95 protein-coding genes, 1 tRNA gene and 8 pseudogenes (2 of these 104 running past the window's edge) are annotated in these 115,343 nt (G+C 36.1%); 56 read left to right on the top strand and 48 right to left on the bottom strand.

Translation table 11 applies throughout. The features are described from left to right. Positions 1–4,371 carry the 3' portion of a gliding motility-associated C-terminal domain-containing protein gene (locus IPK91_03520; GenBank protein MBK8296352.1) on the top strand. The gene continues 1,356 nt to the left of window position 1, outside the view, so the window shows 4,371 of its 5,727 coding nt (coding positions 1,357–5,727); the start codon falls outside the window, past its left edge; it ends in the stop codon at positions 4,369–4,371. A 278-nt stretch (positions 4,372–4,649) separates the two neighbouring features. Here the strand turns inward: IPK91_03520 and IPK91_03515 are convergent, their stop codons facing one another. The 3 genes from IPK91_03515 to queA form a co-directional block, all read right to left on the bottom strand. Next, entirely contained in the window at positions 4,650–5,327 is a 678-nt protein-coding gene (locus IPK91_03515; GenBank protein ID MBK8296351.1) for a (d)CMP kinase, read from the bottom strand. 46 nt (positions 5,328–5,373) lie between these two features. Beyond that, positions 5,374–5,595 carry a DUF2795 domain-containing protein gene (locus tag IPK91_03510; protein ID MBK8296350.1) on the bottom strand — a complete coding sequence of 74 codons (222 nt, stop codon included), beginning with the start codon at positions 5,593–5,595 and terminating at the stop codon, positions 5,374–5,376. Between the two features lie 72 nt (positions 5,596–5,667). Beyond that, the gene (gene queA / locus IPK91_03505) at positions 5,668–6,732 is read right to left on the bottom strand and encodes a tRNA preQ1(34) S-adenosylmethionine ribosyltransferase-isomerase QueA (GenBank protein MBK8296349.1); all 1,065 of its coding nucleotides are present in this window, start codon (positions 6,730–6,732) and stop codon (positions 5,668–5,670) included. 181 nt (positions 6,733–6,913) lie between these two features. On the opposite strand from queA, the gene IPK91_03500 reads away from it, so the two are divergent. Continuing rightward, positions 6,914–8,164: an ABC transporter permease gene (locus IPK91_03500; GenBank protein ID MBK8296348.1), complete on the top strand. Its 1,251-nt coding sequence runs from the start codon at positions 6,914–6,916 to the stop codon at positions 8,162–8,164. A 220-nt stretch (positions 8,165–8,384) separates the two neighbouring features. Here IPK91_03500 and rplT read toward each other — a convergent pair whose 3' ends face one another. From rplT to IPK91_03480, 4 genes are all read right to left on the bottom strand, one after another. Continuing rightward, the gene (rplT, locus tag IPK91_03495; protein MBK8296347.1) at positions 8,385–8,732 is read right to left on the bottom strand and encodes a 50S ribosomal protein L20; all 348 of its coding nucleotides are present in this window, start codon (positions 8,730–8,732) and stop codon (positions 8,385–8,387) included. Positions 8,733–8,795: 63 nt separating this feature from the next. Then, complete coding sequence (gene rpmI / locus IPK91_03490) at positions 8,796–8,954, bottom strand: 50S ribosomal protein L35 (GenBank protein MBK8296346.1); 159 nt, start codon at positions 8,952–8,954, stop codon at positions 8,796–8,798. A 174-nt stretch (positions 8,955–9,128) separates the two neighbouring features. After that, positions 9,129–9,716: a translation initiation factor IF-3 gene (locus IPK91_03485; protein ID MBK8296345.1), complete on the bottom strand. Its 588-nt coding sequence runs from the start codon at positions 9,714–9,716 to the stop codon at positions 9,129–9,131. A gap of 57 nt (positions 9,717–9,773) precedes the next feature. After that, complete coding sequence (locus tag IPK91_03480) at positions 9,774–12,317, bottom strand: ATP-dependent Clp protease ATP-binding subunit (GenBank protein ID MBK8296344.1); 2,544 nt, start codon at positions 12,315–12,317, stop codon at positions 9,774–9,776. 257 nt (positions 12,318–12,574) lie between these two features. On the opposite strand from IPK91_03480, the gene IPK91_03475 reads away from it, so the two are divergent. From IPK91_03475 to IPK91_03465, 3 genes are all read left to right on the top strand, one after another. Then, a complete protein-coding gene (locus tag IPK91_03475) occupies positions 12,575–12,949 on the top strand; it encodes an STAS domain-containing protein (protein MBK8296343.1) in 375 nt (124 codons plus the stop codon). Beyond that, entirely contained in the window at positions 12,946–13,875 is a 930-nt protein-coding gene (locus tag IPK91_03470; GenBank protein ID MBK8296342.1) for a ribonuclease Z, read from the top strand. Before IPK91_03475 ends, IPK91_03470 begins: the two co-directional genes overlap by 4 nt. Positions 13,876–14,006: 131 nt before the next feature. Then, positions 14,007–14,079 (top strand) — tRNA-Lys (locus IPK91_03465). Positions 14,080–14,442: 363 nt separating this feature from the next. Here IPK91_03465 and IPK91_03460 read toward each other — a convergent pair. Both IPK91_03460 and IPK91_03455 read right to left on the bottom strand, forming a co-directional pair. Further along, complete coding sequence (locus IPK91_03460) at positions 14,443–15,039, bottom strand: mobile mystery protein B (protein ID MBK8296341.1); 597 nt, start codon at positions 15,037–15,039, stop codon at positions 14,443–14,445. Continuing rightward, positions 15,030–15,488: a mobile mystery protein A gene (locus IPK91_03455; GenBank protein MBK8296340.1), complete on the bottom strand. Its 459-nt coding sequence runs from the start codon at positions 15,486–15,488 to the stop codon at positions 15,030–15,032. Before IPK91_03455 ends, IPK91_03460 begins: the two co-directional genes overlap by 10 nt. A gap of 386 nt (positions 15,489–15,874) precedes the next feature. On the opposite strand from IPK91_03455, the gene IPK91_03450 reads away from it, so the two are divergent. Beyond that, the gene (locus tag IPK91_03450; GenBank protein MBK8296339.1) at positions 15,875–16,798 is read left to right on the top strand and encodes a T9SS type A sorting domain-containing protein; all 924 of its coding nucleotides are present in this window, start codon (positions 15,875–15,877) and stop codon (positions 16,796–16,798) included. Between the two features lie 178 nt (positions 16,799–16,976). Here the strand turns inward: IPK91_03450 and IPK91_03445 are convergent, their stop codons facing one another. Next, positions 16,977–19,058 (bottom strand): dihydrofolate reductase, encoded by a 2,082-nt coding sequence (locus IPK91_03445; GenBank protein MBK8296338.1) that lies wholly within the window; start codon positions 19,056–19,058, stop codon positions 16,977–16,979. A 108-nt stretch (positions 19,059–19,166) separates the two neighbouring features. On the opposite strand from IPK91_03445, the pseudogene IPK91_03440 reads away from it, so the two are divergent. Then, positions 19,167–21,148, top strand: a pseudogene (locus tag IPK91_03440) (acetoacetate--CoA ligase). 10 nt (positions 21,149–21,158) lie between these two features. Here IPK91_03440 and IPK91_03435 read toward each other — a convergent pair. The 6 genes from IPK91_03435 to IPK91_03410 form a co-directional block, all read right to left on the bottom strand. Further along, complete coding sequence (locus tag IPK91_03435) at positions 21,159–21,728, bottom strand: T9SS type A sorting domain-containing protein (protein MBK8296337.1); 570 nt, start codon at positions 21,726–21,728, stop codon at positions 21,159–21,161. 121 nt (positions 21,729–21,849) lie between these two features. Next, positions 21,850–22,086: a hypothetical protein gene (locus IPK91_03430; protein ID MBK8296336.1), complete on the bottom strand. Its 237-nt coding sequence runs from the start codon at positions 22,084–22,086 to the stop codon at positions 21,850–21,852. A gap of 186 nt (positions 22,087–22,272) precedes the next feature. Beyond that, complete coding sequence (gene rocD / locus IPK91_03425; protein MBK8296335.1) at positions 22,273–23,502, bottom strand: ornithine--oxo-acid transaminase; 1,230 nt, start codon at positions 23,500–23,502, stop codon at positions 22,273–22,275. Between the two features lie 71 nt (positions 23,503–23,573). Then, positions 23,574–24,164 carry a dephospho-CoA kinase gene (locus tag IPK91_03420; protein ID MBK8296334.1) on the bottom strand — a complete coding sequence of 197 codons (591 nt, stop codon included), beginning with the start codon at positions 24,162–24,164 and terminating at the stop codon, positions 23,574–23,576. Then, on the bottom strand, positions 24,161–24,820 hold the full coding sequence (locus tag IPK91_03415; GenBank protein MBK8296333.1) for a YigZ family protein: 660 nt from the start codon (positions 24,818–24,820) through the stop codon (positions 24,161–24,163). The genes IPK91_03420 and IPK91_03415 overlap by 4 nt, the downstream gene beginning before the upstream one ends. A gap of 12 nt (positions 24,821–24,832) precedes the next feature. Beyond that, complete coding sequence (locus tag IPK91_03410) at positions 24,833–25,531, bottom strand: hypothetical protein (protein ID MBK8296332.1); 699 nt, start codon at positions 25,529–25,531, stop codon at positions 24,833–24,835. Between the two features lie 55 nt (positions 25,532–25,586). On the opposite strand from IPK91_03410, the gene IPK91_03405 reads away from it, so the two are divergent. The 5 genes from IPK91_03405 to IPK91_03385 all read left to right on the top strand — a co-directional run bounded on the left by IPK91_03405 (position 25,587) and on the right by IPK91_03385 (position 31,460). Next, positions 25,587–25,787, top strand: coding sequence for a hypothetical protein (locus IPK91_03405; GenBank protein ID MBK8296331.1), 201 nt, complete (start codon positions 25,587–25,589; stop codon positions 25,785–25,787). A gap of 92 nt (positions 25,788–25,879) precedes the next feature. Then, complete coding sequence (locus IPK91_03400; protein MBK8296330.1) at positions 25,880–27,451, top strand: DoxX family protein; 1,572 nt, start codon at positions 25,880–25,882, stop codon at positions 27,449–27,451. A 174-nt stretch (positions 27,452–27,625) separates the two neighbouring features. Further along, positions 27,626–28,558, top strand: coding sequence for a transcription antitermination factor NusB (nusB, locus tag IPK91_03395; protein ID MBK8296329.1), 933 nt, complete (start codon positions 27,626–27,628; stop codon positions 28,556–28,558). Positions 28,559–28,595: 37 nt separating this feature from the next. After that, positions 28,596–30,125: a glutamine-hydrolyzing GMP synthase gene (gene guaA / locus IPK91_03390; GenBank protein MBK8296328.1), complete on the top strand. Its 1,530-nt coding sequence runs from the start codon at positions 28,596–28,598 to the stop codon at positions 30,123–30,125. A 237-nt stretch (positions 30,126–30,362) separates the two neighbouring features. Further along, on the top strand, positions 30,363–31,460 hold the full coding sequence (locus IPK91_03385) for an amino acid ABC transporter substrate-binding protein (GenBank protein ID MBK8296327.1): 1,098 nt from the start codon (positions 30,363–30,365) through the stop codon (positions 31,458–31,460). A gap of 232 nt (positions 31,461–31,692) precedes the next feature. Here the strand turns inward: IPK91_03385 and IPK91_03380 are convergent, their stop codons facing one another. Next, positions 31,693–31,992, bottom strand: a complete 300-nt coding sequence (locus IPK91_03380; protein MBK8296326.1) for a hypothetical protein — start codon at positions 31,990–31,992, stop codon at positions 31,693–31,695. Positions 31,993–32,084: 92 nt separating this feature from the next. Here IPK91_03380 and IPK91_03375 point away from each other — a divergent pair, with 92 nt between their 5' ends. Next, on the top strand, positions 32,085–32,570 hold the full coding sequence (locus tag IPK91_03375) for a hypothetical protein (GenBank protein MBK8296325.1): 486 nt from the start codon (positions 32,085–32,087) through the stop codon (positions 32,568–32,570). Between the two features lie 154 nt (positions 32,571–32,724). Continuing rightward, positions 32,725–35,257: pseudogene (topA, locus tag IPK91_03370) on the top strand (type I DNA topoisomerase). A gap of 11 nt (positions 35,258–35,268) precedes the next feature. Here topA and IPK91_03365 read toward each other — a convergent pair. Beyond that, the gene (locus IPK91_03365) at positions 35,269–35,934 is read right to left on the bottom strand and encodes a hypothetical protein (GenBank protein ID MBK8296324.1); all 666 of its coding nucleotides are present in this window, start codon (positions 35,932–35,934) and stop codon (positions 35,269–35,271) included. 51 nt (positions 35,935–35,985) lie between these two features. On the opposite strand from IPK91_03365, the pseudogene rimO reads away from it, so the two are divergent. The 3 genes and pseudogenes from rimO (at position 35,986) to msrB (ending at position 38,272) form a co-directional block, all read left to right on the top strand. After that, positions 35,986–37,303, top strand: a pseudogene (gene rimO, locus IPK91_03360) (30S ribosomal protein S12 methylthiotransferase RimO). A 3-nt stretch (positions 37,304–37,306) separates the two neighbouring features. After that, positions 37,307–37,747 carry a hypothetical protein gene (locus IPK91_03355; GenBank protein MBK8296323.1) on the top strand — a complete coding sequence of 147 codons (441 nt, stop codon included), beginning with the start codon at positions 37,307–37,309 and terminating at the stop codon, positions 37,745–37,747. Next, positions 37,737–38,272 (top strand): annotated as a pseudogene (msrB, locus tag IPK91_03350) (peptide-methionine (R)-S-oxide reductase MsrB). The gene IPK91_03355 and the pseudogene msrB overlap by 11 nt, the downstream one beginning before the upstream one ends. A gap of 10 nt (positions 38,273–38,282) precedes the next feature. On the opposite strand, the gene IPK91_03345 reads toward msrB, so the two are convergent. After that, positions 38,283–39,539, bottom strand: a complete 1,257-nt coding sequence (locus tag IPK91_03345; GenBank protein ID MBK8296322.1) for an alpha-hydroxy-acid oxidizing protein — start codon at positions 39,537–39,539, stop codon at positions 38,283–38,285. A gap of 10 nt (positions 39,540–39,549) precedes the next feature. Next, positions 39,550–40,836, bottom strand: coding sequence for a tyrosine--tRNA ligase (locus IPK91_03340; GenBank protein ID MBK8296321.1), 1,287 nt, complete (start codon positions 40,834–40,836; stop codon positions 39,550–39,552). Between the two features lie 75 nt (positions 40,837–40,911). On the opposite strand from IPK91_03340, the gene IPK91_03335 reads away from it, so the two are divergent. Both IPK91_03335 and IPK91_03330 read left to right on the top strand, forming a co-directional pair. Further along, on the top strand, positions 40,912–42,156 hold the full coding sequence (locus IPK91_03335) for an ABC transporter permease (protein ID MBK8296320.1): 1,245 nt from the start codon (positions 40,912–40,914) through the stop codon (positions 42,154–42,156). 183 nt (positions 42,157–42,339) lie between these two features. Next, positions 42,340–43,293: a magnesium transporter CorA family protein gene (locus tag IPK91_03330; protein MBK8296319.1), complete on the top strand. Its 954-nt coding sequence runs from the start codon at positions 42,340–42,342 to the stop codon at positions 43,291–43,293. Positions 43,294–43,346: 53 nt separating this feature from the next. On the opposite strand, the gene IPK91_03325 is transcribed toward IPK91_03330, so the two are convergent. Then, positions 43,347–43,964: a deoxynucleoside kinase gene (locus IPK91_03325; GenBank protein MBK8296318.1), complete on the bottom strand. Its 618-nt coding sequence runs from the start codon at positions 43,962–43,964 to the stop codon at positions 43,347–43,349. 262 nt (positions 43,965–44,226) lie between these two features. Here IPK91_03325 and IPK91_03320 point away from each other — a divergent pair, with 262 nt between their 5' ends. Together IPK91_03320 and IPK91_03315 are read left to right on the top strand one after the other, a co-directional pair. Then, positions 44,227–44,907 carry an ABC transporter ATP-binding protein gene (locus IPK91_03320; GenBank protein ID MBK8296317.1) on the top strand — a complete coding sequence of 227 codons (681 nt, stop codon included), beginning with the start codon at positions 44,227–44,229 and terminating at the stop codon, positions 44,905–44,907. After that, positions 44,904–45,449: a cob(I)yrinic acid a,c-diamide adenosyltransferase gene (locus IPK91_03315; GenBank protein ID MBK8296316.1), complete on the top strand. Its 546-nt coding sequence runs from the start codon at positions 44,904–44,906 to the stop codon at positions 45,447–45,449. The genes IPK91_03320 and IPK91_03315 overlap by 4 nt, the downstream gene beginning before the upstream one ends. A 45-nt stretch (positions 45,450–45,494) precedes the next feature. Here the strand turns inward: IPK91_03315 and IPK91_03310 are convergent. The 5 genes and pseudogenes from IPK91_03310 to IPK91_03290 form a co-directional block, all read right to left on the bottom strand. Further along, positions 45,495–46,297: pseudogene (locus IPK91_03310) on the bottom strand (MBL fold metallo-hydrolase). Next, positions 46,294–46,809 (bottom strand): 6,7-dimethyl-8-ribityllumazine synthase, encoded by a 516-nt coding sequence (locus tag IPK91_03305; protein ID MBK8296315.1) that lies wholly within the window; start codon positions 46,807–46,809, stop codon positions 46,294–46,296. The pseudogene IPK91_03310 and the gene IPK91_03305 overlap by 4 nt, the downstream one beginning before the upstream one ends. A 10-nt stretch (positions 46,810–46,819) precedes the next feature. Continuing rightward, on the bottom strand, positions 46,820–47,530 hold the full coding sequence (locus IPK91_03300; protein MBK8296314.1) for a tetratricopeptide repeat protein: 711 nt from the start codon (positions 47,528–47,530) through the stop codon (positions 46,820–46,822). An 80-nt stretch (positions 47,531–47,610) separates the two neighbouring features. Next, positions 47,611–48,647 (bottom strand): annotated as a pseudogene (gene pdhA / locus IPK91_03295) (pyruvate dehydrogenase (acetyl-transferring) E1 component subunit alpha). Positions 48,648–48,674: 27 nt separating this feature from the next. Next, positions 48,675–50,681 carry a S9 family peptidase gene (locus IPK91_03290; GenBank protein ID MBK8296313.1) on the bottom strand — a complete coding sequence of 669 codons (2,007 nt, stop codon included), beginning with the start codon at positions 50,679–50,681 and terminating at the stop codon, positions 48,675–48,677. Between the two features lie 136 nt (positions 50,682–50,817). Here IPK91_03290 and IPK91_03285 point away from each other — a divergent pair, with 136 nt between their 5' ends. The 3 genes from IPK91_03285 (at position 50,818) to IPK91_03275 (ending at position 53,292) form a co-directional block, all read left to right on the top strand. After that, positions 50,818–51,912: a DNA replication/repair protein RecF gene (locus IPK91_03285; protein ID MBK8296312.1), complete on the top strand. Its 1,095-nt coding sequence runs from the start codon at positions 50,818–50,820 to the stop codon at positions 51,910–51,912. Position 51,913: 1 nt separating this feature from the next. After that, entirely contained in the window at positions 51,914–52,198 is a 285-nt protein-coding gene (locus tag IPK91_03280) for a DUF721 domain-containing protein (GenBank protein ID MBK8296311.1), read from the top strand. Between the two features lie 260 nt (positions 52,199–52,458). After that, entirely contained in the window at positions 52,459–53,292 is an 834-nt protein-coding gene (locus tag IPK91_03275) for a DUF2911 domain-containing protein (protein MBK8296310.1), read from the top strand. Positions 53,293–53,331: 39 nt separating this feature from the next. Here the strand turns inward: IPK91_03275 and IPK91_03270 are convergent, their stop codons facing one another. Both IPK91_03270 and IPK91_03265 read right to left on the bottom strand, forming a co-directional pair. After that, on the bottom strand, positions 53,332–55,008 hold the full coding sequence (locus IPK91_03270; protein ID MBK8296309.1) for a sodium:solute symporter: 1,677 nt from the start codon (positions 55,006–55,008) through the stop codon (positions 53,332–53,334). Positions 55,009–55,123: 115 nt separating this feature from the next. Next, a complete protein-coding gene (locus tag IPK91_03265) occupies positions 55,124–57,637 on the bottom strand; it encodes a PIG-L family deacetylase (GenBank protein MBK8296308.1) in 2,514 nt (837 codons plus the stop codon). A 107-nt stretch (positions 57,638–57,744) separates the two neighbouring features. On the opposite strand from IPK91_03265, the gene IPK91_03260 reads away from it, so the two are divergent. Continuing rightward, positions 57,745–58,818 (top strand): bifunctional 3-deoxy-7-phosphoheptulonate synthase/chorismate mutase type II, encoded by a 1,074-nt coding sequence (locus IPK91_03260; GenBank protein ID MBK8296307.1) that lies wholly within the window; start codon positions 57,745–57,747, stop codon positions 58,816–58,818. A 95-nt stretch (positions 58,819–58,913) separates the two neighbouring features. Here IPK91_03260 and IPK91_03255 read toward each other — a convergent pair whose 3' ends face one another. Further along, positions 58,914–59,756: a cupin-like domain-containing protein gene (locus IPK91_03255; protein MBK8296306.1), complete on the bottom strand. Its 843-nt coding sequence runs from the start codon at positions 59,754–59,756 to the stop codon at positions 58,914–58,916. A gap of 198 nt (positions 59,757–59,954) precedes the next feature. On the opposite strand from IPK91_03255, the gene IPK91_03250 reads away from it, so the two are divergent. Then, the gene (locus IPK91_03250) at positions 59,955–61,121 is read left to right on the top strand and encodes a phosphoribosylformylglycinamidine cyclo-ligase (protein ID MBK8296305.1); all 1,167 of its coding nucleotides are present in this window, start codon (positions 59,955–59,957) and stop codon (positions 61,119–61,121) included. A gap of 5 nt (positions 61,122–61,126) precedes the next feature. Next, complete coding sequence (locus IPK91_03245) at positions 61,127–61,420, top strand: FecR/PupR family sigma factor regulator (protein ID MBK8296304.1); 294 nt, start codon at positions 61,127–61,129, stop codon at positions 61,418–61,420. On the opposite strand, the gene purB is transcribed toward IPK91_03245, so the two are convergent. The 5 genes from purB to IPK91_03220 form a co-directional block, all read right to left on the bottom strand. Next, entirely contained in the window at positions 61,412–62,755 is a 1,344-nt protein-coding gene (gene purB, locus IPK91_03240) for an adenylosuccinate lyase (protein ID MBK8296303.1), read from the bottom strand. The genes IPK91_03245 and purB overlap by 9 nt on opposite strands. 10 nt (positions 62,756–62,765) lie before the next feature. After that, positions 62,766–63,464 (bottom strand): TIGR02206 family membrane protein, encoded by a 699-nt coding sequence (locus tag IPK91_03235; GenBank protein ID MBK8296302.1) that lies wholly within the window; start codon positions 63,462–63,464, stop codon positions 62,766–62,768. Positions 63,465–63,475: 11 nt separating this feature from the next. Further along, positions 63,476–64,063, bottom strand: coding sequence for a tRNA-(ms[2]io[6]A)-hydroxylase (locus IPK91_03230; GenBank protein MBK8296301.1), 588 nt, complete (start codon positions 64,061–64,063; stop codon positions 63,476–63,478). 203 nt (positions 64,064–64,266) lie between these two features. Next, positions 64,267–65,547 (bottom strand): AAA family ATPase, encoded by a 1,281-nt coding sequence (locus IPK91_03225; GenBank protein ID MBK8296300.1) that lies wholly within the window; start codon positions 65,545–65,547, stop codon positions 64,267–64,269. A gap of 11 nt (positions 65,548–65,558) precedes the next feature. Next, the gene (locus tag IPK91_03220; protein ID MBK8296299.1) at positions 65,559–66,590 is read right to left on the bottom strand and encodes an endonuclease/exonuclease/phosphatase family protein; all 1,032 of its coding nucleotides are present in this window, start codon (positions 66,588–66,590) and stop codon (positions 65,559–65,561) included. A gap of 65 nt (positions 66,591–66,655) precedes the next feature. Here IPK91_03220 and IPK91_03215 point away from each other — a divergent pair, with 65 nt between their 5' ends. From IPK91_03215 to IPK91_03200, 4 genes are read left to right on the top strand one after another with little or no spacing between them, the layout of a single operon-like run. Continuing rightward, complete coding sequence (locus IPK91_03215; protein ID MBK8296298.1) at positions 66,656–68,731, top strand: hypothetical protein; 2,076 nt, start codon at positions 66,656–66,658, stop codon at positions 68,729–68,731. A gap of 47 nt (positions 68,732–68,778) precedes the next feature. Then, positions 68,779–69,411, top strand: a complete 633-nt coding sequence (locus IPK91_03210) for a TonB-dependent receptor (GenBank protein MBK8296297.1) — start codon at positions 68,779–68,781, stop codon at positions 69,409–69,411. Positions 69,412–69,441: 30 nt separating this feature from the next. Further along, complete coding sequence (locus tag IPK91_03205) at positions 69,442–71,481, top strand: hypothetical protein (GenBank protein ID MBK8296296.1); 2,040 nt, start codon at positions 69,442–69,444, stop codon at positions 71,479–71,481. Beyond that, the gene (locus IPK91_03200; protein MBK8296295.1) at positions 71,481–72,218 is read left to right on the top strand and encodes a methyltransferase; all 738 of its coding nucleotides are present in this window, start codon (positions 71,481–71,483) and stop codon (positions 72,216–72,218) included. Before IPK91_03205 ends, IPK91_03200 begins: the two co-directional genes overlap by 1 nt. A 94-nt stretch (positions 72,219–72,312) precedes the next feature. Here the strand turns inward: IPK91_03200 and IPK91_03195 are convergent, their stop codons facing one another. From IPK91_03195 to IPK91_03180, 4 genes are all read right to left on the bottom strand, one after another. Beyond that, positions 72,313–73,632 carry an MATE family efflux transporter gene (locus IPK91_03195; GenBank protein MBK8296294.1) on the bottom strand — a complete coding sequence of 440 codons (1,320 nt, stop codon included), beginning with the start codon at positions 73,630–73,632 and terminating at the stop codon, positions 72,313–72,315. A gap of 88 nt (positions 73,633–73,720) precedes the next feature. Continuing rightward, a complete protein-coding gene (locus IPK91_03190) occupies positions 73,721–73,966 on the bottom strand; it encodes a DNA-binding protein (GenBank protein ID MBK8296293.1) in 246 nt (81 codons plus the stop codon). 112 nt (positions 73,967–74,078) lie between these two features. Further along, entirely contained in the window at positions 74,079–75,191 is a 1,113-nt protein-coding gene (ald, locus tag IPK91_03185) for an alanine dehydrogenase (protein MBK8296292.1), read from the bottom strand. 572 nt (positions 75,192–75,763) lie between these two features. Then, complete coding sequence (locus IPK91_03180; protein ID MBK8296291.1) at positions 75,764–76,597, bottom strand: 1,4-dihydroxy-6-naphthoate synthase; 834 nt, start codon at positions 76,595–76,597, stop codon at positions 75,764–75,766. Here IPK91_03180 and IPK91_03175 point away from each other — a divergent pair. Then, positions 76,596–77,297, top strand: a complete 702-nt coding sequence (locus IPK91_03175) for an RluA family pseudouridine synthase (GenBank protein MBK8296290.1) — start codon at positions 76,596–76,598, stop codon at positions 77,295–77,297. The genes IPK91_03180 and IPK91_03175 overlap by 2 nt on opposite strands. Positions 77,298–77,477: 180 nt before the next feature. Then, positions 77,478–78,149 carry a fructose-6-phosphate aldolase gene (gene fsa / locus IPK91_03170; protein ID MBK8296289.1) on the top strand — a complete coding sequence of 224 codons (672 nt, stop codon included), beginning with the start codon at positions 77,478–77,480 and terminating at the stop codon, positions 78,147–78,149. Here the strand turns inward: fsa and IPK91_03165 are convergent. After that, positions 78,138–78,635, bottom strand: a complete 498-nt coding sequence (locus IPK91_03165; protein MBK8296288.1) for a hypothetical protein — start codon at positions 78,633–78,635, stop codon at positions 78,138–78,140. The two genes, fsa and IPK91_03165, sit on opposite strands and share 12 nt — an antisense overlap. Beyond that, positions 78,620–78,964 carry a hypothetical protein gene (locus IPK91_03160; protein ID MBK8296287.1) on the bottom strand — a complete coding sequence of 115 codons (345 nt, stop codon included), beginning with the start codon at positions 78,962–78,964 and terminating at the stop codon, positions 78,620–78,622. Before IPK91_03160 ends, IPK91_03165 begins: the two co-directional genes overlap by 16 nt. Positions 78,965–78,986: 22 nt before the next feature. On the opposite strand from IPK91_03160, the gene IPK91_03155 reads away from it, so the two are divergent. After that, entirely contained in the window at positions 78,987–79,346 is a 360-nt protein-coding gene (locus IPK91_03155) for a hypothetical protein (protein ID MBK8296286.1), read from the top strand. Positions 79,347–79,396: 50 nt separating this feature from the next. On the opposite strand, the gene IPK91_03150 is transcribed toward IPK91_03155, so the two are convergent. Beyond that, positions 79,397–79,903: a hypothetical protein gene (locus IPK91_03150; GenBank protein ID MBK8296285.1), complete on the bottom strand. Its 507-nt coding sequence runs from the start codon at positions 79,901–79,903 to the stop codon at positions 79,397–79,399. A gap of 6 nt (positions 79,904–79,909) precedes the next feature. Between IPK91_03150 and IPK91_03145 the strand changes: the two genes are divergently transcribed. Further along, the gene (locus IPK91_03145) at positions 79,910–80,905 is read left to right on the top strand and encodes an acyl transferase (GenBank protein ID MBK8296284.1); all 996 of its coding nucleotides are present in this window, start codon (positions 79,910–79,912) and stop codon (positions 80,903–80,905) included. A gap of 1 nt (position 80,906) precedes the next feature. On the opposite strand, the gene IPK91_03140 is transcribed toward IPK91_03145, so the two are convergent. After that, entirely contained in the window at positions 80,907–82,295 is a 1,389-nt protein-coding gene (locus IPK91_03140) for an N-acetylmuramoyl-L-alanine amidase (protein MBK8296283.1), read from the bottom strand. 133 nt (positions 82,296–82,428) lie between these two features. Here IPK91_03140 and IPK91_03135 point away from each other — a divergent pair, with 133 nt between their 5' ends. The 11 genes from IPK91_03135 to IPK91_03085 all read left to right on the top strand — a co-directional run bounded on the left by IPK91_03135 (position 82,429) and on the right by IPK91_03085 (position 94,032). After that, complete coding sequence (locus IPK91_03135; protein ID MBK8296282.1) at positions 82,429–83,073, top strand: heme exporter protein CcmB; 645 nt, start codon at positions 82,429–82,431, stop codon at positions 83,071–83,073. Positions 83,074–83,120: 47 nt separating this feature from the next. Then, positions 83,121–84,167 carry a cytochrome c biogenesis protein CcsA gene (ccsA, locus tag IPK91_03130; protein MBK8296281.1) on the top strand — a complete coding sequence of 349 codons (1,047 nt, stop codon included), beginning with the start codon at positions 83,121–83,123 and terminating at the stop codon, positions 84,165–84,167. A gap of 464 nt (positions 84,168–84,631) precedes the next feature. Beyond that, a complete protein-coding gene (locus tag IPK91_03125; protein MBK8296280.1) occupies positions 84,632–86,053 on the top strand; it encodes a Glu/Leu/Phe/Val dehydrogenase in 1,422 nt (473 codons plus the stop codon). 432 nt (positions 86,054–86,485) lie between these two features. Continuing rightward, a complete protein-coding gene (locus IPK91_03120) occupies positions 86,486–87,364 on the top strand; it encodes a pirin family protein (GenBank protein MBK8296279.1) in 879 nt (292 codons plus the stop codon). A 123-nt stretch (positions 87,365–87,487) separates the two neighbouring features. Then, positions 87,488–87,970, top strand: a complete 483-nt coding sequence (locus IPK91_03115; GenBank protein ID MBK8296278.1) for an Lrp/AsnC family transcriptional regulator — start codon at positions 87,488–87,490, stop codon at positions 87,968–87,970. Between the two features lie 26 nt (positions 87,971–87,996). After that, entirely contained in the window at positions 87,997–88,797 is an 801-nt protein-coding gene (locus IPK91_03110; protein MBK8296277.1) for a TraB/GumN family protein, read from the top strand. 53 nt (positions 88,798–88,850) lie between these two features. Beyond that, positions 88,851–91,202: a TonB-dependent receptor gene (locus IPK91_03105; GenBank protein MBK8296276.1), complete on the top strand. Its 2,352-nt coding sequence runs from the start codon at positions 88,851–88,853 to the stop codon at positions 91,200–91,202. Then, positions 91,199–92,137, top strand: a complete 939-nt coding sequence (locus IPK91_03100; GenBank protein ID MBK8296275.1) for a DUF4249 domain-containing protein — start codon at positions 91,199–91,201, stop codon at positions 92,135–92,137. The genes IPK91_03105 and IPK91_03100 overlap by 4 nt, the downstream gene beginning before the upstream one ends. A gap of 4 nt (positions 92,138–92,141) precedes the next feature. Then, the gene (locus IPK91_03095; GenBank protein ID MBK8296274.1) at positions 92,142–92,483 is read left to right on the top strand and encodes a gliding motility protein GldC; all 342 of its coding nucleotides are present in this window, start codon (positions 92,142–92,144) and stop codon (positions 92,481–92,483) included. 5 nt (positions 92,484–92,488) lie between these two features. Next, on the top strand, positions 92,489–93,535 hold the full coding sequence (locus tag IPK91_03090; protein ID MBK8296273.1) for a hypothetical protein: 1,047 nt from the start codon (positions 92,489–92,491) through the stop codon (positions 93,533–93,535). 2 nt (positions 93,536–93,537) lie between these two features. After that, positions 93,538–94,032, top strand: a complete 495-nt coding sequence (locus IPK91_03085) for a hypothetical protein (protein ID MBK8296272.1) — start codon at positions 93,538–93,540, stop codon at positions 94,030–94,032. A 29-nt stretch (positions 94,033–94,061) separates the two neighbouring features. Here IPK91_03085 and IPK91_03080 read toward each other — a convergent pair whose 3' ends face one another. The 3 genes from IPK91_03080 to IPK91_03070 are packed head-to-tail and all read right to left on the bottom strand — an operon-like array spanning position 94,062 to position 95,871. Beyond that, positions 94,062–94,640, bottom strand: coding sequence for a molybdenum cofactor guanylyltransferase (locus IPK91_03080; GenBank protein ID MBK8296271.1), 579 nt, complete (start codon positions 94,638–94,640; stop codon positions 94,062–94,064). Beyond that, on the bottom strand, positions 94,637–95,437 hold the full coding sequence (gene fdhD, locus IPK91_03075; GenBank protein MBK8296270.1) for a formate dehydrogenase accessory sulfurtransferase FdhD: 801 nt from the start codon (positions 95,435–95,437) through the stop codon (positions 94,637–94,639). The genes IPK91_03080 and fdhD overlap by 4 nt, the downstream gene beginning before the upstream one ends. A gap of 53 nt (positions 95,438–95,490) precedes the next feature. Next, complete coding sequence (locus IPK91_03070) at positions 95,491–95,871, bottom strand: hypothetical protein (GenBank protein MBK8296269.1); 381 nt, start codon at positions 95,869–95,871, stop codon at positions 95,491–95,493. Positions 95,872–95,898: 27 nt separating this feature from the next. Between IPK91_03070 and IPK91_03065 the strand changes: the two genes are divergently transcribed. Continuing rightward, positions 95,899–97,656, top strand: a complete 1,758-nt coding sequence (locus IPK91_03065; GenBank protein ID MBK8296268.1) for a M28 family peptidase — start codon at positions 95,899–95,901, stop codon at positions 97,654–97,656. A gap of 94 nt (positions 97,657–97,750) precedes the next feature. On the opposite strand, the gene IPK91_03060 is transcribed toward IPK91_03065, so the two are convergent. Continuing rightward, entirely contained in the window at positions 97,751–99,436 is a 1,686-nt protein-coding gene (locus tag IPK91_03060) for a formate--tetrahydrofolate ligase (GenBank protein MBK8296267.1), read from the bottom strand. 38 nt (positions 99,437–99,474) lie between these two features. Between IPK91_03060 and IPK91_03055 the strand changes: the two genes are divergently transcribed. Further along, positions 99,475–100,581 (top strand): PD40 domain-containing protein, encoded by a 1,107-nt coding sequence (locus IPK91_03055; GenBank protein MBK8296266.1) that lies wholly within the window; start codon positions 99,475–99,477, stop codon positions 100,579–100,581. Here IPK91_03055 and IPK91_03050 read toward each other — a convergent pair. Beyond that, the gene (locus IPK91_03050) at positions 100,578–100,925 is read right to left on the bottom strand and encodes a hypothetical protein (protein ID MBK8296265.1); all 348 of its coding nucleotides are present in this window, start codon (positions 100,923–100,925) and stop codon (positions 100,578–100,580) included. The two genes, IPK91_03055 and IPK91_03050, sit on opposite strands and share 4 nt — an antisense overlap. Positions 100,926–101,079: 154 nt before the next feature. Then, positions 101,080–102,162: an endonuclease gene (locus IPK91_03045; GenBank protein MBK8296264.1), complete on the bottom strand. Its 1,083-nt coding sequence runs from the start codon at positions 102,160–102,162 to the stop codon at positions 101,080–101,082. Positions 102,163–102,197: 35 nt separating this feature from the next. Here IPK91_03045 and IPK91_03040 point away from each other — a divergent pair. The 8 genes and pseudogenes from IPK91_03040 to IPK91_03005 form a co-directional block, all read left to right on the top strand. Continuing rightward, positions 102,198–102,538: pseudogene (locus IPK91_03040) on the top strand (MmcQ/YjbR family DNA-binding protein). Positions 102,539–102,541: 3 nt separating this feature from the next. After that, positions 102,542–103,627: an FAD-binding oxidoreductase gene (locus IPK91_03035; GenBank protein ID MBK8296263.1), complete on the top strand. Its 1,086-nt coding sequence runs from the start codon at positions 102,542–102,544 to the stop codon at positions 103,625–103,627. Between the two features lie 72 nt (positions 103,628–103,699). Further along, positions 103,700–104,814 (top strand): annotated as a pseudogene (locus tag IPK91_03030) (Re/Si-specific NAD(P)(+) transhydrogenase subunit alpha). After that, positions 104,801–105,100, top strand: coding sequence for an NAD(P) transhydrogenase subunit alpha (locus IPK91_03025; protein MBK8296262.1), 300 nt, complete (start codon positions 104,801–104,803; stop codon positions 105,098–105,100). The pseudogene IPK91_03030 and the gene IPK91_03025 overlap by 14 nt, the downstream one beginning before the upstream one ends. Next, a complete protein-coding gene (locus tag IPK91_03020; protein MBK8296261.1) occupies positions 105,097–106,497 on the top strand; it encodes an NAD(P)(+) transhydrogenase (Re/Si-specific) subunit beta in 1,401 nt (466 codons plus the stop codon). The genes IPK91_03025 and IPK91_03020 overlap by 4 nt, the downstream gene beginning before the upstream one ends. A 424-nt stretch (positions 106,498–106,921) precedes the next feature. Continuing rightward, positions 106,922–107,281, top strand: a complete 360-nt coding sequence (locus IPK91_03015) for a hypothetical protein (protein MBK8296260.1) — start codon at positions 106,922–106,924, stop codon at positions 107,279–107,281. Positions 107,282–107,314: 33 nt separating this feature from the next. Then, positions 107,315–113,602, top strand: a complete 6,288-nt coding sequence (locus IPK91_03010) for an HYR domain-containing protein (GenBank protein MBK8296259.1) — start codon at positions 107,315–107,317, stop codon at positions 113,600–113,602. A 478-nt stretch (positions 113,603–114,080) separates the two neighbouring features. Then, positions 114,081–115,343: the 5' portion of a T9SS type A sorting domain-containing protein gene (locus IPK91_03005; GenBank protein ID MBK8296258.1), read on the top strand. The gene runs 3,849 nt beyond the window's last position; only the first 1,263 of its 5,112 coding nucleotides appear in the window; its start codon is at positions 114,081–114,083; its stop codon lies beyond the right edge, outside the window.

The following is a 115,343-nucleotide window of genomic DNA, read 5'->3' as shown; positions in this document are numbered from 1 at the left end:
GCAATTTGTGCCAAAACATTCTGTGAAACATTTAATGAAGACGATCTGGCACCTAAATGTTTTCCTTTAGCAGGAGATGTAGTTTTATGTGTGGGGAAAAATGGTTCTTATTGGATTGATACGTTTATCAATCAAAAAGTTACTTTTTATACCTGGACTGTTGATGGAGGCTTTGTAGTATCTAAGCCCGATTCTCAAGGAGTAGAAATCAAATGGTTACTTCCTCCAGGTGACACAGGTACTGTTTGCGTTTATTATGATACAGACTGTGGAAGAAGCTGCGAAAAATGTATTAAAGTAGCTATTCAGGCTGTTCCTGCTCCTAAAGCGGGTCCCAATGACAGTATTTGCGATTTGGCAAATCAATTCAATGGACAAAAAGATGTAGGAGGTAGCTGGACCCAAATTGGAGGACCTGGAAACTCAAATATAACAGATATTACAGACCCTAAGTCCAATGTAAAAGTTGACTCGTTTGGAATCTATCGATATGTTTATTCTGAAACACGACTGGGTTGTACCGGTACAGATACAGTTGATCTTTATTTTAATTCTACACCGGATTCTTCTGGAATAACTTACTTGTGTAATGTTAAACAGACCCAATACAAATTGCGCTTTCAAGTGCGTGGTGGAACGCCACCTTACACTGTAGTACAAGGAAATGGTACCATTGATGCAAACAATGTCTACTTATCAAATTTCCATGATAATTTAACGAATTATACCATTTTGGTGCGCGATGCGATGGGTTGCATTTTAACATTTAATTTTAATCACGAATGTAAGTGTACCAATCTTGTTGGTGTTCTTGACAAAGGCCTTGAGAATAAATGCGAGTCAGATATATTTACGTTTTTTTATGATCCGGCCCTGGAAAAATTGGATCCAAACGATACCGTAATTTATGTTATGACAAACGATCCAGATCCAGATAATGCAGCGGGGGGATCGTTTATTAAAATGCTTAATTCCAAAACCATTGCTTATGATCCTGGTACTATGAGTTTTAATACAACTTATTACATTTTTGTTTTAGTTGGAAAGCGAAATGGTCAGGGAGGAATTGATTTTTCAGCAGGTTGTGTTCAAGTTGATGGTCCAAAACCATTTGTATTCTATAAAAACCCATTACCAAACGCAGGGGTTGACGATGCGATTTGCGGAACGGTGTATGACCTTAAAGGAATTTCTAGTATTCTGGGCACTAACTTAAAGTGGCGATTGATTTCCGGTCCATCTGGAGTTCAGTTTTCAGATGATGTTTTGGCAACTTCGTCAGTCAATACTCAAGGAAATTATGGTAAGTATGTTTTCGAATTAACGGAAGATAATAATAATTGTGCTGCTGCTGATTTGGTTGAAATTACATTCAATCCATCTCCATTTATTGCAGTGTTTGAAAAAATATGTATTGAATATATACCGCCTTATCCGTATAAAGCAACGATTAATATTACCAATGGAAAACCACCATTTACAATTTTACAGGGTGGAGGTATGATCAATGGCAATGTATATATGACCGATACGCTTGCAAGTTTAGTACAATTCAATGTAAAAATTCAAGATGCCAATGGTTGTGTTTCAAATTTAATCATTGACGACTATAACTGTGATTGTGGTGCAATCGATGCAGGAGAGTTGGATTCAATTCCAACAGAAATTTGTATTGATAAATGTGTACCAATCAAAACAATAATTCCACCAATATTAGATCCAGAAGATGTGGTAATGTATGTGTTTCACCAATCTTCATACAATGATTTAACAGTGCCAAAGCTGGATACATTCTTTAGTTTAAATGATGTGGTTTGTTTTGATGCAACGAAAGGAATGATTACTGGTAAAGCGTATTATATCACCTGCGTTGTGGGGGATGACAAAGATTTTGATGGCATAGTAGATCCAAATGATCCTTGTAAACGGGTTACTAAAAATCAACCAATCATATGGTATGATTATCCAAGTCCGGATGCAGGACCTGCGGATAGTATTTGTTTTTACAACTATCAATTAAACGGTATTACCAATACAGGTACACCAAGCTGGAGATTTATTGGAGGCAGTGGCACCAGTACGCTTTCAAATGCAGGCAATGACCAAACCAATGTTAGTGTTTCAGGAAAAGGTACTTACCAATATGAATTATCTGAGGACTTTAAAGGTTGTATTTCAAGGGATACCGTAACAGTAACCCATTGGGATGCTCCAAATTTTATTGATGTACCACCTCCTTATGAGTGCGATAATACCGCAGAAAAATTCAGAGTAACCATTGATGGTGCTAACGGAGATCGTCCATCCTGGAATATCGATGGAACGACTAATCCAAGTGGAACATTGGCCGGAAGTTTTGTAGGTGGAAATACCTGGAGAACGGATTGGATCAATAATAATGAAGTGTATCAATTGATAATCAATGACAGACATGACTGTTTGCCTGACACTACTTCAAATACCTATGAATGTCCTTGTATCAGTGGACTCGGGAATTTAAATAAAACGCCAATCATCTTATGTGCAAATGCAACAGCACAAGCTGTGTATAATGCTGCAGCCGGAAGTCCGGATGGCAATGATGTAGTTCGTTTTGTATTGTATGATGGAAATCCTGCGGATCCTAAAACTGGAACATTTATTAACGTAAATGCTTCTGGTACATTTAGCTTCCAAACAGGAATGCAATTGGGTAAAACGTATTACATCATTGTATTGATGGGAAATCCAGATCCTGTTACCGGGGTTGTACTTAATGACCGTTGTTTGAAATTTGATGTTGTGCCAGTTACCTGGTATGATTTTCCAAAAGCAGTAATAGGAGGGGTCAATAAATTAACGTGTGCCGTAACTTCTATTACATTAAATGGAACATCTTCCACCAGTGGATCAGGTGCCAACCTCAATTATCAGTGGTCGGCCTCTAATGGTGGACAATTTGTAAATCCAGGGAATGTTACCAGCAATACAACAGATATTAATGCGCCAGGTACTTATAAATTACAAGTAACAGATCCAATTTCAGGATGCACCAATGAAATTACCTATAATGTAAGTATTGATGTTCAGAAGCCAACTGTTAACATTGGTCAACCTTTGCAAATTACCTGCGATCGCTTGACTGTTAATCTAGATGGAAATGCTTCCTCTAAAGGATCTGAATACAGCGTTCGATGGACTGGTCCGGGTACTATTCAAAATGGAAATACCTATACACCAACTGTGGATGCATTGGGTACCTATCGATTGATTGTTACCAATAATAATAACGGTTGTATAGATTCATTTGCAATGAATGTAACAGCTGATTTAAGAAAACCGGTTCCAAATATTCAACAAATTGGTCAATTGACCTGTACAGTTAAACAAGTTCAACTGGATGCAAGTGCTTCAACAGGTCAAGCTGGTTCAATTGGAGGATACATTTGGTCAACTCCAAATGGCAGCATTGTTTCTGGTGTAGGAACTTCAAGAATTACAGTTGATAAACCAGGAACATACAGAGTTCAAGTAAAAGATCAAGCGAACGGATGTACCGAATTTACAGATATTGAAGTATTGGAAATTGGCAATCCATTTGCTGGAATAAATCTTGCAGCAATTAATCCACTTTGTTTTGGTGAACGCAATGGTACTGTAAATGTTACAGGAGTTATTGCAAACGGACCAGCAAACGGATTGGAGTATTCATTTAATGGAGGCCAGTTTTCAAGTTCTAAAACATTTGGAAACCTCTCACAGGGAACCTATCGATTAAAAGTTAGGGATGTGAATGGCTGTGAGCATGATACTACAGTAACTTTAATTGAACCAGGTAAATTAGGTATTGATGTTGATAAGGTGATTATTGTTGACCAGGATCAAACGGTGTTCCTGGATACGATGTTAAATCTTATTACAGGGGGTACTTCAGCCTATAGAGATACCGTTTGGTGGAATTTAAACCAAAATGTAGACTGGGAACCTAAATTGCGTTATCAGGCAGATACAACCAGAGACTTCTTGATTACATTGATTGATGGTGCTGGTTGTAAAATTGAAGACCGCGTACGTGTTGTGGTCCGTATTATAAAAGATGTGTGGTGGCCAACAGCATTTACACCAAACGGAGATAACATCAATGATCTTTGGAATCTAAAAGGTAAACGCGTTAGAAACATTAAATCATTAAATATCTATGACCGTTGGGGTGAATTGGTTTATGCAGCAAAGAATATTAAAGATGGAAATCTTGATGCCGGAGTAGGTTGGGGTGGTAACTTTAGAGGAGAAAGAGCCTTACCAGGTGTTTATGTATTCTATGCAGAAGTTGAGTATGTTGGTTCTGAAGGATCAGATATTTATAAAGGAGAATTCACACTGCTTAGGTAATTCATTTAAAGCGTAGGACTTTTAATTTACCTAATAAAATAAAAGAAAGGCCACTCTGTTATAGAGTGGCCTTTCTTCTTTTTGTAATTTAACTATTGGATCTGATTTAAATCAGCGTGTATTCTGAGGATTTTCATTGGTATGTTATATCGATCCTAACAAGTTTCAATGACCTGATTGTCTCTTAATTATGTAGATATTGAATTTCTTATAAAGCTTTGCGCTAATTACTAGCGAAGTGTTTTGTAATTATTACACTTATAAAATTCAAATGAACTCTAATTGCAATTCTTAGTTAATTTTGTCCGGATAATATGGAGGGCAAATTGTTTTTGTTGTTCTCGATTGAGATGGCTATTATCAAGTAAAATAGCATCTTCAGTTTGAATTAACGGACTGTCTTTTCGAGTTGAGTCGATTTGATCACGTTTTATAAGATTAGATTTAATTTGTTCGATGCTTTGTTGAATTCCACGTTGCTTTAATTCTGAATAGCGGCGATGGGCTCTGGTATCAATTTCGGCAGTAACAAAAAGTTTTACATCTGCATTTGGAAAAACGACACTGCCAATATCGCGTCCATCCATGATTATGGATTTTCCGGTGGCAATTTTTCTTTGCAAGTCTACCATTGCTTTTCTGATTTTAGATACTGCAGATACCTCACTTACAAGGTCTGAAACAATGGGTTGTCTGATTTCTTCTGTTACATCTTTATTGTTTAACAGGAGTTGGGGTTTTAAACCTGGAATAAAATCAATTTGAATTTGGTGTATGGGTAGGTCTTCTATAGCAAGATCTGGATTAATTTTTTTTTGCTCCAAATAATACAAGGTGATGGCTCTATACATGGCACCTGAATCAATATAAACGATGTTTAACTCAATAGCTAAATCCTTTGCCAGGGTACTTTTACCACAAGCAGAAAATCCATCTACAGCAATTATCATATGCATTGACTAAAATAAAAAAAATCCTGTCTTGCGAACAGGATTTTTAATTTTAATATTCTTCTTCATTAAAGAGGAAATCATCTTTCCGGGGATAATCCGGCCAGATATCTTCCATGCTTTCATAGATTTCTTCATCGTCTTCCAGTTCCTGAAGATTTTCTAACACTTCAATTGGAGCACCTGAACGTATGGCAAAATCTATCAGCTCATCCCGTGATGCCGGCCATGGTGCTTCTTCCAAATGATGAGCTAATTCTAACGTCCAATACATAGCTTGATTTTTATAAGGTAATTGATTTATTGTAATTCATAATTGGCATGAAAAGTTCCGTTGAGTCGAAATTTATATAATCAGCATACTGTCACCATAACTGTAGAAACGATATTTTTCTTTTATTGCCATTTCATAGGCTTCGTTTAACAATTCATGACCAGTAAATGCTGAAACCATAATTAATAAACTTGACTTTGGTAAATGAAAATTCGTAATCAACCGATTTGCTATTCTAAAATCATAGGGTGGATAGATGAATAAATTAGTCCAACCTTCCGCTGGTTTTAGGTATTTAGAGGCTGAAACAGAAGATTCTAAAGCGCGCATGGTTGTGGTGCCAATTGAAATGATGTTTTTACCTAAATCTTTGGTCTCATTTACCAATTTAGCGGTTGACTCATCAATGCGAAAATACTCAGCTTCCATTTTATGCTTAGACAAATCTTCAACATCGATGGTACGAAATGTCCCTAATCCAACATGTAAGGTTACTTCACCAAAATTTACACCTTTGATCTCAAGCATTTTATACAGTTCTCGACTCATATGGAGTCCTGCAGTTGGAGCTGCAACAGCACCGACTTCTTTAGCATAAATTGTTTGATAGCGTTCTTCGTCAGCAGATTCAAGATTTCGGGTAATGTATTTTGGCAGCGGGGTTTGTCCAAGAATTTTTAAAGCATTTTGAAATGCCTGACTGTCGCCGTCAAATAAAAATCGGATGGTTCTTCCACGCGATGTTGTATTATCTACAACTTCGGCAACCAGGACTTCCTTTCCATTTTTATCATAGAAGTATAATTTATTACCGACCCTGATCTTACGCGCTGGATCAACCAGAACATCCCATAAACGAACTTCTTTATTCAATTCTCTCAAAAGGAACACTTCGATTTTTGCACCCGTTTTTTCTTTTCGCCCGTACATACGAGCTGGGAATACCTTGGTGTTATTTATAATCATAGCATCTTTATCCTGGACATAGTCCAAAAGATCCTTAAATGTCTTGTGTTCAATTTTACCGGTATCCCGATGAATTACCATCATCCTTGAATCAGAACGCTCTTCAACTGGATATTGAGCAATTAGATTTTTAGGGAGGTTAAATGTGAACTGCGATAATTTTGTACGCATCTGTGTTTTTTAATTTCCGGCAAAAATAGGGTATCAGACATAGTAAAATCAAGTCTTTTAACAAATAATCAATGATTTTTAAAGAGGAATGTTGTTTGATGGTAGTTCTTTTTTGAGATTTAGTCGAAATTAGGGTTTAAATACTGCCTTTGATGCTAATTTTGAAGCAAAAGAAAGGGATTTGATTTTTTTAAGAATCGTATTAGACAGTTTTAATCAGGCCATCCAGCAGCTAACTAGCAATAAATTGCGCAGTTTTCTGACTTTGTTGGGGATTACCATAGGTATATTTTGTGTAATTGCTGTGCTTTCTTCTGTTGATTCCCTCGAAGAGAACATCGTTCAAAGTTTTGATAAATTTGGGAATGATGTTATTTATGTTGATAAATGGCCTTGGTCAGAAGACCCTGGTCAAAATTATTATAAGTACATGGCAAGGCCGGTAGCAGATATTAATGATTTGCGCAACATTCAAAATAAGTCAAAGCTTGCTCAAGCTGCTTCGTTGGCCGTGTTTTTACCAGGGAGGACTACAAAATTTATGGATGTTGTCGTTGAAGGTGCATACATGGCTGGAATTACAGACGACTATGATAAAATTATCAAACTTGAATTTGAAGATGGAAACTATTTTTCAGCACGTGATTTTCAAATTGGTGGAAACCAAACAATACTAGGGAATAAATTGGCTTTATCCTTGTTTCCAAAAGGGAATGGGGTAGGAAAGGAAATTAATATAGGTGGTCAGAAATTTCAAGTAGTTGGAATTTTAAAGAAAGAGGGTAAATCAATTATTTCCATAATGCCCAATGACGAAGCAGTCTTTATACCCTTTAATACCGCCAGAAAACTGGTATCTATAAATTCCAGTTCAAATTGGGGCACCTTATTAAGTGTAAAAGCAAATAAAGGAGTTGACCTTGAAGAGCTAAAATATGAAGTCTCAAGTATTATTAGACCTGGGAGAGGTTTGAAACCACGTGAAAAAGATAATTTTTCAATTAATAGAATTACCATGCTGACAAATCTTGTAGATAAAGTCTTTGGTGTAATCAATTTTGCTGGATTTATTATTGGATTGTTTTCAATGCTAGTTGGAGCATTTGGTGTGGCGAATATTATGTTTGTTTCTGTAAAAGAACGAACCAATTTAATAGGCATCAAAATGGCCATTGGTGCAAAACGTTATTTTATATTATTGGAATATTTGATTGAAGCAATCATTCTTTGCATCATAGGAGGTCTTGTAGGATTGGTTATTGTTTGGGGAGCCTTGTTTATTCTTGCTAAAGTACTTGAATTCCCAATTTACATGTCATTTCAAAATATCGCGCTTGGAATAAGTTTGTCAATACTCATCGGCATTGTAGCTGGCATTATACCTGCAATCATTGCATCCAGGATGGATCCTGTAGAAGCAATTCGGAAATAATTTAGGTTTTTTACTGAAAATAAAATAATCAATAATTGCTGTGTTATTTCACTTCATATACTTGCATTTGTTTATTGCATTACCTGAACAGATTTGATGTAACCTATTAAAATGCATCTAATATTGATTAAATGAATCAATCAATATGCTTATTAATAATAATGTAATTGTAATCGAACGTATGTTCAATTACATAATACAATCAATAAAGTAGCGGAACTTATTTTTTTACATTCTCAACCAAAGTCTGAAAAGCAGTTGCATTATTTAATGCTAAATCTGCAAGTACTTTACGATTGAGATCAATATTCTTTGTAGCCAGTAAATGGATAAACTTTGAATAACTTAAACCAAGGGGTCTAACGGCAGCGTTGATACGAGCAATCCAAAGTCTTCTAAACGCTCTTTTCTTTTCCCTGCGATGTTTGAACGCATATTTCATTGCGCGTTCTACCGCATTTTTAGCAACGGTATAAACTTTTGAACGACCACCGAAATAACCGCGGGCGGCTTTCATGATTTTCTTCCTTCTTCTTCTGGAAGCTACTGCATTGACTGAACGAGGCATATTTTTTGTTTTTTCAAGGGATCAATAGCTATTGATACTTAACCTTGGTTGTTATTAATTATATTAAAATATTCCTAATAATTGTTTCATACGTTTTTCTTCACTTTTATGTACAATTACAGAATGTACCAAATGTCTTTTGGCCTTCTTGGTCTTATGTCTCATAAAATGCGAAGTTTTAGCCTGGTAACGCTTTACTTTTCCTTTACCGGTCAATTTCATCCTCTTTTTGCTCCCGAATGCGTTTTTACCTTAGGCATATCTAAATTTTAGGTATTTAATTTTGGATGGCAAAAATATGAATTTTAATCGAATTTAAATGGAAAATCGATGCACAAAAGCTAAAATTCTGTGTTTTTTGTTAAAATTCTTTAAACCCAAACGGAATGAAGACGTTTAATTTGATTTTTTCTTTGGAGATATGATTACGTGCATCCGTTTACCTTCAAGGCGAGGGAGTTCTTCCGCAACTCCGTAAGATTCCAACTCTTTTATAAATCGCAATAAGACTAATTCTCCTCGATCTTTAAATACAATGGCCCGACCCCTAAATTGGACATAAGCTTTGACTTTTGCCCCTTCCTCCAGAAATTTAATGGCGTGCTTGGTCTTAAATTCATAGTCATGATCGTCAGTATGTGGACCGAATCGAATTTCTTTTACTACCGTTTTAGCAGTTTTTGCTTTGAGTTCCTTTTCTTTTTTCCGCTTTAGATAGAGGAATTTTTGGAAATCGATGATTTTACAAACCGGAGGATCAGCTTTTGCGGTAATTTCTACCAAATCCATCCCAAGATCAAATGCCCATTTAAGTGCTTGATCCGTATAATATACACCGGCTTCTATAGGTTTACCAGCTACTGTACTGATTTCTTCAAAATTTTCGCCAACGAGTCTAATTTGACTATTTCGGATGGCATCGTTAATGCGGAATTGTTCTTTTAGTTCGTCGAATTTATTGACAGGACCTCTTCTTAGATTCAAATGACTGGGTTTAGTTAACGTAACAAAGATATAAAATCATATATAATAATAAAAGCATTAAGATTTCTTCAAGGAACTGGTCTTGGTGGCCAGTTGGATGTAAATCAAATCCTTTTCCTTATCTAATAAGGCTTTTAGTTTCGATCCTTGCTCTGGATTTTCACTTAATAAAAATTCAGCCAGCGCATCTTCTAAATATTTCTGAACCGCACGGTGCAGTGGACGAGCACCAAATTGGGGATCAAAACCTTTCTCAGCAAGAAAATCAATGGCCTCATCTGTAAGCGTCAGGTGGTATCCTAATTGTTCTATTCGATTCAATAATTTCTTTAGTACGATGTGAATGATTTGATGCATTTCAGATTTTTCAAGACTATTGAAAATTAAAACATCATCAATTCTATTTAAAAATTCAGGGGAAAAGGTCTTTTTTAATGCATTTTTAATGACCGATTTCGTATTTTCATCTTGATTCTCCTGGCGTGTTTTTGTAGCAAAACCAACACCTTGGCCAAAGTCTTTTAATTGACGCGCCCCAATATTGGAGGTCATAATGAGTATGGTATTTTTAAAGTCAATTTTACGACCGATGCCATCGGTCAAAAGACCTTCATCTAATACCTGCAATAAGATGTTGTAAACATCCGGATGTGCTTTTTCAATCTCATCCAGAAGTATTACAGAATAGGGTTTTCTTCTGATTTTCTCTGTTAGTTGTCCGCCTTCTTCATAGCCTACATAGCCTGGAGGGGCCCCAATCAATCGGCTTACGGTAAATTTCTCCATGTATTCACTCATGTCGAGCCTGACCAATGCATCTTCGGAGTCAAATAAAAATCGCGCAATTGCTTTAGCCAATTCAGTTTTTCCAACTCCAGTAGGTCCTAAGAATATAAATGAACCAATTGGTTTCCTTGGATCCTTTAATCCAACTCGATTTCGTTGAATTGCTTTGCTGATTTTAGTAATGGCTTCATCCTGACCAACGATGGTTTGTTTAATTTCATCAGCCATGTTCACAAGTTTTTTACTCTCAGACAAAGCAACTTTTTTAACCGGAATTCCGGTCATCATGGCAACGACCTCCGCAATGTCTTCTTCGGTAACAGGGTAGCGTTTTGCTTTTGCATCGGCTTCCCATTCCAGTTTTGATTGGTCAAGTTTTTTAAGTAAACGCGATTCCAAATCTCTTAAATCGGCAGCTTTTTCGTATTGCTGACTTTTTACAGCGGTATTTTTTTGTTCTTTGATTTGATCAATTTGTGTTTCGATGTCTTCAATATGCTTTGGAACATGAATGTTTTTCAAATGCACTCTGGCTCCAACTTCATCAATTACATCAATTGCTTTATCTGGCAGGAAACGATCTGTAATATAACGGTCACTCAATTTCACACAACTTATGATGGCCTCATCTGTATAGCTTACAGAATGGTAGTCCTCATATTTGGATTTGATATTATTAAGAATTTGAATGGTTTCTTCTGCTGTTGGTGGATCAATCATCACTTTTTGAAATCTGCGATCCAAAGCGCCATCTTTTTCAATATGCTGACGGTATTCGTCTAAAGTGGATGCTCCGATACATTGCAATTCACCCCGTGCAAGTGCAGGTTTAAAGATATTGGATGCGTCCAAAGAACCTGTAGCGCCTCCTGCTCCAATGATGGTATGAATTTCATCAATAAACAGAATGACATCGCGTGATTTTTCCAATTCTGTCATGATGGCTTTAATGCGCTCTTCAAATTGCCCACGGTATTTGGTACCAGCAACCAGAGCTGCTAAATCCAACATAACAATGCGTTTGTTAAAAAGGGTTCTTGATACCCTTTTTTGAATAATTCGCAATGCCAGACCTTCCACAATGGCGGTTTTACCTACACCTGGCTCGCCAATTAAAATCGGATTATTTTTTTTTCGTCGACTAAGAATTTGAGAAACACGTTCAATTTCGGTTTCCCGACCTACGATGGGGTCTAATTTTCCTTCTTCTGCAAGTCTTGAAACATCCCGGCCGTAATTATCAAGGACAGGAGTCATGGATTTATTGCTCGATTTGCGAGAATAACTGGTTTGGCTGGGTTCGTCTTCATAAGGATCAGATTCAGAAGGACCGCTGTGTGGCAAATCTTCCAATCCCGGATCTTCTAATTTTTGTTCAGCGAGATATTCTAATTCAGATCGGTAACTTTCGTAATCCACATTAAATTGGTCCAAAATCTGAGAAGCCAGATTTTCATGATGCTTTAATAAAGACAAGACCAAGTGTTCCGGATAAATTTCTTCTTCCCGGTTGACTTTAGCTTCTAAATAGGTGAATTTCAGGACTTTTTCTGCATGCTTATTGAGAGGAAGGTTGCCCACCTGAAAGGTGGTTTCATTTCCTTTTTTTACAGGAATCGCTTCTTCAATGCGATTTCGCAAATCCTTTAGATCAACCTTTAAAGATTTCAAAACCTGAACGGCAAGGGTATCTTTTTCTTGAATCAGACCTAATAGAATGTGTTCGGTGCCAATATAATCATGACCCAGTCGGAGCGATTCTTCCCGGCTATTGGCCAAGACTTTTTTGACGTTTTGGGAAAACTTTTTATTCATTTAATGATCGAATTATATTGGAATGACAATTTTAAAGCTGTTTTGCTTAATATTTTTGTTCAAATTAATAAATAATTAACCCCATTGCTTGTATTCTGTTCTTTTTATTGCTTTTGATTCTGGTTTGCTCGGCTGCAATTTTATTACTTTTGCATTCCAAAGGTAATAAATTCGAACATTTTTTGTTCATATATTTATTTTTCTACATGGATAAAACTATATATTTTAATATTTTATAATAAAATACCTAGAAATTAATGAAATACCAAGTTGATAAACAAGATCGATATGCAATTTTTAGTCTTGAAGAGAAGAATTTAAATTCTTTGATTGCACCCCAATTGAAATCAGAATTTGTTTTCTTACGAAATGAGGGTGTTCGGAATTTAATTTTTGACATGGGGGACGTAGACTATGTGGATTCGTCTGGATTGAGCTCGATCTTAACTGCCAACAGAATTTGGAAAGACTACGGTTCTTTTGTTATGACCAATGTTAAAAGTGACAGCATTCACAAGTTGATTGAAATTTCAAAATTAGATGGCATATTGACCATTATCCCAACGGTTGAGGAGTCGGTTGAATATGTCTTTATGGAGGATTTAGAACGAGATCTCACCGAAGAAGAATGAATACAGGCACTTTTGAAGTGCAAATTTTAGGTTGCAGTGCTGCATTACCAGCCTATAATCGCTTTCCATCATCCCACATTGTCAGGATACACGACCATTCTTATATGGTTGATTGTGGAGAGGGGACCCAATTTCAACTAAACAAATATGGGATTAAACGCTCGCGAATTAAGAACATCTTTATCACCCATTTACACGGCGACCATATATTTGGGCTACCGGGCTTGATAACCAGTTATAATTTAATTAACCGACAGGATGATCTGCATATTTATGGTCCGGTAGGCATTAAAAAAATGATCCAGGAATTCCTAGCGTTTGCCTCAGGCTTGCCTAGATATCCACTTGAATTCCATGAGATTGCCAATTTTGAAGGGGATTGGTTTTTTGAAGACCAGCATGTTCGTGTTAGAAGCTTGCCATTAAAACATAAGATTACTTGTTGTGGGTATTTATTTGAGGAAAAAATGATTCGGCGAATTTTGAATTTGGAAGCCCTTGAAAAGCTTAGTATTCCGAAGAAGGTTTGGAGTCAAATTGAATCTGGACACGATATCACATTGGAGGATGGCCGTAGTTTCACAAATGAATCACTTACCAACAGTTCTCATAACAAAAGACGCTATGCATATTGTTCGGACACCATTTACAATGAAGGTCTGATTCCATATTTAACCGGAGTAGATTTATTATATCACGAAACGACTTACCTGGACGAACTGCAAGACAAAGCAATTGAAAATGGCCACAGCACCACAAAACAAGCAGCTCAAATTGCTGTTAAATCTGGAGTAGGCACCCTGCTTACTGGCCATTATTCATCCCGATACGATGCATTGGATAAGATCCTGGAAGAGTGCCAATCCATTTTTCCTAATACGATTTTAGGTGAAGAGGGCATGGTTGTTCGTGTTAGCTCCAAATGAATTGACCGGTAAATAAGCTGAATGAATAGCATTTTATATACCGTGTGGATTTATACAAGAAATTTATAATTTGTAATCCTGAATTCCCAATTAAATACTACTTTTGCAGCTCGATTTTCGGATCGTGGTACGATCTGTTAGCTCAGTCGGTAGAGCAACGGCCTTTTAAGCCGTGGGTCTTGGGTTCGAGTCCCAAACAGATCACAAAACCCGATAATCCTCTTATTCTACCGAGTAAGGGGATTTTTTATTTTATATTGAAAATCTGAGTAAAGATGACACCATTTTTTATCAAATGTTTTAGCATGTTTTGACTTCAAATTAAATTGTAGGAACCACAATTCTTTGTCATGAAGTAATTAGTTGTTTCTAATATAATCCAGGGAAGTTCATTTAAGATGATTAAATCAGGTAACAGAGTTTAATATAAGTTCTTAAGTCAATTCTATTTCTATGCTTTATTTATATTATGGTCTTCTTTCTAGAATTTAGCTTAACTCAGAATTGACTATTGTTTATTAAGTAGTTATTATAGGGAATTCTAGAAAGCTGTAACTAAGTTTGAAATTATGAACGGGCAAATGCCAATAATGGCGCTAAGTCTCCTTTATCGGTTATTTTGATGGCAGCTATATAAGCTGCTCTCGTATCAGATTGCTGAGACAGATTATTTGCACCCCATGAAAATGCAGTCTTTCTAAATAGTTTCTCGATAATAATATCGGCCATCAATCGGCTATGTCTGCCGTTGCCGTTGGGGAAACAATGAATGCTTACAAGTCGATGTTTAAACCTTATTGCAATTTCATCTGGGGAATAAGTCTTGTTTTTAATCCAGTATTTTGCATCATCCAAGAGGATTTTGAGTTCGGTGGATATTTGCCATCTATCCACGCCAAGGTTTTTGTTAGTCTTTCTGAAATCACCTGCCCAAGCCCATAGATCGGCATACATTCGTTTATGTACCTTGCGGACAAATGCTTCTGTAAAAATTACGTCCAGCTTAAATGATCGCATCAACACCCATTGTATGGCCTGTTCTATATTTTGCTGTTCAAACTCATCCAGCTCTTCACGTGTAGCAACTGTAGGAATGAGCAAGCCTTCTTTTTCTTCTTCATCCAATGGAGTTTGCCCATCAATGTATTCTAAATCTAATCCCATAGAATTTTAGGCATTTCATTTTTTATAGCAGTTGTCCTTTCTTTAATTGCTTTTTGTATTCGTTTCTTTGAGTTTTCCTGATCCTCTAGTTTCATAGAGTTGGATGTTCGTAGTACAATTTGGGTGGCCAGTTCCTTTGCCTTGCGGTAAATTAATAACTCTAATGAACCATCTTTGGGCACGAAGCCATAAACTAATTGCATATCCAATGCATTGGCGGTATCTCTTAGAGCCCTGATTGTTATAGAACCATCTTTTTCCCTTCTTTCTATGTCTTGTACACTTTGCTTGGTAATCGACAGTTTATTGCCCAATTGATGCAATGACATGCTTAAAGCAGAGCGTACCGCTTTAATCCAACCGGTTGGAGGTGGTACTACCTTTTTTAAGGCTGAAAAAGCTTGCATTTTACTGTTGAGTTGCTGAATTTGTAATGATTTCTTTCTCATATATGTAATAGTATATCCTGTCAAATAAAATACAAATGTAATACTATAATCTGACAGAATAAATATAAAAGTAAGACTATAGACTGATTAATTATGTATAAAAAAAAGATTAAAATATAACTTTATTATCATAAAATGTTGATAAACAATAAATTGTAAAAAATAATTTGATATCATTGCATTTAATCAAAGATGTTATTTTACTATTGATGAGGCATTAGAATTTTAAATATCTAATAGATCGAACTTTTAAATCAATATCACTTTGCTCCGACGACAAGGTTGCCTGGGAAATTACTCCATCTATTTCACCACTTCCAGGAAATTCTCTTGGCCACAATAGTCAGGTGATTCAGTTTGCAAATTCTGGAATTTATAAGGTATGCATGATTGTCACCCGAATAAATCCAAATACTATTGATACGTGCAAGTATGAGTATTGCAGAAAAGTAACAGTCAATTGTTTTTCCAACCCATCATTGAGTATTTGTGATTTCAATGCGGTTAAAAATGGTGATTTTAGTGAGGGGCTTGTCAAAGGACTGTTGAGCAAAAGTAAATTAGGAAAAAGCCAGGGTAAAATTGCTAATTGGCAATTATATCTAAATGATGGAGACGGATTGGTTTTTGCATCTGATAGTACAGGTGCTTCCGATGATGGGAGTGTAATTCTTATAGGCAATAAAAACAATTTCGCTGGAATCTGGCAACAAGTTGATTTAGGAATTGATAGCTTTATTAACATTGGGTTTGATTATCGTAAAAGCAGTATACTTAATCACCTTTTAGCCATCGATATTGTAATGCGATTGCAAAATGATTCTACTTTAAATTCAAGTAAATCTGGAGAAATATTGAAAAAAGGAATGAAAGAAAAACCAAAGGAAAAAGAAAGAAGTTATAACCGGTTTGATACCTCTATAAATTTTCAATTTGATCCTGAATTAAAGTACCTCGTAATTTGTCTTCAAAATGAAAGTGATACGGAGATGTCTGTGGTTAGTATTGATAATTTAGAAATATGCACTTCGAAAATACCGCTTTCAACATATTCAGAACAATTCGGAAAATTGCGAATTTACCCAAACCCAAGCACGGGACATTTTATTATTGATTTGCAAAAGCCTGCTACTTTCGGAATGAAATTCCGAATCATGGATTTAAATGGAAAAATGGTGCTTGAAAGACAAATTTTCATTGGCAATCAAATTCAGAATATCGATGCAAGCAGTTTGACTTCTGGATTTTATTTCTTGCAAGTTGTTTCTGAAGGAAAAGTATTGGCTGTAGAAAAATTGATGAAGCAGTAATTATTGATTTGAAATTATATAAGCTATTAATCCAACTGTATTATAGGCATAATTTCATTTATTGTGAATTTCAAAATTGTATTGAATATGATATCAAATTATTTTCTGGTTAGCAATGCGATGTACTAGTTTGAACTCTATCAAACAGGTAGAGATTGAATTTGTTTGTCGCGTTTAACTAATTTTTTACTCCAAGAAAACTATAATTTTTAGCATACTCCATCATTTGTTTATAAAATGATGTAGGATATTCCAGCTTTACATCAATTAGTTTGTCGGCTTCAAACACTGGAACTAACTTAGGTTGTATAAATCCTCGGTATGGTTTTAATTGTAAGGTTTTGAATCGAAGCAATATTTCTTTGTGCAGTTGTTTGTCAACCTGAACGCCATAGGTTTCAACTAAATCCTTTGCAGCATTGTAATCGCCTTCGCTTTTTATCCGCTGTATTTCAACCAGAAGTCGGCCAAATAAAAGTCTCAATTGATTGTAATCCCGTATTCTTACGAAGGTTTTTCCTTTGTATTTATCAAAAACAATTACTGAATCCTTCATACCCATTTTGTAAGCCCACATGGAAATTAATTGTCGGTTGCGCATGTGCGCTTCTTCTATATTGTCTCCTTCTTTGATTCTGGTTAATTGGGTCATCAAACCGTTTAAAATGTAATTGTCGTATTCGGCCTTCGCTACATCCAGGTTGGGCATAACGCCAATGTCAATCAATTTATTTGACATGATAAAATACAGTGCTACCAGGTCTGCACGGGCCTCTTCTAAGCAACTGGCATAATTTTTTAAAGTTTTATCTGTTGTCTGAACTCCAGGATTGATTTGTCCACTGGCATGTCCAATACATTCATGCATATCTGTATGTAAGTCGCTGGCAAGTGCACCGTATTTTTTAATCCTCATTTTTATCTCATCATTAGCTGCAAATTCATCCAGGGTTCCTTTTCTTGCATTCATCACATTGTAACTGTAAATGATGTTGCTCAATGAAACAGATTTACTCCCATAATCTTTACGAATCCAATCTGAATTTGGCAAATTAATTCCAATAGAACTTGCAGGGGCAGCATCACCAGCTTGCACAACCACGTTTATTGCTTTAGCAGTGATACCAATTACTTCTTGTTTTTTATGTTTAGGATCAATCGGGCTGTGATCTTCAAACCATTGTGCCTGATTGGCAATGGCTTTAATTCGTTTTGTAGCTTCTTCATCCCGAATGCTGACAATACTCTCAAACGAGGCTTTTTTACCAATCGCATCCAGATAAACTTCTATAAATCCGTTTACGGCATCGATCTTACTTACTGTGTCACGAACCCATTCAATGCAATACAAATCAAAGTCTTTTAAATCACCAGATTTATAATACGTTATTAGTAATTCTAATATCTTTTTCTGTTGTTCATTTTCAGCCACAAGGCTCGCTTTTTCAAGCCAATGGATGATTTTAGAAATGGATGCTCCATACATGCCACTTGCTTTCCAGGTTTTTTCAACGAGTTTTCCATTTTCTTTAATTAATTTGCTATTTAATCCCCAACTTGGTGCTTTACCAGAAGAAGGCATCTTTGCATAAAATGCCTCGACTTCTTTTTGAGTCACATTTTCATAAAAATTATTTGAAGAGGTTTTGATGTTGTCAATGCCACTGGTTAAATCCACACATTTTGGATTTAAATTTAAATCATAAAATAATGGTTTAACTCTATTTTTAAATTTTTCCAAGGACTCGTTGGGTTCGAATGGGAATCCACTTTGATTCGATTTATCCATAAGTTTTGAAAAATAGTCCCAACCGCACTCAGGAATAAATTTTTCGTTGCCGTAATGATGGTGGTTGCCATTGCTAAACCAAAAGCGACCACAGTATTCTTCAAATTTTAACCAATCTGAATTGGTTTTGTCATCTGGATAACTGTCGTAAATATTTTCGAGCGTTTTGCGAAGGAGGATTCCATTTTTATCTTTTTGATCATAAATAATATCGCGTCCAGATAAAGCAGCTTCATAGAGATAATAACAAAGTTCTTTTTCTTTAAGACTTAAACTTGACCAACCTGGAATCTGATAGCGAAGCACCTGGATGTCTGCAAAGGATTCGGCGGATACCTCAAACGTATCCATTTTAGTTGCTGTTGAGTCTGCAGTTTGGCTGACCGCTTCCATCTGTTTTTTCTCAGTTGCATTTTTACAAGCAACAAGCGATAAGATTGCAACCAAAAGGATTAAATGTATATGTTTCATATTAAAGGAATCTTATGAAGCAAAGATAAATTCTTTTAGACTTAAATGAATTTTTCTTTGACTGCAATCGACTAATATTATTTAATTTGCGGAAAATATATCAAGGATATGGTAAGTCCTAATAAATTGTTGTGGTCAGTGTCTGATGAGGAGAATGCATCAAGTAACTTGCAATTGTATTACAACTGGTTATTTAAAACGTATAATTTGCAATTTACGAATTACAGTCAGTTATATGCCTGGTCTGTGAACCATCCAGAAGCATTTTGGGAAAGTTTATTGACCTACTTCAAAATCGAATATTCAGGTAGTTACTCACAAATTCTGTCTGAGAATGCAATGCCTGATACAAAATGGTTTGATGGAATCAATTTAAATTATGCGGAGCATATTTTTAGAAATGGAAATCTTGAAAATCCTGCTTTAATTGCTCATGATGAAATCAGAGCTAGTTATGAAGTAAGTTGGTCAACTTTAATTTCGCAAACTGCAAGCCTGCAAGCTATTTTCAAGTCTTGTGGAATGCAAATTGGGGATCGCGTTTGTGCCTATGCGGGTAATGTTCCAGAAACCACTGCTGCAATGTTAGCCTGCATTGCATCAGGATATGTTTGGAGTTCCTGTTCACCGGATTTTGGTGTGAATTCTGTTTTGGATCGATTCGCTCAAATTGAACCATCCGTGCTTGTGGCGGTGGATGGGTATACATATAATGGTAAATACTTTGACCGGCGTGATGAAGTTGCTCAATTGGTAAGTCAAATTAAAAGTATCAAATTAATTATTTGGGTTCCTTGTGGGAAGTATTCAAATGCGCCAATTACAAGTTGTGATAATATTTATTGGAATGATTTAATTTTTAATCAAGAAAGGGTGCCGCATTATGAACGAGTACCATTTAATCATCCAATTTGGATCTTGTATTCTTCAGGCACAACCGGGTTGCCCAAAGCCATTGTGCATAGTCAGGGTGGGATGCTGTTAGAACATTTAAAATATATAACATTTCACAATGATGTAAAAAAAGGGGAACGTTTTTTCTGGTATACTACGACCGGTTGGATGATGTGGAATTTTGTTCATGCTTCTTTGTTAGCAGGTGCAACGGCCGTGTTGTATGAAGGGAGTCCTGTTTATCCGGAAATTTCTTCTTTATGGAAGCATTCCAAAGAAATTAACATCAATCATTTTGGAACCAGTGCCCCGTTCATAATAAACTGCATGAAAAATGATTTGAATATTCTCAGGGATTATCCCCAAAAACATTTGCGAAGTATAGGATCAACGGGGTCTCCACTTCCACCAGAAGCTTTTGAATATGTTTATAAAAATATTAAATCGGATGTTTGGTTGTGTTCAATGAGTGGTGGTACCGATGTTTGTACTGCATTTATGGGAAGTTGCATTGAACGACCTGTTTATTCAGGTGAATTGCAGTGTAGGGCTTTAGGAGCCGCTATTGAATCGTGGAATGATCTCGGTCAACCCGTATTGCAAGAAATGGGAGAATTGGTATTAATTAAGCCGATGCCGTGTATGCCTGTTTCATTTTGGAATGATCCTGAGAACGTTAAATATAAAGCCAGTTATTTTGATTATTTTCCTGGTGTTTGGCGACATGGCGATTGGATTGAAATCACAATTCACGATGGAGTTATAATTTATGGTCGTTCAGATGCGACCCTAAATCGACAAGGAGTTCGAATCGGGACTGCAGAAATTTATAACGTATTAAATAATATAAAAGCGATTTCAGATAGTTTGATTGTAAATCTCGAATTGGAAGGAGGAAATCACTTGATGCCTTTATTTATTGCTTTAAATTCAGGATATGAAATTTCTGATAGTTTGATCAAGGAAATCAAGGCTGAATTAAAAAACAAATGTAGCCCAAGACATTTACCAGATAAAATTATTCAGGTTCCTGAAATACCATATACCATTAGTGGCAAAAAAATGGAAAGTCCCGTAAAAAAGTCTTGTTAAATTATGATTTAAATAAAGCCTTCAATTCAGGAGCGATGCGAAATCCAGAAGCCATGTTATTTTTTATTAATAACAGAGAGGCTATTTTAAAAACATATAAATAAATGAATTTTTCTATTCTTTGATAAATTTAGAAGTACTTATTCGGCCTTCTTTGTCAGCAATTTGAAATAAATAAATTGCAGGATTTATTTGCTCAATATTCCAATCTATACGATTGGTTCCTTCGGAAACAGCATAGTTCTGTTGCAAAACTATTTTTCCCTGGATATCGCGAATTGATAATTCTGAATCAAATGATTTGAGGCTATTTAATTCAATAAAGAGCTTATTATTAACCGGATTTGGAGAAATTTTAAAATCAACCGTTTCGTCTAAAGTAAGAACAGCTGTGGGTACATTAATATTTACCAAGATAGCGGTATCGATTACCCTGAGAAAATTACTATTTTGGTTTAGTAAATTAGCCCAGGCTTCGTTATTGTATCGATAATTAAAATTGACATTTACGGTGGTAAATCCGTCTTTAGCTGTACCCTCATAACCCACATTAACTTCTATTTTCTTTCCAGCTACACTGGATAGATCAATAGGATCAGTTACAAAACACACCACATTTTGGCTACCGGTACTTTCAATATATAGATCATTATTAGAAGTTCGAAGTCTAACATTTTCTACCATTTTGCCTTCAGATACCCCAATGCTTCCATTGCTGGTATTTAAAATAGGTTTGCAAGTACTGCAACCAGAACAATATGTTTGGTTGGTATTGTTTGCACAACCATCTACCCAGGTGGCATTTTTAAAAGAAGTGCCAGAGGCTAAACCCAGTGTGTAAAAGGGGGCTGGTTCTAGATTGGCTCAATTTTCCGATACGGATAAAATCCAATCTCAAACCTCCTTTATTTCTTTGATCCTGACCACTCCCATCTGTTGCAGGTACAACAGCACTGGTTTTGCCACAAAATTTGATTTGCATCGTTTGAGCATTTCCGTAGACAAAACTTAACATAAAAAGACATAATCCTAAGATTCTCATATAATTATACATAATTTGAAGTAAAGATACTTAATTTTTACAATTTGAAATAATATTGCATAGCCCAATAATTAGGAAGTACTTAAATTTTATTCAAAATATAAATACGTTAAAACCAACGATCAGGTTAGCGTGCTAAAAAAATAAATATTGAAATTGGATTGGTCCAAATATAATATGGTTTTTTCAAATTCCCAAATCAACTAATGATTTTTCTATGATATAACAACATTCGTCAATTTGTTCTGAGGTGATGCAGAGTGGGGGAGCAAATCGAATAATATTACCATGGGTTGGTTTTGCCAATAATCCATTTTTAGCCATTTGCAAGCAGATGTTCCAAGCTAAATCGGATTCCTCCGGACTTTTAATTACGATTGCATTCAATAATCCCTTTCCTCGAATTGTTTCAATGATGGGATGTTTCTTTTGAATAAGTCTGAGTTGTCCACGTAATTGCTGACCTCTGATTTCAGCATTTTCAATCAAATGTTCATCCTTAATAACTTCCAAAGCGGCTATGGCAACTGAGCAGGCTAATGGATTTCCGCCAAATGTTGACCCATGCTCTCCTGGTTTTATACACAACATGATGTCATCGGATGTTAAAACAGCAGAAACAGGCAGTGTGCCGCCAGATAAGGCTTTCCCTAAAATTAAGATATCGGGTTTTATACCCAGATGGTCACATGCCAACATTTTTCCGGTACGTGCAATGCCAGTCTGGACCTCATCAGCAATAAATAAAATAGAATGCGCCCGGCACAGTTCAAATACCTGCTGTAAGTAGCTGTCATCCGGTACAATGACTCCCGCTTCCCCTTGAATCGGTTCGATTAACAAGCCCGCGATATTCGGTATTGTGGAAATACAATTTTTTAAAGCATCAATATCATTATAAGGTAACTTAATAATGCCAGGCAAAAAAGGACCAAAATTGGTATAACTTGATGGGTCAGTAGAGGCAGAAACGGCTGTCATGGTACGGCCATGAAAATTGCCTTCAAAAACAAGGATGGTTGCCATATTTTCAGGGATGCCTTTCTTTGAATAGGCCCATTTTCTGCAAAGTTTCACTGCGGTCTCAACAGCTTCTACCCCAGTGTTCATTGGCAGTACTTTGTCGTATCCAAAAAGTTTACACATATATTTTTCATATAGCCCCAAACGATCATTGTAAAAAGCTCTTGATGTGAGTGTAAGTTTTTGTGCTTGAATGATGAGTGCATTTATAATTGCAGGATGACAATGCCCTTGGTTTACGGCAGAATAGGCAGATAAGAAATCAAAATACTGCTTCCCGTCAACATCCCATACATAGACACCTTCTCCACGATCAAGTACAACGGGCAATGGATGATAGTTATGAGCACCGTATTGATCTTCAAGTGCTATAAATTTCTCTGGGGAAACCATTTCACGGGTTAAATGCATAAACTAAATTTAATATGCAAATTTAGCCAGATATGAGCATCCGGTAGTTTAATTTAACCGAATAATTCCTTTAAATTCAAATAAATATTCAATGTCTGGCGAATGATGCTTTGGGTACCAAGATTGTAGATTGTATAATCTGCATAGGGACTTCGCTGTTCATCATTTAATTGAGCTTTCATGCGTTTTTGAATTTCTTCAAGAGTCCATTGATCTCTTCTTTTTAAGCGATCAATTCGAAGCTGTTCATTTGAAACAACTAAAATTATTTTATCTACTGCTTGTTGATTTAAAACTTCAATTAATAAAGCAGATTCTTTTATTATAAAAGGGGCTTGTTGATTTGCTGACCAACTCATAAAATCCAAACCAACAGCAGGGTGAATAAGATTGTTTATCCATTGGGTTTCTGCGGGGTTCTTGAAAACCTTTTTAGCTATAAAGGATCGATTTAAGCTGTGTTTAGAATCATATGATAAGGAACCAAAATGATTTTTAATTTGTTGAATAATTTCAAGATTGTTTTCCATGATCCAACGGGCTCGAAGGTCTGAATTGTAAATAGGGACATCAAGCGTTTCGAAAATTTTGGCAACAGTTGTTTTGCCACTTCCTATGCCTCCGGTTAATCCGATTACCTTCATAGAATGAGTTCATTTTTAATTAATATGCAATCTTTGATTTGATAATTAGTTCTATCTGGGTTGATTCGTTTTTTTTCAAGTCGCGAGTTAATTTTTGAAAACCATATAGTTTCATCTTTTGTTGGCAATTCAAATTCTATAAAGGAAGGGTCTCCAAATTCAAATGAACAAACGCTTACTTCAAGGTCTTTTAATATGCTTAGGACGGATTGTATTTTTTCAAAAGGACCTGAATAACTAAATTTATTCCGTATGAGGAATTCTGTTTTTTCAGATTGATTTAAACAATTCCAACTAGACTCTTTATATGCTTTAATAAGTCCGGGGACTCCCAATAAAGTGCCCCCAAAATAACGCACAACTACTACCAGGCATTGAGTAAGTTGAAATGATTCTATCTGATTCAAGATTGGTTTGCCTGCTGATCCTGCTGGTTCTCCATCATCAAATGACTTAGAATGAAATTCATAAACCCCAATTTTCCATGCATAACACCAATGTCGGGCTTTTGGATGTAAATTCTTGATTTCTTCAATTTTCATTTCGATTTGTTGTTTGTCACGTACCTGAAATGAATAGGCAATAAATTTACTTCCTTTTGAAGTTAGTTCATAGGAATTAGGTGTTTTAATTGTTAAATAGGAGCTGATTTTCAGTTTATATGGATTCTAAAATAATGAAATCAAAAGTATAGAAATTGTTGATAAAAGAATGGCGATTATCAATTTACTTGTAAGGGAGTCTTTAAACAAGTAGTAACCACTCAGAGCAGAAGCTATGATAACCGAGCAGTTTAGAACGGGAAAGAATGCAACTCCGCTCCATTCCATTTTAAGAGCTTTGAGCATAAAATAAATTGAAAAAAAATTGGGCAAGCCTAAGGCAATGCCGAACGAGATTTCCGGTTTGCTTATTTTAATGCGTTGGTTTGAAATACTAAAAGCAGCGATTCCAAATAAAGCAGCTGATAAAAATAAATAGCCCGGAAATAGGGTATGAAATTCTGGATTCAAGAAACTTGCTTTACTAAGAAGCAAAAATCCAATTTCAATAGCAGACGATATAATTAGTGTGGCAATCAGGGTTTTAAAATTAAATGGGCTTATAGCAGATTCGGTATTTGTTGCATAAACCAATACGATTGCGAAAATTCCAGTGGTCCAACCAACGAGTTGGATTGTATTTATTGGATCACCCAGTAATAAAGCCGCAAGTACCGTTATAACAATTGACATTTTTTGAAATAAAGCTGCAATCGGCAATCCAGATGACCTGATTGCATTTGCAAATGCATTAAATCCAAGGATAAACAGTAAGCCCAATCCTAAAATCCATGGAATCCATTCAATAGAAAATTGATGGAGCATTTTATTTCCATTCCAAATTAAGCCTATAATAAAACAGGTTATATAATTAACAAGTATGATAACCGAAGTACGCACATTAAATGCAGAAGAAAACCTGAACAGGATGCCGAGTAATGTGGTGCAAAAAATACAAAGTATGGTAAAAACCATGGCTAACGACAAAGTTATTAACAAATTATTGAAAAGTCTTTGCAAACATTTGGCATTACTTTGGTTTTTTAAAAATAGTTTTGTTGAGCATTTGTTTTATATTTAGGATATACGGGAACTCGCTAAAAGGTTCTTTTCCAAGTTTTATAGGTTTAGATTTCTCTATTACTGTGTAAATGAGACATTTAATAGTATGTAATGCTTGGTCAAAGGACTTCTTTGAGGTTTTATTCAATTAAAAGCAATACCAGAATGACACTTTTCAGTTTATTTATTTATGTAGGAATTGCAGCTTTGCTGTTGACTTTATTAGTTGCAAGGGCTTATAAAAAGTCCATAAGCATTCCAGACAGCTTTTTACAAAATTTTGCCGGTTGCCTTTTTGTGTTTTCTGGCTTTGTGAAGGCTGTGGATCCATTGGGAACCGCTTATAAAATGGAGCAATATTTTACCGCTTTTGAAGATACCTGTAAAGGATCTTTCCTAAAATTTTTAGCTCCGGTTTTTCCATGGTTTTCACAGCATGCGATCAGTTTTTCTGTATTTATGATTGTTCTTGAAATCGTTTTAGGCATTATGTTAATCATAGGGTACCAGAAACGACTTGGTTCCTGGCTATTCTTTTTAATTATGGTGTTTTTCACTGTTTTAACAGGATTTACTTATTTGACAGGCTATGTTCCAACAGATGCTAACTTTTTTGAATTTTCAAAATGGACTGAATATAATAAAAACCAAATGCGCGTAACAGATTGTGGCTGTTTTGGTGATTTTATTAAACTGGAACCTAAAATATCATTTATAAAAGACCTTATTTTAATGATTCCTGCACTTTGGTTTATTTTTAGATGGAAACATTGTCATGAGATCTTCAGTCCGATAATCAGAACTGGGATTACTTTTGTGAGCACCCTTGCATTGTGTTTGTTTTGCTTTAGTAATTTTGTTTGGAACGAACCTATAATAGATTTCAGACCCTTTAAAAATGGCGTAAATATCAAGACAACGCTTGCGGCTGAGCAGAAAGCAATGGCAGATGTCGAAATACTCGCTTATAAAGTCAGAAGTAAAATTGATAAACATGAATTGGAAGTTCCGGCAAAGGACTTTTTAGATTCATTTAAAAATAATCCAAATTTTAAAGCAAGTTGGGAAACATTAGATCAAATTAAGTCTGAGCCAAAAATTCCAAGGACTAAAATTTCTGATTTTGAAATTTTGTATTTAGATGGAAATCCCGCAACGGAATCATTCCTTGATGAAACAAAATATAATTTGGTTATTATAAGCCCAAAAGTTAAATATACCAGTGTTTCTATCAAAGAAGAACGGTTGGATTCAGTATTCAGAATGGATACCATTTTAATTAAAACGAAGAAAAAAGATTCTATAAGAATAGAACGTGTTTTTGCCGGAACAGAAGCAAAGACGATTAAACGCAATAAGTATGAGTGGAATGAAGACTATTTAAAAATTCTTAAATCCTCCATATTGCCATTGCTGGATAGCGTAAAAGATCTTGCGATGTCATCAGCTATATTCGGAGCATTGACTGAAGAAGGAATTGCCGATTTGAAACAGGCTGCTGGGATAGATTTTCCATGTTATGAAGCAGATGATCTCTTGTTAAAAACCATCATGAGGTCCAATCCAGGTTTATTACTGATGCAAAATGGTCAGATTATCCAAAAATGGCATTATAAGCAACTACCAGAGCCTACAGAATTGAGGAATAAATATTTAAATGGACACGGTACTAAGATTTATTAAGTAAAGGTTTGCTGAAATCAGATACAGGCGTGCTGTTTAATGATCTTGTTATCAGTTCAAATCTTGGGATTTGGGTAGTGCTCTTTGCTTGCTGATAACAAATTACAGCTTTATTTAATTTCTTTAATTCATAAATCGGCTTACTTTTGTGCCAAATAAAAGCCGTAACGCTACATGCTGAGTAGGAGGAATGTTCGCGTCAAAGTGATGCAACAACTGTATAGTCTGGCCCAGGATCGAGATCTCAACTTCAGGGATGCTGTAAATGCATATTATTCTACAATACAGGATTCCTTTCGTCTGTATTTATTGAACTTATATTGCATTATTAAAGTTTGCTCCTTTGCCGCGGAAGACTCAAAAAACCGCATTACCAAACACATTAAAACGGATGAGGATAAACTTTTTACAGATAAAATATTTTCTAATCCATTGATAACTAGCCTTGTAAACAATAAAGTGTTGCAGGCGAAATTTAAGGAAGAAAAATGTGGAGAAGGTTTGGATGAGGATCTGTTTAGAAAAATCTACAAGGAATTTTGCAAAGAAGAGGCGTATCAAAAATACCTAAGCAGTGAATCTACTAATGAAGATCATGTTGAGATTTTACTTGAGCTTTACCGGTTTTGTAGAAAAAATGAGGTCTTTAATGAAATCATGGATGACCGGTTTTGTGGTTGGACAGATGATAAGTCATTGGTTATTGGGGCCCTTAAAGAGACTTTGAAAATATTACCTAAATCGGGTCCTATTTATGAAGAACATATCCCGGACGATGACACAGTAGAAGTTTTTGGAAAATTCTTATTGGAAAATACGCACAAACAAGATCAGGAACTTGAGGCATTGATAAATCCAGTTTTAGAGAACTGGGATTCTGAGCGTGTTGCTTTGATTGACATGATTCTTATAAAAATGGGCGTCGTGGAGATGACCAACTTTAAAACAATCCCTGCAAAAGTTACACTTAATGAATATGTGGAACTTTCAAAAACGTATAGTACAGACAAGTCGAAGGAGTTTGTAAATGGGGTGTTGGACAAATTGTTGAAACAATTGGATTCCGAAGGAAAGATTGTCAAGGAGGGCAGAGCTTTGAATTTATAGTTCTACTTGGTATTTTTAAAGATCATAGGGTTTCTTTATGGATAAAGTTATTATTTTAGATTTTGGGTCACAGGTTACACAACTAATTGCCCGACGTGTGCGTGAACTTGAAATTTACTGTGAAATCATTCCGTTCCATAAACCTGTACCCGATGACGAACACATTGCTGCAGTCATCTTATCAGGAAGTCCAAGCTCAGTAAGAGACTCGAACCATCCGACAGTTGATTTTACAGATTTGTTTAATAAATATCCTGTTTTAGGCATTTGTTATGGTGCTCAATTAATGGCTTCGACTCTTGGAGGTTCCGTTCAGGTTTCTGACAAAAGAGAATATGGACGTGCCCAATTGAAGCAATTAATTTCAGATCCAATTTGGGATGATGTAAAGCCTGAATCTCAGGTTTGGATGTCACATAGTGATACAATTACCAGCATTCCAGGTAATTTTCAAATTATTGGTTCGACGGATAGCATTCCTGTTGCAGCGCTAAAAGCAACCAAGTCAAAATTTCCGATATACGCGTTTCAGTTTCATCCGGAGGTAATGCATACTTTATTTGGTAAAGTCATGCTTGGTAATTTTCTTAAAAAAATATGCGGTATCCAATCCAACTGGACAACAAAATCTTATATAGACGAAACAATTCAACAGATTCGCGAATCTGTTCAAGATGAGCATGTCCTTTTAGGACTTTCCGGAGGGGTCGATTCTTCTGTAGCAGCCTTGATAATGAAAAAAGCGATTGGCAATCGATTGCATTGTTTTTTTATAGACAATGGCTTGTTGCGTTTCAATGAATTTGATCAGGTTTTGCATACTTATAAGGATCTGGGTCTCGATGTTAAAGGGATAGATGCCCGTAAATTATTTTATGATGCTTTGAAAGGAGAAGCTGACCCAGAGAGAAAGCGAAAGATTATCGGAAAAGTATTTATTGATGTATTTCAGCAAGCGGCTTCAAATTTTCCAGAAGTCAAATGGTTATGTCAGGGAACAATTTATCCCGATATTATAGAATCTGTTTCGGTATATGGTCCTTCAGTTACAATAAAATCGCACCATAACGTTGGTGGTTTGCCCGATACCTTGCACTTAAAAATTATTGAACCTTTAAAACTACTTTTTAAAGATGAAGTCAGGGAAGTCGGTAAAGCCTTGGAATTGCCTTCAGATATTTTGAATCGTCACCCTTTTCCTGGACCTGGATTGGGAATACGTATAATAGGTGATGTTACAGAAGATAAAGTCTTATTGCTCCAACAAGCGGATCATATTTATGTCAATAATCTTAAAGATCACGGGTATTATGACAAAATATGGCAGGCAGGTGCCGTACTGCTTCCAATCCATACCGTAGGGGTCATGGGTGATGAACGAACTTATGAACGAGTCATTGCATTGAGAGCTGTAAATTCAACAGATGGGATGACAGCAGAGTTTTCTGAGATTCCACATTCCCTACTTGCTAAAATATCCAGTGAAATTATTAATCAAGTCAAAGGTATAAACCGGGTTGTTTATGATATTAGTTCGAAGCCTCCTGCAACGATTGAATGGGAATAAACAACTGAACTGGTTGTGTTGTGCCCTGTTATTTTCCTGCGGAACGGCTAGGAAAAAAACTTCAGTACCCCGGCCTCCTAATCAAGAACCAGTTCAAAAGAGATTCCTGGGAAAACGCTACCCAATAAGATTGATACGATTTATTGGAAAGAAGATATCGTAAAACATGAATCTAAACCGGAAACAAATAAAGTAGACAGTCTTCCGAAAGATGACAAAAACAAGGTTTCTAAGGCGATGAAACCCATTCATATTTTAGCTTTGATCCCATTTAAAGTAAGTGAACAAGACACCATCGTCAATAAAATCAATGCTACCAATTTGAGATTTGTACAGTTTTATGCAGGAATGAAAATGGCATTGAATGAGTTTCAGAATAAATCTGAAGTTCCTGTCTTTCTTGATGTTTTTGATTCAGGGGAAATTGAACACACCGAAAAATTACTGCAAGAACGAGTTAAAAATACTCCGGATTTAATAATAGGCCCATATAAAACAGAATCGTTAAAATTTGCAGCCAATTGGGCAAAACAAAATAAAACCATGTTGGTAAGTCCTTGGATAAGTAGCTCAACAATTACAGATCAAAATCAATATTATCTTCAACTGAAACCAGGTTTGAATGCTCATTTTCAAAAAATCAATGAACATGCCAGAAAGCATTTTAATGCAGATAATATTTTCTTGGTGAGTAAGTCGAAAGTTGATTCCAGGGCAAAATATTTTAATGAAGGATTTACCGGAAAAGACTTAATTCAGGAAGAAATTATTTCAGAAGAAGATTTATCGAAATCCATTGAACCAATTTTAGAAAAATATTTAAAGGCAGACGGCCCAACAGTTTTTATATTGCCAATGGCTTCTTCTAAAGATGAAAATTACATTTACCAATTTTTGCGAAGGGTTTCTGCAGAAAAGAAAACGAAGCCGGTTTATATCTACGGCTTATCCAAATGGACAGAATTAAAGACAGACATTTTTGATTTTATAAATACCTTAAATGTAAGATTGTCGATAAGTAATTTTACAGATGAATCGCGAACAGATATTAAAAATTTTAGACGGAAGTATTTTGATGAATATAGAGAATTCCCTGGAGATGATGCTTTGGAAGGGTATGATGTTGCCCAATATTTAATTGGAGCATTATTAAAATCAGAATTGCCATTTCAAATTGAAAACCTAAAACAACAATTCAAACCACTGGAAACAGAATTTGAAATCAAACCAGTGTACAAAACGAATAACACTTCACCAGATGTCCCTGATTTTTATGAAAACAGCTTTATTAGAATTGTAGAAATAAAGAATAATCGATACAATGTTATTGAATGAAAACAGCAGTTATTTTACAGCAAACTACTTTATTTAAAATTCATTGCCTTGATTTAGGTCTATAACTTTGAAACGAATTGTGCGATTCTTGCATGAACATTGCACCAAACTAGTTCTGATTAAACCTTGAATTGGAACTACGAATAGGCTAGGGGTTTGACGCTTAATTGTCATTTAAGCAAAATCTGATTTATTTAGGATTGCGTTCATAATTAAAAGTGAAAGCAAGTATTTAATGAATCCTTGTCCAGTCTAATTGCAAATGGCTGATACTACCAAATATAAAAAGCAATGCAAGAGGGATCAGTACCAGGATCCACATCAAGCGATAATACCAAGTGGGAAGATTTGATTTTTCAAAAAATTCAGCGACGAAACTGATTGCCATCAATGTAAGTGCAAGCATTGGGATCAACAAACAAAGGAATGAGGCAAAATAGTCTTGTATTAACCATAAACAGCTTAATGTCAAGCTTAAAACGATTCCAATTTTGAATAGAGGGAAATTCGTAGAGCTTTTACCCGAGTTCATAATGGGTTAAATTGACAGCAAATGATTGGACAAATTAAACTAAAATTTAATGCTGTACGTTCTTGAATCATATGAAGATAAATAGCATTAATTTGATTTTGTTCATGATCATGGGTGTTTATGTTGTTGCTCAGAATACCCCTGAAGAGTATGAAAAGATGTATCAGGCTCGTATTCAACTCGAACGGATTAATGATGTTTACATCCCCTTAAATATTGAAGAAGCTATGCTTGAATTAGACCGGCTTACAGATGATAAAGTAGCTAAAAGCTTATTAGAGCTTCCGGAAGACAGCATCGCTAGTAAGTTGCATTTTAATTTAGGCCGATGGATGCAAATAAATTGGGGATTGGAAGAGGGGAGTCGCTTGGCCTATTATTTGAAATCAAGAGGATTGTCATTTCCTGATGATATGGAGGATTTGTTAATCCGTTGTTGGTATAGACATTTGAACAAACAGGCTTTGGATGATCAGAAATTGATCGATACTTATATAATTCAAAGAAAATCAGATTTCGCAAAAAAATTGAGTAAATTTATAATTGATACCATCGCGAAAAAGCCAGTTAGAAATTGATTATCAAGTCATTATGCTGAATTTAGTTGCAACATATAGTGATGAAACAGCTTAATTTCAGTATGAATTCAGCACGGAACTCCCATTGAAAAAAAAATCCTAGTTCTCAAAAATTTATAGCTTTGCCCGATTTTAAATGAAAAATTAGCACTGAATGGCAAGTAAGCTGTTAATCGTAGAGTCACCCGCCAAAGCAAAAACGATTGAAAAATATTTGGGCAAGGATTTTAAAGTAAAGTCCAGCTATGGCCATATTCGTGACCTTGACAAAGGAAGTAAAGGAATAGACATCAATCAGAAATTCACTCCAAACTATGTGGTGTCGCCTGAAAAGACCAAAGTAGTAAAGGATTTAAAGGATTGGGCAGCCAAAGTCGATGAAATTTGGTTAGCAACGGATGAAGACCGAGAAGGGGAAGCTATTAGTTGGCATTTATGTGAAGTTTTAGGGCTAAATCCTGAGAAAGTCAATCGAATTGTATTCCATGAGATCACAAAACAAGCCATTCAAAAGGCAGTAAAGAATCCAAGGACGGTAGATCTTAACCTGGTTAATGCTCAACAAGCCAGACGCGTATTGGATCGTTTGGTGGGGTTTGAATTGTCAGAAATATTATGGAGAAAAGTACGAAATAAACTTTCTGCAGGTCGGGTTCAGTCGGTTGCAGTAAAGTTAGTTGTGGATCGGGAACGATCGATTCAGGAATTTCAATCAGAGGACTATTTTAAAATTGATGCTTTTTTCGTTAGTGCGGATGGAAAAAACAAGCAACAAATAAAGGCTGTATTAAATCATAAATTTAAAACGGCCAAAGAATCCCGGCAATTTTTAGAATTGTGCAGTGATTCGAATTACGTGGTATCGCAAGTAGCCGTAAAACCAACTAAACGAAATCCGGCACCCCCATTTACAACATCAACCTTACAACAAGAAGCAAGTAGAAAACTGGGTTTTGGAGTAAACCGAACCATGAGCAATGCTCAAAAATTATATGAATTCGGTTGGATTACATATATGCGAACGGATTCTACCAATTTAAGTGAAACGGCTTTAAATGAAATGGCTGTAGAAATTGAGAAGCAATTTGGTAAGCAATATGTGCATACGCGGCAATATAAAACCAAAAACGCGTCTGCGCAGGAAGCACACGAAGCCATTCGTCCGACTTATATGGACCTGCGAAATGCGGGAGAGGATACCGACCAACAAAAATTATATGAATTAATCTGGAAACGCGCAATGGCGTCGCAAATGGCTGCTGCTGAAATTGAAAAAACAGAGGTTGATATTGCGATTTCTAAAACGAAAGATCATTTTTTTCAAGCAACTGGAGAAGTATTGATTTTTGATGGTTTTCTGAAATTATATCTTGAATCGTCAGATGATGAAGATGAAGAAAATGCATCCATTCTGCCTCCTTTAAAAGTGCATGATCTTTTGAATTATCTCAATATTACAGCAACCCAAAAATATACACGACCACCGGCTCGATATACAGAAGCAAGCTTAGTTAAAAAATTAGAAGAGTTAGGTATTGGAAGACCCTCAACCTATGCGCCCACTATTAGTAAGATTATGGAGGAAAATCGGGGTTATGTTGTGAAAGAAAGCAGACCCGGATTGGAACGAGCATTTCAGGTTATCAAATTGGAACAAAAAAAGATCATTGAAATAAAGGAGACTGAAATTACAGGCGCTGGAAAAAATCATTTATATCCAACAGATATCGGGATGATCGTTTGTGATTATTTAGCCTTGCATTTTCCTGATGTAATTAATTACAGTTTTACTGCTGAAATCGAACAAGAATTTGACGAAATAGCAGATGGCAAGTTAAACTGGGTTAAAATGATTGATGATTTTTATTGGCCATTTCACAAAAATGTGGATGTGGTTATGGAACAGGGTGAGCGCGCTAAAGGAAGAAGAGATTTAGGAATTGATCCGGCAACTGGAAAGAAAATATTAGTACAATTGACTCGCTTTGGTCCTGTGGTTCAATTGGGGGATCGGGATGAGATGAAAGAAGATGAAAAACCAGTCTTTGCGAATCTCAAACCTGGACAAAGTATGGAGACCATAAGTTTTGAAGAAGCTTTAGAGCTTTTTAAACTACCAAGGGATCTTGGAAAACACGAAAATCAAGATGTGACAATTGGTTCAGGTCGATTTGGCCCTTATGTTAAATTTGGTGAGCAATTTATTTCTATACCCAAAAACCTGGATCCTCTAGAAATTTCAAAAGAAACTGCAATTGAAATTATAAAACAAAAGCAAAAAGAAGATGCTCCTATTGGCTATTATAAGGAATTACCAGTAACCAAAGGTACCGGACGGTTTGGGCCCTTTGTAAAATGGAATGGAATATTTGTAAACGTACTCCAAAAGAATCAATTTTGAAAAATTGAATTTGGATGATGTTAAACCTTTAATCGACGCAAAAGAAGTAAAAGAAGCAAATCGATTTATACTTAAGTTTGATGAAGATAAAATAACCGTTGAAAACGGAAGGTGGGGCCCTTACATAAAATATGGAAAAAAATTAATCAATTTTCCAAAGAAAGAGGGTCAAAGAATTACGGCTGATCAAGCTGCTAAGATGACTTTGGAGGATATTAAATCGATTATTCAGGAGCAAATACCTACTGCGTTTGTAAAAAAGGAACGCAAGAAAAAAGCTAAATAAAATAATTTAGATTAATACCGTTTTTTACGAGGATACCAGAGAAATCGAAGCAGTAAATTTGCCTGGTATCGACTGAGGGATAAGTCTTTTTCAATTAAACCACTGTCTTTTAGTAAGAATTCATCATTAAATGATTTACTTAAAACAAATGATGGACTAAATGTCCATGCTCGATTTATTCCAATATCAATACCCGCTCCAATACCAATCGAAAACAATAAAGCTGAATTTGCAACTGGGTCAGTAACCGTTTTGTAAGTCTGTTTGTTATAAGCAATATTGGGATTCAAAATAAAATGAAACCCTTTTTTAAAAAACTGTCCTTGTTTGTTAAATGTCGGACAATTGCAATCATTGCCAAAATCCATTGGATAAAACAAGATTGGAACAGATAATTTAAATTGGATTTCTTTTAAACTCAAGGCGTTTGATAGCTCATTCGATTTCGTGTAATCAAATATTAAAGCAGGATTGAATTCAATTCTTCGGGGTTTTATTCGAAACCAATAAGACGGCCCAATGCCAAAGTGGCTTGTGTTTTTGATCAGGTACTGTTGATTTCCGGATGGAATTGAAAAAAGTACCGCTCCAGCTTCCAAATGGAAGCCATATTGCCCAATTGAAGACTTTTGGATTAATACAATAGTCATTAAAACCACAAGGAAGCGAATCTTCATATTAAGGAAACCCATTTTTTGGTAACTTATTATCTTTGCCTAAATTTAAAATTGAAAACCAAGAAACAAATATCCAATAAAATACAGATTGTTACACTAGGTTGTTCAAAAAACTGGGTAGATTCAGAAAACCTCATTACGCAACTTAAATACAACCAGTTTGAGGTGGAACATAACCCCATCAAAGAGGTCTCTCAAACAGTGGTTATAAATACCTGCGGATTTATAGACCGTGCCAAAGAAGAATCGATCAATACCATCCTTGAATACGCCAATTTAAAAAAGCAAGGCAAACTGGAGAAATTGTATGTTACCGGTTGTCTGTCCCAACGATATAAAGACAGTCTGGAGGAAGAAATTCCTGAGGTGGATGCATTTTTTGGGACCATGGAAATGCCAGGCTTGCTTGCGAAATTAAATGCTGATTATAAAAAGGAACTGGTAGGGGGAGCGAATTGTCACGACACCAGCACATTTTGCCTATTTGAAAATTTCTGAAGGTTGTAATAGAACCTGCAGCTTTTGTGCAATTCCATTGATGAGAGGTCAGCATCGTTCGGTGCCGATAGAGGATTTGGTTTCACAGGCAAAGCATTTAGCAAGGTATGGAGTCAAAGAGCTCATTCTAATAGCTCAAGAATTGACATATTACGGATTGGATCTTTATAAAAAAAGAGCATTGAATGAATTGCTTCAAAAATTGGCAGCTATAGATGGCATTGAGTGGATTCGATTACATTACGCTTATCCTTCTAAATTTCCATTGGAAATTCTGGATGTCATTCGGGATGAGCCTAAAATTTGTAACTATATTGATTTGCCTCTTCAACATATTTCCGATCCGATTTTAAGCACCATGAAGCGTCAAATTTCAAAAGAAGAAACGATTCAATTGGTACAGACAATTAGAGAAAAAATTCCGGGTATTCATTTTCGAACTACATTTCTGGTAGGGTTTCCTGGAGAAACGGATGCTATTTTTCAAGAACTATGTGAATTTGTCCGGTTTGCAAAATTTGAGCGAATGGGTGTGTTTCAATATTCTCAGGAAGAAGATACCAGTGCATATCAATTAGGGGATCTCGTCAGCCCAGAAATCAAAGAAGCCCGGGCTGCTGAGCTCATGGCGATCCAAGAGGCTATTAGCTATGAGTTAAATCAAATGAAGTTGAACCAGGTTTATAAAGTTTTAATTGATAAAAAGGAAAATAATTATTATTTTGGCAGAACCGAGTTTGATAGTCCTGAAGTTGACAATGATGTTTTATTTGAAACTCCAAGCATGAATTATTTGAGAATAGGAGATTTTGTAAATGCACGAATTATAAAGGCAGATGCCTATGATTTAATTGCCATACCAGAATTTTAAACAATGGAAAATTCCATTTTTAAGCAATACATTAAACCAGGGTATCAAGCGCTATTAATAATAGCCTTATATGGATTTATCTTATTAATATTAAAATTTTTAGATCTGATCGAATACAGAAAATTTGTTGTTCGATTTTGTTGGCTTTTTGGAACAGCATTTCTATTGTTTTATATAATTATAAACAGCATTTTTAGTTTTACGGCTGCAGATAAAATGACTTATTTCAGAAATTCAATTTTTACTTATGTAGCCTGTTTATTTGTTGTAGTAGGATTGAATACCCTGATTTCCGGGAAGGTTGTCTACGAAGTTGATACCTATTCATGGATCCTTTTAGTATTTAGCATGGTGTATATTGTATTTATTACAATTATTAATCTGCTTCGTAAAATTGTTGAGATGGCCGTTAATCAAAATAAAAAGATTGAGGATGAAAATTAATTTTCTTTATTTATTGATATTCTTTGTTTCACAACAGGTGGCTTGTCAACAAAATCATAAAAACCAGAGGTCAACACAGAATTTACAAAAAGATAATATGGAGGTTCAGATCCCTTCAGAAATTGTACCTGTTATATTTTCTGAAGAAGTATGGAAGCAAAAATTAACGCCTCAAGCCTATCATGTATTGCGCGAGAAAGGAACAGAAAGAGCGTTTACTGGAATGTATTGGGACAATCATGCCAAAGGAATTTATGTTTGCAATGCATGCGGCTTACCATTATTTGAATCTGATCAAAAATTTGAATCGGGAACAGGATGGCCAAGTTTTTAAAACCAATTCAAAATAAACTGGTGTCTGAAATACAAGACAATGAACATGGAATGTCGAGAATCGAAGTTGTTTGTTCACGTTGTAAAGGTCATTTAGGTCATGTGTTTGATGACGGACCCCAACCAACTGGTTTGCGGTATTGCATGAATTCTGTTTCTTTAAATTTTATTCCAAATGGTGTTATAAAATAATTCTTTTGAATCAATCTGTTAATAAATCAGAAGTGATCGTTTCAATTGATTTGCAACCACATAAACTCATAGTAATCATTAATTCAGAAGCAAGGTTTTGGACCAAAGTTTCGACTCCAACATGACCTTTTAATGCGAGGGCATATACGTAGGGACGCCCAATTCCAATAGCTTTTGCACCCAAAGCCAATGCAATGAAGATATCCGTGCCACTGCGGATTCCACTATCAAATAAAAGTGGATACGAGGAAGGAAGTATTTTTTTTATTTGACGCAGAGCATCCAAGCTTGAAAATACCTGGTCAATTTGGCGCCCACCGTGATTCGATACAATGATCCCATCAATTCCACTGTCCAATGCCTTTCGAGCATCTTCTTCGTGTAAGATCCCTTTTAATACAATTGGTAATTTTGTAATGGTGCGTAACCACGTGATATCATCCCATGATAAATCTGGATTTGAATACAAGTCAAAAAAACATCGAATCGCTTTTACGGAATTACCGGTTTTAAGATTGTTCAATAGGGTATCGGGATAGGATTTTAAAATTTCTAATGTATCGAAGAATCCAGGTCGGTTACTCACTGATTTTGTTGGAGTATTGTGTTTATTGGAATTCATTAATTTATTAAATACAGGATCTGACGTGTATTGTGCTAAGCCTTTGCCGTATATAAAAGGAAGGTATGCATTTTCTAAATCCATCACCCTCCAACCGATGGTGGTTGTATCTAATGTAAGAACCAAGGCAGTACACCCATTTTGTTCAGCTCTGGAAACTAAACTTTCAACAAGTTCTCTTGATTTGCTAAAGTATAACTGAAACCATTTATTCGAAGTGCCTAACAGCGAACTGCAAGTTTCCATGGATTTTGATGCCTGATTGGAGTAAATCATGGTGAGTCCTGTATTTTTAGCGGCTATGGCCAATTCCAAATCTGCATTTAAATGCGCAAGCTCAAGAACTCCAATAGGTGAAAAGTAAAAAGGTAGCGGAAAACGATTATTAAAAATCTGAGTTTCTAAAGAAGGATTTTCACATCCTTGAAGCATGTGAGGTTTAATTCGATAGCGTTTAAATGATTCCCGATTATTGGTAACTCCCTGATTCGTTCCGGCTCCTGTAAAAATATAATCAAAAGCGTTCTTGCTGAGTTTTTTAGAAGCTTCCAATTGTAATAATTCAAAGGAAACAGGTATGCAAGGTTTAGTTCCAGCCAGGCGGTTGCTAAATATTATTTTTAACCAATCTCGTCCCAGCTCCATGGATTTGGAATTATTGAATTTCTATTAAAAACTTGTTCTTTTTTCCATTATCAACTATAATGTATTTGCCGTGAATTAAATCTGTTTCTAAAAGATCGGCATCCACATCCGTTATTTTTCTCTTATTAATCCCAATTGCATTTCCTTGTATCGCTCTTCGAGCTTCTGACTTTGAATTCAGGATGCTTGTATGTTCTGACAATAAACTAATTACATTTTTGTTTTCATTAAATTGTCCCCGAGTAAGACTAAAATTTGGAAGTTCATCTTTCAGCTGTTTATAGGTTTCAGATTCTAGCGAATAAAGAAAATCCGTAGTACAATCTTTGTTAAATAACAATTCTGAAACTTCCATGGCTCCCTGAAATGCTTTTTTGCCATGTACTCTCAAGGTGATTTCTTCAGCTAATATTTTTTTTAATGAACGCAGGTCAGAAGCATGCTCCAGTTCTAAAGCTTCAATTTCTACTTGCGATTTTAAGCTAAAATAGCGAAATAGTTTACTTAAATCCGAATCGTCAGAATTTATCCAGAATTGATAAAATTTATAAGGACTAGTCAATGCTGGATCTAAAAAAATATTCCCTGATTCTGTTTTTCCAAATTTTTTACCGTCTGATTTTGTTAAAAGGGGCGTTGTCACAGCATAAGCTTTGGAATTAGCGATTACTTTTCCGATATATTCTGTTCCTGCGGTAATATTTCCCCATTGATCAGAACCACCCATTTGTATACGGCAATCATGTAATTGATACAGACAATAAAAATCATATGCCTGCAAAAGCTGGTAAGAAAATTCGGTATAAGAAATGCCAGTTTCGAGTCTTTTCTTAACAGATTCTTTAGAGAGCATGTAATTTATTGTTGTGTGTTTGCCAACATCCCGCAAGAATTCCAACACATTCATGTCTTTATAAAAATCGAAGTTATTGACTAAGATTGCTTTATTTGGACCTTCATCAAAATTGAGTAACTGTTTTAGCTGCTTTACTTGAAACTGAATGTTATCATCCAACTCTTGATAGGATTTTAATTCACGTTCTTTATCCTTTCCAGACGGGTCGCCAATGCGACCGGTTGCTCCGCCCATGACAACTACATGTCTATGGCCGGCTCGTTGCAAGAAACTTAATAGCATAATTTGAACATAATTTCCTAATCCCAGAGATTTAGCGGTAGGATCAAATCCAATATATGCTGTACGGATTCCACCTTCCAGGTATTCTTCCAGTCCTGGAGTATAATCCTGCAACATAGAACGCCATCTTAACTCGTCTAAAAATCCATTTTTTTGCATACTCAAATTAAACATTGTAAGTTTGCAAAATTACAAGAAATAAGTGGATAATGGTAAACGACTTATCCAACCATCATGAATTTAAGTGCATATATTTCAAGAAAAACCTTTCTAAGTTTTAGGAAGTCCTTTACAAGGAGTATTATTCGTATTTCTATCATAGCCACTGCACTGAGTTTAAGCGTAATGATTATTTCACAGAGTGTTTACAATGGTTTTCAAAAAGAAATTGCTCAAAAAGTATTTGGTTTTTGGGGACATATTCACATTACAGACATTCAATCAAAACGTAGTATTGAGCCAATTACTATAAATCTTACGGATACCTTATTGGATAGTTTAGAGACATTAAAACTACCAGGTTCTTCAGAAGTACCTATTCGGCATTTACAACGATTCTTGGTTTTTCCTTCAATTGTGGGCTCAAAAGCAGAATTTGAAGGATTGTTTATTAAAGGAATTGGATCAGATTTTGACTGGAATTTTTTCCAAGATTTTTTAAAAAAGGGTAGAATACTTGATACTTCTAACACAAATTGGGTACGTGAACTATTGATTTCAGAGGAAACTGCGAATCGCATCAATGTGGATACAGGTCAATTTGTGATTTTAAATTTTATTGTTGAAAATGAACGCCTCAAACGAAAATTAAAAGTTGTTGGAATCTATAATACAGGTTTGGGAGAATACGATCGTAAATTTGCATTAGTTGATATAAAAATGCTTCAGGAATTAATTCACAAAGGTCCCATGGAAGTTACCGGCCTGGAGTTATTTTGCAAAGATATTAATCAGGCAGAATCAGTAAATCATTATATATATGAAAACATGTTACCGATAAATTGGTATTCAGAAACGATCAGAGAAAAACATCCATATATATTTGAATGGTTGGCTTTGCAAAATACCAATAAGCAGTTTATACTTTTTTTGATTTTAGCAGTTTGTTTGATTAATATGGCGACTACCGTAATGATATTAATCCTGGAGCGAACGCATATGATCGGTGTTTTAACTGTTTTAGGTATGAGTCGATGGGAACAACGGAAGATCTTTTTAAGATATGCAGCTCGAATTTTAGCCTGGAGTATTTTGCTCGGCAATATTATAGGATATGGATTGTGCTTCATTCAGAAAAAGTATCAATTGATTCATTTAAGTGAAAGTGATTATTATCTGTCTTACGCTCCGGTTGATTTAAGTGTTTTTCCCATTATTATTTTGAATTTGATATTTTTTGTAGTTATACTTTTAAGTATGATCATTCCAAGTTTAATTATACAATCCATACGGCCTGTCCAGGCATTGAAGTTTCGTTAAAAGGGAAAATTAGCTATATGTAACTATCAGGAATTTAAACCAATAGGTATTCATGAATTTTGTTGTTTGGAAATAGGTAAATTGCTTAGCTTAAAGTATCAAAATATTAATTGTTTGATGTAATTTAGCAACTGAAAATTTCCATTTTAAAAATGCGTTGCAATTTAAGCGAACAAACAAGCGATGATCCGTTACTATGCAGTTTCTCAAAATATCTGTGGGGAAGTTTTCGAATTAGAACAGTCCTCTTGGATTAATTTATCTCCTCCATTTGCTCATGGTGAATTGGATGAATTTGCATCAAAACTTGGCATCGAATCCGACTTTTTGACTGACCCTCTTGATATTGAAGAGCGGGCCCGATATGAGAAATACGATGAAGCCCGAAGTATCATATTCAATACACCGGTTATAAATGAATCAGACAAGGAAAATGACCCGATTTTTATTACAGTTCCAATGGGTATTATTCTTTGTCAGGGAAAACTCATCACAATTTCAAGTGTAGAAAATCCGGTTCTTGAGAAATTTTTTGACAATAAAGTGAAAAATTTTAATCCTCGAAACGAAACTTTGTTCATACTTCAAATATTTGAACAAACAGTCCGGTTGTTTTTGGAATATTTGAAAAAATTGAATATGAGACGCAATCTCATTGAACAAGAGCTTTATCATTCAAGCCGGAGTGCAGAATTGCAAAGTTTGTTGCGAATTGAAAAAAGTCTGGTTTATTTTGTGAATTCGCTCAGTGCCAATGAACTCTTGAAGTTAAAGATGAAGCGGACTGATTTTATTGCGGTTAAAGGAAATGAAGACTTAAGCGAATTATTTGAGGACATCATTGTCGATAATAATCAAGCCAGGGAGGTTGCGCAATTATATACCAACATTTTAAACGGAACCATGGAGGCATATGCTTCTATCATTTCAAATAACCTTAATAAATTCATTAATCGCCTTACTGTTATTACGGTAATTTTAATGGTGCCAACATTGGTAGCCAGTTTTTTTGGGATGAACGTACCTATGCCAATGAATTTGGGGAACTCATGGGTTTCATTTTATTTAGTAATTGTTTTTTCTTTAGGCTTTAGTATGTTGCTCATTTGGTTCTTTAAACGAAAAGATGTGTTATAGGAAGGATTATTGCATGTTCTTTTAATATTTTAGCTAGAATATAAAATGCAATATTAAAATAAACCATAAATCTGAGAACTCACATCCGATATTATCTTGCCTAAATGCTCTGGATTATTAATAAAATCCAATTCATCCGTATTTACAACAATCACCGGACTTTGATTAAATTCAGAAATCCATTGTTCGTATCGTTGATTTAACTTTTTTAAATAGTCCAAACTCATATTGCCTTCGTAGTCCCTGCCTCTTAATTGAATATGATTTACTAATGTAGGAATTGAAGCCTTTAAATAAATCAATAGATCAGGTGCTTTAATTGTACTCATCATGATTTGAAACAGTGAAAAATAATTTTCAAAATCTCGCTTGGACATCAGACCCATTTCATGAAGATTAGGAGCAAAAATATGAGCATCTTCATAAATAGTTCGGTCTTGAATTACCGTTTTAGACCCTTTCTGAATTTCAACAATTTGTTGGAACCGGCTATTTAAAAAATAGACCTGTAGATTAAATGCCCACCTTGGCATGTCATAATAAAAATCACTGAGATACGGGTTGATGCTCGTGTCCTCATATAAAACATCCCAGGAAAACTGCTTTGATAGCAATTCACAAAGAGTTGTTTTTCCAGCGCCAATATTACCAGCAATTGCAATGTGTTTCATAGAAACAATTTGAATCTGCAAATTAGGCTTTTTATGCAAAATTTTAATGGATTAAGGAATAAAGAAGTCGTTTAAAACAAAGGCCATTCATCGTTAAAAACAAGCAATTAGTACAGGTTTTATAGCCGAATTTCTATTTGAAATGGATTTGTCGTGGGAAAGTGCCAATTTTGTTGGGTACAACAGATCTTGTGAACATAAAGCACGTTCAAACTGAAATATTTACTTTTACAGCTAATTGTGGCAAAATATGTCGAATAATATAATAGAACTCCATGATCTTAGAAAAACCTATTTTATGGGTGACGAACAAATTGATGCAATCAAGAAGATTCAATTGAACATTGCTAAAAATGAGTATTTGGCATTGATGGGACCTTCAGGGAGTGGTAAATCTACTTTGATGAATTTAATTGGTTGCCTGGATAGTCCGACAGAGGGCAGTTATTTGTTAAACAATCAATTAGTCAGTGAACTTTCCGATAATGAGTTGGCTGAAATTAGAAATAAGGAAATAGGCTTTGTTTTTCAAACCTTTAACCTGTTGCCTAGAATGACTGCCTTGGATAATGTGGCCATGCCCTTAATTTATGCTGGGATGAATAAGGAGGAACGACAAGAAATAGCTATGGATAAATTGCGACAAGTTGGCTTGGGGGACCGGGTAATGCATAAACCCAATGAACTTTCAGGAGGGCAGAGGCAACGAGTTGCAATTGCTCGTGCTTTGGTTAATAATCCGGCAATTATCTTGGCGGATGAACCAACTGGAAATTTGGATTCAAAAACAAGTGAAGAGATTATGGCAATGCTAGATCTAATTCATAAAAATGGCAATACAATTATCTTAGTAACCCATGAAAATGATATTGCAAAATTTGCACATCGCATTGTAAAATTAAGAGATGGAATGATTGAGTCTGATCAAATGAATGTCAAATGAAAATTTATACTAAAACGGGTGACCAAGGCACTACATCGTTATTTGGAGGTCGCCGAATAGCTAAAGATGATCTTCGTATTGAAGCTTATGGAACTATTGATGAAGTAAATTCTGCTCTGGGATTATTAAATAATTTTATAAAAGAGGCTTATTTAAAAGATCGCATGTTGGAAATCCAATCGTATTTGTTTGTAATTGGTTCAAATTTGGCGGCTGATCCTGATAATAATTTGGTTAAAGTACCTGCTCTCGAAGAATCTAAAACGAAGTTACTAGAAAGCTGGATTGATGAAATGGAAAAAGAATTAAAACCCCTTCAGTTTTTTGTTCTGCCCGGAGGATGTCAGGCCAGTTCACACGCTCATACGTGTCGTACCATTTGTCGCAGAGCTGAACGCAGAGTGATATCCCTGGCCCAATTGGAATCGGTCAACTCGGAAATTATTATTTATTTAAATAGGTTATCGGATTATTTGTTTGTTTTATCAAGATATCTCAATCACCTATGTGGAATTGAGGAAACATATTGGAAACCTAGTTGATGCTATAATTGAATGATACGATCCATGACAATGCGATTTCGTTCATCATATTTTTACTGTAACGGCCGGAGCAATTGGATCATGCTCCAGAATCAATATGTGATTGTGATCAACAGCTTGTCTTAATAAAAATTTTTTTCTTGTAAAGATACAAGAGGCCGAACATCATAGGCCATAATGTAAGGCATGCCAATATGAAAAGAAGACGGCAATAAATCAGCACAATAAACATATTTTTGATCATTCCATTCCATCTCTAGCGTCATCATAGCTTCTGTATGACCATAACTAAAACGAATTACGATGCCTGGTAACCATTCCAGATACGTTTTATCGGATTCTATAAATTTAATTTTGGACTGTTGTTGCAGTGGAATGAAGTTTTCTTTTAGAAAGGAAGCTCGTTCGCGTTCATTTGGATTTATTGCCCAGTCCCAATGACGTTCGTTTGACCAATAGACTGCATTTGGAAAGGTCGGAAACAGATTGCCATCGGAATCTTTGCTAACAGCACCCCCACAATGATCAAAATGCAAATGGGTTAAAAAAACGTCTGTGATATCTTCTGGCATGATTGAATCCTGTGCCAAAACATTTACTAGATCGGTGTTGCCATGAGGTTGAAAAAAAGATCTGAATTTGTCATCTTGTTTCGTTCCCATTCCGCAATCAACCAAAATTCGCTTATTTTCCATTTCTATCAATAAACACCGGAGAGACCAGGTACAGAAGTTTTGTTCGTCAGGTGGATTAAGTTTTGACCATAAAGATTTTGGCACAACGCCAAACATAGCCCCGCCATCCAATTTAAAATATCCTGTATGAACGGTTTTGATAGATTGAATCATGTTTTTTTAGATTGAACTGCAGTATTTAAACTTCGTTGTAAACTTAGCATTTTAATAGCAGCCAAAATAGACTCCGTTCCTTTGTTACCCAATATTCCTCCAGCTCGTTCATTTGCTTGTTGCATTGAATTGACTGTTAAAACACCCAGAATAACCGGTTTATCAAATCGAAGGTTTAATTGCATGATACCATCCGTAATTGCATGTGCAATGAATTCATCATGTTGAGTTTCGCCTTTAATAATGCAGCCGAGACAAATAAGGGCATCCGGCATTTTAGTGTTTAAAAGCCATTGCGCTGCTAAAGGCAATTCAAATGAACCTGGAACTCTTTCTAAGTAAATCGCACTTGCAGGCACTTGGCAACTTTGCAACGTTTCCAAAGCAGCTTGCACTAATTGATCTGTAATGGTAGGATTCCATAGGGATGCAACAATCCCATAGCTAAATTCTTTAGCTAGTTCTAGTTCGGAGCTTGTCAAATTTGATAAGCTGGGTAAATTTCCAGCCATAATTATTGGATTATTCCATGGGAATAATGTATTTGTCTATATTATTTCCGTCTGGAGATTCAGCGTACTTTTCTTTGATTTCTTTATATGCTTTTAATGCACCTTCCTTATCACCTAATTTTTCTTTCAAAAGGCCAATTTTTTTAAGATTTACAGGAGTAAGAAATTCGTTTTCCTCACTTGCTGCTTTTTGGTAATATTTTAATGCAGTTTCAAAATCATTCAATTCTGCATAAACATCACCCAAAGCTCCATTTTTCAAAATAGGCATTAAATCTCCGGAAGCCTTATAACTTTCTAGATACGATTTAGCTTCTTCGTATTTATGCAGATTTAAACAACAAATTGCAGCATAATACTTTGCTAGGTTTCCAGCAGCTGTAGATGAATAGGTTTCAGACAATTCAGCAAATCCGGCAAAGCCACCTCCAGGATTGTTGAGGGCCATCTCAAAAGAATCTTTTTCAAATAAAAATTCAGCCTGGTACATTTGCTCCATAGCCTCAATGTTTTTTGGTTCCTGATACATATACGTATAACCCAGCCAACCACCAATTAGTACAATGAGCCCAATCAAAATGCCTAAAATGGTCATTTTATGCTTCTCATAAAAATCTTCGGCCTGATGTTTAACTTGTCCAATATCAATCAAAGTTTCATCCTGCGATTGTGCAGATCTAACATTTTTCGGGGTCACACCGGTACGATAACCTTTTGCCATATATTGTATTTAATAAAAAACTCCGCAAAACTAATACAAGGAGTTCAAATTGGATTAAATATTACTAAAGTGCATGTTAACTAGTCACGAATAAAAGGGTAGTCTGATTCGACATAATTATCATCATATAAACTGGAAGGGCTTGGAAAATCTGAGTTTTCAGCAAATTCAACGGCTGCATCGATTTCAAGTTTAATTTGTTCGTTTAATTGATCTAATTCAGCCTGATCTGCAATTTTATTTGTTAAAATTCTTGCTTCCGTTACGATTAGGGGATCGATGGCCTTGTATTGTTCAACTTCTTCTTTTGACCGGTAATTTCCAGGATCTGAAACGGAATGACCCCTGTAGCGATATGTTTTGATCTCAAGGAAATAGGGTCCTTTGCCACTTCTAATGTGTTGAGCAGCTTGCCGATGCCTAAATGGACAGCTTCAGGACTCATGCCATCAATTGATTCTGATGGCATGTCAAATGCTCGGCCTATTTTATATAAATCGGACACATTGCTGGTGCGTTCAACGGATGTGCCCATTGCATAGCCATTGTTTTCAACAATATAGAGAATAGGAAGATTCCAACTCATTGCCATATTAAATGATTCGTAAAGCGCTCCTTGACGGGCAGCGCCATCTCCAAACATGGTTACGCAAATATTGGTGCTTCCTTTATATTTTTCAGCAAAGGCTATTCCCGTACCAATTGGAATTTGTGCACCAACGATCCCGTTGCCGCCAAAAAAGCGATGTTGTCTTGAAAAGAAATGCATAGATCCTCCTTTCCCTTTAACAACCCCGGTTTCTTTGCCAAAAAGTTCGGCCATGCATAATTTTGTTGGGATTCCTCTTGAAATGGCATTTCCATGTTGGCGATAGGCTGTAACCAAGGCATCCTCTTTATTTATTGCGGTAATCATTCCAGCTGCAATCGCTTCCTGACCTATGTATACATGGCAAAAACCTCTAATTTTTTGCTGTGAGTACATCATCAGCGTGCGTTCTTCGAATCGTCTGATGCGAAGCATGGTTTCATACCAAAGCATCCAGGTCTCTTTTGTGAATTCACCGGAAACTTTGTTAGCTATTTTATTCTTAGTCGGACTTAAAACCTCGGGCATATGATAAATTTAAGCAAAAATAATGCTTTAAAGGGTCTCTTTCAGCCATCTGTAAAATTCGTGTTGCCAGACCAGACCATTCTGAACTTTCAGAATGTGATGTCCTTCGTCTGGAATGTAAAGTAGCCTGGCTTTGAGATCGTGCATTCGCGCAGCCGTAAATGCTTCAAATGCTTGTGTATCAGGGATTCTATAATCCTTTCCACCTTGAATTATTAAAATCGGTGCATTCCAGTTATTAACCAATTTATGAGGTGAATATTTATCGTAGGATTTAGATTTTTTCTTGGCCCAGGATGGTCCTTTCAAATCATAATTTGCAAACCATAATTCTTCGGTACTGCTATACCAGGATTCTAAATTATAAGTTCCACAGTGTGAAATGAAGGTTTTAAAGCGATTTTTATGAATTCCAGCCAACATAAATACGGAATAGCCTCCAAAACTGGCCCCAACAGCACCGCGTCTGTTTTTATCGATGTATGGGGATTCAGACACCTGATCAATAGCAGCAAGATAATCTTTCATGCATTGGCCTCCCCAGTCGCCTGAAATTTGTTCATTCCAGGCAGAACCCCAACCCGGCATACCCCGGCGATTTGGAGCAACGATGATATAACCATTTGAAGCCATCAATTGAAAGTTCCATCGAAATGAATAAAATTGGCTTAGCGCTGATTGAGGACCTCCCTGACAATACAATAAGGTTGGATATTTTTTGGTTGAATCAAAATCTGGTGGTAAAATAAGCCAGGTTAACATTTGTTTTCCATCCGTTGTCTTAATCCATTTCTTCTGGACAATTGGCATTTTCAGCTTCTCATAAATAGCCGTATTAATATGTGTCAATTGAGTGGCATTGCCTGATACAATATCAATTGCAAAAAGTTCTGCAGCATGATTCATATCTGTGCGGTGGCAATAAAGCGTCTGATTGTGAATTCCAATAAGATTGCTATAATCATGTTCTGTGTTAGTTATTTTTTTGAATTGAACCGCTTGTTCCTGATTTTCAGGGATGCTCATTGAGAAAAGCTGGACGGTACCTCGATAGGGTACTGATGCATAAACAAACTTAGAATCTTTGGACCATAAAAATTGGTTAACTGTTTCATCCCAATTGTTTGTTAGCTTTTGTTTGATTTTTGATTTAAGATCAAGAATAATTATATCATTTTTGTCAGACTCATAACCATCTCGTGCCATACTCGTCCATGCTAAATATCTGCCATCAGGAGAAAAAACAGGGTTTTTATCATATCCCAACATGCCTTCACTGACATTGCTGGTTTTACCAGTCGTATTATCGTATAAATAAATATCAGAATTGGTGCTGACTGCATATTCTTTTCCCATTTTCTTTACAGACACATAGGCAAGAAATTTACTATCTACACTCCAGCAATAGTCCTCTACACCGCCATCTGGCAGGGTAGGTGCATCGTACGGTTCCTTAAACAGGATATCTTTTTCCGTTTGAACGCCATCTGGTGATATGCGACCAATAAAAACATGATTAGAATAGCCGTCTTCCCAAACATTCCAGTGCCTAAACATAAGATCATCATAAATCAAAGCACTTGATTTTTGTAAGTCAGGATATAAGTCAGGCTTTGGGGTGTTGACTTTTACCAATCGTGAAAATGCCAACCATTGGCCGTTGGGTGAGGGAAGTAGGTTTGAATACTCCAAATCGCGGGAACTAAGTGATTTTTGAAGTAATTGATGATAGACCTGTCCGTCTTTTGAATAAATTAAATTACCTCCACTGTCAAAACAAGCATTTCCGGCATACGAATCCGCTTCAGAAATTTTTTCAGTACTTCCTGTACTGATTTCTAATGAGTAAAGCTGGGTATTTCCTTTGTTTTTTTGAACATCATAATTCGTGACAGTGTAGTAGAGTTTTTTACCATCTTTAGACAAAGCTTCTCCGTTGACCCGGCCAAGGGACCATAGGATTTCCGGGGTTAAAAGGTTTTGGGCTGCAAGATTGGCTGATAGTAAGCAGAAAATAAATAAGAAGATGCGCATTTTAGTATTGAATTAGGACCCAAAATTAAAGCCTCAACTCGAATTCAGAAGTTTCTTCTTTTAAAGAACCTGTAAATTCTCTGGACAGCGATAGCTTTGCTCTTCAAATCCATTCACCAATTAACAGTTAATCCGATTGATATTTCAACAAATTAAGCTTGCGCATTTTAAGAATTTTCAAGATGTTACGGTCAATTTAGGTCCGGGCTTTCATTTTGTTACTGGAAATAATGGTGCCGGTAAAACCAATTTATTGGATGCCATTTATTATTTCTGCATGGTACGTAGTTTTAGAAAAACGAAAGATGTCGATCTGATAAACCACCAGGCAGATTATTTTAGAATTGAAGCCAGTATTTCCGATTTACGAACAAATCATTCGCTTTGCATCAAATTTAAACATGGAATATTAAAGGAAGTGATCTGGGATGAAACAAAGGATGAACGGATGGCATCGCATTTAGGTCGATTGCCCGTTGTATTGATTGCTCCAGATGAAATTTATCAGTTTATTCATGAAGGGGAAGAGCGCAGAAAATTTATTAACCAGACACTCATTCAAATTGATTCAACTTATTTTGAAAATTTAAATACCTATACCCGGTTGTTAAAACAACGAAATGCAGCGCTTAAGTTAATGAAAAAGCAAGGAAAGTTGGATTCTAAACTTTTAGATACCTATGATTTCAAGATGGATTCGCCCGGGATAGCCATTGCAAATAAACGAGCAGAATTTATATCAAATCTTAAGATAGCGTTAAACGAGTACAGTATTAGAATTAGTGGAAAAGATGAACAACTGGATCTCAAGTATCATACTACCGTTGATTCGAATTATTCTGAAACACTTTTAAAATCCAGAACCTTGGATTTTTATACTGGAGGCACCAATTACGGTATCCATAAGGACAAATTGGAATGCCTGATGAATGGCCGGTCCCTTTCTCATGAAGGTTCTCAAGGCCAAATCAAAACATTTGTTTTGTCAATGAAATTGGCACAATTTGATTTTCTAAGAGCACAAAGTCTGAAAATGCCTGTGGTTCTTTTAGATGACATTTTTGCTAAATTGGATGCGGTAAGAGTTCAGAAATTGTTAGTTTTGTTGGAATCTGAAAACATTGAACAATGTTTTATAACGGACACCCATATAGATCGTGTCAAGGAATTAGCAAAAACCTTGACTTCAAAAACGGCTTTTTATGAAATAATTCAAAATCAATTTACTTGACATGCGTGATCACGAGTCAAAATTAAAGGACCTGTTAAAGAATTTTTCTGAGCAGGGTCATTTAAAAGGGAAACTTTTAAATAAACGAATCGAAATTATTTGGAAAGAGCGTTACCAAAGCATTGCAGTTTATACCACTAAAGTTCAATTTAAAGATGGACAGCTTGCGGTATGGGTGAGTTCAGCTCCATTGCGCTATGAGTTAAATCTAAAAAAAGTACAAATAATACTTCAGCTCAATGAAGCGTTAAAAGAAAATCTGATTGTCCGTTTAGACATCAGATAAGGTTTATTGTTCTTGCTCTGAAATATTCATTTGCAATAAAAACCAGCTAAATAAAAAACAAAGAACACATGTTGTTGCGATTACCATTTTCTTATTTTTTGAGTTTCCTTAATCAGTTTTTGGAATTAATACAGGACCTTTATCGGTGCCGTATTAATAAGGGCAAATATATAACATATTATTAATATTTGTAATATATTTTTTAGCCTATTTTTTGCATCCATTTAGAAATATTTCTGTTATAAATAAAAACTATCCATATGAAAAAACTGCTTATTTTATTGTTAATTGGTTCATTTGCAAATGGTTATGCGCAAGTTTCAACTCCTGCGCCCAGTCCCCTTTGTAAGATTGAACAGAAAATCGGGCTTGCAACCGTATCCGTAGAATATTCCCGTCCAAGTAAAAAGAACCGAATTGTTTTCGGGGATTTAGTCCCTTATGGTAAAACCTGGCGTACAGGCGCAAACGCATGTACTAAAATTACATTTAGCGATGATTTAGAGGTGCAAGGGGTAAAAGTATCAAAAGGTAGTTATGCGCTTTTATCAATTCCTGGAGAAGAATCCTGGGAAGTTATCCTATACAATGACATCACGGTTTCTGGAGTTCCAGATCCTTATGATGTTTCAAAAGAAGTTGCTCGTGTAAAAGTTACGCCTGAATTGATTCCCTATACAGTAGAATCGTTTACAATTGGTTTTGATGAACTTCGCAATGAGAGCGCAACTTTGATGATCATTTGGGAAACCAGTCTGGTTCCAGTGAAATTGAGATTTGACACAGATACAAAAGTCATGAAAAACATTGAAAAAGTCATGGCAGGTCCTTCCAGCAATGATTATTATCAGGCAGCCAGATATTATTTTGAAAACAATAAGGATTTAAACATGTCCTTAAAATGGATACAGGTTGCCAATCAATTAGATCCTCAGTTTTGGAAATTGCGTGTAGAGTCTTTAATTCTTGCAAAATTAGGCCGTAAGGCAGAAGCCATTGAAGTTGCACAGAAATCGAAAGCAAAAGCAATTGAGGCAAAAAATGATGAGTATGTTAAAATGAATGACGATTCAATAAAAGAATGGAGTAACTAATATTTTTAAAAATTAAAATACTGTAAGCCTGGATTTGTATTATGAATCCGGGCTACTTTTTTTAGTCAAATCCAAATTTATCCATTGAAAGATTGATGCAAGCAGCATAACGGTTAAACAGGCAATCACATTATACCATAAAAATCCCAATTCTGAAAATTTAAATAAAATCAATGTAAGGCTTTGCGCAATTAATGCTGCATAAAAAACTGCTCCGCCTTTTATTCTTTTTAAGTAAAATCCTGTTAAAAATATTCCAAGAACGGTTCCATAAAATAAGGAACCAATGATGTTAATAAATTGAATTAAATTTTCAAATAAATTTGCATACAGGGCAAACGCAATGGCAACCAAACCCCAAAAAAGTGCAAAACATTTTGACCAGAATATGGGCCTGTTCCGTAAATCACTAAATGGAAATAACCTTAATGCAATATCAACAATTGTAGTTCCGGAAAGAGCATTTATTTCAGCTGATATAGATGACATGGCGGCACATAAAATTACCGCAATCATTAAGCCAATAAAGCCTTTTGGTAAATAGTGTAAGATGTAATAAAGGAACACGTAGTCGCGATCATTTGCTTCCTGGTTTGGCAAATTGGTTTTTACATAATTTCGGACTTCTGTTTGAAGTGTTTTTCGATCTTGATTGAGAACATATAATTGTTGTTTTAAACTTTGGTTGGACTGATTGAAATTTGCTTGTCCGGAAATCCTGTGAATTGAATCATTAAATGTTTGCCATCTTACGTATTGATCTTTATGGTTTGTTGTTAATTCGTGGAGCACTTTTTCATTAAAATGTACGGGTGTTTTTTGAAACTGAAAAACGGCAAATAATAAGACGCCACACAATAGGATGAATATTTGCATTGGGATTTTCAATATGCCATTCATAATCAATCCCATTCTGCTTTCCTGTATGTTTTTTCCACTGATATATCTTTGTACTTGCGACTGGTCGGTTCCAAAATAGGCAAGAGCCAGAAAAAAACCTCCCGCAATGCCAGCCCAAAAATTATAACGATTATTGTATTCCAGTTTAAAGCTCAAGGCATTGGTTCTGCCTTCCCAACTCGCTATTTCAAGTGCATCATAAAAGTTAACGGAAGATGGCAATGAATAGATCATATAAAAAAATATAAAAAGCATGCCAATCAAAATAACTGCCAACTGTTGCAATTGGGTTTGTGTGACTGCTTTCGCACCACCGGAAACAGTATAAAGAATAACCAATAAACCGGAAATAATATGTGTCCATTGCAAATTCCAATCAAACAATGCCGATAAAATAATGCTAGGTGCATAAAGTGTTATTCCAGCAGCCAAACCACGTTGAATAAGAAAAATAATTGCAGCAAACGTTCGTGTTTTTAAATCAAACCGGTTTTCAAGGTATTCGTATGCTGTAAATACTTTGAGCTGATAAAACTTTGGTATAAAAGTGATGCAAATAACAATCATTGCCAGAGGAAGGCCAAAATAGAATTGCACAAATTGCATCCCATCAGAAAATCCCTGGCCCGTTGTAGAAATAAAAGTAATGGCACTGGCTTGAGTAGCCATGACCGCGAAACCAACCTTCCACCAATTCGTATCTTGATTGCCTAATAAATAATCGCTTAAATCTGCCTGCTTTTTTGATTTGTAAATGCCATATATTACAATAAAGCCAATACTGCCAATCAAAACCAACCAATCAATCCAACTCATTAATTTGTATCAGATTTTAAAATGCTTACTAAAAATTCCCAACATTATTATGTAAAATGCAAGCATAACAAGTACTAGAATGTATAGTTTTTTCCAGTTTGGTTCTTTGGACATATCACTCAAAACTGACTAAATTCGAGAAAATTCTATATGCTCCGGGCACACCGGCTTTTAGTTGTCTGAACCATGCCAATGAGCTGTATACAAAGTATCCTTTACCAACTTTTTTAACTAAGATTCCTGATCGAAGTTCTTTTTCATTTGGATCAGACATTGACAGCAATTCATCGTAAGCAGTACTGTATTTTCCAGGAAAATATAAACCGCGCTCTTGAACCCAATTGTCAAAATCGTCTGAATTGATTTTATTAAATTGATTGAATATTGCATGATTTGGATTCAGAATTCGCACCTGAGCATATTCATCGGTAACACGATCTCTGGAAATGCCAAGCGTATCAGGTGCAAAATCGTCGGTTATTAATTCAGCGGTCGTATTGTATTGAAAAATCACTTTTCCACCTTGATTCATGTAACGAATTAAATCGTTTTTACAGGTTTTTAAATCAAGATTTGTATTTAACGCACGGATACCGAAAATTAAAACATTGTATTGATCAACCCGAAGCTCTTTTAGCATTGATGGACTAATTTTTGTTACAGGATAATGCATTTTTTCTAATGCTTCATCGATAAAATCACCGGCACCCTCAATATATGCAATTCGTTTTTTCTTATTGATGACAATGGGTTTATTGATCAACTTTACAGTAGCTGGCAATAAAATATTCTGCCAGGGAATGTGAGGGTATTTTATAATTTCATGAGTAAATGAAACGGCATTGTTAATCAAAATGGGAATTTCAACAAGGTCTTTGCATTTAGTATCCAATTCAACTATAAATTCAAATTCTTTTTCATCTCCATTTTTTTCCAATTGAAATTGATGAGACCAGGGATTAGCGTTTATACAATTTGGTATCTTTAAACTTAATGAACCGTTTTGATTGTCGGCATATGCCTTTGCTTTAAGTTTTATGATTGCGCGGTTGTTTTCCGGCATGAGGAGATAATCAGCTGATTTTATGCAGATTCCTGGTAAAATATCTAAATTCTGCCGCACTTCGCCTAAAACCGGATCGTCATTCTTGTAGATAATATCACGATTTACTTGATATGTTTTGTTTGAAATTTCTACATAAAAGCTGGCTGTTAAATTGCGCTTTGTAAGCGGACGATTGTAATTTTCCAGAGCATCGACTTTGTAATAGCCACTGTGTCTTCCATTCCACAACCAAAATGGACTGGTTATGCCAATAGAATTAGAAACAACACATCGAGTCTTCCAGGTCAAAGCTTGATTGGGTGACAACTGAAATTGTATCAAGCTATCTTTTAAACCATTAGAAATTCTAAATTTAACGATGCGGCTCTCTATCGGATTCCGAACAATGCATTCGGCATTAATGGATAAGGTGTCGCCCAATGTTGTAATATTTTTATCCGTCGTTGCTTCAGCATAAAAACCGGCACAATCAAGGATCAAACCAATCACTTCCTGTAATTTTAATTTTGTCCAATAGTTTTCAGGTAAATCTTCAATATATGTTTGTATTTTTTGGAGTCGTGGAATGCTCAACCAAGGTTTTTGGATGTTATAGTCAAGAATCAACGAATCAATTTGCTGTTTTACATTGCCACCTCCATTAATGCGCGTCCAGCTTAAATCAAGGCCATCAAAGGGGTTTGAATAGGATTTATCTTTCTGTTGGTCTAATCGTTCGAAGTACTCAAGTTGACTGCCACGGCTACTGTTTATACCAAATCCTTGCGATTTATGCATGCTTCTGCTTTGTGCAGCAATTTCATTGTTTGAATATCCATAGGCAGGTAAATACGAGCCGACATCCAAATGGTATAAATTAGATTTATCCATGGCATCGAATTTTTCTTTTCCTCCAAAGAAAAACCAGGAGGTATTAAAGTAAGTCCGGGAAACAATGTGCATCTCAGTTCCTTTCAAAGCATCCATTTTAAATAGTGGGCTATTTGCATATTTGGCTGCTTCCAAACCTAAAATTGCTGAAGCTGTATGATGGCCATGCGTTTTGCCGCTACTTCTGTGATCAAAACGATTGATAATAACGTCAGGTTTAAATTCACGGATTACACGAATCACATCGCATAATACACTATCATAATTCCAGATAGTAAAAGTTTCCTCTGCATTTTTTGAATAGCCAAAATCATTTGCCCTTGAAAAATATTGGATTCCACCATCAATTTTGCGAGCTTCCAGCAATTCATTGGTACGAATAACCCCTAATTTTTCATCCAATTCAGATCCAATAAGATTTTGTCCGCCATCTCCACGTGTTAGTGAGAGATATGCAGTATTTAATTTCATGTCTTTAGATAAAAAACTTATTAGACGTGTATTTTCATCATCCGGGTGTGCAGCAATGTATAATACAGATCCTAAAACATTTAATTTCTTGATTCCCTCTAAAATCTCTGCACTTGTTTTACATTTTTGAGCAAATGAAATAAATGGCAGGAAAACAACCAAGATCAGCAAGGGACATTTTAAATGACTCATTTTAATGGATTTAGTAAGGATTCTTCTCATAAACGGGTATAATTTTAAGGATCTGGGGTGAATATTATGGAAGCACAAAGATGAGAATATATGAGTTAACCAGCGATCAAAATTCATTTACATTTGTTGTTTTAGGTATGAATATTAACAGTTCGAATCGTGCAGATAAGGAAGTTTCTAAATTATTAATTTTAGGACCCTGCAGTGCGGAGTCTCCGGAGCAACTTTTACAGTTGGGTAAAGATTTATTGGAGTTTAAACCTGATTACGTTCGTGCAGGAATTTGGAAACCACGCACCCGGCCGGGACATTTTCAGGGATTTGGCGAACAAGCCATTGATTGGATGCTTGAACTTAAAAAAACATATGGATTTAAGATTTGTACTGAAGTAGCCACACCCCATCATGTAGAGCTGGTTTCTAAAGCTGGATTTGATGCAGTATGGATTGGTGCACGCACTACGGTTAATCCATTTTATGTCCAAGAAATTGCTGAAGCCCTTAAAGGCAGCACCATGACTGTATTCGTAAAGAATCCAATCAATCCAGATCTTTTTTTATGGTTAGGTGCAATCGAACGAATTCAAGAAGCGGGAATCAAATCAGTTGCTGCAATCCATAGGGGTTTTAGTTTCTACGGAAATTCGGTTTACAGGAACATTCCTCGTTGGCAAATTCCAATAGAGTTAAAACGGCGTCTTCCAGATTTGCGGCTTTTGGCGGATATTTCCCATATAAGCGGAAAGCCTGACAATTTGTTGGAAATTGCTCAAATTGCAATGGATTTGAATTATGATGGATTGATGGTTGAAATTCATCCGAATCCTTCCATTGCTTTAAGTGATTCAGACCAACAGGTGACTCCAGCTTTTTTCAAAAAGGAGATCGCCTCTAAATTAATTCTAAGATCCGTCCAATCCACTGATTCAAAATTCAATCAGAATATTAAATCAATTCGAAGTGAAATTGATTTAATTGATGAAAAAATTTTAGTCTTACTTTCTGAGCGAATGGCATTGGCGGAACATATAGGTCTAAATAAAAAAGAAATTAATATATCCATTTTTCAACCGGATCGGTGGGATGAGATTGTAGAGCGGTTTCTGTTATTTGGTAAAACGATGAACCTAAGTGAAGAATTTATTTTTTCATTAATTGAAGCCATCCATATCGAATCAATTCAACATCAAAGTATAAAAATGAATAAATAAAAAATCCTCTCCATTTGGAAAGGATTCTCAATTTGGTTTTAACAGATACTAATAGGTTTCGTTGTAATTATACTTTCAAAATGCATGCCAAGCTTTTAGGCAAGATGTGCATTTCGTTTTGCCATTTTGATTTTCATATCCATCCATCTGCTTCCCAATATCATATTCATCCCACGGTCTATTGCGAAATGTCGGGCAATATTGTAAATCCCTTTTGCTTTTAAACCGATTGAATTGGAAGCCCGTAATGATAAGGAAAAGCCGCCGTCTGTATATTCAATATGATGCCAATACATACTAGGTATAAAGAGGGTTTCACCATGTTCAAGGATGGTTTCATATCCTATTAATTGTTTAATTCCGGGATATTTTTCCTCATCAAGTTCAATGGGATTGACTAAACAAGCAACCGTATATGGAATGTGGTATAAATATTTAGATTGATCCTGATCAAAAAGCAATACGCGTTTCCTGTTTTGAAGTTGTGTAAGAAAAACATGGGAACAATCGATATCATAATGAATTCTGGTATACGAACCCTGGCCACCAAAAAACATAAAGGGGAATTCATTATAAAATCCATTCATAATGTTGGGGATTTTAATATGCTGGGCTAGTTCTGGTGCTTGCTTAAATATATTCCATAAAAATATTCGAAGTTCGGTAGGTTCACGCTGAATAAGATCCAGATAGTCACCAAATTTCATGGTGCCCGTTGAGCTCATATAATTTTTTCCAGCTTTACTAAAACTGCTATCGTAAATAGGTACCTTTAAATGACCGTAATTAGTTTTTAAATATTCAAAAGTCCACAAATCCTTCGCTGGCCAGTCATTAATAAGATCTGTGAATACAACTGGTTTCATTGGATCCAAATAATTCTTTTTAAAGGATTCCCTGTTTAAACCTGAAAGTTTCTCAATAGGGTATAAATTCATACAACGGGGCTTTGTATTAAATTAATTACAAAATTAACATCCATGAGAGTGCTTCGTTCATTTAAAAGAAAGTTTTTAAAATTCCACAAGTGATTAATACGTAAGGTATGGATAATCAAATACATAACAAGATTTTTTTTGTATTTTTTCGAGTTGAATTTGGTTGCGGCTTTAGTTCCTTTTACCTTTGACAACATTATGTCAAAACGCTACCAATCTTTGGGGGTCTCGGCTGGGAAGGAAGATGTCCATCATGCAATCCGGAATTTAGACAAAGGGCTTTTTGAGAGGGCTTTCTGTAAAGTTTTACCTGATTATGTAGGTTCAGACCTGGATTTTGTCAATTTTATTCATGCAGATACTGCAGGTACCAAAACTAGTTTGGCTTATTTAGATTGGAAGGAATCCAACGATTTTAGTGTATGGGAGCGAATTGCACAAGATGCCTTGGTTATGAATTTGGATGACCTGGCTTGCGTCGGATGCTTTGATGATATCATTATTTCATCTACAATTGGTAGAAACAAACACCTCATTCCAGGTAAAGTCATTGAACACATTATATTGGGTACCGAATCGTTTATTGCTAAAATGAAGGATTTTGGAATTCAAATTTATTCAGGTGGAGGAGAGACTGCTGATGTTGGAGATATTGTCAGAACCATCGATGTAGGTATAACTGCTTTTGGAAGATTGCCAAAAAAAGATCTGGTTATTAATCAGATTTCTGACGGAGATTTAATTGTTGGACTTGCATCATTTGGGCAATCAATTTACGAATCCAATTATAATAGTGGAATTGGATCAAACGGCCTAACAGCAGCCAGGCATGATGTTCTCAAAAAAGACTATTCATTGACAGAAGAATCTTATGCTCCACAAACAGAGAAGGACTACATCTATACAGGATCTTATAAATTGTCCGATCAATTTGTTTTCAGCAATACCTCTTACCGGGTAGGGGATTTATTGCTTTCCCCCACAAGAACCTATTTACCACTTTTGCGATCCTTTGTTAAAAATCACAGAGACGCTATTCATGGTATTATACATTGCACAGGAGGCGCTCAAACAAAAGTTAAAAAATTTATCGATCCATTGCGAATTGTAAAAAATAATTTATTCCGGATTCCACCTGTATTTGAATTGATTCGTGCACAATCCCTGTGTAGTCCACAAGAAATGTATGAAGTTTATAATATGGGTCATCGAATGGAGGTTTACAGCAATGCAGCAAGTGCCGAAGCACTCATTAAATTGGCTGCTGAATTTAATATTGAAGCACGAATTATTGGATTTGTCGAAAAAGCAGCTCAGCCGGAAGTACTTATTCAATCAGAATTAGGCGAATTTTTATACAACTGAGTAAAATGGCTATAGAACCAGGAGAAGAACTTTTGTGGAACTATGCAAAAAGCCAGTGTTCAGAAGCAGAAAAAGCATACATCGAAGCTTGGTTGGCAGCTGATCCTGAAAATTTTAAAAAATATCAACGCATTCAATTATATACAAATACGATGAGTCAAAACGAAACAAAACCAACCAATAAGGAGCAACAACAAGAGGAAGAAAAGTCAAGTTATCAGAATTATTTAATGGCTATAATCATCCTATTGATCGTATTTGTATTGTTGGGAATTTATGCAATTTTAAATTCAAAATAATTTGCCGGCATTTCCTGTATAAGCTTCAGGTCTTAATGCTTTCAATTCTGTTTTTATTGAATCCGTTACATCCAATAGATCAATAAAATTGTGCAGATCCTCTTTAGTTAGCTTTTGTTTACCTCTTGTCAAAGTTTTGAGTGCTTCATAAGGATTTTTGTAAGATTCTCTTCTCAAAATGGTTTGGATGGCTTCAGCCAGGATTACCCAATTGTCATTTAATTCCTCTAATAAAATGGATTCATTCAAAACGAGTTTATGGATGCCTTTTTGCAAGGAGTCAATTGCAATATATGTATGAGCAATGGGTACGCCTATATTTCGTAAAACGGTGCTGTCTGTAAGATCTCGTTGCAATCTGGAAACGGGCAGTTTCTCGGCAAGATGGGATGCTAAGGTAGTGGAAACCCCTAAATTACCTTCGGCATTTTCAAAATCAATAGGATTTACCTTATGTGGCATAGCAGAAGATCCTATTTCTCCTTCTATTGTTTTTTGCCCAAAAAATTCCATCGAAATATACATCCAGATATCCCTTGAAAAATCAAGAAGGATTGAATTAATACGAATCAATAGCTGCATCCATTCAGCTAGCTCATCATAATGGGCAATTTGTGTAGTATGCTGTTGGCGCTTTAATTTTAATTGTTCGCTCAAAAACAGATCAGCCCATGCGGCCCAGTCAATTGACGGGAAGGCTGCAACGTGCGCGTTGAAATTTCCAGTAGCGCCACCAAATTTACCAGAATATTCAAATTGAGAAAGTGTATTAATTTGTTTTGCAAGTCGTTCTGAAAAGACCTTTAGTTCTTTGCCAACTGTTGTGGGACTTGCAGCCTGACCATGGGTCCTTGCAAGCATAGGCACGTGTTTCCACGTTTGTGCCATTGCATCCAAACGGTCTTTTAAACCTCTTAATTTTTCCAGGAAAAACCGTTCTGTAAAGTCACGAAGGGACATCGGAATGGCTGTATTGTTGATGTCCTGGGAGGTCAATCCGAAATGAATCAATTCAATTTGTGAAGTAAGACCAAATGATTCACATGCATCTTTAATAAAATACTCAACTGCTTTAACATCATGATTTGTAGTGGTTTCAATTTTCTTAATTTGTGCAGCTTGTTCTAATGTAAAATCTTCGTATAAGGATCTTAGTTGGATGCATTGACCGGGGGTTAATTGATATTTTGAATCAAGCGTTGAACTTAGATGAATGAAATATTCTATTTCAACCAATACCCGATATCGAATCAAAGCAAATTCTGAAAAATACCCAACAAGATCTTTGATTTTGTTTTCATATCGACCATCCAAAGGAGAAATAGCTTGTAGCATTTACAATAATTTAAATTGTTTTGGGTATGAAATATTTTCGACTTAACCAATATATAAATACTATGTGTAAAAACCCAAATACTTCAAAACCTATCAAATGCATAGGATATGGATGTAAAATCAAGGGGTTATTGGCTTTTGGAGCCTCCATTAGATAAATGTAATTGGAATTAAACAACAAGTTGAGACAATAAACCGCAATTAAAACCAGATTTCCAAAGCAAAAAACACGAAGCCAGGAGCGATCTCTAGGTTTCATATTTAATACGATTAGTGCATAAAGTGGCACAAATATGATGGCACTGTGGCTGAAATAATAATCTAAGAAGAAATAGTCCGAATAACCATGTGTTAACTCTGGAGTGATCAAACTCTGTAAGGCTCCTGCAAGCCCTAACATCAAGATAAACTCGAACAAAAAATAATTGGGTTTTATTAATACGATAATCAGTGAAATATAGGAGATATTACATAAATGCAAGGGCAATGAATCTTGAACTGTAAATTGGCCCATTTGAAAGATATAGGCAAATAAATAGACTTCCCTAATTATAAAAATGCCAGCAAGGAAATACCTGTATTTTTCTTCAAATCCATTCTGCTTTGCATACATCCCAGCCCATAAAAGCAAGCCATAAACGATAAGACTAAACAACAATCCCCAAAACCATTGCGTAGATAGGACGGGTACAATGTAATGTTCATGCATTTAAATGGAATTTAATGTAAAGCAGCACGAATTTCTAAATTTCTGATGACTTCAGACTCAATATCAGTCCAACGATCAAGCCATAAATACACGGTGTCTTCCGGAAAGTAATTCAAAGCCATTTTGACATAGATATGTCCATGCTTTGCTTCAGAAGTCCATAGCATTTTGTAAAACTTTTTAAGATCTTCATCTTCAAGTTGTTCGGCAATTAAACGAAAACGCTCAGCACCACGTGTTTCTGCAACGGAAGCGATCAGTAAACGATCTAAAAATCGTTCTTCAAGTCCGGTTCGGGTGTTGCTTAATAATTCGGATATATACGGATCTTTAGCCATTCCGCTCGGCAATTGAATCCCTCTTTGTTGCATGAGATGATAGACCATTTTAAAATGCTCCAATTCTTCAAGGGCTGTTTCAATTAATTCAGGAATTATTTCCGTTCGATTTGGATATTTGGCAACAAAACTAAGAGCCATAGCCGATGCTTTGCGTTCACAATCAGCATGATCGATTAAAAATGAATTAAAATCAGCTAGAACAGCTTCAAGCCAAGGCCTGGGACTAGGATAGCGGATATCTAGATTTAACTTCAAAATTAACTTGCACTAAACATCCAATACATTAACAGCATTAGGATTACTGCAATGACAATTATCACATAAAAAAATTTGCGTTCTCCGTGTGAGTTGCCTGGTTTTGAAGTGCGTTGATGTTTTGACATATTTTTTATGTTGAATCGCTCAAATTTAAATAATCTAATTTAATTCTTAGGATATAATGATTCAATTCATGCTTTCTTTTACGTATGCTGTCTTAAAAAATCAATAATTCGTTCGTCGGTTCGGATGTCCTGCCAGCGTAGCTTTTGTTTTAATTGGATGCCTTGCAGGCTTTTACACCTACTAAAGGCTACATAGGCTTGTCCAAATTCAAAGGCACCTGATCCCATTTCAATCGCGATGTGTTCAAATGTTTTGCCTTGACTTTTGTGAATGGTGATTGCCCAGGCAAGTTTTATTGGAAATTGAATAAAATGGCCAACAACTTCAGTTTCCAGGTCTTTATTTTTTCCTGGTGAAAGCTTGTATTTAATTATTTCCCATGTAAATGCTTCCAGTTCAATTCGTTTGTTCTCCATTTCTATTTCAATTGAGTTTTCATTCAAACTCAAAACAACTCCCAAACTTCCATTGACAAAACGCTTAGTCGGATCATTTCTGGTAAAAACCACTTGTGCTCCAACTTTTAAAATCAATTGCTCTTCACCAGGGTATTGATTTAATTGCACTTGGCCTTTTATTTTTGCCTTATAAATTTTAGGTACATCCTCTAATGCCTGCAACCGTTCCATATTAATTCGGTTTGCAGATGCATTGGTGGTGCATAAGTGGATTTGCAATACGTCTGTTTCTTCCTTGGGGTTGCAACAAAGTTCGTTGATTTCTTCAAGCTCATCGGAATCCAGATCATTCATTCGAATCTTTTCCAATAATTTAATAAAGTAAGGATCTGATTGTCTGTAAATGCGATTCAGTTCAATTAATTCAAATGATTCAATCTGATTAAAGACTTTAGCCGAGAAAAAATAAGGACTCGCATATTCATTCTGAAAATAATCTTTTTCAAAACTGGTACTAACAACAGGTGGTAATTGAAATAAATCACCACACCACAACATTGCTTTTCCTCCAAATGGTTTCTTATTTCCGATCGAAAGTTGAAGCAATTGATCAATATGGTCCAATAGTTCTGCACGCACCATTGAAATTTCATCTATAAAAATTAAATCGATCTGTTCAACGAACTTTTTAGGGAGGATTTTATAATCAGATTGGCGGATCCATCCTGGGGGAAATTTAAAAAAGCTATGGATGGTCTGACCTTTAATTTGAACAGCAGCTACCCCTGTAGGAGCAAGGTAAATGACCCGTTTAGCATTCAATTTTTTAAATAACTGAATCAAACTGGATTTACCAGTTCCGGCTCTTCCGGTTAGAAACAAACAGCCTTTCAGTGAATCCAATTGATCCAAAACATAATGATGTTCTGGATTCAGTTGAAATATAAAAGAGTCATCCATTCACACCCAATTTATCTATCAAAATAACAGATAACAGGAAAATGATCGCTAAATCCACCTATATATTGATTTCCTGAAAAGGTCCGTTTAGGGTAATTGCGAAAATGCCCATTCTTTTCAAGCATAAATGCCCTTCTGAAAATTTGGTGATCTGTGTAATGGTAATTTTGAATGGATTTCTTTAACAGTGAACCAGAAAGTATCATTTGGTCAAAAAGGTTCCAGCTATCATCATATGCAGTAGATCCTTCGCCATTTTTATAATTAGCATAAAATGGGTTAAAATAAGCTGTATTTCTTGATTGATTAATTTGTGTTTCAGTCTCTAATCCCTTCATTAAACTGATATCATCTGGGTTGTCGTTGAGATCTCCCATAATGATTATTCCAGCCGTAGGATCCAATTGCAAGATAGAATCCGCTAAATGTTTGTTTAACTGTGCCGCAATAATTCGATAGGGTGTTGTTAAAACTTCACCTCCTCTCCGGGATGGCCAATGATTGACGAGTACATAAAGCATCTGGCTTCCAAGTTTGCCTTTAACCAATAAGATATCACGGGTTAATCTTGGACTGCTGTCTCTTTCAAATAAGGGTATTTTAATTGATTTAGACTGGAGGACCGTAAAGTAGTCCGCACGATATAAAAGTCCGACATCAACGCCTCTTGGATCATTGGAATTATGATGTACTATTTTATAATAACTAGAACTTATTTGTTCATTTTGAACTAAATCTTCTAATACCGTTCTGTTTTCAATTTCACATACCCCAATTATAATCAAAGGGACTTGTTTACGTGACGTTTCCATAGCATGAATCACCCTCGCCATTTTGCCTATTTTGTCCTGGTACTTTTTAGGAGTCCAGTTTTTTAATCCATTGGGTGTAAATTCTTCATCTATCGTAAGACTGTCATCAAAAACATCAAACAGGTTTTCCAAATTATAGAATCCGATACCGATCTGTTGGCCGGAAAGTTCAGTTAAAGGGGAGTGCAAGAATAGAAAAAAGAGCGTACAGTAAAAGTATCGAAATATCATGCTAATTTTGTTATTTAAAACCTGAGGTGGTTTATTCTTACACAAAGTAACAAAAAGCGGAAATAATGCATTCCCAAATAGTGTTCATCAAGTCATATTTAATTGTATTTATTTCCATCCTACTTGCAGGATCAAGTTTTAGCCAAGTATTAAAGGGAAAAATTGTCAATAATCAAACGCAAGAACCAGTAGGAGCTGCAATTATTAGAGATAAAACGACTCACAAAGAATTTGTTTCGGATGTATCCGGCTACTTTTCAATACCACTTGATGATCCTGAGCAGTTGTTAGATTTGGAAATCATCAAAGAAAACTTTGCCTTATTTTCCATAAAATTGGTTGCAACAGATTGGAATACAGACATTCAAGAGTTTTATTTGGTTTCAAGTACGGGCAGATTGGCCAATGACCAGGAAACATCTACCAGTTCAAATGATCAGGAAACGGATGATTCTGACGTTTATAGCCTATTGTCATCATCAGATGATCCGATTTTAGAAGCTGCCAGTTTCGACTGGAGTTCGTTTCGGTTTCGACTGCGTTCTGTGCAATCTGTATATGATCAATTTGGTATCAATGGTTTTATACTTGGAAATCTTGCATCGGGCTATTCTCAATACAATCTTTTGTCAGGTCAAAATTTATTAACTCGTTATGGGGAGGCTTATCGCAGCTTTAAAGACAATCCTTACGATTTTGGAAGTTCAGGACTAAGTCAATGGATTGATGCAAATCCTGCAAATTTCAGAGAGGGGCTGGTGGTTCGATACGCTGAATCCAATCGGGCATATAGACATAAAATGGATGTCCATTATGTATCTGGTGCACTTAATAACAATTGGTTTTTAGTTGCTGGTTTAAACCGTCGTTGGGCACAAGAAGCTTATATACCAGGTAGTTATTATGATGCTTGGGGAGCCTATCTTGGTATTTCAAAAAACATTGGAAGGCATCATACACTTAGTCTTTTAGCAGTAAATGCACCCGTTGAGCGAGGGAAGGCTAGCCCAGCAACCAAAGAAGTTTATGCTTTGGCAAAGGATAATTATTACAATTCATATTGGGGGCTACAAGAGGGTGAAATTCGAAATTCAAGGACTGCAAGTTCAAAAATTCCAATGGCAATGCTGAATTATCTGTGGAATGTAAATGAGTCAATCCATTTTGAATCAGGTTTACTAGGAATAAAAGGAAAGCGCTCTGACAGTCAATTGGATTGGTACAATGCACCGGATCCAAGGCCTGATTATTATCAAAAATTACCTTCCTATATTGAAGACAGTTTGGTTGGAGCAAGCGTTTGGGAAGCATGGGAACAAAATGTCAATGTTCGGCAAATCAATTGGACTCGTTTATATCAATCCAACTATTCAAATTATTCAACCATTGAACATGCAAATGGAGTTAATGGGAATACAGTTTCTGGAAACAGGGCCACTTATTGGTTAAATGAAAGACACGCAGATCCGGAAGAATTGCAGTTTTTTGGCAAACTGAACTGGAATTTAAAACGCCATCTTTTTAATTTAAAATACCGTTTACGGGCTGGAAGTCTTGATAATTATCTAGAATTAACGGATTTATTGGGTGCAGATTTTCTGCTTGATGCGGAAGATTTTATTGATAACCCCAGTTTTCAAAATCCGGATGTTCGTTATCCCAATCACATTATACGAGAAGGTGAAATTTATGGATATCATTATAAATCACATCATTTGAATCAATCTGTTATAACGGATTACAATTATTATGGCAAAAGGTGGGATTTTAATGCTGGAATTTCTACTGATTTTCATTCATTCTACCGGGAAGGATTTTTTCTAAATGCAATCAATCCCAATTCTCTAGGAAAATCGGATAGAATAAATCAAACGGGATATGCAGCAAAAACAATGCTTACCTGGAAAATCAATGGTCGAAATTATTTCCGAATAAATCTGGCATACCAAAAATTACCAAATCGGTTTGATCAAACATTTGTTAATCCAGAATGGAACGCAAATGTTTTGAAGGAAACCAATCAAACCAAAGTTCAAGCGGCAGATTTAAGTTATTTTTATAAAAGCCCCAAAATTAAAATTGAATGCACAGCGTATGCTTTAAATTATAAAGACCAAATTATTAATAAAAACTTCTTTTAGACGAGCAATTAGAAGCATCAGGCAACGTTGATTTAGCGGATGGGGGATTGATTAATGCGTTTTATACAAAACTTGACCAAAGGCATTTAGGCATTGAGTCGTCTGTTGAATATAAAATAGGAAGAGGCTTTGTGATTTCGGGAATTTATTCATTAGGAGATGCTATCTATACATCACGTCCTGAAATGTTATTGTTTGATAAATTTAGTTCCAGCAATGGGAAGCATACTATTTACTTAAAGAATTTTTATGTTCCAGCAAGTGCAATGCAAGCTGGATCTATTGTACTAAAGTATAATTTTAAGCGAAACGGTTTTGCTACCTTGAGTTTTAATTATTTAAGCGATCAATATCTGGAGCCGAATCCATTGCGTCGTATCCCGCAAGCTGTAGCCGATTTGGATCCTGCCGGTATCCAATTTAATAAAATAATTAGCCAGGAAAAACTGCCAGAAGCATTTTATATCAACCTGTTTTTATATAAAGGATTTAAACTATTGAATCAGGATTTTGGATTGACATGCAGTGTCAACAATTTATTAAATAGACAAAATTTGATTTCTGGAGGATTCGAGCAATACCGATTTGACTATGCTGAAAAAAATCCCGATAAGTTTCCTTCAAAGTATTATTATTTGCAGGGGATTAACTATTTCTGTGGATTGAGTTGGAGATTATAATTTATAATGAATTTAATTAAATTTGAATATATGAATTTTATAAAAAGATACAGCGCTTTGTTAGTATTAGGATTATTAGGATTTACTGCATGTCTGGATCGAGATTTTGATAAACCACCTCAGCCTGTGGAAGAAATTGGATTTGATCCTAATTCTTCCATTGCAGAATTAAAATCAAAATATGTGTCTGGAAAATTTACAACGATCACAAACGATTTTTTAATTCACGCGACAGTAGTAGCCGATGATAAAAGTGGCAATTTTTATAAAACGATCGTGATTCAAGATTCAACAGGCGGGATTGAATTAAAATTAAATCGAACAGGCATTTATACAGATTTTCCTGTAGGTATGAAAATTGGATTAAAATGCAAGGGTTTGACGATAGGAGATTACAATGGATTGATTCAATTAGGATTGGGTACCTATATAAATGGAAACTATACAAATTTGTCAGGAATTGAAGATGTGCTAATTGACAAATACGTATTTAAAGGACCTAAAAATCAAAACATCGTTGCTAAGAAAAAAACAATAAGTACGTTAACTGCACAAGATATAAGTACTTTAATCCAGTTAGATAATATTGAATTTGCGCGAAGCGATACGGGTACGACCTATGCAGATGTGGTAGCTAAAGTTTCAGTCAACCATACATTAACGGATTGCAATAAAAACGAAATCTTATTGCGCACCAGCAATTTTGCTGATTTTGCTGGAACTGCGGTGCCATCTAAAAATGGAAGCATTACGGCAATATTGAGCAAATACCAATCTGATGCCCAGCTCTATATAAGAAATTTAACTGATGTTCAATTTACAAACGATCCATGTCTGGGAGGTGGAAATTTAGCGCAGATTTCAATTTTGGATTTGCGAAAATTATTCACAGGAACAATTACAAATGCGCCATCCAATAAAAAAATTGTAGGTACGGTAATCAGCGACCGGGTAAACATGAATACCACATCCAAAAACCTTGTTATTCAAGATATAACAGGAGGAATTACCATTCGATTTTTATCAAATCACAGTTTCAATTTAGGAGACCAACTTCAAATTAATGTATCTGATCAGGAAATTTCTGAGTTTGATGGATTGTTGCAGATCAACAATGTTGACAATGCCAATGCAGCCAAAATCGGTACGGGTAATATGGTTCCTCAAGCTAAAACGCTTTCAGAAATAATCGCAAATTTTGAAAACCTCGAGTCAAGCCTCGTTGAAGTATCCAATGTTACAATTAGCAAATCGGGTTCTGCTACTTTTTCTGGTTCATGTAATTTGAGTGATGGGACTGGGAGTATGCTGTTGTTTACAAGAACCCAAGCTCTATTTGCAAACGAGAATTTTCCAACGGGTAGCATCAAGCTATTAGCCATGGTGACTCAAGGTGGTGCAAATAAAGACATGCAATTAACCATGCGCAATTCAACCGATGTGAGTGGTGGAGGAGGTGGAGGTACACCAATTTTTATAAGTTTGCGTACAGTTCGGTCTTTATTTTTAGGCACAACAACCAGTGTCCCGGCGAATCGAAAAATTCATGCAAGTGTAATCAGTGATGTCTCCAATGGCAGCACCACAACTAAAAACATTCACATACAAGATAGTAGTGGTGGAATGGTTGTTCGATTTACAGCTGACCACAATTTCGTGGTGGGAGATGATTTGGAAATTGATATATCATCACAGGAGTTGTCTGAGTTTTCGGGATTACTAGAAGTCAATAATGTACCATTGGCAAATGCTAAAAAAATTGGAACCAATGTGGTGTTGCCAACGCGGTATTCGATCAATCAGATTCTTCAGAACTTTGAAGCACTGGAATCTACTTTAGTTGAAATTATAGGAGTTACAATTACCAAAGCAAGTGGTGCCACATTTTCCGGTACCTGCACGCTCAATGACGGATCCGGTACTATGGATCTTTATACGCGTACACAGGCAAGTTTTGCAAGCACTAATTTTCAAACAAGTGTAGTCAAAATAGTTGGAGTTGTGAATCAGGGTGGGGCAGCGCAAGCCAAACAAATTTCTATCAGAAGTCTGAATGATATTACGCCTTAATGGCCTTGGATTTTACAAAGGAGGCATTCAGATTTAAACAATTTGCGGTTTTTGTAAGTCCCGGGGTTTTTCCGGTTACTACGGATGCGGTATTATTGGGATCATGGATTCAACTTGATCAGGCAGCTAAAATTCTTGATATTGGCACAGGTAGTGGTATCTTATCATTAATGGCTGCTCAAAAAGCTGCTGCCCATGCACACATTATTGCATTAGACAGTGATAAGAATTCAATACAATGTGCAATGTACAATTTTGAACAATCTCCCTGGCATTCCAAATTGGATGCGATTTGTTTAAATGCTGAAGAACTTATAGATTCCAAATCAAATCAACAACTCGAAGATCGATTCGATCAAATTATATGCAATCCACCTTTCTTTGTGGATTCGTTATTGTCTCCCAATGTCGATAAAAACAGGGCACGCCATCAGCTGACATTAAGTTTTCCACTTTTAGTAAAAATTGCTAAAGCTCGTTTAAATCCAAATGGTAAAATCAGTTTGGTTTTGCCAGCTGTTGGTTCAGACATGATTGTCAATCAAATGCAAAATGTGGACTTATATTTGTCGAGAGTTCTAAAGGTTCGAAATAAGCAGTCTTCAAAAACAAATCGAGTCTTATTGGAATTCACTAACGCTAAAACAGTATATACAGAATTTGAGTTGTTTTTATATGATGAAAACGGAATGCGCAGTAAGGAGTATTCTGTTTTAACACGTGAATATTATCTATAGCTGACATTATATTGGTCTAAAAGAATCCTAGATCGAATTTTAAAAAATCAAATAGAAAGAAAGATATTACAAGTAACAAATCCAATGGTATAGTTCAATTAAATGAACTGGTAATTCGAAGAAAGCGACGATATAATAAGAATGCCATGCTGCTAAGGCATACGATAAATCCAGTCCAAACACCTGAAACTTGCCAATTGAGTACTACACTTAAAAAATAACCAATGGGAATCCCTACAAACCAATAACACAAGGTGGTGTAAATCGTAGGCAGCTTAACATCTTGAATTCCTCGCAAAACACCAATCCCAACTGCTTGAATGGAATCACCTAATTGAAACGCTGCTGCAAATAAAAACAACAACGCCGCGTGATGTATGACCTCTGGATCGGATGTAAACAGATAAGGAATTTGATTTCTGAAAATTATAAAAAACACTGCACAAATACTGCCATAAATTGCTGAAAACTGTAAAACAGAAACCCCTATTTTTCGGACCAGGTGAATGTCTTTCATGCCAAAGGCTTCACCTACTTTAATTGAACCTGCAGTGGATAACCCGATAGACACCATAAAGGTCAAAGCTGCAACAGAAAGTGATACCTGATGCGCTGCCTGTTGGGTTGCGCCAAACCAACCGACTAAAATACCCAATACGACAAACGCTCCAATTTCACTTACATATTGCCACGCACTGGGTAATGCAAGACGAGAGATTTTTTGTAATTGCAATCGGTCAATGGTGCGATTACTAAGCTGATATATTTTGTATCGTGAGTGATACAAAACATAGATACCCAATGCAAGCGCTATGAAAATCCGGGTAATAAATGTTGCTACACCGGCACCAACCAATTCCATTTTTGGGAAACCATAATTCCCATAAATAAGTAAATAATTTAAAAATGCATTCATAGGGATGGATGCCAATGAAAGAATCATAGGAATTTTTGTAAAATTTAAACCATCACAAAATTGTTTTATACTTAGAAATACGGTCATAGGAACAATTGACCAAAGCATCCAATTCATATACGGAAGGCCAAGGCTTGCAACTTCTGGATCTTGTCCAAGATGGAAAATAACTCCTCCAAAAATATAGAGTAACCAAGATGTTAAGATAGCTACTGAAACATTAAGATAAAATGCGTTATTTAAAAGTGCTCCACAAGATTCCGGTTTTTTTGCACCTTTTAATTCTGCAACTAATGGTGAAATAGCTACGGTAAAACCTATGCATAATACATAAGGCAATCCAATCATATTGGTAACTAATGATGATGCTGCCAAATGTTTATAACTTAAGTGACCAACCATGGCTGAATCAATAATATTCAGCATCATTTGAGACAAATTCCCTAAAATAATTGGGAATGCCAGTTTCAATAAATCCAACTGTTGTTGTCTATTCAAAATTTCTACAATAAAGGAATAAAAAAAAGGGTCTGCTAATGTTCAAGAAAGCAAACCCTCAATAAATAGGTAAGGTAATAAGACTTAATTAATTTTGTTTGGCGTTTTCTTGAATGAGTTTTTTTGCTAAATTTAAAATTCGTTCATCCTCAATGTGAACGATCCCTCCATTTGGACCGGGCTGAATATGATTGCCGCTGTTTTCAAGATGATGCGCTCCAAAGTAATTTCGCACAACCTGTTCATCCAGATTTAATTCATCCGCAATTTTACGAATGCTTCCGGTAGGTAAATTGTGTTTAATTGTGCGGAGCTCATCCAAGGTTATATTCATAGGTATTGGTTTAAATGTGAACAAAATAAATGACCGTTCAAGTTAGTACGACATTTAGGTTCCTGCAAGTATTTAAAGGAAAAAATTTTTTGTAAATTGTTTAGGCAAATTTCTAAAGAACCTGGCTGACATCGACATAAGGTAAGCCAAAAGCGTCGGCTACCCCCTTATAAACTACCTTGCCATGAACGACATTCAGTCCACTAGAAAGTGGTTTGCTGTCTTTGCAGGCTGCTTTCCAGCCTTTGTCTGCCAATTGAATAGCAAAAGGCAAGGTTGCATTTGTTAAGGCCAATGTTGAGGTAAAAGGAACAGCACCGGGCATATTCGCTACACAATAATGAACCACCTCATCAATTATATAAATTGGATCATCATGCGTTGTTGGTTTACTGGTTTCCATACAACCCCCTTGATCTATTGCCACATCAACAAGCACAGTTCCAGGTTGCATGGTTTTAAGCATATCGCGAGTTACCAGGCTAGGCGCTTTAGCACCAGGAATTAAAACAGCTCCAACAATTAAATCGTGGGTTTTGACCAATTCCCGTATGGTTAATTCATTGGAATACATGGTAGTGACGTTTGGTGGCAGTACATCAGCCAAATAACGCAAACGAGGTAAACTCACATCCAGTAAAATAACCTGAGCACCCATTCCAGCGGCCATCTTTGCAGATTGAGTTCCTACGATGCCTCCCCCCAATACCAATACTTTAGCTGGTGGAACACCTGGAACACCGCCTAACAGGATCCCTTTGCCTTTTTGAGGCTTTTCTAAAAACTTAGCTCCTTCCTGGATTGCCATTCTTCCGGCAACTTCAGACATTGGGACCAATAAAGGCAGGCTGCGATCGGCCAATTCAACCGTTTCGTATGCAAGACAAATAGCACCGCTTTCTATCATGGCTTTCGTTAAAGGCTCATAAGAAGCAAAATGAAAATAAGTGAATATGAGTTGATTTTCTTTAACCAAAGGATATTCTGAAGCTATTGGTTCTTTGACCTTTATTATCATTTCAGCGATACCATAGACTTCTTCAATATGATTTAAAATAGAGGCACCGGCATCTTTATACATTTGATCCGTAAATCCGCTCCCTTCGCCAGCTGTCGATTGAATATAAAGTTTGTGACCTCTTTTACTTAATTCGAGAGCACCCGCAGGGGTAAGGGCCACACGGTTTTCGTTGCTTTTAATTTCTTTGGGAACACCAATAATCATGGGAAAAGGAGTTTAGTATTTGAAAAGGCGAAAATACAATAAGGAAGGAAATAAAAGGGAACCGCCTTAAAAAAGATAGCCCGTATACAGTTATACGGGCAAATCTTCATTTAATAACCAAAACTCAAAACTCGTTTAGAATTATTCCAAGAACTGTGCCAAAAATGATCGGTATGAGGCAAGCAGCCTTGAATTTAATTTAGAAGTACTTTAAATTAAAAGCAGGAAAGCTTTAACGAATGCTTGGTAGTATTAGTATAGGAGAATCAAAGGGCCACTATTTAAGCCAGAAATAAGCGTATAATAAAATGGATTCGTGCGTTAAAATTCAAGAAGAGAATTTAATTTATTGAATTGGAAAACCAGGGAATCTGGTTTTTCCGGGGATGTTGGGTGCTTAAAAAAAATTGCTCGTGACTTTTCACGAGCAAAAACGAATTTTACATTTAATAACCAAAACTTACACAGCGTAAATATATAATATATTATTAAAAAACACTATATGTAAATGGTTATATTTTAGTGTTTAATAAAGATTTTATTAAATTAATATGTAATATATTTAAAATCAATTATATAAATATATTGTTTCTGGTATTGAATGGGGGATTTAGAGCTTCAAATAGGCTTGAAAGGGCTGACCTGCCAAGCTTGCCAAGTTCTAAAGTAAATTGGTTTACATATAAACGAATGTGTTTTTGTATGACATCTGGGCTCATTTCGCTTGCGTGCTGTTGGATATATGGCATTAACAGCTGTTCATTGAGATGTGCATAATCCAGACTTTTACGGATAGTCTGTTGCAAGTCGCTTGCTTTTTCCATACCCAATGATTTACGAATACCGATTAATCCCAATGGGATTGGATAGCCTGTTTTTTCAACCCACAACTTGCCTAAATCGGCCAATTCGATAAGTCCTTTTTCTTTATAATTAAAACGGCTTTCATGAATGATTACCCCCGCATCATGCGTTCCAAGCAGCACACTTTGTTCTATTTCTGAAAAAACCTTAAAGGATAGTTTATTGACTTCTGGAAATAAATTCCGAAAAAGTAAAGCTGCAGTGGTATCCTTACCTGGCAAGACAATGCGTTTGTTTGTAAGCTCTTTGAGGTCGAAATCACGAGTTGCAACCAATATGGGTCCCGTATCGAAGCCAGCAGCAGCGCCTGTTTCGGATATCCAATAACGATCAATAATTTTAGGGAGTATTGCTGCGCTGAATTTTATCACATCGTAAGCACCAGTAAGGGCTTGTTCATTTAATTCTTGAATATCCATATAATCGCAGCTTATTTCCAGCTCTTTTGGATTGCCTAATAAATTGTTTATCCAAGCTCCAAAAATATAAGTATCGTTTGGGCAGGGCGAAATGGCTAATTTTATCCGATTATTGCTATCCATGAAATTCGATCCATTTATAATTTACGAAGATAATCACATCCTCATCCTTGAAAAGCCTGCCGGACTTTTGTCGCAGGGTGATCATACCGGCGATGAAAACTTATTTGATTTGTTGAAGGAATTCATACGTATTAAATACGAAAAGCCAGGGAATGTTTATTTAGGTTCAATTCACCGATTGGATAGACCTGTAGGTGGAATCATGTTGTTTGGGAAAACGTCCAAAGCAACCACAAGGCTTCAAGATCAAATGAAAGCCGGTTTAATTAAGAAAAAGTATTTGGCAATAACAGAAAAACATCCGGATATCGAAGAGGCAGATTTGGTTCATTATTTAACAAAAGATGAATCAAAAAACAAATCAAAAGTGTACGATCACCCTAAAAAGGATTGCAAGCTATGTAAGTTACATTATAAGGTACTTGCAAATATTAAAGGATTTGCGCTGTTGGATATCACCCTGGATACAGGTCGATCCCATCAGATCAGGGCTCAATTAGCGCATATGGGTTTTCCTATAAAGGGGGATAGTAAATATGGAATTTCCCATGGAATTAAACATGAAAGTCTTGGTTTATTTGCATATCAACTCGGATTTACCCATCCGGTTACTAAAGAATGGATGGAATTCACTCATTTTCCACCCTCAGATAAAAATTTTAATCCATTTAAGGCCTTTTTTCCGCGACCCAATGGCTAATTCAGAAATTGTCCAGAATATTTAGACAAGCTCCTCTGAATCTTATTTATTATCTTAATTTTGCCGCCGGTGAGAGTTCACGACCAGCTCCTGCTGAATCCCCCAGGGTAGAAATACAGCAAGGGCGAGTGGTTGAGCGGTGCGATGGACTCTTGCCTTTTTAATAATCCAAGCAGAACCATGAAATTTTTTATAGACACAGCCAATTTGGATCAAATCAAGGAAGCCAAAGACCTGGGCATCCTGGATGGGGTAACTACCAATCCCAGTTTGATGGCAAAAGAAGGAATCACCGGAAAAGAAAATATCTATCGGCATTACCACAAAATCTGTGAACTTGTAAAAGGCGATGTGAGCGCAGAGGTCATCTCAACAGACTACAAAGGCATGATGAAAGAAGCCAGGGAGTTGGCTGAAATTGCTGAAAATATTGTTGTGAAAGTTCCAATGATCAAAGACGGAATTAAGGCAATCGCAGAATTAAAAAGTCTAGAAATAAAGACGAATTGCACCCTCGTTTTTAGCGCGGGTCAAGCCATTCTGGTGGCAAAAGCGGGTGCAACTTATATTTCACCCTTTATAGGCCGAATCGATGATACAAGTTGGGATGGAATGCAATTGATTACTGATATTTTTGAGATTTACTCTTTACAAGGATTTGAAACTGAAATTCTAGCCGCATCTATACGGAACGGATTGCACATTGTGGAGGCTGCTAAAGCAGGGGCTGATGTGGTGACCTGCCCTTTAGATGCAATCCTCTCTTTGTTAAAGCATCCATTAACGGATATCGGTTTGCAAAAGTTTTTAGACGACCATAATAAAGCCCAGGCTGCCTTATTAAAGAGCTGATATTTTTTCTAAACAAATTTCAATCATACGTACTATCGTTTTTTCAGGATTCTTGGAGAAGTTTCTTGTAATTCTATTTGCTAAAATTGCATTGATGGACAGCGCCTGATATCCAAACAATTGACTTAAACCATAAATTCCAGAAGTTTCCATTTCAAGATTTGATATTTTTCCAATGCCTATTAAATCAAGTGCTTCCAATTGTTGTAAGAAATTAGATTGTTTCATTCGGTTGGATCTTCCTTGGGGTCCGTAGAAACCTACTGCAGTTAAGGTATTTCCAATAATCAAATCCGGATGAAGAAATGCATTTAATAAAGATGGGTCCGCACGGTATAAAAAATAACGAATTCCATTTGCCATCTCTGCAACGGGAATCGTATGTGGTTGGTAAAAATCAGCCAAATTATCAGTACCAAGACTCCAATCCGTAATTAAAATACTGTCCAATGGAATGTTTTCTTGGATAGCTACTGCTGTACCCAATCGAATCCATGTGATTTTAATAAGTTCATCCTTTGGTTTTCCAGTTTTAAATCAATATTAAACAAAGCATCCACTTCATTCATTACAATATCTATATTGTCTGTGCCAATTCCGGTTGATAGAATACTGATTCGTTTGCCGGATAAATATCCCGTAACTGTGAAAAATTCTCTGGATTCAACTTGTAATTCAATAAGATCTAAATACCTGGATAAAATGCGGACTCGATCCGGATCGCCTACACTGAGAATGATTGGTGCTAAATCACCGGGCTTTAGCTTTAGATGATACAAGCTACCATCTGGATGCAGGATCCAATTCGTTTCCATAAAGTTTAATTACAATTAAAGTATGAAGAAAAACAAAATTTACCATTTAACCCATTGTGGAACTTGTAAAAAAATATTAAGTGATCTCAATACGGATTCTTGTGAACTGTCTGATATCAAACAAAACCCCATCAGTGAAAAAGAACTTGACCTGCTGGCTTCGCTTGCGGGTTCTTATGAAGCCTTATTTAGTCGTAAAGCTGTAAAATATCAAAGTTTGGGATTGAAGGATAAAAAACTAACCGAAGCAGATTTTAAAAAGTTAATACTATCTGATTATACATTTCTGAAACGTCCGGTTGTAAAAATTGGATCAAAACTTTTTATTGGCCATACAAAACAGGCAATAGAAGGTGGAAAGGAAGCATTGAAACCTAAATAAGAATTTACTGGGATTTTAGAGTCTTTTTAAATGGTCCATGAATTTATAGATTAAATACATTCAAGATAAACTTTACTGCTTAAAACAGTATCACTTACATGTCCACCACGGTCGCGCAACACGATTTTATAAACCAAAGAGTCCAATGGATATTGCGGAGGTGAACTGCAGGGGGGGATTTGATCCTTAAACAGACAGCAACTGGTAAAAACCAGGATACTCATCTGGCCTTTTTGAGGTCGTCCTTCGGAATCTGGTAGCGCTGGCAATTTATATTGATCTTGTATCTGATTATTGCGACTGTCTGTCAGGCTTATGTCATATCGATTGTCGTTTTGAGGAAAGCCTAAATCCCCATCACCATCTTCAAATTTCAGTAAGAGCCTTAAGGAATCTTCAAAAAAATCTCCTTGGATCATACGTGTTTTTGTAAGTCCAATAAATTCAATTTTTGGAATTACTGAGCCGGTATCATCTCCTGTACAGGCTATAAAGCAAATTCCTAAACAAAAGAAAATGCTGGGAATTGAAAGCAGATTTTTAGTTTTACCTCTCATAATGACATGCTGGACCTAAAACGATTACAAGATAAAGTTTTATATACAAATCATACCAACAGCTTTGATTTGGTGCGGGAAGTATATCTTTTTCAATCTCAAAACAATCCAGTTTTTCAGCAATTTTTAAAATTGATCGGTAAATTAGATCGCAAAATCAATCAGGTTGAAGATCTCTGTTTTCTTCCCATAGATTTGTTTAAGTCCAATGAAGTTAAAACAGGCAATTGGAATGAAGAATTAATTTTTCGATCCAGTGGAACATCGGATTCGCATAGATCCTGTCATTTTATTGAAAAGCTAGGATTTTACAATGAAGTGAGCAGGCTTTGCTTTGAGTTTCATTTTGGATCATTGGAAAAATATGAATTTGTGGCACTGTTGCCAAATTACCTGGAGCGGCAGGATTCTTCGTTAGTGGCCATGGTAAGTCATTTTGTAAATTCGGTAAACAAGCAGGGTAAAGATGTATTTTTTATTGATGATTTTAAATCATTGGAATTAAAATTAAATGCCTTGTATAAATTGGATAAACAAGTCATTTTATTTGGAGTAAGTTTTGCATTATTGGATTTTGCCAATCAGTTTAATTTAATTCATCCCAATTTAATTGTTATTGAAACAGGTGGCATGAAAGGCAGGCGCCGTGAAATTGCTAAAACGGATTTGATAAAGCAGCTACAAGCCGGCTTTCCTCAATCTAAAATTGTCTCTGAATATGGGATGACCGAATTATTATCTCAAGCCTATGCTTTGGATGGGATTAATTACAGCTCACATCCGCTATTAAAATTTCTAATTACAGATCCTTCCGATCCGTTTTTATTTTTACCAAATTCCAAAAGAGGAATTATCAATGTCATCGATTTGGCTAATATTCATTCATGCTCTTTTATTAAAACAGGCGACCTGGGTCAACTAAATCCACAGGGTGAATTGCAAGTATTGGGACGATTTGATTTTGAAGAAATGCGCGGATGCAGTCAATTATACGAAGAATGATTTATTTTGAAAATCCTTCCGTGATCCAATCAGCAAGTAATTGACGGTTTTTTGGAAATAAAATTCGCTTGCGGTCTTCCGGGTTGTGAATGTTCGCCAATTCAATAAATATGGGTTCCGGATCTGAATTACGCACTACGTAAAGTGGGCGACTGGTTACGGAACCATTGTATTTCTCTTCTTTCCGATAGACTTCATATTTTTCTTCAAAAACTTGTTGGATGTCTACAGCTTTGTTTTTACTTTTTTCAGAATCAGATTGGTAATAAAAGAAAACATCCTGGCGGTCTTCTTCGCCTTGAGCATCAATATGGAGCGACACCATCCACTGATTCGTATATCCTTTCTTTTTATATTTTGAATACAATTTATTTACTTTGTTCATTCCTTGACGAAGTCGTTTTTTCTGACTTACAGGAATATCATGGCCACCATAAGATGTTTCATCTTTATCACAATCTAAGTATTTTTCATCCCGGATTCCATCGTTTTCATCTTCAACAATTACAAAAACAGTAGCTCCTTTTTGCATTAAATTTTTAGCAAGGCGCAAACTGACATCATATGCATATTCATCTTCACAAATTGTGTATTCGCCATCTACATTTTTTGCAATAGCACCGGGATCCGGACCACCATGGCCTGGTACAATATAGAAGACCTGGTCCTTCAATTCATCTGTAGTAATTTCAACGTCTTTGTATTTTTCACCAAATAAAGGCACGTTCAACATTTTAGAAGAAACTTTTAATGAAGTAGGCGCGTCACCAACCAAAGCTGAAGATTCAGCCAACGCTTTGACTTCATTTTCAGTTAATTTACGATCAGCAACCAACATAGAACGCATCGGAGCCATGGATGCAACGAGAAACTCTTTACGCCCTTCTCTGTTTTTCTTCCGTTCTATTGGGATCGATTCTTTAAGGCTGGTTTTTAACGCCATTCCTTCATTCCTTTTGCTACTATACAATGAACCTGGATCCAAAACAATTGGAACCCAGATTTTTTTATCCTTTTTATAATCTTGGCTTTTAAGCTTTTGACTTGTCAGTTGCTTGTTGTAATCTTCAATTTTTTTAGCCTGTACCAAATTTTTAATGCCTACACTGCTGCGTATGCTCTTGCCGTCAAAGGACTGCACGGTCACAGGAAGCAGGTAGGTTTTGTTTTTCTCCAAACTGGCATTTTGTTTCAATCCATTAATTTTGTAAAACATGGTGACATTGTCTGGTTTGTCAGCAAGTTTGTAACTTCTCAGCAAGCCATAAACACCTTGACCGGCTTTGGCTTTTACTTTAACATAATTCAATGATTTTAAAGGCTTTGGAAGTGCATGTGCCAATTGAAACGTACTGATCGTTAAAAGGCACAGAGTGAGGATTCTACGCATTGCTAAAGAGTTTGAAAAGCAAATATATTATATTATTTTATAATTTGTATGTTATTGACTTACAAATTAATACAATATAAATTTGCAATTATATAAGCTGTTGAACTTCAATGCCTACCTTTGAATTTGGCATATGTTAAAAGCACTGTTGAGCAAAGAAATTTTATGTGAATGGCGTAGTTTTCATCAATTCGCCGGATTGCTGAGTTTTATGTTGGCAGTTGCCTATTTGGTTTATTTCTTTGGGGGGGAAGTCAACCCAAAATTTTGGAATTTAATGTATTGGATCATCTATTTGTTTTTGGTTTTCTTTAGCGCAACCAAGAGTTTTGAAGAAGACAATAACAGGTTCAAAATTTATACAAATCAACTTGTTTCAATAAATTGGGTGTTTATCTCTAAAGCCTTGTATCAATTGATTCAATGCGTCATTTTTGGATTGGTGCTTTACCTGATCATGAATATGTTGATACCTCAAAAACATCTGGAACTTTTGCCATGGATACTTATTTTATTTTTAATGAGTTTTGGAATGGCCGTTTTAAATACGTTTACCGCTTTTATTGCGAGCAACGGCCAGACAAGGCAAGTATTAATGGTAGTTATTAGTTTGCCTTTGTGTTTTCCCTTGATAGGAATGTCCTATTCCTTAAGTATAGATATCTTAAACGGGCAATCAATATTTGAAAACCTCGACAAGTTTTATCCGCTCTTGGCAATAGATTTATTGGCAATGGCACTTGTTTCTTTCCTCTTACCTTTAACCTGGAAATCTTAACTCTTATGGTTAAACAAGCTTGGTGGAAATATCTCTGTGTTGGTTTGATGCTCTATGCTTTAAGTTTTGGATTATTAAATCCACTAAAACATGGAATTAAAGACGTAAGTCCAGATCGAATTGAGGCTGGGACCAAGGCAATTCTTACCGTAAGTGCTTACAATGCGCATTATTTGAATCAAGCGGAGCCAATAACGGCTTATTTAAAATACAATCCGCCTTCTGATTCAAAAGATAAAAATCAATATTTACTCAAAGCATTGACTGTTAAAGCAATATCAGACAATCAAATCGAATTGGAGTTTCATGTACCAGAATTTTTACCGGATTCAAGGCCATTGGCTTTATTTTCAGTAATTGTTAATAGTCCTGCCGATGGAGCAGCTGCAATTCCTTCAAAAGTGATCATTCACCAACATCGCCCTTCTTTAGAAGAAGGAATTCGCTTATGGTCAACAGATCAACATCCGGTTTTTCATCAAGCAAAACGAAGTTTATTTCCATATCGCAACATTTTAGTAGAAACCATTCGCAATACATTTTACCATGTGTCGCTTTGGTTTGCTATGTTTCTTATGTTTGGAATGTCTGTTTATTTCAGTTATCGGGTTTTAAAATACCAAGATCTGGATGCAGATCTTCGGAGCTATGCTTTGGTCCGAACTGGTTTTTTCTTTGGAATCCTGGGCTGCCTTACAGGGTCGCTATGGGCTCGATTTACTTGGGAAACCTGGTGGACTACAGATATTAAACTCAATATGGCAGCGCTCACCATGCTTATTTATTTAGCCTATTTGGTTTTGAGGGCATCCATTGATGATTTGGATCGCAAGGCCAGAATTTCTTCAGCTTACAACATCTTTGCATTGGTTGCAGTCATTCCTCTCATATTCGTTTTACCAAGATTAACAGATAGCCTGCATCCCGGAAATGGGGGTAATCCTGCATTTGGCTCAGAGGATATGGACAACAGCTTGCGTTTAGTGTTTTATCCAGCGGTATTAGGTTTTATGCTGCTGGGACTTTGGATTGCCAGTTTGGTGTATCGCGTGGATGCAATTGCAGCAAAATTGGAGGAAGAGGAGTTTGAATAGCAATTATAGTCTTTTAGTAATGAATACCTTAAACTCCATCGAGGAGATTATGGGGCAATAAGCTAAAAGCCTTAAACAATCGACAGGAACCATTTCGTATTGCCAATTTAGTTTGAACCATTGATTATTAAAAAACCTTGAACAACCAACTTGCAACTGACTTTTAATCACCCGCTTTTGATTCATTTTGACCTTATGTTTTACCATTCTGATATATTTTCTTGAAATAATTTTGTCCATTTCTGAAATAAAGCCCAATTTCGCAGCTCTATTGCATAATGACATGCTCCTTCAAATCCTGAATGCCATAATACCTCTTTTAAGTCAGCCAGAAACTGATTTTATGAGGCAAACAGGTAAAATATATGTCGTTTTTGGAGTATTAGCTATTATTTTTATTGGAATCATCATTTTTTTAATAATTCTAGAAAAGAAAATACGAGTCATCGAAAAAAGATCAGAACATGACAAAATCAAGTAATGCCACATTTTTAGATAGTGTAAATCGCAATTTTGACCGAGCAGCTGCATATACGGATATCTCTCAAGGAATATTAAAGCAAATCAAAGCCTGCAATGCTGTATATGAAATTCGTTTTCCGGTTCGCATTGGTGACAAGATTGAAGTAATTGAAGCATACAGAGCACAGCATAGCCATCACCGTATGCCTACCAAAGGGGGTATCCGATACAATGAAAATGTTGACAAAGAAGAAGTAGAAGCATTGGCAGCGTTAATGACTTATAAGTGTGCCATTGTGGATGTACCATTTGGTGGAGCCAAAGGAGGTGTAAAGATTAATCCGAAACTATACACGGAAGATCAATTGGAACGTATAACCAGAAGATATACCACCGAATTAATCAGAAAAAACTTTATTGGTCCTGGTATTGACGTACCTGCTCCTGATTATGGAACAGGACCTCGTGAAATGGCCTGGATCTATGATACCTATTTGACATTTAAAGGCGGAGATATTGATGCTGCTGGTTGTGTAACCGGAAAACCAGTAAGCCAAAACGGAATCCGAGGTAGAAATGAAGCAACGGGTCGTGGAGTATTTTATGGATTAAGAGAATTGTGTGATACCCAAGACGCAATGAAAAAAGTTGGCTTGGACAAAGGTCTGAGTGGAAAGAAAGTGGTTATTCAAGGACTTGGAAATGTAGGTTCGTTTACCGGAAGTATTATGCAAAACGAGGGAGATGTAACCATCATAGCAGTTTCCGAATATGAGGGCTCTATTTATAATGAAAAAGGAATTCACATTGAAGATTTATTAGCCTACAGAAAACAAAACGGCAGTATTTTAGGATTTCCCGGTACAACAAATTTGCCAAGTAAAGAAGCTGCCTTAGAGTTAGAATGTGATATTTTGATTCCTGCTGCTTTGGAAAATCAGATTACAGCCGACAATGCTTCAAGAATTAAAGCAAAAATTATTGGCGAAGCTGCCAATGGACCCATTACAGCAGATGCCGAAACGATGCTTAATAAAGCAGGTATCATTATTGTTCCCGATATGTATCTCAATGCTGGAGGTGTAACCGTATCTTATTTTGAATGGTTAAAGAATTTATCCCACATGCGTTTTGGAAGAATGGAAAAACGATTTGATTCCAATACCTATTCTAATTTTGTTGGGTTGATTGAAAAGATGACCGCAAAACAAATTGGCGAAAGAGAACGTGAATTCTTAACCCGAGGTGCAGATGAAATTGATTTAGTGCGATCTGGCTTGGAAGAAACCATGGTGACTTCTTTTCAACAAATTTGGGCTACATACACTAGTAAAAAGGATATGGATGGTCTCCGAAGTGCAGCCTTTGTTTGCGCTCTTGAGAAAATATCAAACGACTATTCTAGTTTGGGTATCTTCCCATAGTAATACCCATATAGCTCCATCTTATACCCATACAGACCTGGGGTTGTTCCCGTCATAATGGGTAAAACACCTGTTAAGATGCTTTGGAATTTTTGAAAGTTGAAGCTTTGATGTGCTTCTGACAAACTTCAAATTTGGGATTGCTACGGAGCATGTATTCTTCATCCTTTATGTATCCTTGAATAAAGTCTTAATAATCCAAAGAAAATACAAGTTATAATGGAATTGATGTATTGAGTGAATACGTGTAATTTCGATCTGTAATTAAAATTCGTAATTGAACTTTCGTAATTGATAATTGGCAGTATCTACGCTCCCATAATCCGTAATTCGTCCCGCGAGTACGCGGGATGTACGCTACGCTCCCATAATTCGTAATTGATTTAACCTTCTTCCGTTTTTCTTGTTCTTTATAAAAATATCAAAAATAACATGAAACAACGAACCATTGAAGTAGTCGTTCCACCACCGGAACCCCATTTTGTAGGTGATGGTTTTAGAGTTCATAATTTTATTCCAAGTGCCTATCGATTGGACATGGAACGGATGAGTCCGTTTATTATGCTGGACTATGGTTCGAAGCATTATTTCCCACCTACAGATACTCCCAGAGGGGTTGGAGTGCATCCACACCGGGGATTTGAAACGGTTACTATTGCATATAAAGGTAAAGTTGCGCATCACGACAGCGCAGGTAACAGCGGAATTATAGGAGAAGGCGATGTGCAATGGATGACTGCTGCTTCAGGAGTGCTTCATAAAGAATACCATGAAGAAACATTTAGTAAAAACGGAGGCGATTTTCAAATGGTGCAACTGTGGGTGAATTTGCCGGCAAAAGATAAAATGTCTGCTCCAAAATATCAGGAGCTACTCCATGCAAATTTGGGAGTTTTTGAATTGCCTGATCATAAAGGACGCATTGAGATTATAGCAGGCCATTATGGAGATGTCAAAGGACCTGCATTTACGTTTACTCCTTTAAATTTAATCAATGCTAAATTGAAAAAAGGAAGTCAAACAGCCTTTGCTTATCCTCAAAATTATAATACGGGTTTATTGGTAATCGAAGGAAGGATTAAATTAAATCAGTCTGAAGTTATTCCCGAAAACCATTTTGCATTGCTAAATAATGACGGAGAATCATTTCATATTGAAGGATTGGAAGATAGTATTGTGTTGATTTTAAGCGGATTGCCTATTGACGAACCAATTGCAGCACATGGTCCTTTTGTTATGAATACGAGTCAGGAAATCGCACAGGCCTTTCAGGATTTCCACCTTGGAAAATTTGGGCATCTGGAGGCTTAATTAACCGGATCGCAAATAAAATTGTGATTAAACCCTGTATTTTATTGATTTCACAAAATATTATTCTATCTTAGCCGTTGAAAAGAGGTAAATTCAATTTTTTATTTGTTAAAACTCGTAAAAATGGCTGATAAATTGGATAAAATAGACGTAAAGATTCTGAATCTATTACAGGAAAACAGCAAAATCACCAATTTGGAATTGTCCAGAAAAATTGGTCTTTCTCCTGCTCCAACTTTAGAACGTGTAAAAAAATTAGAGCAACTTGAAATCATTGAGAGTTATCACGCCAAAGTAAACCCTAACAAAGTTCAACTTAGCATCAGTACCTTCGTTTTGGTCAACCTGGCATGGAATAAACCACGCGCCATGGAGAGCTTTGTCGATAAAATTAAAGGAATCGAAGAAGTAACCGATTGTTATGTAATCACAGGGGATGCTGATATCTTAATGAAAATCGTATGCAAAGACATTCAATCATACGAAATGCTATTATTTAAGAAACTTTCGCAAATAGAAGAAGTTGAACGATTGAAAACTTTGATGAATTTATCAGTTGTTAAAACATCCAATAAGCTTCCAATACATATCGAGGATTTGGATTAATCCTTTAAGGTTTATCGCAATCAATTATGTCATTTAAATCTGGTTTGCTGTGGCAGATAAATTCAGGCAGTAATCCAGCTTCCTATCTATTCGGAACAGTCCATCTGCAAAGTCCAATCTATTCAGATCATCTTCAATTAATTACTGAGAAAATTAAGTCCTGCAGTTTTTTTGGAGCTGAAGTGGATTTAGACCGAATGGAATCTTCTGATCTTCAACATTTTTTTAAATTACCGGATTCATTGAATTGGTCATCTTATCTACGACCAGGGCAGTGGAATAAAATGCAGCAGATCAGTTTGCATCGATTTGGCATTGATCTCAATCAATTTACAGGGATGTTTCCTATGATTGGATTAAATCAATTGAGTTTACAACTTATCGGTCGAAGTCTTGAAAAATCTCTGGATCAGCAATTATGGGAACTTGCCAAACAATGTGACCGACACATGATCGGATTGGAAGATTTTGATACACATTTTAATATGATTCGTTCCATTGATTTACAAGATCAAATAAAAATGATTCGGGATTTGTTTAATAATCTCGAGCGCTCCAAGCGTAAATACCAAAAAATGATTTCTGATTACAATGATCAGGATATTCGGGCAATTTATCAGAGCAGCAGAAAAATGCTTGGAAAATACCGTCATTTGATGCTGAACCAACGCAATCAATATATGTTGTCAAAAATGCTAGACTTAATGAAATCCGATACGGGCTTTTTTAGTTGCGGCGCAGGACATTTATATGGAATGGAAGGATTACTCCGCATGTTAAAAAAAGCTGGCTTTGTTTTGCAACCTGTGAAACTTTTAGCTGTTTAAGGAGTGAGGTTTTTGATTTGATTTCTTCAGATCAATATGTTTAGCTAATTCGTATGAGAGCAATAATTTACATTTTCTTAGGCTTGTTTTTATTTATTGGATCAAGTCATGGTCAGGATAAGTTCACAATCAGTGGCTATGTCCGTGAATTTGGTTCAGGTGAAAGCATGATTGGGGTGAATCTTTATTTAAAAGAGCAACCAAGTATCGGAACAGTAAGTAACACCTATGGTTTTTATTCCATAACACTTGAAAAAGGTCAGCATACCTTGCTGTTTTCATATCTGGGTTATGTGCCAATAGAATTGCCAATCAATTTGAATAAGGATACTTCTATTGAAATCAATATGAAATCCGGAGTATTAATGGATGAAATTGAAGTGAGTGCGAAAAACCCAAGGCAGAATATTGAAGCTACGGATATGGGCACCATCGATGTTTCCATGGAGACGATGAAAAAACTTCCAGCCCTGTTAGGTGAGGTTGATTTATTGAAAACACTTCAACTTTTACCAGGAGTTTCATCTGCAACAGAGGGTACTTCGGGAATTTATGTTCGGGGAGGCGGTCCAGATCAAAATCTGGTACTTCTTGATGAAGCCATAGTTTATAATACCGGTCACTTGTTGGGATTTTTTAGTGTATTTAATTCGGATGCGATAAAAAATACCGTATTAATAAAAGGAAACATACCTGCGAACTATGGAGGCAGAATTTCTTCTGTGATTGATGTCCAAATGAAAGAAGGAAATAATGAAGACTATGTAGCAGAAGGTGGCATCGGATTGATATCAAGTCGATTTACTGTGCAAGGTCCTGTTCAAAAAAAGAAATCATCTTTTATTGTCTCAGGAAGGAGAACCTATGTGTTGGATCTGGCACAACCATTTATAAATAACACAAAATTTGCTGGTAGTAATTATTATTTCTACGATCTCAATACCAAAATTAATTATCAACTGAGTCAAAAGGATCGGATTTATCTCAGTGGTTATTTTGGCAGGGACGTGTTTAAATTTTCAAATCAAGAAAGAGGTTTTGAGGTCGAGTTACCTTATGGAAATGCAACAGGAACTTTTAGATGGAATCATGTATTTAAGGATAATTTATTTTTTAATCTGGCTTTGATAGCTAACAATTATAAATTTGGATTGCACGGCGGACAGGAAGAATTTCAGTTTAATGTAGATTCCGGTGTACGTGATTATTCAGCAAAGGCCGATTTGGATTATTATCCCAATCCTTCGCACCTGATAAAAATGGGCACACGGTACACCTATCATAAACTTTCTCCAAATGTGGTTAATGCAACCAATGGAGAAGTAAATTTCTCAACCAGTTTTAAACCAAAATATGGACATGAAACGGAGTTGTATGCGTTAGATGACTGGACGATTTCCAGAAAACTAAAATTAAATATTGGGGCTCGTTTATCCATGTTTAATCAAACAGGTCCTTATCAGTCAGCTATTGATAGTTCTCAATACTCCCGCGGTGAACTTGTTAAAACCTACATTGCACCAGAGCCAAGGATTGGCATGAATTATACTATTTCAAGATCAGCTTCTTTAAAAGCAGGCATTTCTGTTTCCAATCAATACATTCATTTAGTAAGTAATTCAGGAAGTACTTTGCCGGCCGATATTTGGGTGCCTAGCACCGAAACAGTCAAGCCTCAGCGTGGAATTCAATATGCGATCGGATACTTTAGAAATTTTTTAGACAATGCCATTGAAACTTCTGTAGAAACCTATTATAAAGATCTTCGCAATCAATTGGATTATAAAGAATCGTATGTTGAAAATTTTTCTGCAGAAATTGAAAACGAATTTGTTAGTGGAAAGGGTAGGGCTTATGGACTTGAGTTATTTGTGAAAAAAAATAAAGGAAAATTAACGGGTTGGGTTGGATATACGCTTTCAAAAACAGAGCGATGGTTTGATGAGATAGAAAACGGACGTGTGTACCCGGCAGTTTACGATCGCCCGCATGACTTAGTTGTTGTGTTTAATTATGAGTTTGCAAAAAATTGGCAGGTTTCAGGCAACTTTATTTATGCTACAGGAAAAAGTTATACGCCTATTAAAAGTGTTTTTTTTATAGAAGGAAAACCCAATATTGAATACGGAGATAGAAATAGTTTGCGTCTTGATGATTATCACCGCTTGGATATTTCCTTTATTTACGAAAAACAGGAGAAGCTAAGAAAGCCTTTTCACAGCAGCTGGGCTTTTAGTGTTTATAATATTTACAATCGAAAAAACCCGTTTTTTACCTATACTGATTTTCAATCAGATATTTTTACCGGCAATGCTTCAGCAAAAGCGTTAAAAGTATCACTATTCACAATCATACCGTCTGTGACCTGGAATTTTTATTGGAACGCATCTAAATATTTTAAATGAGATCTTACAATTTAGTTTTACTCTTATTGATTTTAGGCTTTTTTATGAATTCTTGTGAGGAAGAATTTATTCCTGCAGAATCTGTTTATGATAAGGAATTGGTCATTGAAAGTTATATTGAAAAGAGCGATGCGTCTATTCCTGTATATGCAATTTTGACATACTCACTTCCTTTTTATTCTTCATTCAATATCGATGTTATTAATAATTCGTATGTTAAAGACGCTGAAGTATCAATTTTCGATGGAAAAAACAGATATGCCTTACCACAATTGTGCTTAAATGATATTCAGGAACCATTGCGAAGTGATCTAATTAAAAACTTTGGCTACAATCCGGATAGTTTTAAAACCGATTTATGCATATACGTTGATTTAGCAAATTCGATTCCCATTGAAGCGGGTACAAGCTATGAATTAAGAGCAATCACCAAAGAGGATACCTTATACAGTACCACCCATATTCCTGATTTAGTACCCATCGACAGTTTTTGGTTTGATAAACCTGCAGGCAAAAATGCAAATGATACTTTTGCGCAATTATTTTGTATAATAAGCGATATTCCAAATCAAAAGGACTATTACCGTTATTTTACTGCAGGGCAAAATGAGCGTTTAATCCCTAATGTAACTTCAGTTACGGATGATGTATTTTTTGACGGACAGAAATTCAAATTTACTTTGTCTGAGGCCATAAGCAGGGATGAAGACTTTGGCGATAATTCTGGACTGTTTAGAAGGGGGGATACGGTCTTGATTAAATGGTGCAATATTCCTCAAAGTCATTTTGATTTTTGGAATACATTGGAAACCAGTGCTACCCGGCAAGGACCGTTTGCATCTTATGTAAGAATTAAGGGAAATATCGAAGGAGGACTTGGTATCTTTGGCGGTCAAAATTGTAAAAATTATACCCTGTACGTGCCAAAAAAATAAAAGAATGTCAAAAACCAACGAAGTTATACTCAAAGTGGTAATGGACGATGAGAATATTCCAGCTGAAATATATTGGAAGGCGGAAAATCAACAGCAAGATTGGGAAAAGTGTAAAGCATTTTTATTATCCCTCTTTGAAGAAAAAACAAAAGGAACATTAAAATTGGATTTATGGACTAAGGATTTTCAGTTGGAGGAAATGAATCAGTTTATGTATTACACGCTGTTTTCGCTTTGTGAAACCTATATGAAGGCAACACAAAATCAAGACATGTCGAATCAGTTTATGAGTTTTGTTAACTATTTTGGAGAAGAAAATGAAGTAATTGAGCGTAAAGTATCCTGAAATATATGAATTTCGCCTCCAATAATACGAATAAATCGACTTCGCTTACCTCTGAGAATCAAACCATCATTTTTCGACTTACTGCTTTATGGGCATTGAATGAATGCGGATTGGGAGGATTTTTACATGCACTCAATGTGCCATTTACAGGACTTATAATTGGAGGAATTGCTGTAGCACTTATTAGCTTTATTGCCCACTTTTCGGAAGTCAATAAGGGAATCATTCTAAACTCTCTGATTATTGTTTTAATTATAAAATTGCTGATGAGTCCACACTCCAGTGTGACTGCATATTTTGCCGTAAGTTTTCAGGCAGTTTGTGCGCTAGTGTTCTACAGGATTTTAAATATTAATTTAGTAAGTATTTTGTTAGTGTGTATTTTGACATTTTTAGAATCAGCATCCCAGAAATTAATTACGCTTACTGTTGTTGGTGGGATGAGTTTTTGGAATGCAATCGATGTATTTGTTGAAAATATAAGTAAGCAGTTATTTACAGCTGAGATTACACATGCTTCACTTTGGTTGGTAGGAATCTATTTTTCAATTTATTTTGTATTTTCAGTATTGCTGGCTTTTTTTATTTATAGTTTACTTGAGCAATTTAAAAAAATGAATATTTCAAGCCGGGACAATCCTTCGTTATGGCAATTTGAAAATGTAACCGTTGCAAAACCTAAAAAACAAAAACCAGTTTGGGTTAAGATCATTTTATATTCTGGAATTATCATTTTTGTAATCTTGACTATATTTATTTATAATAAAGAACAGTTTTACAACAGCTTTTTACTCTATTACTTTGCCAGAACTGTTTCTGTTATTTTATTTTGGTATTATATTGTAATGCCATATGCAATGGCATTTGTCAGAAAATTCTTAAACAATAGGATCCCTGCATACCAAACGGAAGTTGATGAAATCATTGAATTATTTCCCAAGCTTCGTTTAATTGTTTACTATGCCTGGAATCAAACAACTGCTTATAAAGGGTTGCGTAGATTGAAGCATTTTTTTACAATTACCTTGTTTGAAATTATTAGCTTCAAATAACAATGGCAATTTATGTCCTCACTGGGGAAATTGGTTCTGGCAAAACGACCGCATTGTTTAATGAAATTAAAGGACAAATAAATATTGGTGGTTTTCTGAGCCCAGTTAAAAATCAAATTCGGCAATTTTATTTTATTCGAAATGGACTGTACATGCCAATGGAACAGCTTGGGGAGCATTACAACACAGATTTAGTTGTAGGTAAATATATTTTTGATTCAAAAGCATTTAATCTAGCGAAGGTTCAATTTGCATTGGATTGGGATTCAAGTCTTGACTTGCTAGTTCTGGATGAATTTGGTCCATTAGAATTTAAAAATCAAGGTTTGCTGCCTGAATTGAATCCTTATTTAAAAGCAGCACAAGAAAACACTAAGCAAAACATGTTAATTGTGGTCAGGAATACACTCATGGAGTCTTTTGCGAAATTATACGCAGTGAATCAAATAATTTATAAAGAAGATGTTTCTGATTTTTTTCGAAAAGTTCTAGGCTAAGCGCAATTGATACTCTCAAATAATGTACATTAAATGGAATCATGATTCCAAAGTTCGAAATCCATTCTGGTATTAATTCCTTCCAGAGACTTAGGTTCATTTATCTCCAACAGCAAAGTATTCAATGATTGTAAAACAAGTCTGGGAGACTTTAACTTGCTATAATATTGCGATTCTATTTCTGGCAAAGCACTAATCCGATAAATGCTGCACAATGGAAAGGGATCCCCTGTGTTTGGATTTCTGTATGCTATTGCGTCGTATGGTGGATGATTGTGTAATATTAAATTTTGAAGCTGTTTCTCTTTTATAAATACGAGATCAACTGCAACCACCAACCAATTAACCTGCTTGTTATACTTGAATGCACGATAGATCCCTTCTAGCGGACCCGTTTCATCGGATTGATCTGGAATGATAGCGTCTGATTTAATTTTTGAAATTTGTTCCTTGCGACAAGAAATATAAACCTTAGTGCAAAATGGATTAAGTTGATCAATCCACCATTTATATAAGGGTTTATTATCTTTTAGTAATAAATATTTATCTTGTCCGAGTCGACTGCTGACCCCACCGCATAAAATAAGTCCGTAAAGTGACTCGTTCATGAAAATTGTATCCGTTGTGCTCCACAATAAATGTTAGCACTGTGTGGTTTTAAAAATCCTATCAAACTCATACCCATAGCTTCTGCAGTTTCAACCGCTAGGCTGGATGGAGCGCCTACTGCAGCAATGATCGCAGTGCCTGCCATAAACGCTTTATGGATCATTTCAAAACTAGCACGGCCACTAAGCACTACAACCTTATCATCTAAAGGAACTATTCCATTTTCTAATGCCTTTCCTATTAATTTATCCAATGCATTGTGTCGTCCTACATCTTCGGCTTTGTGGAGAAGTTTCCCATTAGTGTCAAATAATCCACAAGCATGAATGCCACCAGTTAATCTAAATAATTCTTGATCTTGATTAAGTGTATTCATTAAGTCAAATAAAATGTTTCTTGATATGATTGGAAGCTCTTTTTTTAATATAAAGGAACAATTGTCAAGTACTAAATCAATGCTGGTTTTGCCACACACTCCGCAACTGGAGTTTGTATAAAAATGTCGGTCAAGTTGGTCAATATTAGGCAAAGCATTTGTTTGCAAATGAACAAGGATGGTCTGTTGTTCAACTACATCCCCTGTGCAACTAAAGCGATATTCAAAACGTTCAATGTCAGTCGATGGGTGCAACAAAATGCCTTCAGTATATAAGAAACCGCGAACCAGATTTTCATCATCTCCCGGGGTTCGCATGGTGATCGAAATGGTTTTATGAATTGCTTTGCCACTTTTATAATATACCAATACAATTTCAAGAGGCTCCTCAGTAGCCACATAATCCGATTTAAGTTCCAGGTCCTCAGTTAGCTTTTTTACTGATTTTATCCGATAACCCGTATTAGATGAAATCAACATTTGGCTGCATTCGGATTTGGAAAATTATTTGATTCATCTTCATTGGGTCTATCTACAAGACATTGGTAATCTTTTTCTACCAATACATATAAATAATCTTCACCTTTTAATAGAATACGCGCATCAAAACCAATTTGGTCATCTGCAAACCATTTAGAAGCAATCGCCAAGGGTACATAAACCCGTATATGATTATTGATAAAAGTAACACTAATTTGTTCATGATCAGCCTGGATCAAAGAATACCGCAGGCAATCTGAGTTTTGATCAGAAAAATTGACACATTCTTCAATAGATCCATATTGTTGAAAACTGGCAACTTCCTTTTGGCTTAAACGCAATCGGAGGGAGTTTTTATTGGTGCGTAGTTTCATGTTCTTTATTTTTACTAAATTAGCAAGATGAAAACCAAAACAAAGATATTCTTAAGTCTGTTGTTAATGGCTACTATCTCAACAGCTCAAACCAATTTCAGTTTTACAAATCCGGTTTTTCCACAATTATTAAAAGGAAACTTTGATCCCGGATCCTTTCCCAAACGGACGGTCATTGCAGATCAACAGTTAGCAAATTATCTAATTGAAACGATTCAAGCGGATTCTTTAAAGTATTATTTAAGTCAATTGGTGGCTTTTAAAAATAGAAATACAATTTCAGATGATCAAACAAGGGGATCCTGGGGTATTCGTGGAGCAAGGAATTATATTAAATCCAATTTAGACAGATGGGGTCTTAATAACGGTTTGAGTGGTCCTGTACTTGTGCATTCTGAATTTGAATTTGACTTCGAAATGTGTGACAGGCTTCGACATACTCAGCTTATGGCTATGATTCCAGGAGTGGGTCCCTTGAAAGAGGAGCTTGTAATATTGGAGGCCCATCTGGATAGCCGTTGTGAAAACAATTGCGACACAACTTGTATAGCAGAAGGTGCTGATGATAATGGAAGTGGATCTGCTCTTTTAATAGAACTCGCCAGGGTATTGTCTCACATCGAATTGAATCGATCTGTTTTATTAATTTGGATAACTGGTGAAGAACAAGGTTTGGGAGGATCGACGTCCTTTGCTGAATATTGCAAACAAAATACCATTAAAATCAAATCGGTTTTCAACAACGATATTGTTGGTGGAATTGAATGTGGCATCACCTCTTCACCACCCGGTTGCCCTGGACCCTATCTTTATGACAGCCTTCGCTTTCGGGTGTTTTCGGCTGGAATTACCAACAGTATGCCCAAAGCCTTAGCCAGATTGTCCCGCATCCTTGTTGAAAATAAACTTGCTCCTATTATGCCAAATGTAACCAAAATTGACGTGATGTTTGGTGAAGATCGCTCAGGAAGAGGAAGTGATCACATTCCTTTTCGTGAACAAGGGTATACTGCCATACGATTTAGTTCGTCTTACGAACATGGAGATGGAAATCCTTCTCAGGCAGGGTATGCAGATCGTCAGCACAGTACCCGGGATGTGCTCGGTGAGGATATCGATGGAGACGGTTTGATAGATAGTTTTTTTGTAAACTTCAATTACCTGCGTAACAATGCAATCGTCAATGCAATTTGTGCAACCAATTCAGCCAGCACTGCATTAAATCCGTTTGTATTGACTACTAAATCTGAAGTGCGGGCACTTTCAATTAAAATTGAAAATCCACAGACTGCTCGAAAATTTATTTACGGACTCCGTAGAATAAATAGTTCTTTTTTTGATACGATGGTGATTAGTAATTTGTCGGAATTAACGATTTCGAATTTGAATCCAACACAGTATTATGTTTCAGCGTGTGGTGTTGATAGTTTGGATTGGTATAGCATGTTTAGTCAGGAATACATCACGCGGGTTTTAAGTGCAACGGATGAAATTTTAAAAAAACGTCCTGTGGAGCTAGTTCAGAATAAACCCAATCCGTTTGACGAACTGACCTTGATTCCAATCATTGTAAATGAAGTAAATTATATAAAAGATGCAAAACTGATTTTTACATCAGAATCAGGGAATGTTTATAAATCCATTCCATTAAATTTGAAAGAAGGAATCAATGAAATATTGTATGACTATCAATGGAATCAATATGCATGTGGTACCTATTATTACTCTTTAGTTATTAATGGTAACGTATTTGCAACTAAAAAGATGAGCTTGCTAAATTACTAAAGGCAATGCGAATTGCTTTTTTGAATTGAATTCCATTTATGAAATCTTCTTCGATTAATTTATAAGTTATAAGCTTGCATTAGATGCATAGAGATTAAAACAAGCCGCTAATCACACCATTTTCATCGATATTTATTTTTTCAGCAGAAGGCTCATCAGGCAAGCCGGGCATCCGCATCATTTCACCGGTGATGGGTACAATAAATCCAGCACCTGCTGCAATTTCAATCTGACGTACAGTCAAAATAAAATCTCTTGGGCGTCCTATTAAATCTGGATTATCAGAAAGTGATTTTTGTGTTTTAGCAATGCAAACGGGCAATGCCGATAAGTTAAGATTTTGAATTCGCTTAAGGTCTGCTTTTGCTTCAGGAGTATATTCAACTGCTTTGGCGCCATAAATTTTATTTGCTATAGCAAATATTTTTTGTTCGGGTGTCCAATCCAATTCATAGCAAGGAATAAATTTTTGATTCCAGTTGTCAGCAACATGGACAACTTTCTCTGCTAATTCGATTGCACCTTCACCACCTTTAGCCCAAACTTCAGAATAAACAGCGTCTGCGCCAAACATACTGCTCCTTTCTTTGATAACAGCCAATTCTTCCGGTGAATCGCTTACAAATTTATTGATTGCAACGATGGCAGGTAAATTAAACTGTCGGGCGTTTTCGAGGTGTTTTTCAAGATTTGCACATCCTTTTTCAACGGCTCTAGGATCGGGTTCTGATAAGTTTTTTAGTGATTTTCCGCCATGATATTTTAAAGCACGAACGGTAGCAACGATAACTGCAGCATTGGGTGACAATCCAGCTGCACGACATTTAATGTCTAAAAATTTTTCAGCTCCAAGGTCAAATCCAAATCCAGCTTCTGTAACGACATACTCAGATAGAGACATTCCCATTTTGGTAGCTATAATGGTGTTGGTTCCTTGAGCAATATTAGCAAATGGACCTCCATGAATGATGGCAGGGTTTCCTTCAATGGTTTGCACTAAATTTGGTTTAATGGCATCCTTTAGTAAAGCAGCCATAGCTCCTTCAGCTTTGAGATCTTTAGCGAAAATTGGTTTTTTATCCCAGGTAAATCCAATGAAAATATTGCTTAAACGGTTTTTTAAATCATTGAGATCTTTTGATAAACACAGTATGGCCATGATTTCAGAAGCCGCGGTGATGTCAAAGCCTGTTTCACGTGGGATGCCGTTGCCTGTGCCACCTAAGCCTATGGTGATTTTTCTTAAAGAGCGGTCGTTCATATCCATAACCCGCTTCCAGGCAATGGTGCGGGCATCCAGACCTAATCCAAATTTTTTATTTTGAAGGTTATTGTCAATCAATGCGGCCAATAAGTTGTGTGCTTTTTCAACCGCTGAAAAATCTCCTGTAAAATGGAGATTAATATCTTCCATCGGAAGCACCTGTGACCAGCCTCCGCCTGTAGCACCGCCCTTGATTCCAAATACAGGTCCTAAGGAGGGTTCCCGGAGTACAACCGTTGTTTTTTTACCGATTCGGTTGAGTCCCTCAGCCAGTCCTATAGAAGTTGTGGTCTTTCCTTCACCAGCTGGAGTAGGAGATATAGCAGATACCAAAATCAATTTGCATAGCTTTACTTTTTCTTCATCGATCAGTTCCAACGGTAGTTTAGCTTTATAGGAGCCATATTGTTGGAGAAGATCTGCGTGAAGGTTTAATTTTTCAGCTATTTTTGTGATTGGTTTAAGCGTAATTGATTGCGCTATTTCAATATCGGACTTTAGTTTTTCTGAACCCATTAGATATGCATTATTTAGACGGTCTTTGTACATCAAAAATGACACCAATTGTAGTTCTCTGCTTGTTTTTTATGTTTTCATGTAAAAACAAAGAGATGAAAACATCCATACCCAAACTGATGACCTATGATACCATTCCACAAGAAAAGGTTCATTATCCTCAGGAAAAGCATTTAAAAAATATCAGACAACTCACCTTTGGAGGAAATAATGCAGAAGCTTACTGGAGTTTTGATGGAACCATGCTGACATTTCAATCCGATTATGCAGCCTGGGGAGCATCTTGCGATCAAATTTTCTATTTCAATCCATTTAAAGACGATTTGGCAAAAGAAAAACCTCATTTAATTTCACGAAGAGGGGGTAGAAACACCTGTGCTTATTTCATGCCGGGAGATTCTATGATAATTTATGCTTCAACTCATAGAGATAGTGCAGCGTGTCCTCCAGCTCCGGAACGAAAAGTTGGCGGGAAATACGTTTGGCCAATCTATGCATCTTATGATATCTACGTTTCAGATTTACGCGGAAATACAAAAATGCAACTTACCAATATCGAAGGCTATGATGCTGAGCCAACGGTATCTCCCAATGGAACTAAAATAGTGTATACTGCTTTGAGACAAGGAGATTTAAATTTATGGACCATGGACATAAATGGCCAAAATAAAAAGCAAATTACCTTTTTGCCTGGCTATGATGGAGGTGCATTTTTCTCTCCAGATGGTAATAAAATTGTTTTCAGAGCTTCGAGACCACCAACTTCAGAATTAAGAGCTGAATATTACGATCTTTTAAGACAAGGCTTGGTACAACCTACGGAAATGGAACTATTTGTCTGTGATTTAGAAGGTGGACATTACCAACAAGTAACCAAATTAGGAAAAGCAAATTGGGCTCCGTTTTTTCATCCTTCCGGCAAAAAAATCATTTTCTCATCAAACCACGCAGGTTCAAAAGGATATCAGTTTAATTTATATATGATTAATTTAGATGGAACTGGACTGGAACAAATCAGCTTTGATCCGATATTTGATTCCTTTCCGATGTTTTCTCCTAATGGGAAATACCTTGTTTGGTCATCTAATCGAAATAATGGAGGTACCCATGATACAAATTTATTTTTGGCGGAATGGGTAGATTAATTGAGTTGTTCTTGATTAAATAAAATACCTTTTTTAGCATCGTAACTGGCCACACCAGATTGTAAATACAATTCTTTTTTATAAGGATATTGACGTGCATCAATGATATAGACCTTGCAACCTATCGCTTTTCGCAACTCATCATTGGATTCTCTCCAGCACATCGCCAGTTCTTCTGTAGTTTCGTCATAATTTTTTTTCCACTTTCGTGTAAACATCACCTCCAAATACATAATTCCATTTCTGAAATTAACCAGGCGACTGGACAAACCATAATTAATTCTATATACGACATCAGATTTTAAGAGATGTTTGCGGTTTATTTCTTTGATATTGATAGCCATAAACCCAATGGCACATAAATTATGCCATTTTTACAAACACGCTTGGGTATGAGTATCTTTAATTAACTATATTGTATTGATATACAGTAATATATAAATAATAATATTAAATAATATGTTTTTTAAGCTTGACCTTAATTTATTGATAAAAGGCTTAGTTTTTGATGATCGAGACGCGTTTAATGGACTTCTTTTGAGAATTTGAAAAGACAGCAAAATAATATCCGGGGGCTAAGTCCTCAAGATTCCATCTTGTACCGCTAGTTTTTAAATTCAATATCGTATGATTAACCTGGTGGCCCATACTGTTATACAGCGTGCAATCTATTGCATCCAGTCTTGTGTCAGTATGAATTTCAATAAACGCATTGAATGGATTTGGTGAAATTGAAATTTCATTGTGATCAAACGCATCTGTTGCACTAATCTGGCTGCAATTAGGAGATTGACTGCAATACGATCTTTTAGCCAAACTGCAATCCAGTACAAATGGATTTGGTTTTTGATCTTGGTATTTTGCAATGAGGTAGGTTCGGGTCCATTCCAACGAATCCGTAGGGTCTTTTAAATTCCAATCACACAATGTGGTGCGCATACTTTCAAAGAAACTTCGATCTGCTTGCAATTCATACATGGTAAAAAAATAAAAAATAGCCCTTGCTACATTGCCCTTGTGATCTTCCCGAGGTTCAAAAAGTCCGTTAATGGATTCACTGAATTCATCAATTAGTTGTGTTGGAATGGTCGATTGAACAAACGATTTATAAAACCAATTGTCTGTTTTCTGATCACTAATTTCTCCAAATGGATAATTACTTCGAGCTTCATTGACTGCTGCACGTGCAGGATATAAATGGTGCATATCAGATCGGGCATTTCCATTATCAGCACCTTTGCTTTGAGGAAACGTGTGTTCACAATTGATGCCATTAGCATTTCCATTTTTAGATAAATAACCAATGGGATCAGAGGATGCCGGACTCAAGTATAAGGTGTGATTTGTATATACACAGGAAACAGAGTCATGAACATTGTAAATTTCCTGATACATTTTTAACCGGGCATTTGAATAATCAAGAACAGTTGCAGGTTTATATTCCTGAACCAGTTTGTTGATTAAAACAAAGGATGTATCATTCGGAAAAATTGAAATTTGCTTAAATTGTGCAATGCCGATTTCAAATTGAAATATAGCTAGCGCAATTGATACAATATAACGAAATCCAAAATTAAACATAGTGTAAAGATCGCATCTTTATTTAATTTTACCGTGTGAATATTGAATATTTCAGAAACTATTGTCTGGCTTTAGATTTTGTTGAAGAAGACTTTCCGTTCGGACCGGATGCTTTGGTTCTAAAACTTAAAGGTAAAATATTTGCGATTACCAATTTGAATGATGATACATTTAAAGTCAATTTGAAATCAGATCCCGAAAAGGCACTACAAATTCGTGAACAGTATGATGAAATTCAACCGGGCTTTCACATGAATAAAAACATTGGAACACCGTAAATTTTGAATCCAGACTTTCAGATAAATTTTTAATCGAACTTATTAATGATTCATATGAATTAGTGCGCAAATCCTTGCCTTTAAAAGAACGGTTTTAGTGTATGCAAGAAATAGATTATTTAATCGTAGGAAGTGGAATTGCGGGTTTATGTGTTGCGGAATGTTTGAATGCTGAAACCAAATCCTTTCTTATAATTGACAAGCAATTACCTGGTGCTGCTAGTATTGTTAGTTCAGGATTAATCAATCCCGTTACAGGGAAACGATTTGTCAAATCCTGGAATTTTAATGAAATTGAAGCAAGCTTTCGTACATTTTATAAAGACCTGGAAAAAAGACTTCAACTTGAATTTTTTTCAGAAATTCAATTGGTAGAGACTTTGCACTCTGCTGAAGATGAAAATCAATGGCTAAGCAGAACAAATGATCCAGACTATATAGAATATATGGGATCATTAGATACAAATAAAATCGAAGGTTATAAAAAAACAGGATCGGGGGTTTATGGAAAAATCAAAAAAGCATATCGTTTAGATGTTGAAAAACTATTGCCCAGATGGATTGAAATATTTAAGCAAGAAGATAAATTGATTCATGATTTATTTGATTACAGTACAATTCAAATTAAAGAACAATTTATTATTTGTAATACGATCAAAGTTAACAAAGCAGTTGTTTTTTGTGAAGGACATCGTTTGATAAATAATCCTTATTTTAATTGGCTTCCATTATTTTCTTTAAAGGGGGAGTGTTTAAAGTTTTATAGCAAAGGTTTGCCGCAAGATCAAGTTTATAAGTCATCTTATGCAATCGTCCCACAGGGAAATCATCGATTTTGGTGCGGTTCCAATTTTGGATTAGATGATTTGGATTCGGCCTGCACATCAAAGGAAATGACTAACCAATGGGATTTTGTCAAAGGACACATTGAAGCAGATGTGAAACTAATTGATCATTATGCGGGAATCCGACCCGCGATCAGAGACAGAAGGCCTGTGCTTGGATGCCACCCGGAAAATTCAAAATTGGTAGTTTTTGGTGGATTAGGCACTAAGGGATTTTCTATTGCTCCGTATTGTGGACTTGCTTTGAAAGAACATCTAATAAGTTCAAAACCACTTCCAAAAAGCATCCAAATAAGTCGATTTCTTAAAAAATACTATCAAAATCAGCCAGAATCTAAATAAACGGGCATAACTGAATTTTGACACCCCTTATTTTTTTAATTGGATTATTTTTGCAGCTCTAAAAAAAAGAACATGGTTCTTGGTATATTAAAGGAAATCAGAGAAGGCGAACAACGGGTGTCACTTAATCCACAAATTGCTAAACAATTTATAGACAAAGGCTTTCAGGTAAAACTTGAAAAATCAGCCGGTGTGGCCTCTTCCTATAGGGATCAGGATTATGAACATGTTGGAGCCAGTGTAGCAGCATCTAAAACAGAGTTGCTGCAATCTTGTGATCTTGTTGTTAAAATAAATCCTCCAGGAATGGATGAAATTAAGCAGGCCAAGCCTGGATTGGTGTGGTTGAGTTTGCTATATCACTTAACAAATACTGAATTAATTCAAGCCATAGCTGCTGCCAATCAATCTGCAATTTCAATGGATGCCATTCCCAGAATTTCAAGGGCACAGAGTATGGACGTATTGAGCTCTCAAAGTAATTTGGCTGGTTATAAAGCAGTTTTATTAGGTGCAGACCAAATGACAAGAGCATTTCCACTGATGATGACTGCTGCAGGCACGGTGACCCCAGCTAAAGTCCTGATTTTTGGAGTCGGTGTAGCAGGATTACAGGCCATCGCAACAGCAAAACGATTGGGTGCTGTTGTTGAAGCTACGGACGTTCGGGCAGAAACTAAAGAACAAGCAGAATCATTGGGAGCCAAATTTATTTCAGTTAAAGATGAAGGAGTTAAAACTGAAGGCGGTTATGCCAAAGAGGTCACTCCAGAATACTTGGCAAAACAGAAAGAAGCTGTAAATAAGAGTTTATTTAATGCAGATTTAGTAATAACGACTGCCTTGATTCCAGGTAAAAAAGCGCCCCTTTTAATCAGTGCCGACCAAGTGTCAAAAATGAAATACGGGGCAGTCATTGTAGATATGGCCGCTGAACAAGGAGGTAATTGTGAATTAACTCAGGATGGAAAAGTAATCATTGAACATGGAGTCAAGATTGTTGGAATCAATAATCTGGCATCCAGTTTAGCAACAAATGCCAGTGAACTGTATGCAAAAATGTATTCAATCTGTTGATGCACCTTGCGTCAAAAGATGGATTTAAAAATGATCGAGAAGAAGAAATAACCAAATCGACCTTAATTGTTGAAAACGGAAAATACTTAGAGCCTAATGCAAATAATTGAATTTATTAGTACCCACATTCAAACCATTTACCTGGTTATCTTAATGATATTTGTAGGAATCGAGTTGATTTCACATGTGCCGTCAGTTTTGCATACCCCTTTGATGTCTGGTGCCAATGCAATCCATGGTGTTGTGATCATTGGAGCGATCATCGTAATGGGTCAAGCGGAAGAAACGCTTCATTTGATTTTGGGCTTTATTGCTGTGATACTTGGTACACTCAATGTTGTAGGAGGATTTGTGGTTACAGATCGCATGTTGGAAATGTTTAAGAAAAAGAAATGATGGAGCATTTATTGGAGGTAATTTATTTGATAGCAGCCGTCACCTTTATGATTGGCTTGAAAATGTTAAGTAAACCAGATTCTGCAAGAAAAGGCAATGGAATTGCGGCGTTTGGAATGGTTCTGGCCATTTTTGCAACCATTTTCATCTACCGGGATGCCAACGGGATGCATCTTAAAAATTTAATTTGGATTTTCCTGGCGCTGCTTATAGGCACCGTGATCGGATATTTGATGGCAAAACGGGTCCAAATGACTGCCATGCCTCAAATGGTGTCTTTTTTTAATGGCATGGGTGGAGCCTGTGCAGCAATCATATCAATTATTGAATTTGGGCATTTGGAACATGGATTGCCCGAAGATTTTTCTTCTAAAATCACCATCATTCTTGCAGGGCTTGTAATTGGAACGGTTTCATTTGCTGGAAGTATGATTGCATTTGGTAAACTAGAAGGAAAAATCAATGATTACAGTGTTCCCGGACAGCAATTTTTTAATGTCGGCTTGTTATTGGCAATTTTTATAAGCTCCATTTTATTCGGAACGGGTATAATAAGTGGAAGTTTATGGTTTTATAGCATCCTGAGCCTTTCTGTTTTATACGGCTTGCTGTTTGTATTTCCAATTGGAGGTGCCGATATGCCGGTGGTGATTTCACTCTTAAATTCATTTACAGGAGTTGCAGCAGCATGCGGTGGATTTTTATACGACAATTACGTAATGCTCATAGGAGGGATCTTAGTAGGTTCAGCGGGGACTATATTGACTGTTGCAATGTGTACAGCCATGAATCGGTCTCTACTCAATGTGTTGGTGGGTAATTTTGGTGGCAATGCCGCAGCTGTTGGAGGAAGTTCGAGTCAGGGGTCAACCAAAGAAATCTCCCTATCAGATGCTTCGGTTTTAATGAAATATTCTAAAAAAGTAGTGATTGTACCTGGATATGGATTGGCGGTGGCACAAGCGCAACATATTTGCCATGAATTGGAGTCCATTCTGGAAGAAGAAGGCGTTGATGTAAAATACGCCATTCATCCGGTTGCTGGACGTATGCCTGGTCACATGAATGTTTTGTTGGCCGAGAGCAATGTGAGTTACGACCGTTTAATTGAAATGGAAGAAATAAACCCAGAGTTTTCATCTACGGATGTGGTGTTGGTGGTAGGGGCCAATGATGTGGTCAATCCAGCCGCCAAAACGGATCCTTCAAGTCCAATCTACGGAATGCCCATTTTAGAAGTGGAAGATGCAAAAAACATCATCATACTGAAAAGGTCTATGAAAGCAGGGTATGCCGGTATTGATAATGAACTTTTTTATAAGCAAAAAACATACATGCTTTTTGGGGATGCGAAAGATTCATTGACAAAATTGGTAAGCCAAATCAAAGCTAGTTAACCATTCAGGGTACTATCATAAAGAAAGGAGCTTTAAGATTTTATTAAGGAATCCCATCAAAAATTGCCTTAAATGGCTTTTCAGAACACTAAAGTTAAAAATATATTTTTAATTAATTGTATATCAAGCATTTAATTAATAAAAAAAATTAATAAATATTTCTTGTATTTGAATATTGCTTATATATTTGCAATGGAATAGTGCGGAAGCGTCTATGCCTCTTTGTTTTTAACCAAACTCATGACTTTCATCTACCGGACGAAGCAACCTCTAGATTAAGTCTTTTCATGTTTCTACCATTTCTTGACCCTTGTCAAGGAATGTTGCGTTTGTGTTATACACAGATTGGCCTAGTGGCATTTCAAACAATTTCTAATTAAATTATTTAAAAAATCGATCTCATGAATGGTTTGAAATTTATCCTATGTTTATTTACATTGATCAGTTTTCTGCGATCAATGCTCAAAAAGCCGTGTTACCTGCATTAAAGGACAATCAATCGGCTAAAGTTTTAATTACCAATGAAATTAGCAACATTGAAGGATCCTTAAAATCAAATCCAAGTAAAGACCTTACTGATAAATTGGATTTGTTTAAGTTGGCCCTCGAATTCTTAGATGAGCCTTCTATTATTAAAACGACAACGGAATATGCAATTACTTCTGCTTTTTTAAATAATGAAGTAGATAAAGCTGGAGTGCCAGATCAGATTGCGTTCGAACGATTTTATAAAAAAGTTTGGAATCAAAATTTTATCGATCTAATAAACTTAGTTAAGCTTTAATCCCATTTTCAATAAGACTCTTAATTCAATCTCATGAATAATTTTTTAGCGAAGAATTTTAAGATTAATATAAGCACCCTGTTGCTTGTTTTATCTTCTTCTCTTTATTTATCTGCTCAGACTTTTACCGGAAGTATCATAAATACTGCTGGTAATAGTGCGATTCCTTCAACTGGGACAGGAGGCTGCACCGTTGCACCTCAAACAACTGGAGGAACTCTTTTTAATAATGTCGTATCTGGATTATCAGGCACTTGCGTGCGCTTATCAAGCATACAGGTGAACTTTACACACACCTTTGATTCCGATATAGATATGTACTTAAGAAGTCCAACAGGACAAATTATTGAACTATCTACAGATAATGGAGCTGGTAATGATAATTTTACCAACACCATTTTTTGTGATACTTCATGTGTAAATATAACAGCAGGAGCACCACCTTATACAGGAATCTTTAAACCTGAAGGTACTTTAACCGCTTCTGCTTGTGGTGTTACAATTACTCCAACGGTCCAATCTTTAAATGCATTTACTGCTGCAAATGGTACCTGGCAATTGGTGATTTTTGATGATGTGGGTGCTGATATGGGTGTGATGTTGGCATGGTCCATGAATTTTGAAAACATTGCAGACATTGTTGGTCCAGTTGGAACGACCATTGTTCCAATGGCTCCAGGAACCTGCACTCCGCTGGGAGGAATTGCCTGTTTAGCTCCAGTAATTACGAGTTGTGCAAGAACAAACAACGGTATTTTTTATTCTTTAGCAAATCTTACAAATCAATTTGATAAATGTGCTTATACCCGTTGCAATGGTACCGTAACATTTCCAGGTGCCGGAGCATATCGGATATTCTGGTTGAGTTTAAATGGATGCGCCATCGATACGGCTCGTCAATTTGTAACAGTTTTGGATGCAGAACCCCCAACAATTATGGGTTGTCCGAAAGCCGTAAACATTAACCTGGGACCAGGAGAATGCGAAGCCGCATGGGATGCACCTCCTTTTATGGCAATGGATAATTGTCCATTTGCAGGACCACTAACAACTTCACCTGGATGTAATCTTGGTGCAAATAACTTTCTGACTGCTACTGGCTTTAATATTGGATTGATGTTTAGTATTCAAAATACCAGTACTCAAGTAATGCGAGTTAGAGGGCTTAGTTTTATGCCTTATACAGGTTTTGGTGATATCTATAGAGTTTATACAACGATCGCAAATACTAATTATTTGCCAGTTGCAAATAATCCTGCGGCTTGGGTTCAAGTTGCCAATGATATGATGAAAGCAGGCCAAAATGTGTTTCCACCTCCTAATCCAAGATTATTGACGCAATTTAATTTGACAACTACAATTAATATTCCTCCAGGAGAAACTAGAGGGATGGCAATTTATGGGGGGCCTGTTAGTGTTTCTCAGTATTATGTCAATGCGATTGCCCCTTGCAGTACAACAACATTGCAAGGTGATGCTAACTTAAAAATCGATGTAACAAATGGTCGGGTACAATATGGTGTTGGTTATTTTATAGTTGCTGGTACTTTTAATGCCAGAATGTTTAATGGGAATGTAGATTACTCCTTAGGTTCTGATTTAATTCCTTTAGTACAAACTTGTGGTCAACCCTACGGCCCGGGTTCTTACTTTCCAATTGGTTGTAAAACTCTTTGTTATGAGGCGACTGATGCAGCTGGAAACAAAACCACCTGCCAGTTTGATGTATGCGTGATTCCTTACGCAAACACTGTAAATTTCCTTGCTTGTCATGATGAAATTCAAATAAGTCTAGATCAAAATTGTTCAGCAACAATTGGCGCTGATGAAGTATTATCAGGAGGACCTTATCGTTGTTTTACAGATTATACTGTAGAAGCAAGAGATTGGATTACGAATGCCATAGTAGATCGTCAGCCAAATGTTCCTGGAGTCCAGGTTTCATCTCAAGACATTGGCAGGGAATTGAAATTAACTGTTAGAGATCCAAGAACTGGAAACAGTTGTTGGGGACACGCTACGGTTGAAGATAAATTACCACCTACTCTGATTTGTAGAGACACCTGCGTTCCTTGTCATTCAGGAATAACTCCATTTTATACAGGAACTCCTGTTGTAAGAGAAAATTGCAGCAGTTATTCTTTGACTTATTACGATGATGATACTCAAGGAAGTTGTGCGCTTGGATACGATCGTATTATTATTCGTGTTTGGACTGCCACAGATCCTTATGGCAACAGATCCAGATGCAATCAAAGAATTCAAGTCGCCTTAGGTACACTTGCGGATGTAGCTGTTCCAGCAAGTAGAGATAATGTCGATGCTCCTATGTTGAATTGTAATGAGAAAATTTACGATAAAGATGTTACTCCTCATTACTTAGCATACCCATATTGTGTTGATGGCTACTTGTTAGACTCCGCACATTGGTTTGCAACTGGTGGTTTCTTGCCAAGTCCTAATGGTGACTTAGCTGGAGAGCGTTTACCAAGAATTTTGGGTTGGAATTGTTTGGATGCAGGTCCATTTACTGGACATCCAAGTCCATTCCCAGTGTATTATCCTGCACACCCAAGCTGGAGAGCAAACAATCCAGTATGTTGGGGTCCAGATGAGGTAGTTATGTGGGAAGGAACAGGCTATCCTGGAAATGCAGCTTGTAGAAATTTAGGTGTAACCTATAATGATATTACAATTGATCTTAGAACACCGGGTTGCGATGCAGGTCCTATTGGATGTTATAAAATCATCCGTCAATGGACTGTTGCAGATTGGTGTACAGGCTTAATTGGAGGTCACAATCAAATTATTAAAGTTGGCGATGGCTTTGGACCAGAAATTCTATATCCAGATACAGTGAATGTAAACATGGAAGTATGGACTTGTACTGGCCGTTGGGAAGTTCCACCAGCTTGGTTAAGAGATAATTGTAGCAATGAAATTCATTATTCTGTAAGAGTAGATGATGGTACCGTTTTAGGTGATGAAACCAATGGTTATGTAGTAATAAATATGCCTGTAGGCATCCAATATGGTTATATCGTTGCTACTGATTGCTGCGGAAACCAAACTAAGAAAAGAATTGCATTAAACGTATTTGATAACGTTCCACCAATTGCAGTTTGTGAACAAAAAACAATTGTAAGTATCAATGGAAATCAGTCACCTGGTGAAAATTTTGCAAAAGTTTTCGCAGAGTCATTTGATCAGGGAAGTTTTGATAATTGCCAGCCTCATATCTTTTTTAAAGTGATCCGTATGGATCAATTAAGAGGTACAAACAACGGTAGCAATGCAAATCAAGCTGATAATGGAACAAATTGTGCCGGAATTAATGGCGACGATAATTCATTGTTAGATGGCAATCAAATTTATTTTGATGACCATGTTAAATTCTGTTGTACAGATGTTGGAAATACAGTTATGGTTGTATTCCGTGTGTTTGATCGTGAACCAGGCGCAGGTCCAATTCCACCAAACCGTATGAATCAAGGAGGTGTTTTATTCAACCGTTTCAGCGATTGTATGGTTGAAGTAGAAGTACAAGATAAAAGTGTACCTACAGTAGTTCCACCACCAAATATCGTAGTAAGCTGCTGGTTCTGGTTTGACGTTGATAAAATTGACGATCCAAACGATCCTACTTTTGGTAGAGTAGTTACAGATCTTTCAGATAGACATAAAGTAGTTACCAATGACTTAGTATGTTACAAATACTGCGTACGTAATGATTATACTGGTTATTTAGGATATGTACCTGGTGCATCACCATCAAACCCACCAGCTTGGAACAGAGCTTGTGATTACTATAGAAGCTTGTTTGATACAGCTCATTATGACAGAAAATATGAATTGGTTTGGGGATTTGACGGATACGTATTAAGCGCATGCGGCAATACTCCAACCATCAGTGTAAATGATAACAGAGAGTGCGGTCAGGGTCAAATTACCCGTACGATCGTAGCTCGTGGACCAAATGGTATTAGCGTAACAGGAACTCAGATTATCTGGGTTGTTGATTGCGATCCATTCTATATCAATGGAGCAGACAATTGCGATCCTGATGATGACATTACCTGGCCAGGAAACTGTACAGGTCAAGCAACTACAATTGATGGTTGTGGAGCTGATATCAGCCCAGACAATCCATTATTAGGAAGACCTGTTGTAGAAAACGGAGCAGATGATCTTTGTGCATTAATCAGTATCGAGTATGTGGATGAAATATTCACAATCGAACCAGATGCTTGCTTCAAAGTATTACGTCATTGGACAGTAATTGACTGGTGTCAATACGATCCAAGCATCGATCCAGAAAATGGTCGTTGGGAATATTTACAGATTATAAAAGTACATGACACTGATAAACCAGTTGTAAGTATCAGCGTTGGAGACTGCGAACCAGCAGTTAAAAATGCAACAGACAACATTTGTTATGGTCACATCAGCTTAACAGCAGATGCAACAGATAACTGTAGCCCATTGGATTGGTTATTCTATGACTATAAAATTGATTTATTCAATGATGGTATTGGAGTTCATTCAGGCTATGACTATAAAGTAGGTCCATTAACTCGTAAAGAGTTTGCTGCTGGTCGTACGCCATTGTTCCACCATAACCCAGCTGCTGACGATGAAAACAATCCATTCGATGCAAGTGGTAACTATCCAGTTGGTATCCATAAGATCTGCTGGTTTGTAGAAGACGGTTGCGGAAACATTGGAACCTTATGCCAATTATTTGAAATCAAAGATTGCAAAGCACCAACACCATATTGTTTGACTGGAGTAATTACAGTACCAATGCCAGCGAGCAAGTGTGTTACAATCTGGGCAAAAGATTTAGACAGAGGAAGCTTTGACAATTGTACAGATCAAGATGACTTATTATTCTATTTCAATGGAGATCCAAATGCAACAAGCATTACAATATGCTGTGACGATTTCGTAGCAGCAGGAGCAAATGATGAGTTGTTGGTAGATGTTCAAATGTGGGTAGAAGACGAAGAAGGAAATACTGACTACTGCAAAACAGTAATCATAGTACAAGACAATCAGGATATTTGTCCTAATACAGGAAGTGCAAAAGGAAGAATTTCTGGTGAATTTAAAACAGAAGATAATCAAGGAACTGAGTTGGTAGCATTAGGAATTTATGATCCGAATACGATGATGCGTCAAATCATTACTGGTCAAGATGGTAAATATTTATTTGGGGATTTAAAACCAAATACATACAGTATTACACCTGACAGAAATGATAATCCATTGAATGGAGTATCCACTAAGGATATTGTTAAGATTCAAAGACATATTCTTGGAATTGAGACTTTAAACAGTGGTTACAAAATGATTGCAGCGGACGTTAATAACAGTGCAGCAATTACTGCTTCAGACGTATCTGAAATCAGAAGGTTAATCCTTGGAGTTACAAGCAACTTCTCTAAAGTGAAATCATGGACTTTTGTACCTAAATCTTATGTATTTGGTTCAAATCCATTCATTGCACCAAGGGATTCAAGATTAACTATCACCGGAGTAGAAAACTTCCTTGAAGACTTTGTAGCCGTTAAAATGGGTGATGTAACAACTGACGCCAGAGGTCACAACGTTGCAGGAAGCAGCAGCAGAAATAATGGTAAATTACATTTAGAAGTTGACAACAACGTAACGGTTGCTGGTGAGCTTTATAAAGTAGCTTTCAAATCAAGCGACTTTACAAATATCGCTGGATACCAGTTTACATTGAAATTCGATCGTCAAGCATTAGCATTCGAAGGAATCGAAGCAGGTGCATTGAATGTTGATGAGTCAAACTTTGGAACAACTCAAGTAAGCAACGGTATTTTGACTACTAGCTGGGATAGCAAAGTAGCTCAAAGTGTTGATGCAAATGCAACCTTATTCACAGTTGTATTCCGCGCAAGTAGCCAGTCAAACATTGGAAGCTTGTTAGCAATTACAAGTGACGTAACGACTGCAGAAGCTTATGATGCTCAATTGAGCACAAAAGACATCAGCTTAGGCGTACGTACAGAAAAAGGTGTGGTAGAAAGTGGCGTATTCGAATTGTATCAAAACAGTCCGAACCCATTTGCTAAAGAAACTGTAATCTCTTACAGACTTCCACAAGCAGGTGCTGCTAAATTGAGTATCTATGACGTAACCGGCAAGGTATTGAGAGTATTTGAACTCAATGGCGTAAAAGGAATGAATACTGTTAAAGTACAGAAATCAGAATTGAACGCTACTGGAGTATTATACTATCAGTTAGATGCCGCTGACCATACAGCAACTAAAAGGATGGTAGTTATAGAATAAATTTGAAAATTTAATTGAATATAGAAAGGCGGTCTAATGACCGCCTTTTTTTTTGGCATGAATTTGGTATTTAATTATCTGAATTCTTCTTTAAGGCATTTTCTACCAGAAACAGGTAGGTAAATGCTTTATAAATAAGTTTAATACCGCTTTCTTTCTGGAAGGCAATTACCAAGGGGTCTGCATATATTACAGATCAATCTTCATAGGTATTAAATATTCCATAAAAAAAAATGTATTTATTTTCTTGCAGGCTCTATGCAAATCATGCATCATTGTGCTGTCACTCAAACAAAAATGCTTGATAGCTTAACACACGATCAAGTATAAAAAGATCAGAATTTTCTGATTTCTGATCAATGAGAAACATTTAATACCAGTCTACTCATCACTCCATTTTTGGATCGCGTGCTTATATGCGTTTCTGAAAATCGGCGAAGCAATTATTGATTTACAAATAAATCCAAATTTCTATTGTATGAATAGACTAAGTTTACTATTAATGTGGCATAAAAAGGTGTCGTTACTTTTTATCGCTATTACACTTTCACTCGCTGTTAAAGCAGGGATCGTGTTTGACGGCAGTCCGGGCACTGGAGCCCCACCACCTACATTAGGTGGATTAACTATGATACCGGTACCTGTTGATAACAGACCGTTATTTGCTAATGAAAGTTTTATTAGCGTATCTAATTCATGTCCAGCTCAAATCAACTTTGGTGCATCTATGAATCACCGCAGGATTGGAAATGGTTGGGCAACATGGAGCCATGGGTATACAGGCGATGTGTATTATAACAATGGTGTGACTACCACAGTTATTACACTCCCTGCTTGTTCACGTGGTGTTTATTTTTATGTGGAACCGGATCCATTTGGATTTTTTGATGTTTCGGCATCAGCAAATGATGGAACAACTTCTGGAAATATATCAGTTGATGGTTTCGGAGGTGCTCATTATGTTGGTTTTTACACAACAAGTTCTTCTTGCTTATTGACCACGATCACAATTACATCTACAGTAGAATTTGCTATTGGCGAATTTGCTACAAATGTAAATTATGATGTAAACAATGGTGCATTGGCATGTAATGACAATGTGCAAATTAGTTTAGGTGTTGATTGTCAAGCGACAATTTCTCCGGAAATGATTTTGGAAGGTGAAAAAACACCAATTTGTCCTTGTGATTATGTTGTTGTTGCAAGAGATTGGAATACAAATAAAGTGATCGATGTTGATCCAAATACTCCTGGAACTCAGATTGGTGTTGATCAGATTGGTACTACGTTAAAAATCACTGTTACCGATCCTTTCACAGGAAATTCTTGTTGGGGAAAAGCATATATTGAAGACAAGTTGCCACCAACACTTACCTGTCCGGACAATGTGACTATTGAGTGTTTTGAGGATATTTCACCTCGTTCAACAGGTGAGCCAACAGTATATGAAGGTTGTGGAATTTACACATTGACATATAAGGATGTAGTGACTAAAGGCTCTTGCAATTTAGGTTATGATAAAGTAATAACAAGAACGTTTACTGCAGTTGATGAAACTGGTAATAAATCTACTTGTGTTCAGTTTATCACGGTTAGCTTAGGAAATCTTAACAATTTATATTATCCATTAAATTACGATGGATTGGTATTGCCAGGACACACCTATGCTTTAAAATGTGACGAGAAAATTGATAAAAACAAGGATATCACACCGCATTTATTAGATGCACCAACCTGTGTT

Source organism: Saprospiraceae bacterium, assembly GCA_016712145.1.
GTDB lineage: Bacteria > Bacteroidota > Bacteroidia > Chitinophagales > Saprospiraceae > Vicinibacter.
This window is presented reverse-complemented; position numbering and strand designations above follow the sequence as displayed.

What these genes read in the sequence shown, in the direction of transcription:
- IPK91_03515 (MBK8296351.1), bottom strand. Translation starts at nt 5,327, where the DNA reads ATGCATATGATAATTGCTGTAGATGGATTTTCTGCTTGTGGTAAAAGT.
- IPK91_03510 (MBK8296350.1), bottom strand. Translation starts at nt 5,595, where the DNA reads ATGTATTGGACGTTAGAATTAGCTCATCATTTGGAAGAAGCACCATGG.
- queA (MBK8296349.1), bottom strand. Translation starts at nt 6,732, where the DNA reads ATGCGTACAAAATTATCGCAGTTCACATTTAACCTCCCTAAAAATCTA.
- rplT (MBK8296347.1), bottom strand. Translation starts at nt 8,732, where the DNA reads ATGCCTCGTTCAGTCAATGCAGTAGCTTCCAGAAGAAGAAGGAAGAAA.
- rpmI (MBK8296346.1), bottom strand. Translation starts at nt 8,954, where the DNA reads ATGAAATTGACCGGTAAAGGAAAAGTAAAGCGTTACCAGGCTAAAACT.
- IPK91_03480 (MBK8296344.1), bottom strand. Translation starts at nt 12,317, where the DNA reads ATGAATAAAAAGTTTTCCCAAAACGTCAAAAAAGTCTTGGCCAATAGC.
- IPK91_03475 (MBK8296343.1), top strand. Translation starts at nt 12,575, where the DNA reads ATGAAATACCAAGTTGATAAACAAGATCGATATGCAATTTTTAGTCTT.
- IPK91_03470 (MBK8296342.1), top strand. Translation starts at nt 12,946, where the DNA reads ATGAATACAGGCACTTTTGAAGTGCAAATTTTAGGTTGCAGTGCTGCA.
- IPK91_03460 (MBK8296341.1), bottom strand. Translation starts at nt 15,039, where the DNA reads ATGGGATTAGATTTAGAATACATTGATGGGCAAACTCCATTGGATGAA.
- IPK91_03455 (MBK8296340.1), bottom strand. Translation starts at nt 15,488, where the DNA reads ATGAGAAAGAAATCATTACAAATTCAGCAACTCAACAGTAAAATGCAA.
- IPK91_03450 (MBK8296339.1), top strand. Translation starts at nt 15,875, where the DNA reads ATGATTGTCACCCGAATAAATCCAAATACTATTGATACGTGCAAGTAT.
- IPK91_03445 (MBK8296338.1), bottom strand. Translation starts at nt 19,058, where the DNA reads ATGAAACATATACATTTAATCCTTTTGGTTGCAATCTTATCGCTTGTT.
- IPK91_03435 (MBK8296337.1), bottom strand. Translation starts at nt 21,728, where the DNA reads ATGGTAGAAAATGTTAGACTTCGAACTTCTAATAATGATCTATATATT.
- IPK91_03430 (MBK8296336.1), bottom strand. Translation starts at nt 22,086, where the DNA reads ATGAGAATCTTAGGATTATGTCTTTTTATGTTAAGTTTTGTCTACGGA.
- rocD (MBK8296335.1), bottom strand. Translation starts at nt 23,502, where the DNA reads ATGGTTTCCCCAGAGAAATTTATAGCACTTGAAGATCAATACGGTGCT.
- IPK91_03420 (MBK8296334.1), bottom strand. Translation starts at nt 24,164, where the DNA reads ATGAAGGTAATCGGATTAACCGGAGGCATAGGAAGTGGCAAAACAACT.
- IPK91_03410 (MBK8296332.1), bottom strand. Translation starts at nt 25,531, where the DNA reads ATGCTCCATCAATTTTCTATTGAATGGATTCCATGGATTTTAGGATTG.
- IPK91_03405 (MBK8296331.1), top strand. Translation starts at nt 25,587, where the DNA reads ATGATAACCGAAGTACGCACATTAAATGCAGAAGAAAACCTGAACAGG.
- IPK91_03400 (MBK8296330.1), top strand. Translation starts at nt 25,880, where the DNA reads ATGCTTGGTCAAAGGACTTCTTTGAGGTTTTATTCAATTAAAAGCAAT.
- nusB (MBK8296329.1), top strand. Translation starts at nt 27,626, where the DNA reads ATGCTGAGTAGGAGGAATGTTCGCGTCAAAGTGATGCAACAACTGTAT.
- guaA (MBK8296328.1), top strand. Translation starts at nt 28,596, where the DNA reads ATGGATAAAGTTATTATTTTAGATTTTGGGTCACAGGTTACACAACTA.
- IPK91_03385 (MBK8296327.1), top strand. Translation starts at nt 30,363, where the DNA reads ATGAAACCCATTCATATTTTAGCTTTGATCCCATTTAAAGTAAGTGAA.
- IPK91_03380 (MBK8296326.1), bottom strand. Translation starts at nt 31,992, where the DNA reads ATGAACTCGGGTAAAAGCTCTACGAATTTCCCTCTATTCAAAATTGGA.
- IPK91_03365 (MBK8296324.1), bottom strand. Translation starts at nt 35,934, where the DNA reads ATGAAGATTCGCTTCCTTGTGGTTTTAATGACTATTGTATTAATCCAA.
- IPK91_03355 (MBK8296323.1), top strand. Translation starts at nt 37,307, where the DNA reads ATGGAAAATTCCATTTTTAAGCAATACATTAAACCAGGGTATCAAGCG.
- IPK91_03345 (MBK8296322.1), bottom strand. Translation starts at nt 39,539, where the DNA reads ATGGAGCTGGGACGAGATTGGTTAAAAATAATATTTAGCAACCGCCTG.
- IPK91_03340 (MBK8296321.1), bottom strand. Translation starts at nt 40,836, where the DNA reads ATGCAAAAAAATGGATTTTTAGACGAGTTAAGATGGCGTTCTATGTTG.
- IPK91_03335 (MBK8296320.1), top strand. Translation starts at nt 40,912, where the DNA reads ATGAATTTAAGTGCATATATTTCAAGAAAAACCTTTCTAAGTTTTAGG.
- IPK91_03330 (MBK8296319.1), top strand. Translation starts at nt 42,340, where the DNA reads ATGATCCGTTACTATGCAGTTTCTCAAAATATCTGTGGGGAAGTTTTC.
- IPK91_03325 (MBK8296318.1), bottom strand. Translation starts at nt 43,964, where the DNA reads ATGAAACACATTGCAATTGCTGGTAATATTGGCGCTGGAAAAACAACT.
- IPK91_03315 (MBK8296316.1), top strand. Translation starts at nt 44,904, where the DNA reads ATGAAAATTTATACTAAAACGGGTGACCAAGGCACTACATCGTTATTT.
- IPK91_03305 (MBK8296315.1), bottom strand. Translation starts at nt 46,809, where the DNA reads ATGGCTGGAAATTTACCCAGCTTATCAAATTTGACAAGCTCCGAACTA.
- IPK91_03300 (MBK8296314.1), bottom strand. Translation starts at nt 47,530, where the DNA reads ATGGCAAAAGGTTATCGTACCGGTGTGACCCCGAAAAATGTTAGATCT.
- IPK91_03290 (MBK8296313.1), bottom strand. Translation starts at nt 50,681, where the DNA reads ATGCGCATCTTCTTATTTATTTTCTGCTTACTATCAGCCAATCTTGCA.
- IPK91_03280 (MBK8296311.1), top strand. Translation starts at nt 51,914, where the DNA reads ATGCGTGATCACGAGTCAAAATTAAAGGACCTGTTAAAGAATTTTTCT.
- IPK91_03275 (MBK8296310.1), top strand. Translation starts at nt 52,459, where the DNA reads ATGAAAAAACTGCTTATTTTATTGTTAATTGGTTCATTTGCAAATGGT.
- IPK91_03270 (MBK8296309.1), bottom strand. Translation starts at nt 55,008, where the DNA reads ATGAGTTGGATTGATTGGTTGGTTTTGATTGGCAGTATTGGCTTTATT.
- IPK91_03265 (MBK8296308.1), bottom strand. Translation starts at nt 57,637, where the DNA reads ATGAGAAGAATCCTTACTAAATCCATTAAAATGAGTCATTTAAAATGT.
- IPK91_03260 (MBK8296307.1), top strand. Translation starts at nt 57,745, where the DNA reads ATGAATATTAACAGTTCGAATCGTGCAGATAAGGAAGTTTCTAAATTA.
- IPK91_03255 (MBK8296306.1), bottom strand. Translation starts at nt 59,756, where the DNA reads ATGAATTTATACCCTATTGAGAAACTTTCAGGTTTAAACAGGGAATCC.
- IPK91_03250 (MBK8296305.1), top strand. Translation starts at nt 59,955, where the DNA reads ATGTCAAAACGCTACCAATCTTTGGGGGTCTCGGCTGGGAAGGAAGAT.
- IPK91_03245 (MBK8296304.1), top strand. Translation starts at nt 61,127, where the DNA reads ATGGCTATAGAACCAGGAGAAGAACTTTTGTGGAACTATGCAAAAAGC.
- purB (MBK8296303.1), bottom strand. Translation starts at nt 62,755, where the DNA reads ATGCTACAAGCTATTTCTCCTTTGGATGGTCGATATGAAAACAAAATC.
- IPK91_03235 (MBK8296302.1), bottom strand. Translation starts at nt 63,464, where the DNA reads ATGCATGAACATTACATTGTACCCGTCCTATCTACGCAATGGTTTTGG.
- IPK91_03225 (MBK8296300.1), bottom strand. Translation starts at nt 65,547, where the DNA reads ATGGATGACTCTTTTATATTTCAACTGAATCCAGAACATCATTATGTT.
- IPK91_03220 (MBK8296299.1), bottom strand. Translation starts at nt 66,590, where the DNA reads ATGATATTTCGATACTTTTACTGTACGCTCTTTTTTCTATTCTTGCAC.
- IPK91_03215 (MBK8296298.1), top strand. Translation starts at nt 66,656, where the DNA reads ATGCATTCCCAAATAGTGTTCATCAAGTCATATTTAATTGTATTTATT.
- IPK91_03205 (MBK8296296.1), top strand. Translation starts at nt 69,442, where the DNA reads ATGAATTTTATAAAAAGATACAGCGCTTTGTTAGTATTAGGATTATTA.
- IPK91_03200 (MBK8296295.1), top strand. Translation starts at nt 71,481, where the DNA reads ATGGCCTTGGATTTTACAAAGGAGGCATTCAGATTTAAACAATTTGCG.
- IPK91_03190 (MBK8296293.1), bottom strand. Translation starts at nt 73,966, where the DNA reads ATGAATATAACCTTGGATGAGCTCCGCACAATTAAACACAATTTACCT.
- ald (MBK8296292.1), bottom strand. Translation starts at nt 75,191, where the DNA reads ATGATTATTGGTGTTCCCAAAGAAATTAAAAGCAACGAAAACCGTGTG.
- IPK91_03175 (MBK8296290.1), top strand. Translation starts at nt 76,596, where the DNA reads ATGAAATTCGATCCATTTATAATTTACGAAGATAATCACATCCTCATC.
- IPK91_03180 (MBK8296291.1), bottom strand. Translation starts at nt 76,597, where the DNA reads ATGGATAGCAATAATCGGATAAAATTAGCCATTTCGCCCTGCCCAAAC.
- fsa (MBK8296289.1), top strand. Translation starts at nt 77,478, where the DNA reads ATGAAATTTTTTATAGACACAGCCAATTTGGATCAAATCAAGGAAGCC.
- IPK91_03160 (MBK8296287.1), bottom strand. Translation starts at nt 78,964, where the DNA reads ATGGAAACGAATTGGATCCTGCATCCAGATGGTAGCTTGTATCATCTA.
- IPK91_03155 (MBK8296286.1), top strand. Translation starts at nt 78,987, where the DNA reads ATGAAGAAAAACAAAATTTACCATTTAACCCATTGTGGAACTTGTAAA.
- IPK91_03150 (MBK8296285.1), bottom strand. Translation starts at nt 79,903, where the DNA reads ATGAGAGGTAAAACTAAAAATCTGCTTTCAATTCCCAGCATTTTCTTT.
- IPK91_03145 (MBK8296284.1), top strand. Translation starts at nt 79,910, where the DNA reads ATGCTGGACCTAAAACGATTACAAGATAAAGTTTTATATACAAATCAT.
- IPK91_03140 (MBK8296283.1), bottom strand. Translation starts at nt 82,295, where the DNA reads ATGCGTAGAATCCTCACTCTGTGCCTTTTAACGATCAGTACGTTTCAA.
- IPK91_03135 (MBK8296282.1), top strand. Translation starts at nt 82,429, where the DNA reads ATGTTAAAAGCACTGTTGAGCAAAGAAATTTTATGTGAATGGCGTAGT.
- ccsA (MBK8296281.1), top strand. Translation starts at nt 83,121, where the DNA reads ATGCTCTATGCTTTAAGTTTTGGATTATTAAATCCACTAAAACATGGA.
- IPK91_03125 (MBK8296280.1), top strand. Translation starts at nt 84,632, where the DNA reads ATGACAAAATCAAGTAATGCCACATTTTTAGATAGTGTAAATCGCAAT.
- IPK91_03120 (MBK8296279.1), top strand. Translation starts at nt 86,486, where the DNA reads ATGAAACAACGAACCATTGAAGTAGTCGTTCCACCACCGGAACCCCAT.
- IPK91_03115 (MBK8296278.1), top strand. Translation starts at nt 87,488, where the DNA reads ATGGCTGATAAATTGGATAAAATAGACGTAAAGATTCTGAATCTATTA.
- IPK91_03110 (MBK8296277.1), top strand. Translation starts at nt 87,997, where the DNA reads ATGTCATTTAAATCTGGTTTGCTGTGGCAGATAAATTCAGGCAGTAAT.
- IPK91_03105 (MBK8296276.1), top strand. Translation starts at nt 88,851, where the DNA reads ATGAGAGCAATAATTTACATTTTCTTAGGCTTGTTTTTATTTATTGGA.
- IPK91_03100 (MBK8296275.1), top strand. Translation starts at nt 91,199, where the DNA reads ATGAGATCTTACAATTTAGTTTTACTCTTATTGATTTTAGGCTTTTTT.
- IPK91_03095 (MBK8296274.1), top strand. Translation starts at nt 92,142, where the DNA reads ATGTCAAAAACCAACGAAGTTATACTCAAAGTGGTAATGGACGATGAG.
- IPK91_03090 (MBK8296273.1), top strand. Translation starts at nt 92,489, where the DNA reads ATGAATTTCGCCTCCAATAATACGAATAAATCGACTTCGCTTACCTCT.
- IPK91_03085 (MBK8296272.1), top strand. Translation starts at nt 93,538, where the DNA reads ATGGCAATTTATGTCCTCACTGGGGAAATTGGTTCTGGCAAAACGACC.
- IPK91_03080 (MBK8296271.1), bottom strand. Translation starts at nt 94,640, where the DNA reads ATGAACGAGTCACTTTACGGACTTATTTTATGCGGTGGGGTCAGCAGT.
- IPK91_03070 (MBK8296269.1), bottom strand. Translation starts at nt 95,871, where the DNA reads ATGAAACTACGCACCAATAAAAACTCCCTCCGATTGCGTTTAAGCCAA.
- IPK91_03065 (MBK8296268.1), top strand. Translation starts at nt 95,899, where the DNA reads ATGAAAACCAAAACAAAGATATTCTTAAGTCTGTTGTTAATGGCTACT.
- IPK91_03060 (MBK8296267.1), bottom strand. Translation starts at nt 99,436, where the DNA reads ATGGGTTCAGAAAAACTAAAGTCCGATATTGAAATAGCGCAATCAATT.
- IPK91_03055 (MBK8296266.1), top strand. Translation starts at nt 99,475, where the DNA reads ATGACACCAATTGTAGTTCTCTGCTTGTTTTTTATGTTTTCATGTAAA.
- IPK91_03050 (MBK8296265.1), bottom strand. Translation starts at nt 100,925, where the DNA reads ATGGCTATCAATATCAAAGAAATAAACCGCAAACATCTCTTAAAATCT.
- IPK91_03045 (MBK8296264.1), bottom strand. Translation starts at nt 102,162, where the DNA reads ATGTTTAATTTTGGATTTCGTTATATTGTATCAATTGCGCTAGCTATA.
- IPK91_03035 (MBK8296263.1), top strand. Translation starts at nt 102,542, where the DNA reads ATGCAAGAAATAGATTATTTAATCGTAGGAAGTGGAATTGCGGGTTTA.
- IPK91_03025 (MBK8296262.1), top strand. Translation starts at nt 104,801, where the DNA reads ATGCAAATAATTGAATTTATTAGTACCCACATTCAAACCATTTACCTG.
- IPK91_03020 (MBK8296261.1), top strand. Translation starts at nt 105,097, where the DNA reads ATGATGGAGCATTTATTGGAGGTAATTTATTTGATAGCAGCCGTCACC.
- IPK91_03015 (MBK8296260.1), top strand. Translation starts at nt 106,922, where the DNA reads ATGTTTATTTACATTGATCAGTTTTCTGCGATCAATGCTCAAAAAGCC.
- IPK91_03010 (MBK8296259.1), top strand. Translation starts at nt 107,315, where the DNA reads ATGAATAATTTTTTAGCGAAGAATTTTAAGATTAATATAAGCACCCTG.